General features: G+C 72.8%; 109 protein-coding genes and 1 pseudogene (1 of these 110 cut by a window edge). 67 read left to right on the top strand and 43 right to left on the bottom strand.

The features are described from left to right. The 8 genes from ACIRF8_RS20530 to ACIRF8_RS20495 all read left to right on the top strand — a co-directional run. On the top strand, positions 1-178 hold the end of the coding sequence (locus tag ACIRF8_RS20530; protein WP_404216803.1) for an AMP-binding protein. It extends 1,169 nt beyond the left edge of the window; the window shows 178 of its 1,347 coding nt (coding positions 1,170-1,347); its start codon lies off the left edge, out of view; it ends in the stop codon at positions 176-178. Continuing rightward, the gene (locus ACIRF8_RS20525) at positions 175-522 is read left to right on the top strand and encodes a phosphopantetheine-binding protein (protein WP_404216802.1); all 348 of its coding nucleotides are present in this window, start codon (positions 175-177) and stop codon (positions 520-522) included. The genes ACIRF8_RS20530 and ACIRF8_RS20525 overlap by 4 nt, the downstream gene beginning before the upstream one ends. A 17-nt stretch (positions 523-539) precedes the next feature. Continuing rightward, complete coding sequence (locus ACIRF8_RS20520; protein ID WP_404216801.1) at positions 540-1,256, top strand: 2OG-Fe(II) oxygenase; 717 nt, start codon at positions 540-542, stop codon at positions 1,254-1,256. 46 nt (positions 1,257-1,302) lie between these two features. Further along, complete coding sequence (locus ACIRF8_RS20515) at positions 1,303-2,082, top strand: aspartyl/asparaginyl beta-hydroxylase domain-containing protein (protein ID WP_404216800.1); 780 nt, start codon at positions 1,303-1,305, stop codon at positions 2,080-2,082. Positions 2,083-2,261: 179 nt separating this feature from the next. Beyond that, positions 2,262-2,681: an aspartate 1-decarboxylase gene (panD, locus tag ACIRF8_RS20510; RefSeq protein WP_404216799.1), complete on the top strand. Its 420-nt coding sequence runs from the start codon at positions 2,262-2,264 to the stop codon at positions 2,679-2,681. Positions 2,682-2,701: 20 nt separating this feature from the next. Then, positions 2,702-3,055 carry a GNAT family N-acetyltransferase gene (locus ACIRF8_RS20505; protein ID WP_404216798.1) on the top strand — a complete coding sequence of 118 codons (354 nt, stop codon included), beginning with the start codon at positions 2,702-2,704 and terminating at the stop codon, positions 3,053-3,055. A 39-nt stretch (positions 3,056-3,094) separates the two neighbouring features. Next, positions 3,095-3,742: an aspartate/glutamate racemase family protein gene (locus ACIRF8_RS20500; RefSeq protein WP_404216797.1), complete on the top strand. Its 648-nt coding sequence runs from the start codon at positions 3,095-3,097 to the stop codon at positions 3,740-3,742. Positions 3,743-3,797: 55 nt separating this feature from the next. Beyond that, complete coding sequence (locus ACIRF8_RS20495) at positions 3,798-4,241, top strand: nitroreductase family deazaflavin-dependent oxidoreductase (RefSeq protein WP_404216796.1); 444 nt, start codon at positions 3,798-3,800, stop codon at positions 4,239-4,241. A gap of 316 nt (positions 4,242-4,557) precedes the next feature. Here ACIRF8_RS20495 and gndA read toward each other — a convergent pair whose 3' ends face one another. Further along, positions 4,558-5,997, bottom strand: coding sequence for an NADP-dependent phosphogluconate dehydrogenase (gene gndA, locus ACIRF8_RS20490; protein WP_404216795.1), 1,440 nt, complete (start codon positions 5,995-5,997; stop codon positions 4,558-4,560). A gap of 123 nt (positions 5,998-6,120) precedes the next feature. On the opposite strand from gndA, the gene ACIRF8_RS20485 reads away from it, so the two are divergent. Further along, entirely contained in the window at positions 6,121-7,092 is a 972-nt protein-coding gene (locus tag ACIRF8_RS20485) for an acetylxylan esterase (RefSeq protein ID WP_404216794.1), read from the top strand. Positions 7,093-7,186: 94 nt separating this feature from the next. After that, positions 7,187-8,347, top strand: a complete 1,161-nt coding sequence (locus ACIRF8_RS20480) for a transglycosylase family protein (protein ID WP_404216793.1) — start codon at positions 7,187-7,189, stop codon at positions 8,345-8,347. On the opposite strand, the gene ACIRF8_RS20475 is transcribed toward ACIRF8_RS20480, so the two are convergent. Continuing rightward, complete coding sequence (locus ACIRF8_RS20475) at positions 8,337-9,338, bottom strand: DMT family transporter (protein ID WP_404216792.1); 1,002 nt, start codon at positions 9,336-9,338, stop codon at positions 8,337-8,339. The two genes, ACIRF8_RS20480 and ACIRF8_RS20475, sit on opposite strands and share 11 nt — an antisense overlap. A gap of 285 nt (positions 9,339-9,623) precedes the next feature. On the opposite strand from ACIRF8_RS20475, the gene glgA reads away from it, so the two are divergent. Next, a complete protein-coding gene (gene glgA / locus ACIRF8_RS20470; protein WP_404216958.1) occupies positions 9,624-10,781 on the top strand; it encodes a glycogen synthase in 1,158 nt (385 codons plus the stop codon). Positions 10,782-10,814: 33 nt separating this feature from the next. After that, positions 10,815-12,032 (top strand): glucose-1-phosphate adenylyltransferase, encoded by a 1,218-nt coding sequence (gene glgC, locus ACIRF8_RS20465; protein ID WP_404216791.1) that lies wholly within the window; start codon positions 10,815-10,817, stop codon positions 12,030-12,032. A gap of 9 nt (positions 12,033-12,041) precedes the next feature. Here glgC and ACIRF8_RS20460 read toward each other — a convergent pair whose 3' ends face one another. Then, on the bottom strand, positions 12,042-12,350 hold the full coding sequence (locus ACIRF8_RS20460; RefSeq protein ID WP_404216790.1) for a hypothetical protein: 309 nt from the start codon (positions 12,348-12,350) through the stop codon (positions 12,042-12,044). Between ACIRF8_RS20460 and ACIRF8_RS20455 the strand changes: the two genes are divergently transcribed. After that, the gene (locus ACIRF8_RS20455) at positions 12,349-12,912 is read left to right on the top strand and encodes an MFS transporter (protein ID WP_404216789.1); all 564 of its coding nucleotides are present in this window, start codon (positions 12,349-12,351) and stop codon (positions 12,910-12,912) included. The two genes, ACIRF8_RS20460 and ACIRF8_RS20455, sit on opposite strands and share 2 nt — an antisense overlap. 53 nt (positions 12,913-12,965) lie before the next feature. On the opposite strand, the gene ACIRF8_RS20450 is transcribed toward ACIRF8_RS20455, so the two are convergent. Next, the gene (locus ACIRF8_RS20450; protein WP_404216788.1) at positions 12,966-13,979 is read right to left on the bottom strand and encodes a LacI family DNA-binding transcriptional regulator; all 1,014 of its coding nucleotides are present in this window, start codon (positions 13,977-13,979) and stop codon (positions 12,966-12,968) included. Positions 13,980-14,173: 194 nt separating this feature from the next. Here ACIRF8_RS20450 and ACIRF8_RS20445 point away from each other — a divergent pair, with 194 nt between their 5' ends. From ACIRF8_RS20445 to ACIRF8_RS20430, 4 genes are all read left to right on the top strand, one after another. Next, positions 14,174-16,786, top strand: a complete 2,613-nt coding sequence (locus tag ACIRF8_RS20445; protein ID WP_404216787.1) for a PA14 domain-containing protein — start codon at positions 14,174-14,176, stop codon at positions 16,784-16,786. A 234-nt stretch (positions 16,787-17,020) separates the two neighbouring features. Continuing rightward, complete coding sequence (locus tag ACIRF8_RS20440; RefSeq protein WP_404216957.1) at positions 17,021-19,348, top strand: GH92 family glycosyl hydrolase; 2,328 nt, start codon at positions 17,021-17,023, stop codon at positions 19,346-19,348. 176 nt (positions 19,349-19,524) lie between these two features. Continuing rightward, on the top strand, positions 19,525-20,892 hold the full coding sequence (locus ACIRF8_RS20435) for a wax ester/triacylglycerol synthase family O-acyltransferase (protein ID WP_404216786.1): 1,368 nt from the start codon (positions 19,525-19,527) through the stop codon (positions 20,890-20,892). A 105-nt stretch (positions 20,893-20,997) separates the two neighbouring features. Then, positions 20,998-22,503 carry an SDR family NAD(P)-dependent oxidoreductase gene (locus ACIRF8_RS20430; RefSeq protein WP_404216785.1) on the top strand — a complete coding sequence of 502 codons (1,506 nt, stop codon included), beginning with the start codon at positions 20,998-21,000 and terminating at the stop codon, positions 22,501-22,503. Here ACIRF8_RS20430 and ACIRF8_RS20425 read toward each other — a convergent pair. Both ACIRF8_RS20425 and ACIRF8_RS20420 read right to left on the bottom strand, forming a co-directional pair. Beyond that, on the bottom strand, positions 22,482-23,315 hold the full coding sequence (locus ACIRF8_RS20425; RefSeq protein WP_404216784.1) for an SDR family oxidoreductase: 834 nt from the start codon (positions 23,313-23,315) through the stop codon (positions 22,482-22,484). The two genes, ACIRF8_RS20430 and ACIRF8_RS20425, sit on opposite strands and share 22 nt — an antisense overlap. A gap of 98 nt (positions 23,316-23,413) precedes the next feature. Next, positions 23,414-23,962 carry an HD domain-containing protein gene (locus ACIRF8_RS20420; protein WP_404216783.1) on the bottom strand — a complete coding sequence of 183 codons (549 nt, stop codon included), beginning with the start codon at positions 23,960-23,962 and terminating at the stop codon, positions 23,414-23,416. 270 nt (positions 23,963-24,232) lie between these two features. On the opposite strand from ACIRF8_RS20420, the gene ACIRF8_RS20415 reads away from it, so the two are divergent. The 6 genes from ACIRF8_RS20415 (at position 24,233) to ACIRF8_RS20390 (ending at position 29,814) form a co-directional block, all read left to right on the top strand. Next, positions 24,233-25,012 carry a DUF4142 domain-containing protein gene (locus tag ACIRF8_RS20415; protein ID WP_404216782.1) on the top strand — a complete coding sequence of 260 codons (780 nt, stop codon included), beginning with the start codon at positions 24,233-24,235 and terminating at the stop codon, positions 25,010-25,012. A 372-nt stretch (positions 25,013-25,384) separates the two neighbouring features. Then, positions 25,385-25,558: a hypothetical protein gene (locus ACIRF8_RS20410; protein ID WP_255978286.1), complete on the top strand. Its 174-nt coding sequence runs from the start codon at positions 25,385-25,387 to the stop codon at positions 25,556-25,558. Between the two features lie 257 nt (positions 25,559-25,815). Then, on the top strand, positions 25,816-27,171 hold the full coding sequence (locus tag ACIRF8_RS20405; protein ID WP_404216781.1) for an L-fuconate dehydratase: 1,356 nt from the start codon (positions 25,816-25,818) through the stop codon (positions 27,169-27,171). Continuing rightward, on the top strand, positions 27,168-27,941 hold the full coding sequence (locus tag ACIRF8_RS20400) for an SDR family NAD(P)-dependent oxidoreductase (RefSeq protein ID WP_404216780.1): 774 nt from the start codon (positions 27,168-27,170) through the stop codon (positions 27,939-27,941). Before ACIRF8_RS20405 ends, ACIRF8_RS20400 begins: the two co-directional genes overlap by 4 nt. 5 nt (positions 27,942-27,946) lie before the next feature. Next, positions 27,947-28,942: an aldo/keto reductase gene (locus ACIRF8_RS20395; protein ID WP_404216779.1), complete on the top strand. Its 996-nt coding sequence runs from the start codon at positions 27,947-27,949 to the stop codon at positions 28,940-28,942. Then, positions 28,939-29,814, top strand: a complete 876-nt coding sequence (locus tag ACIRF8_RS20390) for an amidohydrolase family protein (protein ID WP_404216778.1) — start codon at positions 28,939-28,941, stop codon at positions 29,812-29,814. Before ACIRF8_RS20395 ends, ACIRF8_RS20390 begins: the two co-directional genes overlap by 4 nt. Here ACIRF8_RS20390 and ACIRF8_RS20385 read toward each other — a convergent pair. Next, positions 29,775-31,181, bottom strand: coding sequence for a lipase maturation factor family protein (locus ACIRF8_RS20385; RefSeq protein WP_404216777.1), 1,407 nt, complete (start codon positions 31,179-31,181; stop codon positions 29,775-29,777). The genes ACIRF8_RS20390 and ACIRF8_RS20385 overlap by 40 nt on opposite strands. 103 nt (positions 31,182-31,284) lie before the next feature. Here ACIRF8_RS20385 and ACIRF8_RS20380 point away from each other — a divergent pair, with 103 nt between their 5' ends. Further along, complete coding sequence (locus ACIRF8_RS20380; protein WP_404216776.1) at positions 31,285-33,396, top strand: SpoIIE family protein phosphatase; 2,112 nt, start codon at positions 31,285-31,287, stop codon at positions 33,394-33,396. 1 nt (position 33,397) lies between these two features. On the opposite strand, the gene ACIRF8_RS20375 is transcribed toward ACIRF8_RS20380, so the two are convergent. Next, positions 33,398-33,610 carry a hypothetical protein gene (locus ACIRF8_RS20375; RefSeq protein ID WP_404216775.1) on the bottom strand — a complete coding sequence of 71 codons (213 nt, stop codon included), beginning with the start codon at positions 33,608-33,610 and terminating at the stop codon, positions 33,398-33,400. Positions 33,611-33,903: 293 nt separating this feature from the next. Here ACIRF8_RS20375 and ACIRF8_RS20370 point away from each other — a divergent pair, with 293 nt between their 5' ends. Next, positions 33,904-34,809: a DUF2382 domain-containing protein gene (locus ACIRF8_RS20370; protein ID WP_404216774.1), complete on the top strand. Its 906-nt coding sequence runs from the start codon at positions 33,904-33,906 to the stop codon at positions 34,807-34,809. Positions 34,810-34,915: 106 nt separating this feature from the next. After that, positions 34,916-35,779 (top strand): Fpg/Nei family DNA glycosylase, encoded by an 864-nt coding sequence (locus tag ACIRF8_RS20365; protein WP_404216773.1) that lies wholly within the window; start codon positions 34,916-34,918, stop codon positions 35,777-35,779. 11 nt (positions 35,780-35,790) lie between these two features. On the opposite strand, the gene ACIRF8_RS20360 is transcribed toward ACIRF8_RS20365, so the two are convergent. Beyond that, positions 35,791-36,450: a zf-HC2 domain-containing protein gene (locus tag ACIRF8_RS20360; RefSeq protein WP_404216772.1), complete on the bottom strand. Its 660-nt coding sequence runs from the start codon at positions 36,448-36,450 to the stop codon at positions 35,791-35,793. Positions 36,451-36,529: 79 nt separating this feature from the next. On the opposite strand from ACIRF8_RS20360, the gene ACIRF8_RS20355 reads away from it, so the two are divergent. From ACIRF8_RS20355 to ACIRF8_RS20340, 4 genes are all read left to right on the top strand, one after another. Then, complete coding sequence (locus tag ACIRF8_RS20355) at positions 36,530-37,279, top strand: LytR/AlgR family response regulator transcription factor (RefSeq protein ID WP_404216771.1); 750 nt, start codon at positions 36,530-36,532, stop codon at positions 37,277-37,279. Between the two features lie 109 nt (positions 37,280-37,388). Then, the gene (locus ACIRF8_RS20350) at positions 37,389-37,724 is read left to right on the top strand and encodes a hypothetical protein (RefSeq protein WP_404216956.1); all 336 of its coding nucleotides are present in this window, start codon (positions 37,389-37,391) and stop codon (positions 37,722-37,724) included. Then, positions 37,721-39,304, top strand: a complete 1,584-nt coding sequence (locus tag ACIRF8_RS20345; protein ID WP_404216770.1) for a cation acetate symporter — start codon at positions 37,721-37,723, stop codon at positions 39,302-39,304. The genes ACIRF8_RS20350 and ACIRF8_RS20345 overlap by 4 nt, the downstream gene beginning before the upstream one ends. Further along, positions 39,301-40,494, top strand: coding sequence for a sensor histidine kinase (locus ACIRF8_RS20340; protein ID WP_404216769.1), 1,194 nt, complete (start codon positions 39,301-39,303; stop codon positions 40,492-40,494). The genes ACIRF8_RS20345 and ACIRF8_RS20340 overlap by 4 nt, the downstream gene beginning before the upstream one ends. 23 nt (positions 40,495-40,517) lie before the next feature. Here ACIRF8_RS20340 and ACIRF8_RS20335 read toward each other — a convergent pair whose 3' ends face one another. Both ACIRF8_RS20335 and ACIRF8_RS20330 read right to left on the bottom strand, forming a co-directional pair. Continuing rightward, on the bottom strand, positions 40,518-41,048 hold the full coding sequence (locus ACIRF8_RS20335; protein WP_404216768.1) for a hypothetical protein: 531 nt from the start codon (positions 41,046-41,048) through the stop codon (positions 40,518-40,520). A 146-nt stretch (positions 41,049-41,194) separates the two neighbouring features. Further along, the gene (locus ACIRF8_RS20330; RefSeq protein ID WP_404216767.1) at positions 41,195-41,731 is read right to left on the bottom strand and encodes a sigma-70 family RNA polymerase sigma factor; all 537 of its coding nucleotides are present in this window, start codon (positions 41,729-41,731) and stop codon (positions 41,195-41,197) included. A gap of 247 nt (positions 41,732-41,978) precedes the next feature. On the opposite strand from ACIRF8_RS20330, the gene ACIRF8_RS20325 reads away from it, so the two are divergent. After that, positions 41,979-43,154 carry a CapA family protein gene (locus ACIRF8_RS20325; RefSeq protein WP_404216766.1) on the top strand — a complete coding sequence of 392 codons (1,176 nt, stop codon included), beginning with the start codon at positions 41,979-41,981 and terminating at the stop codon, positions 43,152-43,154. A gap of 10 nt (positions 43,155-43,164) precedes the next feature. On the opposite strand, the gene ACIRF8_RS20320 is transcribed toward ACIRF8_RS20325, so the two are convergent. Beyond that, positions 43,165-43,626, bottom strand: a complete 462-nt coding sequence (locus ACIRF8_RS20320; protein ID WP_404216765.1) for a universal stress protein — start codon at positions 43,624-43,626, stop codon at positions 43,165-43,167. Positions 43,627-43,964: 338 nt separating this feature from the next. Between ACIRF8_RS20320 and ACIRF8_RS20315 the strand changes: the two genes are divergently transcribed. Then, the gene (locus ACIRF8_RS20315; protein WP_404216764.1) at positions 43,965-44,252 is read left to right on the top strand and encodes a hypothetical protein; all 288 of its coding nucleotides are present in this window, start codon (positions 43,965-43,967) and stop codon (positions 44,250-44,252) included. A 32-nt stretch (positions 44,253-44,284) separates the two neighbouring features. On the opposite strand, the gene ACIRF8_RS20310 is transcribed toward ACIRF8_RS20315, so the two are convergent. The 3 genes from ACIRF8_RS20310 to ACIRF8_RS20300 form a co-directional block, all read right to left on the bottom strand. After that, on the bottom strand, positions 44,285-44,794 hold the full coding sequence (locus ACIRF8_RS20310) for a hypothetical protein (RefSeq protein WP_404216763.1): 510 nt from the start codon (positions 44,792-44,794) through the stop codon (positions 44,285-44,287). Positions 44,795-44,950: 156 nt separating this feature from the next. Beyond that, on the bottom strand, positions 44,951-45,712 hold the full coding sequence (locus tag ACIRF8_RS20305; RefSeq protein ID WP_404216762.1) for a hypothetical protein: 762 nt from the start codon (positions 45,710-45,712) through the stop codon (positions 44,951-44,953). A gap of 18 nt (positions 45,713-45,730) precedes the next feature. After that, the gene (locus tag ACIRF8_RS20300; RefSeq protein ID WP_404216761.1) at positions 45,731-46,300 is read right to left on the bottom strand and encodes a hypothetical protein; all 570 of its coding nucleotides are present in this window, start codon (positions 46,298-46,300) and stop codon (positions 45,731-45,733) included. Positions 46,301-46,526: 226 nt separating this feature from the next. Between ACIRF8_RS20300 and ACIRF8_RS20295 the strand changes: the two genes are divergently transcribed. The 3 genes from ACIRF8_RS20295 to ACIRF8_RS20285 all read left to right on the top strand — a co-directional run bounded on the left by ACIRF8_RS20295 (position 46,527) and on the right by ACIRF8_RS20285 (position 50,731). Continuing rightward, positions 46,527-47,474: an SCO0930 family lipoprotein gene (locus ACIRF8_RS20295; RefSeq protein WP_404216760.1), complete on the top strand. Its 948-nt coding sequence runs from the start codon at positions 46,527-46,529 to the stop codon at positions 47,472-47,474. 297 nt (positions 47,475-47,771) lie between these two features. Beyond that, positions 47,772-48,587: an SAM-dependent methyltransferase gene (locus tag ACIRF8_RS20290; protein WP_404216759.1), complete on the top strand. Its 816-nt coding sequence runs from the start codon at positions 47,772-47,774 to the stop codon at positions 48,585-48,587. After that, positions 48,584-50,731 (top strand): putative bifunctional diguanylate cyclase/phosphodiesterase, encoded by a 2,148-nt coding sequence (locus ACIRF8_RS20285; RefSeq protein ID WP_404216758.1) that lies wholly within the window; start codon positions 48,584-48,586, stop codon positions 50,729-50,731. Before ACIRF8_RS20290 ends, ACIRF8_RS20285 begins: the two co-directional genes overlap by 4 nt. A 140-nt stretch (positions 50,732-50,871) precedes the next feature. Here the strand turns inward: ACIRF8_RS20285 and ACIRF8_RS20280 are convergent, their stop codons facing one another. Beyond that, complete coding sequence (locus tag ACIRF8_RS20280) at positions 50,872-51,762, bottom strand: LysR family transcriptional regulator (protein ID WP_404216757.1); 891 nt, start codon at positions 51,760-51,762, stop codon at positions 50,872-50,874. Between the two features lie 133 nt (positions 51,763-51,895). Here ACIRF8_RS20280 and ACIRF8_RS20275 point away from each other — a divergent pair, with 133 nt between their 5' ends. The 4 genes from ACIRF8_RS20275 to ACIRF8_RS20260 all read left to right on the top strand — a co-directional run bounded on the left by ACIRF8_RS20275 (position 51,896) and on the right by ACIRF8_RS20260 (position 56,915). Further along, positions 51,896-52,567 (top strand): succinate dehydrogenase, encoded by a 672-nt coding sequence (locus tag ACIRF8_RS20275; protein ID WP_404216955.1) that lies wholly within the window; start codon positions 51,896-51,898, stop codon positions 52,565-52,567. 5 nt (positions 52,568-52,572) lie between these two features. Continuing rightward, positions 52,573-54,522, top strand: coding sequence for a fumarate reductase/succinate dehydrogenase flavoprotein subunit (locus ACIRF8_RS20270; protein WP_404216756.1), 1,950 nt, complete (start codon positions 52,573-52,575; stop codon positions 54,520-54,522). Continuing rightward, positions 54,519-55,271: a succinate dehydrogenase/fumarate reductase iron-sulfur subunit gene (locus ACIRF8_RS20265; protein WP_404216755.1), complete on the top strand. Its 753-nt coding sequence runs from the start codon at positions 54,519-54,521 to the stop codon at positions 55,269-55,271. The genes ACIRF8_RS20270 and ACIRF8_RS20265 overlap by 4 nt, the downstream gene beginning before the upstream one ends. Before the next feature lie 126 nt (positions 55,272-55,397). Continuing rightward, positions 55,398-56,915, top strand: a complete 1,518-nt coding sequence (locus ACIRF8_RS20260) for an acyl-CoA synthetase (RefSeq protein ID WP_404216754.1) — start codon at positions 55,398-55,400, stop codon at positions 56,913-56,915. On the opposite strand, the gene ACIRF8_RS20255 is transcribed toward ACIRF8_RS20260, so the two are convergent. Further along, entirely contained in the window at positions 56,892-59,252 is a 2,361-nt protein-coding gene (locus ACIRF8_RS20255; protein WP_404216753.1) for an ATP-binding cassette domain-containing protein, read from the bottom strand. The two genes, ACIRF8_RS20260 and ACIRF8_RS20255, sit on opposite strands and share 24 nt — an antisense overlap. Before the next feature lie 166 nt (positions 59,253-59,418). On the opposite strand from ACIRF8_RS20255, the gene ACIRF8_RS20250 reads away from it, so the two are divergent. Further along, complete coding sequence (locus ACIRF8_RS20250; RefSeq protein WP_404216752.1) at positions 59,419-60,648, top strand: acyl-CoA dehydrogenase family protein; 1,230 nt, start codon at positions 59,419-59,421, stop codon at positions 60,646-60,648. Here ACIRF8_RS20250 and ACIRF8_RS20245 read toward each other — a convergent pair. Next, on the bottom strand, positions 60,603-61,178 hold the full coding sequence (locus ACIRF8_RS20245; RefSeq protein WP_404216751.1) for a TetR/AcrR family transcriptional regulator: 576 nt from the start codon (positions 61,176-61,178) through the stop codon (positions 60,603-60,605). The two genes, ACIRF8_RS20250 and ACIRF8_RS20245, sit on opposite strands and share 46 nt — an antisense overlap. A 51-nt stretch (positions 61,179-61,229) precedes the next feature. Beyond that, a complete protein-coding gene (locus tag ACIRF8_RS20240) occupies positions 61,230-62,267 on the bottom strand; it encodes an LLM class flavin-dependent oxidoreductase (protein ID WP_404216750.1) in 1,038 nt (345 codons plus the stop codon). A 53-nt stretch (positions 62,268-62,320) separates the two neighbouring features. On the opposite strand from ACIRF8_RS20240, the gene ACIRF8_RS20235 reads away from it, so the two are divergent. Continuing rightward, positions 62,321-62,809, top strand: coding sequence for a haloacid dehalogenase-like hydrolase (locus ACIRF8_RS20235; RefSeq protein ID WP_404216749.1), 489 nt, complete (start codon positions 62,321-62,323; stop codon positions 62,807-62,809). A gap of 56 nt (positions 62,810-62,865) precedes the next feature. Here the strand turns inward: ACIRF8_RS20235 and ACIRF8_RS20230 are convergent, their stop codons facing one another. After that, the gene (locus tag ACIRF8_RS20230; RefSeq protein WP_404216748.1) at positions 62,866-63,081 is read right to left on the bottom strand and encodes a dodecin; all 216 of its coding nucleotides are present in this window, start codon (positions 63,079-63,081) and stop codon (positions 62,866-62,868) included. A gap of 330 nt (positions 63,082-63,411) precedes the next feature. On the opposite strand from ACIRF8_RS20230, the gene ACIRF8_RS20225 reads away from it, so the two are divergent. Next, entirely contained in the window at positions 63,412-64,572 is a 1,161-nt protein-coding gene (locus ACIRF8_RS20225) for an extracellular solute-binding protein (protein WP_404216954.1), read from the top strand. Positions 64,573-64,603: 31 nt separating this feature from the next. On the opposite strand, the gene egtD is transcribed toward ACIRF8_RS20225, so the two are convergent. The 5 genes from egtD to ACIRF8_RS20200 form a co-directional block, all read right to left on the bottom strand. Next, positions 64,604-65,572: an L-histidine N(alpha)-methyltransferase gene (gene egtD / locus ACIRF8_RS20220; RefSeq protein WP_404216747.1), complete on the bottom strand. Its 969-nt coding sequence runs from the start codon at positions 65,570-65,572 to the stop codon at positions 64,604-64,606. After that, the gene (gene egtC / locus ACIRF8_RS20215) at positions 65,569-66,342 is read right to left on the bottom strand and encodes an ergothioneine biosynthesis protein EgtC (protein WP_404216746.1); all 774 of its coding nucleotides are present in this window, start codon (positions 66,340-66,342) and stop codon (positions 65,569-65,571) included. The genes egtD and egtC overlap by 4 nt, the downstream gene beginning before the upstream one ends. Next, positions 66,342-67,691 carry an ergothioneine biosynthesis protein EgtB gene (egtB, locus tag ACIRF8_RS20210; RefSeq protein ID WP_404216745.1) on the bottom strand — a complete coding sequence of 450 codons (1,350 nt, stop codon included), beginning with the start codon at positions 67,689-67,691 and terminating at the stop codon, positions 66,342-66,344. The genes egtC and egtB overlap by 1 nt, the downstream gene beginning before the upstream one ends. Further along, positions 67,688-68,977, bottom strand: coding sequence for an ergothioneine biosynthesis glutamate--cysteine ligase EgtA (gene egtA / locus ACIRF8_RS20205; protein WP_404216744.1), 1,290 nt, complete (start codon positions 68,975-68,977; stop codon positions 67,688-67,690). Before egtA ends, egtB begins: the two co-directional genes overlap by 4 nt. A gap of 215 nt (positions 68,978-69,192) precedes the next feature. Next, positions 69,193-69,648 (bottom strand): type II toxin-antitoxin system PemK/MazF family toxin, encoded by a 456-nt coding sequence (locus tag ACIRF8_RS20200; RefSeq protein ID WP_404216743.1) that lies wholly within the window; start codon positions 69,646-69,648, stop codon positions 69,193-69,195. A 71-nt stretch (positions 69,649-69,719) separates the two neighbouring features. Between ACIRF8_RS20200 and ACIRF8_RS20195 the strand changes: the two genes are divergently transcribed. Both ACIRF8_RS20195 and ACIRF8_RS20190 read left to right on the top strand, forming a co-directional pair. Next, positions 69,720-70,760 (top strand): glycosyl hydrolase family 18 protein, encoded by a 1,041-nt coding sequence (locus ACIRF8_RS20195; RefSeq protein WP_404216742.1) that lies wholly within the window; start codon positions 69,720-69,722, stop codon positions 70,758-70,760. A 54-nt stretch (positions 70,761-70,814) separates the two neighbouring features. Continuing rightward, positions 70,815-71,885: a LacI family DNA-binding transcriptional regulator gene (locus ACIRF8_RS20190; protein WP_404216740.1), complete on the top strand. Its 1,071-nt coding sequence runs from the start codon at positions 70,815-70,817 to the stop codon at positions 71,883-71,885. A 79-nt stretch (positions 71,886-71,964) separates the two neighbouring features. Here ACIRF8_RS20190 and trxA read toward each other — a convergent pair whose 3' ends face one another. Continuing rightward, entirely contained in the window at positions 71,965-72,360 is a 396-nt protein-coding gene (gene trxA, locus ACIRF8_RS20185; RefSeq protein WP_404216738.1) for a thioredoxin, read from the bottom strand. Positions 72,361-72,503: 143 nt separating this feature from the next. On the opposite strand from trxA, the gene ACIRF8_RS20180 reads away from it, so the two are divergent. Beyond that, positions 72,504-73,928, top strand: a complete 1,425-nt coding sequence (locus ACIRF8_RS20180) for a dihydrolipoyl dehydrogenase family protein (protein WP_404216736.1) — start codon at positions 72,504-72,506, stop codon at positions 73,926-73,928. Positions 73,929-73,995: 67 nt separating this feature from the next. On the opposite strand, the gene ACIRF8_RS20175 is transcribed toward ACIRF8_RS20180, so the two are convergent. The 3 genes from ACIRF8_RS20175 to ACIRF8_RS20165 all read right to left on the bottom strand — a co-directional run bounded on the left by ACIRF8_RS20175 (position 73,996) and on the right by ACIRF8_RS20165 (position 76,351). Continuing rightward, on the bottom strand, positions 73,996-74,673 hold the full coding sequence (locus ACIRF8_RS20175) for an AIM24 family protein (RefSeq protein ID WP_404216734.1): 678 nt from the start codon (positions 74,671-74,673) through the stop codon (positions 73,996-73,998). Between the two features lie 59 nt (positions 74,674-74,732). Then, entirely contained in the window at positions 74,733-75,896 is a 1,164-nt protein-coding gene (locus ACIRF8_RS20170) for a methyltransferase (RefSeq protein ID WP_404216953.1), read from the bottom strand. Positions 75,897-76,060: 164 nt separating this feature from the next. Further along, positions 76,061-76,351, bottom strand: a complete 291-nt coding sequence (locus tag ACIRF8_RS20165) for a tetratricopeptide repeat protein (protein WP_404216952.1) — start codon at positions 76,349-76,351, stop codon at positions 76,061-76,063. 358 nt (positions 76,352-76,709) lie between these two features. Here ACIRF8_RS20165 and ACIRF8_RS20160 point away from each other — a divergent pair, with 358 nt between their 5' ends. From ACIRF8_RS20160 to ACIRF8_RS20150, 3 genes are read left to right on the top strand one after another with little or no spacing between them, the layout of a single operon-like run. Next, on the top strand, positions 76,710-79,904 hold the full coding sequence (locus ACIRF8_RS20160; protein ID WP_404216732.1) for an amidohydrolase family protein: 3,195 nt from the start codon (positions 76,710-76,712) through the stop codon (positions 79,902-79,904). Between the two features lie 48 nt (positions 79,905-79,952). Then, entirely contained in the window at positions 79,953-80,780 is an 828-nt protein-coding gene (locus ACIRF8_RS20155) for an N-formylglutamate amidohydrolase (RefSeq protein ID WP_404216730.1), read from the top strand. Continuing rightward, on the top strand, positions 80,773-81,312 hold the full coding sequence (locus tag ACIRF8_RS20150; protein WP_404216728.1) for a flavoprotein: 540 nt from the start codon (positions 80,773-80,775) through the stop codon (positions 81,310-81,312). Before ACIRF8_RS20155 ends, ACIRF8_RS20150 begins: the two co-directional genes overlap by 8 nt. Here the strand turns inward: ACIRF8_RS20150 and ACIRF8_RS20145 are convergent. From ACIRF8_RS20145 to ACIRF8_RS20135, 3 genes are all read right to left on the bottom strand, one after another. Beyond that, positions 81,293-82,456 carry an alpha-hydroxy-acid oxidizing protein gene (locus tag ACIRF8_RS20145; RefSeq protein ID WP_404216726.1) on the bottom strand — a complete coding sequence of 388 codons (1,164 nt, stop codon included), beginning with the start codon at positions 82,454-82,456 and terminating at the stop codon, positions 81,293-81,295. The two genes, ACIRF8_RS20150 and ACIRF8_RS20145, sit on opposite strands and share 20 nt — an antisense overlap. Positions 82,457-82,535: 79 nt before the next feature. Continuing rightward, positions 82,536-83,414 (bottom strand): alpha/beta hydrolase fold domain-containing protein, encoded by an 879-nt coding sequence (locus ACIRF8_RS20140; RefSeq protein ID WP_404216724.1) that lies wholly within the window; start codon positions 83,412-83,414, stop codon positions 82,536-82,538. After that, positions 83,411-83,968, bottom strand: coding sequence for a quercetin 2,3-dioxygenase (locus ACIRF8_RS20135; protein WP_404216722.1), 558 nt, complete (start codon positions 83,966-83,968; stop codon positions 83,411-83,413). The genes ACIRF8_RS20140 and ACIRF8_RS20135 overlap by 4 nt, the downstream gene beginning before the upstream one ends. A gap of 135 nt (positions 83,969-84,103) precedes the next feature. Here ACIRF8_RS20135 and ACIRF8_RS20130 point away from each other — a divergent pair, with 135 nt between their 5' ends. After that, positions 84,104-84,562, top strand: coding sequence for a MarR family winged helix-turn-helix transcriptional regulator (locus ACIRF8_RS20130; RefSeq protein ID WP_404216720.1), 459 nt, complete (start codon positions 84,104-84,106; stop codon positions 84,560-84,562). On the opposite strand, the gene ACIRF8_RS20125 is transcribed toward ACIRF8_RS20130, so the two are convergent. Beyond that, a complete protein-coding gene (locus ACIRF8_RS20125; RefSeq protein WP_404216718.1) occupies positions 84,540-85,847 on the bottom strand; it encodes a phytase in 1,308 nt (435 codons plus the stop codon). The two genes, ACIRF8_RS20130 and ACIRF8_RS20125, sit on opposite strands and share 23 nt — an antisense overlap. Positions 85,848-86,065: 218 nt before the next feature. On the opposite strand from ACIRF8_RS20125, the pseudogene ACIRF8_RS20120 reads away from it, so the two are divergent. Further along, positions 86,066-86,404, top strand: a pseudogene (locus tag ACIRF8_RS20120) (hypothetical protein); the annotation flags it as partial. 14 nt (positions 86,405-86,418) lie between these two features. Here ACIRF8_RS20120 and ACIRF8_RS20115 read toward each other — a convergent pair. Continuing rightward, on the bottom strand, positions 86,419-88,005 hold the full coding sequence (locus tag ACIRF8_RS20115; protein ID WP_404216716.1) for a DHA2 family efflux MFS transporter permease subunit: 1,587 nt from the start codon (positions 88,003-88,005) through the stop codon (positions 86,419-86,421). Positions 88,006-88,132: 127 nt separating this feature from the next. Further along, entirely contained in the window at positions 88,133-88,606 is a 474-nt protein-coding gene (locus ACIRF8_RS20110) for a MarR family winged helix-turn-helix transcriptional regulator (RefSeq protein WP_404216713.1), read from the bottom strand. Between the two features lie 325 nt (positions 88,607-88,931). On the opposite strand from ACIRF8_RS20110, the gene ACIRF8_RS20105 reads away from it, so the two are divergent. Next, positions 88,932-91,142 carry an MMPL family transporter gene (locus ACIRF8_RS20105; protein ID WP_404216711.1) on the top strand — a complete coding sequence of 737 codons (2,211 nt, stop codon included), beginning with the start codon at positions 88,932-88,934 and terminating at the stop codon, positions 91,140-91,142. Positions 91,143-91,249: 107 nt separating this feature from the next. Here the strand turns inward: ACIRF8_RS20105 and ACIRF8_RS20100 are convergent, their stop codons facing one another. Continuing rightward, positions 91,250-91,681, bottom strand: coding sequence for a helix-turn-helix transcriptional regulator (locus tag ACIRF8_RS20100; RefSeq protein ID WP_404216709.1), 432 nt, complete (start codon positions 91,679-91,681; stop codon positions 91,250-91,252). 88 nt (positions 91,682-91,769) lie between these two features. Between ACIRF8_RS20100 and ACIRF8_RS20095 the strand changes: the two genes are divergently transcribed. From ACIRF8_RS20095 to ACIRF8_RS20075, 5 genes are all read left to right on the top strand, one after another. Next, positions 91,770-92,126, top strand: coding sequence for a hypothetical protein (locus ACIRF8_RS20095; protein WP_404216707.1), 357 nt, complete (start codon positions 91,770-91,772; stop codon positions 92,124-92,126). A gap of 226 nt (positions 92,127-92,352) precedes the next feature. Further along, positions 92,353-92,757: a hypothetical protein gene (locus tag ACIRF8_RS20090; RefSeq protein WP_404216705.1), complete on the top strand. Its 405-nt coding sequence runs from the start codon at positions 92,353-92,355 to the stop codon at positions 92,755-92,757. Positions 92,758-93,061: 304 nt separating this feature from the next. Next, positions 93,062-93,580: a lytic polysaccharide monooxygenase auxiliary activity family 9 protein gene (locus tag ACIRF8_RS20085; RefSeq protein ID WP_404216703.1), complete on the top strand. Its 519-nt coding sequence runs from the start codon at positions 93,062-93,064 to the stop codon at positions 93,578-93,580. A gap of 132 nt (positions 93,581-93,712) precedes the next feature. Next, positions 93,713-94,438: a chitinase gene (locus ACIRF8_RS20080; RefSeq protein ID WP_404216701.1), complete on the top strand. Its 726-nt coding sequence runs from the start codon at positions 93,713-93,715 to the stop codon at positions 94,436-94,438. Positions 94,439-94,600: 162 nt separating this feature from the next. Next, positions 94,601-95,431, top strand: a complete 831-nt coding sequence (locus ACIRF8_RS20075; RefSeq protein WP_404216699.1) for a GNAT family N-acetyltransferase — start codon at positions 94,601-94,603, stop codon at positions 95,429-95,431. Between the two features lie 3 nt (positions 95,432-95,434). Here ACIRF8_RS20075 and ACIRF8_RS20070 read toward each other — a convergent pair whose 3' ends face one another. After that, complete coding sequence (locus ACIRF8_RS20070) at positions 95,435-96,319, bottom strand: helix-turn-helix transcriptional regulator (protein ID WP_404216697.1); 885 nt, start codon at positions 96,317-96,319, stop codon at positions 95,435-95,437. A gap of 147 nt (positions 96,320-96,466) precedes the next feature. Between ACIRF8_RS20070 and ACIRF8_RS20065 the strand changes: the two genes are divergently transcribed. The 3 genes from ACIRF8_RS20065 to ACIRF8_RS20055 all read left to right on the top strand — a co-directional run bounded on the left by ACIRF8_RS20065 (position 96,467) and on the right by ACIRF8_RS20055 (position 97,675). Then, positions 96,467-96,790: a carboxymuconolactone decarboxylase family protein gene (locus tag ACIRF8_RS20065; protein WP_404216695.1), complete on the top strand. Its 324-nt coding sequence runs from the start codon at positions 96,467-96,469 to the stop codon at positions 96,788-96,790. A gap of 31 nt (positions 96,791-96,821) precedes the next feature. Beyond that, entirely contained in the window at positions 96,822-97,235 is a 414-nt protein-coding gene (locus ACIRF8_RS20060) for a cupin domain-containing protein (RefSeq protein WP_404216693.1), read from the top strand. Positions 97,236-97,300: 65 nt separating this feature from the next. Then, the gene (locus tag ACIRF8_RS20055; protein WP_404216691.1) at positions 97,301-97,675 is read left to right on the top strand and encodes a VOC family protein; all 375 of its coding nucleotides are present in this window, start codon (positions 97,301-97,303) and stop codon (positions 97,673-97,675) included. A gap of 23 nt (positions 97,676-97,698) precedes the next feature. Here the strand turns inward: ACIRF8_RS20055 and ACIRF8_RS20050 are convergent, their stop codons facing one another. Continuing rightward, positions 97,699-98,043, bottom strand: a complete 345-nt coding sequence (locus ACIRF8_RS20050) for an ArsR family transcriptional regulator (RefSeq protein ID WP_404216689.1) — start codon at positions 98,041-98,043, stop codon at positions 97,699-97,701. Between the two features lie 130 nt (positions 98,044-98,173). Between ACIRF8_RS20050 and ACIRF8_RS20045 the strand changes: the two genes are divergently transcribed. Beyond that, positions 98,174-98,875 (top strand): ANTAR domain-containing protein, encoded by a 702-nt coding sequence (locus ACIRF8_RS20045; protein WP_404216687.1) that lies wholly within the window; start codon positions 98,174-98,176, stop codon positions 98,873-98,875. On the opposite strand, the gene ACIRF8_RS20040 is transcribed toward ACIRF8_RS20045, so the two are convergent. Next, positions 98,829-99,857 (bottom strand): aminoglycoside phosphotransferase family protein, encoded by a 1,029-nt coding sequence (locus ACIRF8_RS20040; protein WP_404216685.1) that lies wholly within the window; start codon positions 99,855-99,857, stop codon positions 98,829-98,831. The two genes, ACIRF8_RS20045 and ACIRF8_RS20040, sit on opposite strands and share 47 nt — an antisense overlap. A gap of 82 nt (positions 99,858-99,939) precedes the next feature. Here ACIRF8_RS20040 and ACIRF8_RS20035 point away from each other — a divergent pair, with 82 nt between their 5' ends. After that, positions 99,940-100,410 carry an MSMEG_6728 family protein gene (locus ACIRF8_RS20035; RefSeq protein WP_404216683.1) on the top strand — a complete coding sequence of 157 codons (471 nt, stop codon included), beginning with the start codon at positions 99,940-99,942 and terminating at the stop codon, positions 100,408-100,410. A gap of 88 nt (positions 100,411-100,498) precedes the next feature. Continuing rightward, positions 100,499-102,313, top strand: a complete 1,815-nt coding sequence (locus ACIRF8_RS20030; protein WP_404216681.1) for an ABC transporter ATP-binding protein — start codon at positions 100,499-100,501, stop codon at positions 102,311-102,313. Positions 102,314-102,334: 21 nt separating this feature from the next. Here the strand turns inward: ACIRF8_RS20030 and ACIRF8_RS20025 are convergent, their stop codons facing one another. The 3 genes from ACIRF8_RS20025 to ACIRF8_RS20015 all read right to left on the bottom strand — a co-directional run bounded on the left by ACIRF8_RS20025 (position 102,335) and on the right by ACIRF8_RS20015 (position 105,132). Then, positions 102,335-102,643, bottom strand: a complete 309-nt coding sequence (locus ACIRF8_RS20025; RefSeq protein ID WP_404216679.1) for a DUF5133 domain-containing protein — start codon at positions 102,641-102,643, stop codon at positions 102,335-102,337. A gap of 168 nt (positions 102,644-102,811) precedes the next feature. Then, complete coding sequence (locus tag ACIRF8_RS20020; protein ID WP_404216677.1) at positions 102,812-103,993, bottom strand: PP2C family protein-serine/threonine phosphatase; 1,182 nt, start codon at positions 103,991-103,993, stop codon at positions 102,812-102,814. A gap of 134 nt (positions 103,994-104,127) precedes the next feature. Further along, on the bottom strand, positions 104,128-105,132 hold the full coding sequence (locus tag ACIRF8_RS20015; protein WP_404216676.1) for a Ppx/GppA family phosphatase: 1,005 nt from the start codon (positions 105,130-105,132) through the stop codon (positions 104,128-104,130). Between the two features lie 194 nt (positions 105,133-105,326). Here ACIRF8_RS20015 and ACIRF8_RS20010 point away from each other — a divergent pair, with 194 nt between their 5' ends. The 3 genes from ACIRF8_RS20010 to ACIRF8_RS20000 all read left to right on the top strand — a co-directional run bounded on the left by ACIRF8_RS20010 (position 105,327) and on the right by ACIRF8_RS20000 (position 107,941). Continuing rightward, positions 105,327-106,208, top strand: coding sequence for an SDR family oxidoreductase (locus ACIRF8_RS20010; RefSeq protein ID WP_404216674.1), 882 nt, complete (start codon positions 105,327-105,329; stop codon positions 106,206-106,208). A 64-nt stretch (positions 106,209-106,272) separates the two neighbouring features. Continuing rightward, the gene (ligD, locus tag ACIRF8_RS20005; protein WP_404216672.1) at positions 106,273-107,184 is read left to right on the top strand and encodes a non-homologous end-joining DNA ligase; all 912 of its coding nucleotides are present in this window, start codon (positions 106,273-106,275) and stop codon (positions 107,182-107,184) included. Between the two features lie 10 nt (positions 107,185-107,194). Beyond that, on the top strand, positions 107,195-107,941 hold the full coding sequence (locus ACIRF8_RS20000; RefSeq protein ID WP_404216670.1) for an Asp/Glu racemase: 747 nt from the start codon (positions 107,195-107,197) through the stop codon (positions 107,939-107,941). Here ACIRF8_RS20000 and ACIRF8_RS19995 read toward each other — a convergent pair. Beyond that, a complete protein-coding gene (locus ACIRF8_RS19995) occupies positions 107,886-108,689 on the bottom strand; it encodes a VOC family protein (protein WP_404216668.1) in 804 nt (267 codons plus the stop codon). The genes ACIRF8_RS20000 and ACIRF8_RS19995 overlap by 56 nt on opposite strands. Before the next feature lie 335 nt (positions 108,690-109,024). Here ACIRF8_RS19995 and ACIRF8_RS19990 point away from each other — a divergent pair, with 335 nt between their 5' ends. Beyond that, positions 109,025-109,219, top strand: a complete 195-nt coding sequence (locus ACIRF8_RS19990; RefSeq protein WP_404216666.1) for a hypothetical protein — start codon at positions 109,025-109,027, stop codon at positions 109,217-109,219. Positions 109,220-109,422: 203 nt separating this feature from the next. Then, positions 109,423-109,749, top strand: coding sequence for a plasmid stabilization protein (locus tag ACIRF8_RS19985; RefSeq protein ID WP_404216664.1), 327 nt, complete (start codon positions 109,423-109,425; stop codon positions 109,747-109,749). The last annotated feature ends 158 nt before the right edge of the window (positions 109,750-109,907 follow it).

The raw sequence follows: 109,907 nt of genomic DNA, 5'->3' as shown, positions 1-109,907 counted from the left end.
GGTGGAGGGCGGTGCCCCGGCTGCGGATCTGACTGCCGCCCTGACTGCGGCCCTGGCGGGGGCCGAGGCCGAGGTGCCCGTGCCTCGCGTTCTCGTGTGCGAGCGGCTGCCGAGGACCACGGTGGGCAAGCCGGACCGGCAAGCGCTGATCGACTGGGTACGGAGGGTGGGCGTATGACGGACCTCGCACAGCCCGAGCGGCTCAAGGAGTGCGAACTGCTGGTGGCCGGGCTGGTCGTGCAGGCCATGTCCGAACGAGGGATAGAACCCCCGGCCGCACGGGACCTGGCACAGGACGCCGAGCTGCGGACGCGCGACCTCGCTCTGCTCGGTCTGAGTTCGCTCGACTGGATCGCTCTCGCGACCAGGCTGGAGGAGACGATCGAGGCGGAGCTCCCCGACGAGGTGCTGGTCACTCCCGAAAGCCGCTCCGTGGCGGGTTGGGGTGCCGCGGTCCTCGCCGTGCGCCTCACCGAGCTTCCGGGCGCAGGACCCGAACCGATGACTCCTCGGACCCAATGACCTCGGAGGTGGGGATCGTGCAGGAAACAGAGCAAGGGCGCCGCTACATCGTCGTCGATGACTTTCTGAGTCCGCAGGACTTCGCGGCGGCGCAGGACCTCATGACGAACACCGCGTTCACACTGCGGGAGAGCGTGATCTCCCCGGAGGACGGACCGGCCCACCGCTCCCGGGGCGCGCGCTTCAGGCACGACCTCGGTCTCCCCGACACCCCACGGCAGCCGGGGGTGTACGAAGAGCTGGCCCGTACCGTCCGCGCGTACGCGCACTTCTTCGGCGAGGCGGGCGCCGACTGGGACAGGATCTCGTTCGCCTTCTGGAAGTACCCGGCGGGCAGCCGGCTCGGCTGGCACAACGACGCCGGCCTGGGCAGGCAGGGCGAGTTCATTCTGTTCCTCCACGACAAGTGGCGACCGTCCTGGGGCGGCGAGCTGAAGCTGGTCGACGAGGACCCTCTGCCGGCGACCGAAGCCGAGAATGCCGAGAAGGATCTGGTCCTGCGCATGGAGGCACGGATCGCCCGCAGCCGGACCAGCCCGGTCGCGATCGTGCCGAGACCGAACCGGCTGGTCATGGTCAAGGCGGACACCGTGCACACCATCAGCCGCGTGGACCACACCGCGGGCGACGCGCTGCGCCGCACGCTCACCGGCTTCGTCGCCAAGAGCCCCGTACGCGCACGGACGCGGGAGAGCGCGCTGGAGAGCCTCAGCGCGCTGCTCACCGCCGACTGACCTGGACCACCCGCTGGACCGAGACCCCCGATGCCTGGAGGACGACATGCAACCGTGGCTTGCCGAAAGTCCGGCCTATCTGGAGCGATGGATCGATGAGCAGGGAGTGGACAGGGCCTCGCTCGAACGGGTGATCGGCGGACTGGAGATCGCCCTCCAGGGAGAGGTGAAGGAACACGTGAGCGGCGGGCAGGCGCCCAACCTCTTCGTACCCGGTCTCACAGAGAAGGCATGGTGGGACAACCAGGACTTCCCGTGGCTGGCGGGCGTGGAGACAGCCACGCCCGACATCAGGGCGGAGTTCGAGAGCCTGGGGGGCCTCACCGGGAAGAGAGTGGTCGCCAACCCGACCGAACTGGCCGACGAGGGCCGCTGGTCGGCGCACTACCTCTACTACTCCGCCAAGTCCTACCCGCGGAACCTCAGCGCCTGCCCCGCGACCGTACGGGCACTGCGGCCCGCCCCCGGGGCACTCGGCTGCGGCATGACGTACTTCTCCGTGCTGGACCCCGGCACCCACATCGCGGCGCACACCGGCTTCACCAACGCGCATCTTCGGTGCCACCTGGGCCTTGTCACTCCCGAGGGGGCGCGGATGCGGGTCGGTGACCGGACGAGGACGTGGGAACCCGGCAAGGCGTTCGTCTTCGACGACTCCTACGACCACGAGGTGTGGAACGACAGCGACCAGGGGCGTGCCGTCCTCCTGTTCGACATCTGGCACCCGGAACTGACGGAGATCGAGGTCAGAGCGATCTCCTACCTGATGGAGGTCTCGCGCAAGCTGATCTACCGGTCTTTCTGGACGAGGGAATTCGTCGCCTGATCCGGGCCACGCCCTGATCCGCCGTACCTGGATGGCGCAGAAACGCGCAGGCGGGAATCCTGAACACGGCAGCGCACAATTCTCCTGGAGGCCTTCGGGCCGACGGCATGCCGTTGTACAGTGACGAACGCCCTTGACCTGCACAAAGCAGGCAGGGAGCCGTCCTCAAGGAGTCCAAAGTGCTGCGTACTCTGTTCAAGTCCAAGATCCACCGCGCCACCGTCACCCAAGCCGACCTGCACTACGTCGGCTCCGTCACCATCGACGCGGATCTGCTCGACGCCGCCGATCTGCTGCCGGGCGAACTCGTGCACATCGTCGACATCGACAACGGTGCCCGCCTGGAGACCTACGTCATCGAGGGCGAGCGCGGCTCCGGTGTCATCGGGATCAACGGGGCGGCGGCCCACCTCGTGCACCCGGGCGACCTGGTCATCATCATCAGCTACGCCCAGGTCGACGACGCCGAGGCGCGCAGCCTGCGCCCCAGGGTCGTGCACGTGGACCGGGACAACCGGATCGTGGCGCTCGGCGCGGACCCCTCCGAGCCGGTGCCGGGCAGCGACACCGAGCGGAGCCCCCAGGCCGTCTCCGCCTGACCCCTTCCCAGGAGCGCCCCATGAGCGACATCGAGATCCACGACGACCGCGACCGGGGCCTCCTGGCGGCCCGCGAGGGCGGCGGCGACGGCGGGATCGTCGGCCGCATCCAGTACTTCGTCCTCGACGAGCCGCGCCCCGCCCTCGTCGCCGCCCACACGCTCGTGGAACCGGCGCACGAGGGCAAGGGCATCGCCGGGTCGCTCGCACGCGAGCTGTACGCCATGGCGGCCCGCGAGTCGGCCGCCGTCGCTCCGCTGTGCTCGTTCGTCGCCCACTGGGCCGAGCGCCACCCCGGCGAGGCCCCGCCCGCACCGCCGGAACTCCTCCGGGCCGCCCGGGAGGCCCTCGCCGCCGACCCCGGAAAGTGGTGACCACGCGCACGGCCCGGGACAGGCCCTAGGGTGCCAGGCATGATCCTCACGCTCCTGCACACCTCACCCGCGCACATACCGGTCTTCGACGCGCTGCGCGACGCCGGTCACCCCGGTCTCACGCTGCGCCACGTCGTACGCGAGGACCTGCTGGTGCGGGCGGGGGAGAGCGGCCCGGACTCCGTCGCCGAGGACGTGCGTACGCTCCTGGAGGCGGCGGAGCGGGGCGGCGCGGACGCCGTGCTGTGCACCTGTTCCAGCATCGGTGCCGTCGCCGAGGAGCTGGCGCCCGCGCTCGGCGTGCCGGTGCTGCGCGTGGACCGTCCGATGGCCGCTCGGGCCGTCGCCGCGGGCTCCAGGATCGTCGTCGTCGCCACAGTGCGGAGCACCTTCGCGCCGACCGCCGCCCTCGTCGCCGAGGAGGCCGCGCGGGCCGGGCGCGCCGTGGACGTACGCACCGTGTTCGTCGAGGGGGCCTGGGACCGTTTCCTCGCCGGTGACCGGGAGGGCTACCTCGGCCGGGTCGTGGCCGCCGTAGACGCCGTCACCGGCGCCGACGCGATCGTCCTCGCCCAGGCGTCCATGGCCGACGCCGCGGACCGCGCCCGCACCGCGCTCCCCGTGCTCTCCAGCCCGCGCCCCGGACTCGACGCCGCCGCCGCGTGCGCGACCGCCCAAAAGGCGTAGCTCAGGCAGAATTGGCGCGCGGCAGCAGTGCACGAACCGAGCGAGAGGAGCCGACATGACGGATCACGACAGCGAGGTCGTCATCAGCCCCACCGGATGGGTGGCGGACCAGGCGCGCGTCTACGAGGAGTCCGGCGGCACGAAGGGCACCACGCTCCAGGGCGCCCCGTGCCTGCTGCTCGACTACAGGGGCCGCAAGTCGGGGCAGTGGCGGCGCACCGTCCTGATCTACGGCAGGGACGGTGACGACTACCTGATCGTGGCCTCGTACGGCGGCGCCGACGAGCACCCGCTGTGGTACCTCAACCTCCGGGCCGACCCGGACGTGCGGCTGCGTGTGGGCACCGAGCGGTTCGCCGCGCGCGCCGAGACCCTGTCGGCGAAGGACAAGGCGCGGGTCTGGGACTCCCTGGTCGCGTTGTTCCCGCCCTACGCGGACTACCAGAAGAAGACGAGCCGGGACATCCCCGTGGTGCGTCTGACCCGCACGGACGGCTGACCCGGCGCCGCCGGACGCGTGAGTCCGGCGGGCGTGGGCAGGCGAGGCGGGAGACAGTGGACAGGACCTTCCCTCCGAACCCGTGGAGGCAGTGCGATGACCCAGCCGTTCCCCGATCCCGTCCCGCCGCGCCCCACCCCCGTCCCGGGCCCCGGGCCGGACGTCCCGGACCCGGCGCCGCTGCCGGACCCCTTCCCGACGCCTGACCCAGGGCCCGTGCCGCAGCCCCCGCCGGCCCCGGCACCGCCGGGACCGGGACCCGCGCCCGACCCGACGCCGCCGGAGCCCGAACCCTCACCCGTGTGAGGCGCCCCCCTTAGGCGTCGGTCTCCGAGCGGTCGCCGCCCCACAGCGTGTGGAACGAGCCCTCGCGGTCGGTCCTGCGGTACGTGTGCGCGCCGAAGAAGTCCCGCTGGCCCTGGGTGAGCGCGGCCGGCAGGCGCTCGGCGCGCAGCGCGTCGTAGTACGCGAGCGCGGCGGCGAAGCCGGGCGTCGGCACGCCCTGCGTGGTCGCGGCGACGAGGACGGCACGCCAGTCGTCCTGCGCCGCGGCGATCTCGTCGGCGAAGCTCTTGTCGGAGAGGAGCGAGACGAGGCCGGGCTCGGCCTCGTACGCCGCCGTGATCCGGTCCAGGAACGCGGCCCGGATGATGCAGCCGCCGCGCCAGATGCGGGCCACCGCGCCGAGGTCGATGTTCCAGTCGTACTCCTCGCTGCCCGCGGCGATCTCGTGGAAGCCCTGCGTGTAGGAGACGATCTTCGACGCGTACAGGGCCTGCTCGACCTTGTCGGCGAAGGCCGCGGCCTGCGACTCGTCCATCGGCTTCGCCGTCGGGCCCGCCAACTCCCTGGAGGCGGCCCGCAGGTCGGCGTGGCCCGACAGCGAGCGCGCGAACACCGCCTCCGCGATGCCGGAGACCGGGACGCCCAGGTCGAGCGCGATCTGCACCGTCCAGCGGCCGGTGCCCTTCTGCTCGGCCCGGTCCTGGACGACGTCCACGAACGGCTTCCCGGTGGCCTCGTCCACATGGGACAGGACCTCCGCCGTGATCTCGATGAGGTAGGAGTCGAGGCGGCCCGTGTTCCACGTGCGGAAGACGTCCGCGATCTCCGCGGGGGAGTACCCGGCGACGTCACGCAGCAACTGGTAGGCCTCGCCGATGAGTTGCATGTCGGCGTACTCGATGCCGTTGTGCACCATCTTCACGAAGTGGCCCGCGCCGTCGGGGCCGAGGTGCGTCACGCAGGGGGCGCCGTCCTTGGCCTTCGCGGAGATCTTCTCCAGCATCGGGCCGAGCGACGCGTACGACTCGACGCTGCCGCCCGGCATGATGCTCGGTCCGTGCAGCGCGCCTTCCTCGCCGCCGGAGACACCGGTGCCGACGAAGTGGATGCCCTGTTCGCGCAGCTCCTTCTCGCGGCGCCGGGTGTCGGCGAAGTGCGCGTTGCCGCCGTCCACGATCATGTCGCCGGGTTCGAGGAGCGGCGCGAACTCCTTGATCACCGCGTCCGTGGGCTCGCCCGCCTTCACCATGACGACGAGCCGTCGCGGTCGTTCGAGGGCGGCCACGAACTCCTCGGCGGTCTCGGCCGGGACGAAGATCCCTTCCTCGCCGAACTCCTCCACCAGTCGGTGTGTACGGGACGCCGTACGGTTGTGCAGGGCGACCGTGTATCCGTTCCGCGCGAAGTTGCGGGCGAGGTTGCGCCCCATGACAGCGAGCCCGGTGACACCGATCTGGGCCGTAGTGCTCATGCGTGTCGCTCCTGTATTGGGAAATTGAAGGTTTCTGTTCAGTTGGCGCGTGCGGGGCGTTAGCGTGGGCCCCGGTCCCCCCACGAATACTCGTACGAACTCTCTACGATGTTGGAGCCGCGCGTGCCTCATTTCGATCTGCCGCTCGACGAACTGCGCGCCTATAAGCCCGCGTTGACGGCCCTCGACGACTTCGACGCCTTCTGGGAGAAGACCCTGGCCGAGGCCAGGGAGCACGACCTCGACGCGCGTTTCGAGCCGGTCGACGTCCCGCTCACCGCAGTGGACGTCTTCGACGTTACGTACGCGGGCTTCGGCGGGCATCCCGTGAAGGGCTGGCTGATCCTTCCCGCGGGCACGACGGAGCCGATACCGGCCGTCGTCGAGTACATCGGTTACGGCGGCGGCCGGGGCCTGCCGCACACCCATCTGAGGTGGGCCGCGGCCGGGTTCGCGCACTTCGTGATGGACACCCGCGGCCAGGGCAGCGGCGGCAGTGTCGGGGACACCCCGGACCCGGTCGGCAGCGGACCCTCCGCCCCCGGTTTCATGACGCGCGGTGTACAGGACCCGCACGACTACTACTACCGGCGGGTGTACACGGACGGCGTGCGCGCCGTCGACGCCGCCCGCTCGCACCCGCTGATCGACGCCTCCCGCATCGCCGTGACCGGCGGCAGCCAGGGCGGCGGCATCACGATCGCCGTGGCCGGTCTCGTGCCGGACCTGCGGGCGGCGGCGGCCGACGTGCCGTTCCTGTGCCACTTCGGACGCGCGGCCACCCTCACGGAGCGTCACCCCTATCGGGAGATCGCCCTGTATCTGAAGGCACACATCGGGCAGGACGAGCGCGTGTTCCGTACGCTCTCGTACTTCGACGGCATGAACTTCGCCGCCCGCGCCACCGCGCCCGGCCTGTTCTCCGCGGCCCTGGAGGATCTGACCTGCCCGCCGTCGACGGTGTTCGCCGCGCACAACCACTGGGCGGGCGCCGAGCGCTCCATGGAGGTGTACGCCTTCAACGACCACGAGGGCGGCGGACCCTTCCAGCAGGCCGTCCAACTCCGCTGGATCCCCGGCCACTTGCGGGGCTGAAAGCAGCCACGGTGGCGCACGGCACCCTTGTCACCACTGCGGGGGAGCGGCTAATTTGCGGCTCCTTGCCTGACAGGTTTCCGAGGGGGTTTCCATGGCGTTACGCGGCCGGCACCGCCGGTACCAGCCGAGCCGGGTCAACCGGGCGTCGCTGACCGTGACCGTCGGCGGCGCCGGCATGGCGATCCCCCTCATCGGCGTGGGCCCGGCCCAGGCCGCGGACGTGCAGACCTGGAACAAGGTCGCGGCGTGCGAGTCGAGCGGCAACTGGAGCGTCAATACCGGAAACGGCTATTACGGCGGTCTCCAGTTCACCCGCTCCACCTGGGCCGCGTACGGCGGCACGGCCTACGCGCCGCGCGCCGACGCCGCCACCAAGGGCCAGCAGATCGCGGTCGCCGAGAAGGTCCTGAAGGGGCAGGGGCCCGGCGCCTGGCCGGTGTGCGCGCAGCGTGCGGGCCTCGCCCGCACGGCCGAGCGGCCCGCGCCCGCCCGCACGGTCAGCGACGTGAAACCCCAGAGCACCCCGCAGTCGGCCGCGGGCCGCGCCGAGATGTACACCGTGATCGGCGGCGACACGCTCTCCGGCATCGCGGACGCCCGCAAGGTGCCCGGTGGCTGGCAGCGGCTGTACTCGGCCAACCGCGAGGTCATCGGTGCCGACCCGGACCTGATCGTTCCGGGGCAGCGGCTCTCCCTGTCCGGAGCGTCCACGAAGACCGTCGAACCGCGGACGGCCCCGCCCCGCAAGACCAAGCCCCCGAAGGCACAGCCCTCCAAAGCACAGCCCCCGAAGGCGCACCCGAAGAAGGCCGAGCCCAAGAAGGCGGAGACTGCCGGGGCCGCCTCGCGCGGCGCCGTCGCCCCCGTCGACGCCGCCCTCGGCACCCCGTACCACGCGGCCGGTTCCTCCTGGTCGAAGGGCTATCACACGGGTGTCGACTTCGCCGTGCCCACCGGCACCTCCGTCCGGTCGGTCGCGGCGGGACAGGTCGTCTCGGCCGGCTGGGGCGGCGCGTACGGCTACCAAGTGGTGATCCGCCACGCCGACGGCCGCTACAGCCAGTACGGGCACCTGTCCGCGCTGTCCGTCAAGAGCGGCCAGCGCGTGGTGGAGGGCCAGCGCATCGCCCGCTCGGGGTCCACCGGCAACAGCACGGGCCCGCATCTGCACTTCGAGGTGCGGACGGGGCCCGGCTTCGGCAGCGACATCGACCCGCTCGCGTATCTGCGGGCCCACGGCGTCAGGATCTGACGTTCCGGGACGCGCCCGGCCTGCCGCAGTACGGCCTCGGCCGGTGCGGCAGGGCGTCGAGCCCGGCCGGGCTGTCCGGCACGGTCGGACTGTCCGACAGGCCCGGCTCCCGTGCGTCCGCCGGTCCGGCCGGTGTGCGCTGGGTGACCATCCGGGGGGTGCGGTCCCGGCCGATGCGCTCGGTCGTCAGCAGGATCAGGCCGCCCGCGGCGACCACACCGCAGCCCAGCGCCAGGACCGTACCGATGGTGCCGTACCGGAACGTCTCGCCGAACAGGGTGATGCCGACGGCCGCCGCCGTCACCGGGTTCACCACGGTCGCGGTGGCCAGCGGCGCGGCCAGGCCCGCGCCCTGATAGGACGCCTGGGAGAGCAGCATGCCCGCGGCGGCCAGGCCCGCGATCGCCAGGAGGGTGCCGAGCTGCTCCAGGGGCTGCCCCGACCAGTCGACCGCCACCGACTTCGTGAACACCGACGCCATGCCGAAGGCGCTGCCCGCCGCGACCGCGAGCAGCACCGCGCGCACGACGGGGTGCCGGTGCGCGGCCCGCGCCGACATCATCAGGACCAGGACGCCGCCGGCCGTGATCACGCCGACCAGCAGGCGCTCGGCCCCGTCCAGCGAGTCCTCGGAGGGCGAGCCGGTCAGCGCCAGCAGACCGGCGAGACCGACCGTCGCCATGATCGCCCCGCGCCAGGCGGTGGAACCGGCTCGGCGACCCACGAACAGGGCCGCCATCGGCAGCGCCAGCACGATCGTCAGGGCGCCCAGCGGCTGCACCAGGCTCAGCGGACCGTACGCGAGGGCGACGACGTGCAGCAGCGCGCCCAGACCGTTCAGACACCCGGCGCCCCACCAGGCGGGCCTGCGCAGCGGCGCGTACGCCGAGCCGGGCGAGGTCTGGGCCACCCGCTCCTGGACGATCGCGCCGCCCGCGTAGGCGACCGCCGAGACCAGCGAGAGCACCACGGACCACGCCAGGGCACTCATCTGGCGCCTCCTGCCGTGCGACGCGGCGTGCGGTCGGTTTCCATACCTCCACGATCTCTCGCGCGGGCCTTTCTGTCGTCCGACCTGAGCAGGCATTGGGTCCTACTACCGATGGAGTACGCCGCCTCCTGAGTCATCCCCAGGGCGAATGCCCGCGGGGCGGAGGATGCCTCCCGGCGTCGGCACTCTTCCGCCCGGGGCGTCCATGGGTGACCATGAGACACGGAGCGAGCACGACCGACCTGGGCGAGTGGGGACGAGCGAAAACGGGGGCCGCGCGTGCGTGTGGGACTGCTCAGCAGGGAGTACCCGCCGGACGTCTACGGCGGCGCCGGAGTCCATGTCGAGTTCCTGGCGCGGGAGTTGCGCCCGCTCGTCGACCTCGATGTCCACACCTGGGGCGAGGGCGCGGCCGACGGGGTGCGCCGCCACCGTGCCTGGCCTGCCCTCGACGGGGCCAACGAGGCGCTGCGCACCCTCTCCGTGGACCTGTCCATGGCCGCCGCGCTCGAAGGCCGCGAGCTCGTCCACTCCCACACCTGGTACACCGCCCTCGCGGGCCACCTGGCCGCCCTGCACCTCGGCATACCGCACGTGATGACCGCCCACTCCCTGGAGCCGCTGCGCCCCTGGAAGGCCGAGCAGCTCGGCGGCGGCTACGCGCTGTCGGCCTGGGCGGAACGCACCGCGATCGAGGCGGCCGACGGCGTCATCGCGGTGTCGCGCGCGATGCGCGACGACATCCTCGCCTGCTACCCGGCCCTGGAACCCAAGCGCGTCCGCGTCGTGCACAACGGCATCGACGTGTCGGTGTACCACGCCGACCCGGGCACGGACGTGCTGCGCCGCTTCGGCATCGACCCGAAGCGCCCGTACGTCATCTTCGTCGGCCGCATCACGCGCCAGAAGGGCGTGCCCCATCTGCTGCGCGCGGCACGGGAGTTCGCGCCGGGAGTACAACTGGTGCTCTGTGCGGGAGCGCCGGACACCCCGGAGATCGGACGGGAGTTCCGCGAGCTGGTCGAGGAGTTGCGCACGCTCCGCGAGGGCGTGTGCTGGATCCCGTCCATGCTGCCGCGCGAGGAGGTCGTCCAACTCCTCACGCACGCCGCCGTGTTCGTGTGCCCGTCCGTGTACGAACCGCTCGGCATCGTCAACCTGGAGGCGATGGCCTGCGCCACAGCCGTCGTCGCCTCCCGGGTGGGCGGTATCCCCGAGGTGGTCGCGGACGGGGAGAACGGACTGCTCGTCCCCTACGCGCAGGAGGACCCCACCGCGTTCGAGGCGGGCCTCGCACGCGCCGTGAACGAGGTGGTCGGCGACCTAGGGGCGGCGCGCCGCATGGGGGAGGCCGGCCGGGAGCGGGCGGTGGCGGAGTTCGGCTGGGCCGCGGTGGCCCGGCGCACGGTCCAGGTGTACGGGGAGATCCTCGACGGCGCCTAGGGCGCCGGGAGACGAAGGGGACGGGTGGCGGGCATGGGTGGTGGGCCTTCGGTGCTCGGGATCGTACTGGCGGGAGGAGAGGGGAAGCGGCTGATGCCGCTGACGGCGGACCGGGCGAAGCCCGCGGTGACCTTCGGCGGCACGTACCGGCTGGTCGACTTCGTCCTGTCGAACCTGGTGAACGGCGACGTCCTGCGGATCTGCGTGCTCACGCAGTACAAGTCGCACTCGCTGGACCGGCACGTCACCACGACGTGGCGGATGTCGAGCCTGCTCGGCAACTACGTCACGCCCGTCCCGGCCCAGCAGCGCCTCGGCCCCCGCTGGTACTCGGGCAGCGCCGACGCCATCCTCCAGTCCCTGAACCTCGTCCATGACGAACAGCCGGACTTCATCGCGGTGTTCGGCGCCGACCACGTGTACCGGATGGACCCGCGGCAGATGCTCACGCAGCACATCGAGTCCGGCGCGGGCGTCACCGTCGCGGGCATCCGGGTGCCGCGGGCGCAGGCCCCGTCCTTCGGCATCATCACCCCGGCCCGGGACAGCACCCGCGTCGAGGCGTTCCTGGAGAAGCCGAAGGACCCGCCGCCGCTGCCCGGCACCGCGAACGAGGTGTTCGCCTCGATGGGCAACTACCTGTTCACCACGAAGACCCTCGTCGACGCGTTGCAGCAGGACGCGGAGGACGGGGACTCGGCGCACGACATGGGCGGATCGATTCTGCCGCTGCTCACCGAGCGCGGGGTCGCCCAGGTCTACGACTTCGACGAGAACCGGGTGCCGGGTGAGACCGACCGGGACCACGGCTACTGGCGCGACGTGGGCACCCTCGACTCGTACTACGAGGCCCACATGGACATCGTCTCGGACGAGCCGTCGTTCAACCTGGACAACCGGCGCTGGCCCATCTACACGCACTCGGGCCAGTTGCCGCCCGCGAAGTTCTGCGCGGCCGGCATCGCGAGCGAGTCGATCGTCGGTCCGGGCTGTGTGATCCGCGGCCAGGTCACCGGTTCCGTCCTGTCGCCGGGTGTGACGGTCGCCGACGGCGCGGTCGTCCAGAACTCGGTCCTGCACGACAATGTGCGGATCGGCAGGGGAGCGGTGGTGCGCGGCGCCGTCCTCGACAAGAACGTGGAGGTCCCGGCCGGGGCGACGATCGGCGTCAACCCGCAGCGGGACGCGGAGCTCTACACGGTGTCGAAGGGTGGCGTGATAGCCCTGGGCAAGGGCCAGGCGGTGCACTGACGGGGTCGGTCACACCGGGTCCGGGGCCGGTGGCTCGCCCTCGAAGCCGTTGGCCCAGTAGCGCCCGCGCAGGGACAGGTCGAGCAGCATCCTCGTGGCCTCCTCCGGTTCCATCGGGCGCGGATCCGTCTCCAACCACCAGTGCAGCACGGCGAGTTGTTCGCCGACCCAGGCGCGGGCCAGCACGTCGACGCTGATCCGGGGCGTGACGTTCTCGTGGGCGGCCCGCGCCCGGAACACCCCCGCCGCCGCCTCCGTCTGCGCCGCCGTGAACTGGCGCAGCGCGCGGCCGTCGCAGACCGTCGCCGTCAGCTTCATGGCCGCCTCACCGGGGGACGAGGGGTACGGGTTCGGCCTCGCCGCCTGGCAGATCAGCCTCTACGGGGTCCTCCCGAACATCACGGCGTTCGCCGGGTCCGCGCTCTGCGCCCCGCTCGCCACCCGCATCGGCTACCGGCGCCTGCTCCTGCTGGCGTTCGCGCTGCTCACGGGCGGCTACCTGGGGCTGATCGTCCTGCACGCGGGGCTCGTGCCGTTCGCGCTCGCCAACGCCCTGGTCGGTGTCGGCTGCGGGCTCGCGCTCGGCGGACTGCCCACCGTGATCGTGGAGGCCAGCCCGGCCGACCGCACGGCGAGCGCCACCGCCGTCTACAACAACTTCAAGACGCTCGGCGGCAGCGTCGGCGGCGCCGCCTTCGCCGTCGCCCTCGGCACCCTGGTCATCGGCTCCACGGACACCCCGACCCTGTCGGCGTACCTGACGATCTGGGCCGGTGGCGGACTGGCCTGCGCACTCGCGGTCGGACTCCAACTGCTCGCGCGCGGGCCGGTCATGAGCCGCACAGCGATGCCCCGGACGGGGGAGTCACTACATCGTTGAAAGGAGGCGGTCAGGGCTGCGCGCGCGGTGCGACCGCGGCGCGGAGAGGGACCTCAGCGGCGGCCCAGCGTGCTCTCCCGCTCGATCAGCCGGTAGGCGGCGGTCAGTTCGCGCCCCGGGTGCTCCTCGGGGCGTTCGAGCCGGCGCAGCAGCGACTCCACCGCGAGCCGGGCGATGGCCTGCTTGTCCGGCGAGATCGTGGTCAGCGTGACCGCCCCGAACCGGCCCTCCGCGACGTCGTCGAAACCGACCACCGCCACGTCCCACGGAACCCGCAGGCCCCGCTCGTGCAGCACCCGCATGGCACCGATCGCGACCAGGTCGTTGTACGCGAACACGGCGTCGGGACGCATCCCCGAGTCCAGCATCCGCGCCATCGCCTCGGCCCCGTCGCCCCGGTCCCAGCCACCCGTCGGCCCCACCAGCGCGTCGGGCGCGGGCAGCCCCGCCTCGGCCAACTGCGCACGCCAGCCCGCCAGACGCAGGTGCGCGGGCCGATTGGCCGCGTCGGTGCGCTCACCCAGGTACGCGATCCGGGTGCGGCCACGGCCGATCAGATGGCGCACGGCGGTGCGGGCGGCGGCGACGTTGTCGATGGCGATATGGTCGTAGGGCAGGTCGTACTCGCGCTCGCCGAGCAGCACCAGCGGCACATCGTCGTCCCGGCCGCGCAGATCCTCCGCCTCCAGCTCCAGCGGGCTCAGGATCAGCCCGTCGATCACCCGGGCCCGGAACCCCTGACTGACCAGGATCTCCTGCTCCCGCTCGCCCCGGGTGTGGTCGAGCAGCACCGTGACGTCGTGCTCCGCGGCGGCGTCGATCACCGCGCCCGCGAGCTCCGCGAAGTACGGGTTGCCCAGCTCCGGGACGGCGAGCGCGATGATTCCCGTACGCCCTTTGCGCAGGTGGCGGGCGGTCAGGTTGGGGCGGTAGCCGAGCTCGTCGATGGCGAGCTGGACGCGGGCGCGCATCGCGGGGGTGACGTGCCGGTAGTCGTTGACGACGTTCGAGACGGTCTTGATCGAGACGCCCGCGCGCTCCGCGACATCCTTGAGGCTCACTCGCACGCGCTCTCCCTCGGCTCGTCGCACCCGCGTCACGGGTGCGGCCGTCGTGCCCCTGGACAGCGCGCCGGATCGCGTGCTGTCATGCCAACTGCCGTTCCTTCCATCGTTGTACAGACGAGTTGTACCGACTCGAGCGGCGAGCCGCCACCCTTCCTCGACGTGTTCCACCGGACGCGTCCAGCACTGGAGGATCCGTGCGCACCAGAACTCTCAGACGACATGGCCGCCATCTGGCCCCGCTGCTCACGGCGGCACTCGGTCTCACCGCACTCACCGTGGCGCCCGGTGCCACGGCCGCGGACGAGCCGGTCGTGCCCCATGGGCTCAAGGGCGAGTACTACACCCAGTCCGCCCCGGGCGCCTTCGACTTCGACGAGTTGAAGGCCACCGGCTTCGACCCCCGGCTCGACTTCGCCAGCCTGGAGTCCAGGCTCCAGTCCGCGACGGGCCGTAACGACGACGTGAACGTCCGCTGGACCGGGAAACTGGTGCCGGAGAAGACCGGCATGACAACGTTTTCCCTCACCGGTGACAACGGCTTCCGCCTCTGGGTCGGCGGCGAGCTGGTGATCGACCACTGGGTGGACGACTGGGACAAGGAACAGACGTCCGAGGCCGTGCGGTTGACCGCGGGAGAGGCGGTCGACATCAAGGTCGAGTACTTCGAGCACTACGGCGGGTCCAATCTGCACTTGCGCTGGACCGAGCCGGGCGAGCAGAAGGAGGCGATCCCCTCCTCCGCGTTCCGCATCCCCGACGACTGGGCGTACGACGGCGCGATCGGGACCACCGTCCTCGGCGACGGCCGGACCCTCAAACTCGACTTCGCGCAGAAGCTCTCCGCCGTGCCGGGTGAGGTCGACGACCACCTCACGGCGGTGATCGGCGGCGCCAAGTGGCCGCTGGAGGGCGTCGAACCCGACCCCGAGGACCCGCGCGCCCTGCTCGTGGGTCTGAGCGAGCCCGTCGTCGGGAACAAGGACGGCGACGCGCCCGGCCTCGCCGACGTGACCTACGACGGCAAGGGCGGCCTGGCCGGCAGCGACGGAAAGGCCGTCGGCACCTTCTGGTCCAGCGGCCCGAACCACTCCACGTACCGGTTGAGCACCGCCTGGGGCGACGACGTCACCCCGGAGAACGCTCATCGCGAGTACCCGCGGCCCCAGCTCACCCGCTCGAACTGGCAGAACCTGAACGGGAGTTGGGAGTTCGCCGCCGCCGAGGACGGCGACCCGGTGCCGACCGGCAGGAAACTCGGCGAGAAGATCCTCGTCCCCTACCCGGTCGAGTCCCAGCTCTCCGGGATCGAGCGGCACGAGGACCGCATGTGGTACCGCCGCACCTTCACGGTCCCCACGAACTGGAAGGTCGGCAAGGGACAGCGCCTCCGCCTCAACTTCGGCGCCGTCGACTGGAAGTCCGAGGTCTACGTCAACGGCACGAAGGTCGCGGACCACAAGGGCGGCTACGACAAGTTCAGCGCCGACATCACCGACGCGCTGAAGCCGGGACGCACCCAGGAGCTGATCGTCGGCGTCTACGACCCGACCGACGCCGCGAACGGCGAGAACCCGCCGCTGGGCAAGCAGCGCCTGGATCCCAGCGGCATCTGGTACACGCCGTCGTCGGGCATCTGGCAGACGGTGTGGATGGAGCCCGTCGCCAAGGACAGCGTCACCGACCTGAAGCTGACGCCCGACGTCAAGAACGGCACCGTGGCCGTCGAGACCACGGGTGTGAGGGCCGGCCTCCCGGTCACGGCCACGGCCTACGCGGGCAAGCGCAAGGCCGGCACCGTCACCGGTGTCTCCGGCGAGCCGCTCACCCTCAAGGTGGACAAGCCGCACCTGTGGACCCCCGACGACCCGTTCCTGTACGACCTCAGGGTGAGCGTCGGCGAGGACCGCGTCGGCAGCTACTTCGGGATGCGCTCCATCGCCGTCGAGCAGGTGAACGGCACACCGCGCACCGTCCTCAACGGCAGGCCCACCTTCATGATGGCCACGCTCGACCAGGGTTTCTGGCCGGACGGCCTGCACACCGCGCCGAGCGACGAAGCGCTCGCGTACGACCTGAAGATGCACAAGCAGATGGGCTTCAACTCCGTCCGCAAGCACATCAAGGTCGAGCCCGACCGCTGGTTCTACTGGGCCGACAAGCTCGGCCTGCTCGTCTGGCAGGACATGCCCGCCATGACGGCCGGGGTGAACCCGTCGACCGCCGCCCGCGCCGAGTTCGAGCGCGAGATGAAGATCATGATCGACCAGCACCGCAACCACCCGTCGGTCATCATGTGGGTCACCCTCAACGAGGGCTGGGGCCAGTACGACGAGGCGCGCCTCGCCGACCAGGCCAAGTCCTGGGACCCGACCCGCCTCGTCAACGCGATGTCCGGCATCAACCTGGGCCGGGACGGCGGCACCGGCGACATCCTCGACGAACACGGCTACCCGAGCCCGGCGCTGCCCCCGAACCCCGACGGCAGGCGCGCCCTGGTCGCGGGCGAGTACGGCGGCCTCGGCCTCGCCGTGCCGGGCCACGCCTGGTCGGTCCAGCAGTCCTACGTCGACGTGGACCCGGCGACGTACACGGACGACTACCTCACCAAGCTGGACGAGGTGCACAAGCTGGCCTGCAAGGGCGGCAACGGGGCCGTGTACACGCAGATATCCGATGTGGAGGGCGAGCTCAACGGCCTCCTCACCTACGACCGCCGGGTCGTCAAGCCGGACGTGAAGCGCGTGCACGACGCACAGCGGGCGCTGATCGAGGACGCCTCCCAGGCGACGGTGCGCAACTGCGCCTGATCCGTGACTGACCCCGGGGCGGGCCCGGCACCGGGCCCGCCCCTTTCTCCACCGCCAGGACCCCGTGGGAGCCGGCAGCCGTGACATGACGCGGCGCCCGGCACCTTGACGGGCCACCGGGACGCACGAAGAATGAGCGCGCTCCCTGACAACGTTGTCGAAAGGCGCACGATGACAAGGCGTACGAGACGTACGACGAGAAGGCCGACGGTGGGCGGCCGTACCCGCCGGGCGATGGGCGGGCTCGCGGTCGCCGTCCTGCTCGGCACGGGGCTCGGCGCGCCGGCGGCGCAGGCCGCGGCCCCCGACACCGGCCGACTGACCGACCTGGTCAACCCGTTCATCGGCACCGAGAACGAGGGCAACACCTATCCCGGCGCCGCCGTCCCGTTCGGCATGGTGCAGTTCTCGCCGGACACCGGGCACAACACCGGCTACGACTACTCCGAGAACCACATCCGCGGCTTCTCCACGGTCCACATCTCCGGCGTCGGCTGCGGCCTCGGCGGTGACCTGCCGGTGCTGCCGACCACCGGTGACGTCACCAGCACCGACAACGCGGCCTACGCGGCCGAGTTCAGCCATGACGACGAGACGGCCTCGCCCGGCTACTACAGGGTCGGTCTCAAGACCGGCATCGACGCCGAGCTGAGCGCCACGAAGCGCACCGGCGTCCAGCGCTACACCTTCCCGGCCACCGACAAGGCCAACGTCCTGATCAACGCGGGCCAGTCGCTGCACAAGACGCTGCACACCGAGGTCGAGATCCTCGACAACCGCACCGTGCGCACCGCCATCACCGGCAGCGGCTTCTGCCAGGACACCAAGGCGTACACGCTCAACACGGTCACCAGATTCGACCGGCCCTTCACCGCCTCCGGGACCTGGAAGGGCGACAAGGTCACCGCCGGCGCGAAGGCCTCGGCCGCGGACGCGGAGCGCAACGGCGCCTACGTCCGGTTCGACACGACCAAGGACCGCACCGTCGAGGCGACGACCGCGATCTCCTACGTCGACGCCAAGGGCGCCGACCTCAACCTCCGCGCGGAGGGCGGCCGTTCCTTCGACAAGGTGCGCCGCGCCGCGACCGCCGCCTGGGAGGACCGGCTCGACGACGTACGCGCCCAGGGCGGCAGCCCGACCCTGCGCCGCACCTTCTACTCCTCGCTCTACCGCTCGTTCCTCGCGCCGAACATCGGCAGCGACGTCGACGGGCGCTACACGGGCTGGGACCAGAAGACCCACCGCGCCGCCGCCGACGGGGGATTCACGTACTACCAGAACTGGTCGCTGTGGGACACCTACCGCACCCAGGCACAGCTCCTGTCGCTGCTCGCGCCGCACGAGTCCCGTGACATGGCGCTGTCGGTCATCCAGATCGACAAGGACAGCGGCTGGCTGCCCAAGTGGGGCTACGGCACGGTCGAGACCAACATCATGACCGGTGACCCGGTCACCCCGTTCCTCACCAACGCCTACCAGCAGGGGCTGTTGAAGGGGACCGGCGAGGCCGAGGACGCGTACCGCGCGCTGAAGAAGAACGCCGACGGGGTGCCGCCGGCCGACTCCGCGCCGGTGGGCCGCGAGGCCAACAAGGAGTACCTGGCCGACGGGTTCGCGCCGTACATCAAGGACCGGGCGCATGTGAAGCCCGGCGACTCCGACTACGACCACGGGGCCTCGGCCACGCTGGAGTACGCCCTGTCGGACGCCATGCTCGGCCAGATGGCCAGGGACCTCGGCCACGAGGCCGACGCGAAGCGGTACACCGAGCGGGCGCAGAACTACCGGAAGATCTTCGACGCCTCGACCGGATTCTTCCGGGCGCGTGACGCCTCCGGCGCCTTCACCGGCCCGGCCGACCCCGCGCGGAGCGAGGGCTTCCACGAGGGCACGTCCTGGCAGTACCAGTGGCTCGTGCCGCAGGACCTGCCCGGCATGGTCTCGCTGATCGGCGGCACGGACGCGGCGAACGAGCGCCTCGACTCCTTCTTCGCCTACGACCAGCTCGTCGCGGACCCGGCGCGCACCGCCCGCGAGGTGTGGGTCAACGGGCCGTACGACTACTACAACGCCGATAAGTACAACCCGCAGAACGAGCCCGACCTGATCGCGCCGTACACGTACCTGTCCACCGGGCAGCCGTGGAAGACCACCGACGTGGTGCACGCCGCGCTGACCCTGTTCACCGACGCCCCGACCGGCATGACCGGCAATGACGACCTGGGCACCATGTCCGCCTGGAACGTCCTGTCGTCCATCGGTGTCTTCCCGGTGCAGCCCGGCACCGACACCTGGGGCCTGTCGACGCCCGTCTTCGAGCGGGTCGACCTCACCCTCGACCGCCGGTACTACCCGCGGGGGAAGCTGACCGTGCGGGCGCCGGGCACGTCCGACTCCGACCGGTACATCCAGTCGGCCCGCGCGGACGGTGCCGCGTACGGGAAGACGTATCTGACGACCGAGGATCTGCGCGGACTGCGCGACCTGTCCTTCACGGTGGGCGGCACGCCCTCGCGGTGGGGGACCGGGGCCGACGCGGCGCCGCCCGCGCTGAAGTGACGTACTGAACACGCCACCTGCGTCACATGAGACCCGCCTCTCCCGGAGAGGCGGGTCTTAACCAGTTGTTAACTGTGCGTGCGTAGATCGTACTTGACCGTAATCGACCGCGAGGGATTGACTGTGGCTTTCCCCGACCGCACCGTCTCCCCCCGTCGTCGACGCGAGAGCACTCCATGACCTCCAAGAGCTCGGACCTGCTCGCACCACTCGACCTTGCCTTCTGGAACATCGAGACACCCGAGCACCCCATGCACCTGGGGGCGTTGGGCGTCTTCCAGGCCGATGGGCCCGGCGCCGCCCAGCACGCCCACGAGCTGCTCGCGACCCGCGCCGCCGGGGTGCCGGGCCTGCGCATGCGGATAGCCGGGGTGCTCGTCCCCGTCGGCGGCGCCGCCCGGACGCCCGCCACCGGATTCGACCCGCTCGACCACGTGCGCCTCGCCGCGCCCGCCGAGGACTTCCACGCCGCCGCGGGCGCGCTCATGGAACGGCCGCTCGACCGGACGCGCCCTCCATGGGAGGCACACGTCCTGCCCTCGGCGGACGGCGCGTCGTTCGCCGTGCTGTTCAAGTTCCACCACGCCCTCGCCGACGGACTGCGCGCGCTGACCCTGGCCGCCGCCGTCATGGACCCCGTCGACCTGCCGGCCGCGCGAGCCCCCGGGGACCGGCCGGCCGCGCCCCGCGGCCTGCGCCTGCCCTTCCCCGGACTGCGGGAGATCACCCTCGGCGACCTCGACCCGCGGCGCTACCCCGACCACGTCCGCGCCCTGGTGGGCGGCGCGACCCAGGCCGTCGCCATCGGCGCCTCCGTGGCCCGCGCCACCTGGGGCGTGCGCACCTCGCCCGCGCTGACCTCCCGGCCCACCGGCGAACGCCGCACCGCGGGAGTCGTCCTCGACCTCGACGACGTGCACCGCATCCGCAAAACCGTGGGCGGCACCGTCAACGACGTACTCATCGCGATCGTCGCCGGGGCCGTGCGGCGCTGGCTCGACGAGCGCGGCGACGGCAGCGAGGGCGTCGAACCACGCGCCCTCGTCCCCGTCTCGCGGCGCCGCCCCCGCACCGCCCACCCGCAGGGCAACCGGCTCTCCGGCTACCTCGTGCGGCTGCCCGTCACCGAGGCCGACCCCGTGGAGCGGCTGCGCGCCGTCCGGGCCGCCATGGACCGGCGCAAGGACCACGGCCCCAGCCGCGGCGCGGGCGCCGTCGCACTCCTCGCCGACCACGTACCGGCGCTCGGGCACCGGCTCGGCGGCCCCCTCGTCGGTCAGAACGCGCGCCTCCTCTTCGATCTCCTGGTCACCAGCGTGCCGCTGCCCAGCCTCGGCCTGCGGCTCGGCGGCTGCCCGCTCACCGCCATCTTCCCGCTGGCCCCGCTCGCCCAGGGGCAGTCGCTCGCCGTGGCCGTCTCCACCTACCGGGGCCGCGTCCACTACGGTCTCGTCGCCGACGCCGCGGCCGTCCCCGATCTCGCCGTGCTGGCCCGCGCGGTCACCGACGAGCTGGCCGCGCTGACCGCCGCCTGCGCCCCATGATCACGACGAGTTTGGAGACTGGGCCCGCCGCTCCGTAAAATTCCGGTTTCGAAAGCTCGCGCGGATCGCGCGCGACGCGGCGGACCCTCAGGAACGGCAGCGGCGATGACGGTGACAGACGACAACCAGGCCCCGGGGGCGCCGGACTCCTCCGGGGCGCTCCACGGACCTGGCATCGACCCCGAGCGGCTCGCCGTCTGCCTCAGCGTGCTCGACGAGCTCGACCAGCTCGACGTGGACCACCCCGACGCGATCACGGTCCGGCGCGCCACCGCCGGCATCTACCGGACCGTGAAGCAGCGCCGCCGCCAGGAGCGCCGCGCCGCCAAGACCGCCCACGACAAGGCCGTCACCGAGTCGACGGCGACGGGCTCCGCGCAGCGCATCGACGACGAGACCGAGGGCCTGCTGCCCCAGTCGCGCACCGAGGAGGGCACCTTCGCGGGGATACTCCAGCGCCCGCGCTCCTGCTACACCTGCAAGGCGCGCTATGTCGAGGTCGACTACTTCTACCACCAGCTCTGTCCCGACTGCGCCCGCCTGAACCGCGCCAAGCGCGACGCCCGCGCCGACCTCACCGGCAAGCGCGCCCTGCTGACCGGTGGCCGCGCCAAGATCGGCATGTACATCGCGCTGCGGCTCCTGCGTGACGGTGCCCACACGACCGTCACGACGCGCTTCCCCAAGGACGCCATCCGCCGCTTCAAGGCGATGGAGGACTCCGCGGAGTGGCTGCACCGCCTGGAGGTCGTCGGCATCGACCTGCGCGACCCCGCCCAGGCCGTCGCGCTCGCCGAGCAGGTCTCCGCGCAGGGACCGCTCGACATCCTCATCAACAACGCGACGCAGACCGTGCGCCGGCTGCCCTCCGCCTACGCCGCCCTCGTCGACGGCGAGAGCGCGCCGCTGCCCGCCGGTGAACTGCCCGCCCACTCCGTCATCGGCGCCTTCAACTCCGGCGCGGTCGACGGCATCGCCGCGCTGCCCGTCGGCACCAGCGGCCTCGACGCGCAGAAGGTCGCCGACCTCGCGCTCGTCGCGGGCAACGCCAGCGTCGCCCGGCACCTGGACGGCACCGCCATCGACGCGGGCGGCCTCGTCCCCGACGTCGTCGACACCAACACCTGGGTGCAGACCATCGAGCAGATCTCCCCGGTGGAGCTCCTCGAAACCCAGCTCTGCAACTACACGGCGCCGTTCATCCTGATCAGCGCCCTGCGCCCGGCCATGGCCGACGCCGCGAAGAAGGCGTCCAGCGGCCGTTCCTACGTCGTCAACGTCTCGGCGATGGAAGGCGTCTTCGGTCGCGGCTACAAGGGCGCGGGCCACCCGAACACCAACGCAGCCAAGGCCGCGATGAACATGGTGACGCGCACCAGCGCCCAGGAGATGTTCCAGTCCGACGGCATCCTCATGACCTCGGTCGACACCGGCTGGATCACCGACGAGCGCCCGCACTACGACAAGCTGCGCCTCGCCGAGGAGGGCTTCCACGCCCCCCTCGACCTGATCGACGGCGCGGCCCGCGTCTACGACCCGGTCGTCCGCGGCGAGGCGGGCGAGGACGTGTACGGGGTCTTCCTCAAGGACTACGAACCCGGCAAGTGGTGACGCGACCGCTGATGGGCGGCGCCCGGGTCGCCGGTGGGTGAGGCGGCCCGCACCCGCGTGCCGCCGTCCACCAGCAGGTCGGCCCCGGTGATCCAGGACGCCTCGTCCGACACCAGCCAGCGCACGGCCCGCGCGATGTCGTCCGGCTCGCCGATGCGGCCGGTGGGCAGCCCCGCCGCCACGCTCTCCTCCGCCCCCTCCCAGACGAACCGGGCCATCTCGGTGCGGACCAGACCGGGGGAGACCGAGTTGACCCGCACCGACGGGCCCAGCTCGCCCGCCAGTTGAGCCGTCAGATGCAGCAGCGCCGCCTTGCTCGTGCCGTACGCCCCCACGTGCGGGCCGACATGGGACGCGCCCTCGGTGCAGACGTTGACGACGGCCCCGCCGTGCTCGCCCATCCAGGCCCGCCAGGCGCACTGCACCAGACGCAGCGGTGCCTCGACGTTGACCGTGAACGCCGTGCGCCAGGCGTCCGGGTCGGCGTCCATGAGCGGGCCGTACGGCTGGTTCGTCGCCGCGTTGTTGACGACGACGTCGATCCGGCCGTACGCGGTCATGGTCCGCTCCGTGACCTCCCACAGATGCGCCGGGTCCGCGACCGAGCCCACCACGCCCACCGCGTCGGCGCCCTGCGCGCGCAGCGCCGCGACCGTCTCGCGCACACCGTCCGGATCCCGCGCGGTCACGCACAACGCGGCCCCGGCGCGGGCCAGTTCCCCGGCGACCGCCCGGCCGATGCCGCGCGTGGCACCGGTCACCACGGCCGCCCTGCCGTCGAGGGCGCGGGGTGCGGCGGGGCGCGTAGTCATGCGCGTACGGTCTCACGGCGGGCCGGGGCGTGACGATGCGGCGCACGTGAGCTGTTCGTGCGCGGTCGGTGCCCACGCCGTGCGGGCGCGGGGCGCGATCAGCGGCTGGGCGCGGCGGTGCGGCGGCTGCCCGCCGCCACCAGTTCCAGCACGGGGCGCCAGTCCTCCATGACCCCGGCGTCCAGACCTGCGGCCTTGCCCGCGTCGGCCGCCTGGCGCAGCGCCACCGCGTCCTCGGCCAGCGGATCGGCCTCGAACGCGGCGATCTCCCGCGGCGTCATCGACTCGCCCCGCGCCGACCGGGCCCGGTCCGGCCCGACCGCGGTGAGGTAGCGCTCGGCCGGTACATGCAGGCGTACGAGGCGTGCCACCCGCTCCCCGAGCAGGCCGCGCACCGCGTCCGCGGCCCGGTCCGCGTGCCCGGCGTCGTCCTCCGGGCACAGGAAGCGCCCCAGATCGTGCACGAGCCCCGCGACCTGCAACTCCTTGTCGCTGGGACGGCCGCGCCGCAGCAGCGCCGCGGTCTGGAGCGCGTGCTCGTGCGGATCGACCGGGTTCCCGCCGCGGGCGGGGGTGCCCCGAGTGTCCCGGCAGGCGTGCAGCGCTGCCATCAGCTCCTCGACGGTGCGCAGCTCGACACGTTCCATGCCTGTGCCCATGGTCCCCTCCCGAAGCTTCCGCGCTGCCTGTCCGGTCCGTCCAGAAGGACAGCATGGCCACGGGACCGGCAGCCGACCGGCCGGGCAACGGCACGTTAACGCTCACCGCCCCGGCCCCGGCCCGGCGCCTACGCACCGTGACGGAGCAGAGCGAACCCGGCGAGGAGCTGAACACCGCCGCCGCCCCACCCGTATCTTCCCGTACCACCAAGTAGCCCGCCGCCTGGGCGGGTCGACGTCGGTCACCGGGAGGACTGCTTGCGTCGCGTCAACGGCACCACCCTCATCCTCGCCGCCCTGGTCGCCACCCTCGGTGCCCTGGCCTTCCCGATCTGGTCGTACGCCGACCGCTCGGGGACCGGACAGGCCGATCTGGAGGCGAGCACCGTCGCCACCCAGTGGGGACCGCTGTCGGCGACGGACCGGGACTTCCTCGTCAAGGTGCGGCTCGCCGGGCTCTGGGAGATACCGGCGGGCCAGCAGGCCATGGAGCGCGCCCCGACGCAGGCGATCAGGGACGCGGGGGACCACCTCGTGGTCGGCCACACCGATCTCGACCAGCGGGTGCGCTCGGTGGCCGCGCGGCTGGGGGTGGAACTTCCCAACCAGCCGTCCGCGCTCCAGCAGGGCTGGTTGAAGGAGATGTCGGCGGCGAGCGGCAAGGAGTACGAGCGCAAGTTCGCCAATCTTCTGCGCAACGCGCACGGCAAGGTGTTCGCGCTCGTCGCCCAGGTCCGGCACACCACCCGCAACTCCCTGGTGCGGGAGCTGGCCACCGACGCCAACCAGACGGTGCTCGACCACATCACCATGCTGGAGAACACCGGTGACGTGGACTTCGACGGCATCGCGAACGAGGCGGCGGGCACCGCGACCGCCAGCCCCTCGGGCCCGCCCCCGCCGGACGGCCACGCTCCGCCGGCCCCCACCCCCGCCCTGCCCACGGGATCACCGGACGCCACGTCGCGCCCCTCCGCACAGCCCACCGACGAGCCGGGCCGCGGCATCGACACGGCCCGTCCCGCACCGACCTGGTGAGGAGGTCGGACGGGGTCTTGGCCCACCTGACGCGGATGCACCGCCGGTCCGGAAAACCGTTCGCGCCCGCCGGGCCGCCGTGGCTGAATGAACACCCGGCGACCCGCACGGGAAGACCGGGTTTCAGCCCCATCGAGCGGACCCTCGCTCATTTGGTTACTCTGTAGCCGGACGGTTACCGCACGTGGGTCCCACCCGTACCCATGGAACCGTCCGGGGAGAGGCCGGTCACCACGGCCGATCCCACCAGCGACACCGGCGCCACCGCGCCCGAACTGGCCCTCTACTCAAGCCCGATCGGGCGTCCGGTGCCCCGCGCGACGCTGGGCCGGTCACGCCGGAGCGGGTTACCCGACACACAAGGAGTGCGCGGTGACACCAGAGAAGACGAATCGCGAACAACGCCCCAAGGAACGTACGGAGCGGGCCGGCCGCCGGCCCGAGAAGCTCGGCAGCCTCGATGTCTGGGCCCGGTCGGCCCCCATCCGTCTCGCCGGCTACGAGGACGATCTCGCCGAACCGCACATCCTGCCCAGCGTCGACTGAGCCCGCGGCCCCGTCCCGACGGCCGTTCGCCCGTATCCCCGGAGGCCCGGGGGTGCGGGCACACGTATGTCCGGGCCCGGGGCCCCGGCGGTTTCATCGGATTGGTTCGCCCAATCCCCCTCCTCGCAGGGCCCATTGACGGCTCTGGCGTATGCCAGCATCATCAGACATCCGATGAATGCGCGCCGGGCGGCCTCAGGGGGGGCGGGCACGAGCGCACCCCCGTACCGCCGCGGCCCCTGCCCGAAAGGCGTCCCGTGCCCGCAACCACCCCGCGCGTCACCACGGTCGACACCTACGACATCCGGTTCCCGACCTCACGGGACCTGGACGGCTCCGACGCCATGAACCCCGACCCCGACTACTCGGCTGCGTACGTCGTCCTGCGCACCGACGCCGCCGACGGACACGAGGGGCACGGCTTCACGTTCACCATCGGCCGCGGCAACGACGTACAGGTCGCCGCGATCAGGTCGCTGCGCCACCATGTCGTCGGCCGGTCCCTCGACGCCCTCTGCGCCGACCCGGGCACCCTCCACCGCGACCTCGTCGGCGACAGCCAACTCCGCTGGCTCGGGCCCGAGAAGGGCGTGATGCACATGGCGATCGGCGCCGTCGTCAACGCGGCGTGGGACCTCACCGCCAAACGGGCCGGCAAGCCGCTGTGGCAGTTGCTCGCCGAAGCCGAACCCGAGTGGCTGGTACGGCAGATCGACTTCCGGTACATCGCGGACGCCCTCACTCCCGAGAAGGCGCTGCGCCTCCTGAGGTCGGGCCGCGAGGGCGCCGCCGAGCGCACCGCCCGCCTCAAGGAGCGCGGCTACCCGGCCTACACCACCTCGCCCGGCTGGCTCGGCCACTGCGACGAGAAGCTCACCCGTCTCGCCCGGCAGGCCGTGGCCGACGGCTTCCCCCAGATCAAACTGAAGGTCGGCGCGGACCTCGCCGACGACATCCGCCGCTGCCGCACCGCCCGCGAGGCCATCGGACCCGGCATCCGCATGGCCGTCGACGCCAACCAGCGCTGGGGCATCGACGAGGCGATCCGGTGGACCCGCGCCCTCGCCGCGTTCGACCCGTACTGGATCGAGGAGCCCACCAGCCCCGACGACATCCTCGGCCACGCCGCGATCCGCGAGGCGGTCGCACCCGTCAAGGTCGCCACCGGCGAACACGTCCAGAACCGCGTCGTCTTCAAGCAGCTCCTCCAGGCCGGCGCCCTCGACATCCTCCAGATCGACGCCGCCCGCGTCGGCGGCGTCAACGAGAACCTGGCGATCCTGCTGCTCGCCGCCGAGTTCGGCGTCCCCGTCTGCCCCCACGCGGGCGGTGTCGGCCTGTGCGAACTCGTCCAGCACCTGTCGATGTTCGACTACGTCGCCGTGACCGGCACCACCGACGACCGTGTCATCGAATACGTCGACCATCTGCACGACCACTTCCTCGACCCCGTCGTCATCCGCGAGGGTCACTACACGGCCCCCGCCGCACCGGGCTTCTCCGCGACCATGCGGCCGCAGTCCATCGCCGCGTTCACCTACCCGGACGGGGAGTTCTGGGTCGAGGACCGGGCCGGACACGAACCGCCCCACACGAACGGAGCCACAGCATGACCGACAGCGCCGGCCGCCACGATCTCGCCGGTCTCAAGGCCCTCGTCACCGGCGGCGCCTCCGGGATCGGGCGCGCCACCGCCGATCTGCTCACCGCGCGCGGCGCCGACGTCGCCGTCCTCGACCGTGACATCACCGCCGTGGACAAGCCCCTGCGCGGCTACGCCGCCGACGTCACCGACGACGAGACCGTACGCGCCGCCGTGGCCACCGCCGTCGCCGACCTGGGCGGACTCGACATCCTGGTCAACAACGCGGGCATCGGCGCCCAGGGCACCGTCGCCGACAACGACGACGCCGCCTGGCACCGCGTCCTCGACGTCAACGTCGTCGGCATGGTCCGCACCACCCGCGCCGCGCTGCCCGCCCTGCGCCGGTCGCGGCACGCGGCGATCGTCAACACCTGCTCCGTCGCGGCCACCGCCGGGCTGCCGCAGCGCGCCCTGTACTCCGCGTCCAAGGGCGCCGTGTACTCCCTCACCCTCGCCATGGCCGCCGACCACGTCCGCGAGGGCATCCGCGTCAACTGCGTCAACCCGGGCACCGTCGACACCCCCTGGGTCGGCCGGCTCCTCGACAAGGCCGACGACCCGGCCACCGAACGGGCCGCCCTCGAAGCCCGCCAGCCCACGGGCCGACTCGTCCGCGCCGACGAGGTGGCGGGCGCCATCGCCTACTTGGCGAGCCCGCTGTCCGGCGCGACCACCGGCACCTCCCTCGCCGTCGACGGCGGTATGCAGGGCCTGCGCCTGCGGCCCGCGGGACAGTGACAGCGATGCGCACCCACGCCCTGGGGCGCGGCGGCGTCCCCGTCACCGCGCTCGGCCTCGGCACCGCGGCCCTCGGCAACCTGTACACGCCGGTCCGTGACGACGAGGCCTACGACGCCGTCGACGCCGCCTGGGACGCCGGGATCCGGTACTTCGACACCGCCCCGCACTACGGCCTCGGCCTCGCCGAGCGGCGCCTGGGCGAGTACCTGCGCGGCCGGCCCACCACCTCGTACACCCTCTCGACGAAGGTCGGCCGGCTCCTGGAGCCCCACGACGGCCGGGGGGACGACCGCAAGAACGGTTTCGCGGTGCCCGCCTCCCACCGCCGCGTCTGGGACTTCGGCGCGGCCGGGGTGCGCCGCTCCATCGAGGACAGCCTCGGCCGGCTCGGCCTCGACCGGATCGACGTGGTGTACCTGCACGACCCCGACGACCACGCGGAACAAGCCTTCCGCGAGGCGTACCCGGAGCTGGAGCGGCTGCGCGGCGAAGGGCTCGTCGACGCCATCGGCGCGGGCATGAACCAGGCGAGGATGCTGACCCGGTTCGTCCGCGACACCGATGTCGACGTGGTCCTGTGCGCGGGCCGCTACAGCCTGCTCGACCAGCGGGCCCTGCCCGACCTCCTGCCGGAGGCAGCCGCGCACGGCGTCCCCGTCGTCATCGGTGGCGTCTACAACTCCGGTCTCCTCGCCGACCCGAGGCAGGGCGCCACCTTCGACTACGCCCTCGCCGCACCCTCGGTCGTGGAGCGCGCGCTGAAGTTCCGGAAACTGGCCGAGCGTCACGGCATCAGCCTGCGCGCCGCCGCGCTTGCCTTCCCCTTCGGGCACCCGGCCGTCACCGGCGTCCTCGTCGGCCCCCGGTCCGTGGCCGAGGTCCTCGACGCCGCCGAGCAGTTCGCGACCCCGGTGCCCCCGGAGTTCTGGGCCGAGGCGCGCGCCCGGAACCTGCTCGCCGCCGACGTCCCCACCCCCGAACCGGAGGAGAGCGCGTGAGCGGTGGCCCCCGCCCGGGGATCATCGACGCCCACCACCACGTCTGGGAGCTGTCCGCCCGCGACCAGGACTGGATCACGGGACCCGCACTGGCGCCCCTGCGCCGGGACTTCACCCTGGACGACCTCACCCCGCGGGCGCGGGCCGCGGGCGTCGCGGCCACCGTCGTCGTGCAGACCGTCACCGTCGCCGAGGAGACCCCCGAACTCCTCGCCCTCGCCGGACGCGGCGACCTCGTCGCGGCCGTCGTCGGCTGGACCGACCTGACCCGCCCCGACGTGGCCGACACCCTCGCCGCGCTCCGCGAACTCCCGGGCGGACAGCACCTCGTGGGCATCCGGCACCAGGTGCAGGCGGAGCCGGACCCCGGGTGGCTGCTCCGCCCCGACGTGAGCCGCGGCCTGACCGCGCTCGCCGACGCGGGGCTCGTGTACGACCTCGTCGTGCTCCCGCACCAGTTGCCCGCCTGCGTGCGAGCCGCCGCCGGCCACCCCGAGCTGACCTTCGTCCTCGACCACGCGGGAAAGCCGCCGATCGCGTCCGGCGCGACAGAGCCCTGGCGTACCCACCTGCGGGCGCTCGCCGAGCTGCCCCACACGGTGTGCAAACTGTCCGGCCTGGTCACCGAGGCGGACCGGGCGGCCCGGACCGTCGAGGCGCTGCGGCCCTACGCGGACCCGGTCCTGGACGCGTTCGGGCCCTCCCGCGTGCTGTTCGGCTCGGACTGGCCGGTGTGCACGCTCGCGGCGACGTACGGCGAAGTGGTCGACCTTGCGGGGCAGTTGGTGGGCGGAATGGACGAGGACGTGTTCGCCGGGACGGCCCGGCGCGTCTATCTCAGCCGGGTCGGTGCCAGCAGTTCCCGCACATAGGTCCGCTCCCACCACGCCCCGGTCGCCCGCAGCTCGCGCCACGTCGTGTACCGGTAGCGGTAGACACGGGCCCGGACGTGGGCGGGCGGCGCGTCGGGGAAGGGGCAGTGCCGCAGCAGGCGCAGCGTGTCCCGGTCGCCTTCGAGCAGCCGCTCGACGAGCCCGTCGAACCAGGGACGGGCGTACGCGGGCGACAGCGCGGCGAACCACATCATCCAGTCGAGCCGCAGATGGTACGGCGCGAACGGGCGCGGCAGCCGGCGCGGATCGCCCGGCTTGCCCTTGAACTCGTAGGCCAGCCACTCGGAGTCGGGCCGGGGCGCCCGGTCCGCCGTGCCCTCGAGCACGATTTCCTGGCGGACCCGGCCGACCGTGCCGAACGCCCCGTACGTGTTGACGAGGTGCAGCGGGTCGTACGACCGGTTCATGGACTGGCGCCGGGAGAGCAGGTTGCGCACCGGCCGCACGCTGAGCCCCGCCACCAGCACGGTCAGGGCGAGAACGACGCTCTCGTACCAGAGCGGTGCTCCGGGCAGCTCGCGCGGCGGGTGCGGCGGGGTCAGGTCGAGGGCGGACGCGGCCAGCACGACGGTGAGCCAGTTCAGCCAGGCGAAGTTGCCCGACAGGATCAGCCAGAGCTGGGTGACGATCATCAGCCCCGCCGCCACCGTGGCGACCGGCTGCGGGGCGAACAGGAGGAAGGGCACGACGAGCTGCGTCACATGGTTGGCCGCCGCCTCCACCCGGTGCACGGGCCGGGGCAGGTGGTGGAAGAACCAGCTCAGCGGGCCGGGCATCGGCTGGGTCTCGTGGTGGAAGTACAGACACGTCAGCTTCCGCCAGCACGCGTCGCCGCGCAGCTTGATCAGCCCCGCGCCGAACTCCAGGCGGCACAGCACCCACCGCAGCAGGAACAGGACGAGGACCGGCGGCGCGACCTCGTCGTTGCCGAGGAACACCGCGAGGAACCCCACCTCCAACAGCAGCGACTCCCAGCCGAAGCCGTACCAGAGCTGGCCGACGTTGACGATCGACAGGTACAGCGCCCACGGCGCCAGCCACAGCAGCATCGCGCCCCACAGCGGCAGCAGCCCGTCCGCGCCCGCGAGCAGCGCCGCCGACAGGGCGGCCCCGGACCAGGCGCACCCCGCGAAGAACCGGTCGGAGTAGTGCAGCCGGAACAGCGTCGGCGCCCGCCGCCACGGCACCCGCGCCAGGAACCGCGGCACCGGCAGCATCCCGCGCTCACCGATCAGCGCCCGGAACTGGAGGGCGGCCCCGGCGAACGCGACGAGGTACAGCGCCGCGAGACCGCGCTGGAACACCAGGCGGCTCAGCCAGTAGTCCTGCGCGCCGAACCAGTGCACGTTCCCAGTGTGGGGCAGCGCGCCCGCCGAGGTCGTGCGGGGACCCGCGCGCCCGGGCCCGCCCCGCATGCGGCCCTCCGGGGGTGCGCCTAGCGTGGGCCCCATGGACGCGGGTCACGGGGGCGCCGAGGAGCCCGGCGATCCCCCGGGTGGGGAGAGCCCGGAGGACTCCCCGCGCGGATTTCTGGAGGCGTACGGGCGCGGCCTGCGCATGGGCGGCTTCGAATGGGACCTCGAATCCGGCCTGATGCACATGGACGCCACCGCCCACGAGGTGTTCGACATCCTGCCCGAGGAGTACGACGGCCGCCCCGAGACCCTCGCCGTGCGCGTCCCGCCCGGCGAGGGCAGCCGCCTCGACGCCCTCGTCTCCCAGGCGCTCAAGGGCGGCGAGGAGAACTACGGCGCGTACTTCCGCGTCCGCACCCGCGACGGCGACCTGCGCTGGACCCACACCCGCGGCTACATCCGCCGCGACGAGACCGGCCGCCCGCGCCGCATCGTCGGCATCGTGCGCGACGCCACCGACGAACTCAACGACGCCACCGTGCAGCACGAGCGCGCCGCCCGCGAGGCCCTCAGGCGCCGCGAGACCAGCGTCGTGCAGAACACCACCGCCGCCCTGGCCCACGCCCGCACCGTCGCCGAGGTCATCGACGTACTGCGCGAGACGCACGGCGTGGAGCACCTGGGCGCGACCAGCTTCGTCATGGGGCTCGTCCGCGCCGGCCGGATCCACCTGGTCGCCGAGGGCCCCTCCGGCAGTTTCGTGCCGGGCACCCACATCACCCGGGTCGACGACCCGTACCCGATGGGCGAGGTGGTGATGACCCTCGCACCCCGCTTCATCGAGTCGCCCGAGGACTTCGCCGCGTCCTACCCGCTCCTGTGGCCGCACATCACCCACCTCGGCATCCGCTCGGCCGCCTACCTCCCGCTGATCGCGCAGGCCAGACCGATCGGCGCCGTCGGCCTGCTCTACCACGACCGCAAGGGCTTCACCCAGTCCGAGCGCAACGTGCTCGTGGCCCTCGGCAGCAGCATCGCGCAGAGCCTGCAACGCGCCATGTTCTACGAGCAGGAGAAGGACCTCGCCCAGAGCCTGCAACAGGCGATGCTGCCGCGCACCATCCCGACCGTGCCGGGCGCCGACATCGCCGTGCGCTACCGCGCCGCCTCCAACCAGTCCCTCGGCCGCGACATCGGCGGCGACTGGTACGACGTCATCCCGCTGCCCGGCGGCCGGGTCGGCGCCGTCATCGGCGACGTCCAGGGGCACGACACGCACGCCGCCGCCGTCATGGGCCAACTGCGGATCGTGCTGCGCGCCTACGCCGCCGAGGGCCACACCCCCGCGACCGTCATGGCCCGCGCCTCCGTCTTCCTCGACGAACTCGACACCGAGCGGTTCGCGACCTGCCTGTACGCGGAGGCCGACCTGTCGACCGGCGTCATGCAGATCGTCCGCGCGGGACACCTCGACCCGATGCTGCGCCTGACCGACGGCACCTGCCGCAGACTGCCCGTCGAGGGAGGGCTGCCGCTCGGCCTCTCCGCCGAATTCGGGCAGCTCGAATACCCGGTGACCACCGCCGAGCTCGACCCTGGGCAGACCCTGCTGCTCTGCACGGACGGCCTCGTCGAGCAGCCCGGCGCCGACCTCGACGACGGCCTGGACGCCCTGGCCGCGCTGATCGGCGAGGGCCCCGCCGACGTGGCCCGGCTCGCCGACCGGCTGTGCGAGTCCGTCGGCGAGCGCGACGGCGAGGACGACGTGGCGCTGCTGCTCCTGCGCCGCCGGGGCGCGGGCACCCCACCGGGCGGCGGCCGGCTCACCGAGCACGTACCGCCCGGCGACCCGGACTCGCTCCGCGCGGCCCGGCACATGATCCGTACCGCCGTCCGTGCCTGGGGCGCGGGCGAGAGCGCCGACGAGATCGAACTCGTCGCCGACGAACTCATCACCAACGCGCTGATGCACACCGAGGGCCCCGCCGTCGTCACCGTGCGGGTGCTGACCGGGCCCGTCCGCAGGCTCCGGGTCGACGTGGAGGACACCTCCAGCGCCCTGCCGCGCCGCCGCGACGCCGGTGAGGCGGGTGTCTCGGGGCGGGGCCTGTTCCTGGTCGACCGGCTCGCCGACGTGTGGGGCGTGGAGGCGCGCGGCGGCGGCAAGTGCGTGTGGTGCGAGTTCGTCGTGCCCGCGCCCCGGTGACTCACAGGGCGCGGGCGGGCCATGCGCGGAGCGGCCATTCCCGGCCGTCGTCCCACTCGGTGAGGAGCAGGCGCGCACGGTCGTCCGCCTCGTGCTCCTTGCGCATCCCGTCGAACTTCCGGTCGGCGGTGTCCGCGTCGTCCCACCATCCGTCCAGGACGCGGGCGCCGTCGATGGTGAGGCTGAGGTGGTATCTGCCGGGCTGGTCGCTCACGTCCACCAGGATCGCGCGGCACCCGCTGCCGCGCGGCACCGGGGGTCCACGGGGGAACCGACGAGTGGTACACGGCAACCATTCACCCGTACGGCCCATCTCGCGAGGACAGCGCGGGAAGGGCCCACACCGGCTCTGCCGCACCATGAGCGACGGTTCGGCCCCGCCTTTCGACTACACGCAGTGAAGCTCCTTGTTGCACGGATCGCGGCCAGGACGCGCCATGGGTACGAGGCACATGGTCGAAGCGGCGACCTCCGTTCGCCCCCATGTTCCGGAGGGAGTGATCACGCATGACGCAGGGCGAAACCTTCAACACACCCGATGCCCTCGTGGGACTCACGGCGTACGACCGCACGGGAGAGAAGATCGGCAGCGTTGAGCGGGTCTATCTCGACGACGCGACGGGCCGCGCCGACTGGGTGACGGTGAAGACGGGCCTCTTCGGCATGAAGGAGAGCTTCGTGCCCCTGGCCGGCGCCAGCCGCGGCGGCGACGACACGCTGAAGGTGGCGTACACCAAGGAGGCGGTCAAGGACGCGCCCCGCGTCGATGCCGACCAGCACCTGGACCAGGACGAGAAGCAGGAGCTCTACCGCCACTACGGCCTCTCCGGGCCGTCGGCGGCCCCCACCGGGGACACCGGACGCACGGGCACGCGCGGCACCGCCGCGGCGGGCACGGCGGCCGGGGCCGGCGCGGGCACGGGCCTGGGCGGCGAGACCACGCACGGCCGGCACGCCGCCGGGGCGCGTGAGCCCGCCATGCGCTCCGGGGCCGGAACCGGCAAGGACGAGATGATCCGCTCCGAGGAGCGCCTGCGCGTCGGCACCGAGGAGCAGGAGGTCGGCCGCGCCCATCTGCGCAAGGTGGTGGAGACCGAGAACGTCACCACCTCCGTCCCCGTCTCCCACGAGGAGGTGCGCGTCGTCCGGGAGCCGATCCGCGAGGGCGACGCCAGGAGCGCGACCATCGGCGAGGCGGAGACCGAGGTGACGCTGCACGCGGAGCGGGCGGTCGTCAGCAAGGAGACCGTCCCGGTGGAGCGCGTGCGCCTGGAGACCGAGAAGGTCACCGAGACCGACGAGGTCTCGGGCACGGTACGCAAGGAGAAGATCGAGTACGACACCCCCGAGACCGACCGCAAGGGCATGCCCCGCGACGGCAAGTCCGGCCCGGGCCACGGGCCGCGTCACTGACCCCCTCCGGTGAATCGGCGGGCCCGGCTGCGAAGCCGGGCCCGCCGCCCTGTGCGGCGGAGCAACCGGAGCGGCCCCGCGCACGCTTCGATGGCACCCTGGACGTATGCCGGAACTGCCCGAGGTCGAAGCGCTGAAGGACTTCCTCACCGAGCACCTGGTGGGGCAGGGCGTCACGCGCGTCCTGCCGGTCGCCATCAGCGTCCTGAAGACGTACGACCCACCGCTCACCGCCCTGGAAGGCCGCGCCGTGACCTCCGTGGACCGGCACGGCAAGTTCCTCGACCTCGCCACCGACGGCGGCCCGCACCTCGTCACCCACCTGGCGCGCGCGGGCTGGCTGCACTGGAAGGACACCCTCCCCGACGCCCCGCCCAAACCGGGCAAGGGGCCCCTCGCGCTGCGCGTCGCCCTGGAGAGCGGCGCGGGCTTCGACCTCACCGAGGCCGGCACGAAGAAGAAGCTGGCCGTGTACGTCGTCCGGGACCCCGGCGACGTACCGGGCGTCGCCCGCCTCGGCCCCGACCCCCTCGCCGACGACTTCGACGAGGTGAGGTTCGCCGAGCTGCTCGACGGCGAGCGGCGCCAGATCAAGGGCGCGCTGCGCGACCAGTCGCTGATCGCGGGCGTCGGCAACGCCTACAGCGACGAGATCCTGCACGCCGCCCGCATGTCCCCCTTCAAACTGACGGGCTCCCTCACCCCCGACGACGTCCACACGCTCTACGAGTCGCTGCGCTCCACGCTCACCGACGCCGTGGAGCGCTCGCGCGGCGTCGCCGCCGGCCGGTTGAAGGCCGAGAAGAAGAGCGGCCTGCGGGTGCACGGGCGGACGGGGGAGCCCTGCCCGGTGTGCGGCGACACCGTGCGCGAGGTCAGTTTCAGCGACAGCTCGTTGCAGTACTGCCCCACGTGCCAGACGGGCGGCAAGCCGCTCGCGGACCGGCGGATGTCCCGGCTCCTGAAATAGGCGCGGCGCCCTCATCCGGGAACCGGCAGGGACAGCAGCCGTTCCCCACCCACCGCCCGGACCTCGAACCGCAGGATGCGCCCGGGCCGGTCCGCGGCCCCGCCCCGCACCTCCACCCGGCCGCCCCGCACCGCCCAGCTCGCCACCGTCTGCTCACCGCCGCCGCGGCCCACCGCGACCAGCTCGCACACCCGCGGCCCGCCGGGGTCACGGACGTCCAGGCCCACCTGGGTGCCCCAGTCCCGCCCGGCCGCGGAGAGCGTCGCGCTCACCCCGGTCGCCGGGTCACGGCCGCGCAGCGTCAGCTCCGCGCCGCGCGCGCCGTCGCCCCGGGAGAGCAGCGCGGCCATGGGCACGGCCGCACCGAGCAGCAGTAGCCCGGCGGCGACCGCGCCCCAGAGACGGTGCCGCGCCGTGCGGCGATGCAGCCCCGCGAGCCGGTCGACGGCCCGCTCCACCAGCGTCGGCACGGGCCGCGCGAACACCTCGACGCACGGCGGCGTCACGCGCGCGTACACGCCCAAGGCACCGGCCGCGGCGCCGAGTTCACGCAGCCGCGCCGCGCAGGGCGCACACTGCGGAAGATGGTCCTCGAAGCGGTCGCGTTCCGCCGCGTCCAGGACCCCCAGCGCGTAGGCGCCGGCGTCACGATGCCGTTCCAGGGACCTCATGCGTTCCTCCCGCTCTCGCCCACCGGTACGCACCCGGCGCCCGATCCACTCAAGCGACCACCCGATTACACTCCGCCGCATGCTGCGCGTACTGGCCGTCGACGACGAGGAACCCGCCCTCGCCGAACTCCTCTACCTCCTGCGCGCGGACCCGCGCGTCCGCGACGCCGAGGGCGCCACCGACGCCAACGAGGCCCTGCGCCGCATCGGCCGCGCCCTGACGGAAGGGCCGGGTGGCGACGACGCGATCGACGTGCTCTTCCTCGACGTGCGGATGGCGGGCCTGACCGGACTCGACGTGGCGCGGCTGCTCGCCGGGTTCGCCCGTCCGCCCCTGATCGTCTTCGTCACCGCCCACGAGGACTTCGCCGTACAGGCCTTCGACCTGAAGGCCGTCGACTACCTGCTCAAACCGGTCCGCCGCGAACGGCTCGCCGAAGCCGTCCGCCGCGTCGCCGAGCGCATGGCAAGCGCCCCGCCCCCGGCCACCGTCGCCGACCGCATCCCCGTCGAACTCGGCGGCGTCACCCGCCTCGTGGCCGTCTCCGACATCATCCACGCCGAGGCGCAGGGCGACTACGCGCGGCTGCACACGGCGGACGGCGCCAGCCATCTCGTCCGTATCCCGCTGACCACCCTGGAGGAGCGCTGGCAGCCGCTCGGCTTCGTCCGCGTCCACCGCAGCCACCTCGTCTCCCTGCACCGCATCGACGAACTGCGCCTGGACGGCGCCGGCATGACCGTCCGCGTCGGCCCCGCCGAGATAGCGGTCAGCCGCCGGCACGCCAGCCGCGTACGGGAGCTGCTGATGCGCCGGGCCACCGGCTGACCGGCCCCCCTTCCTTCGGCCGCCCACGCCTGCCTACACTCCGCCCGTGCCCGAACACTTCCCCGGTTACCGAACGCGCCCGAACAGGGGAGAGCCCCGGCGCGAGGTCGTGACCGGCGAGCCGCGCACCGTGCACGGCACACCCGGCCCGCGCACCCTGGGCGAGATCGACGAGCAGACGACACTCGGCGCCGCCTACGTCCGCTCCCTCATGCGCAGCCAACTGCGGGCCGCCTCAGCCGCGTTCGCGGTCCTCGCCCTGCCCGTCGCCGGGCTCCCACTCTTCTTCGGGGCCCTGCGCAACACGGCCGTCGAATGGCTCGTCCTCGGCTTCGGCTGCTACCCCTTCCTCACCCTCATCGCCTGGTGGTACGTACGGCGCGCCGAGCGCAACGAACGCGACTTCGCCGACCTGGTCCGAGGCCGCGACAGCGGAGCGCCGTGAACGAGGCGTACGCGGTCCCCGCGGTCTCCGTCGTCGTCCTCGCCACCGTCCTCATCGGCGGCTTCGGACTGCGCATCTCCCGCACGACCTCCGACTTCTACGTCGCCTCACGCACGGTAGGACCCCGCCTCAACGCCGCGGCGATCAGCGGCGAGTACCTCTCGGCCGCCTCCTTCCTCGGCATCGCGGGACTGCTCCTCGTCCACGGCCCCGACATGCTCTGGTACCCCGTCGGCTACACGGCGGGCTACCTCGTCCTGCTGGTCTTCGTCGCGGCCCCGCTGCGCCGCTCGGGCGCCTACACCCTGCCCGACTTCGCCGAGGGCCGCCTGGAGTCCCGCCGGGTCCGCCGCGTGGTCGGCATGTTCGTCGTCGGCGCGGGCTGGCTGTATCTCGTGCCCCAACTCCAGGGCGCGGGGCTGACGTTGCAGATCCTGACCGGGGCGCCGCGCTGGTTCGGCGGCGCGCTGGTCGCCGCGGTGGTCGTGCTCGCGGTCGCGGCGGGCGGCATGCGCTCGATCACGTTCGTCCAGGCGTTCCAGTACTGGCTGAAACTGACCGCGCTCCTGGTCCCCGCGTTCTTCCTGCTGCTGGCCTGGCGCGGCGGCGGACCGCCGGGCCACGTGCTGCCCGCCGACCTGCCCTCGGCGGGCGTCGGCGCGGGCCGGCCACTTGCCACCAGCCGCGCCGACCACCCGCTCTACGCCACGTACGGGCTGATCGTCGCGACGTTCCTCGGCACGATGGGCCTGCCGCACGTCGTCGTCCGCTTCTACACCAGCCCGAACGGCCGCGCGGCCCGCCGCACGACGGTGGTGGTCCTGGCCCTGATCGGCGCCTTCTACCTGCTGCCGCCGCTCTACGGCTGGCTGGGCCGCCTGTACGCCCCCGGGCTCACCGCCACCCACGACGCCGACGCCACGGTCCTGCTGCTGCCCGGTCTCGTCGTGGACGGCGTGGCGGGCGATCTGCTCGGCGCGCTGGTGGCGGGCGGCGCGTTCGCGGCGTTCCTCTCGACGGCCTCCGGACTCACGATGGCGGTGGCCGGGGTGGTGAGCCAGGACGTCCTTCCGGCGCGCGGCGTCCGCCACTTCCGGCTGGCCGTCGCCCTTTCCATGGCGGTGCCGCTGGCCGGGGCCCTCCTGGTGGCCGGTGTCCCGGTGGCGGACGCGGTCGGCATGGCCTTCGCCGTCTCGGCGTCCTCGTTCTGCCCCCTGCTCGTCCTCGGCATCTGGTGGCGCCGCCTCACCCCGCCCGGCGCCCTCGCGGGCCTCTTCCTCGGCGGCGGCTCGGCCCTGGTCGCGGTGACGTCGACGGTGGCCGGGCCGGCCACCGACGGCTGGCTCCACACGCTGCTCGCCTGGCCGGCGGTCTGGTCGGTCCCGGTCGGCTTCCTGGCCATGATCCTGGTCTCCCTGGCGACACCGGACGCGATACCCCCGCACACGACGGCGACGATGACCAGGCTCCATCTCCCGGAGGCGCTGTGGTCGCACGCCCCGGGAGGCCGCGAGCACCCAACCGCGCCCCGCACCCGCCCCCGGCCGACCCGGCCCACGACGACGGGCGGCCACGAGTGAGCGGCACCGTCACGGCGGCCCTCCTCGCCCTTGGCCCCGTCCTCCTCGCGGCCGGGTTCCTCGTCGGCAGACGCACCGCCCACCCCGCAGGACGCAGCGACGTCGGCACCCCGGTGGAGCGCGCCACCTTCGAGACCCTGCACACCGCCTCGCTGGCCGCCCCGGCGCTCCGCGCGGGCCTCACCGAGGACACGGCCCGCAAGTCCGCCCGCCGCCTGCGCACACTGCTCGGCACGGACGCGCTGGCCGTGACCAACCGCTCGACCCTCCTCGCCTGGGACGGCGCCGCCGAGCAGCAGCACGCCGCACACGTCATCGGGCAGGTCGTCCCCGTCCTGGCCGGGGGCCGCTCCGCCGCGTTCGACTGCGGCTGCGCCGACGTCGACTGCCCGCTGCGCTGGGCGGTGGCGGCCCCCGTGGTCGCCGACGGGCGCGTCCTCGGCTCGGTCGTCGCCTACGCGCCCAGGGAGTCCGCCGTCCTCGCGCGCGCCACGGACGAGGTGGCCCGCTGGGTCTCGGTCCAGCTCGAACTCGCCGAACTCGACCGCTCCCGCACCCGCCTCATCGAGGCCGAGATCAAGGCGCTGCGGGCCCAGATCTCGCCCCACTTCATCTTCAACTCGCTCGCGGCGATCGCCTCGTTCGTCCGGACCGACCCCGAGCGGGCCCGCGAACTCCTCCTGGAGTTCGCCGACTTCACCCGCTACTCGTTCCGCCGCCACGGCGACTTCACCACGCTCGCCGACGAGCTCCACTCCATCGACCAGTACCTGGCCCTGGTCCGCGCCCGCTTCGGCGACCGCCTCTCCGTCACCCTGCGGATCGCCCCGGAGGTCCTGCCGGTCACGCTCCCGTTCCTGTGCCTCCAGCCGCTCGTGGAGAACGCCGTCAAGCACGGCCTGGAGGGCGCGGTGACCCGCAGCCGCATCACCATCGGGGCGAGCGACGCGGGCGCCGAGGCCGAGGTCGTCATCGAGGACGACGGCGTGGGCATGGACCCCGCGGAGCTGCGGGCCGTCCTGCGCGGCGAGGGCGGCCCCTCGCACGGCATCGGCCTGTCGAACGTCGACGAACGCCTGCGGCAGGTCTTCGGCGACGCGTACGGACTGGTCATCGAGACGGGGATCGGCGCCGGCACGAAAATCACCATCCGGATCCCGAAGTACCGGGCCGGCGTGTACGCGCCCTGACCGTCGCCGCCCCCGGAACCGCGTCAGAACAGATGGATGGCCAAGTGGCCGAGCGGCAGACCCAGTTGCCATGCCGGGGTCCACACCTGCGGCCCGTCCTCCTCGTCCGGCACGGGCACGGCGTCGAGGTCAGGCGCGAGCAGCTCGGTCTCCTCCAGCCAGCGCCACGCGGCGGCGGCCAGCTCCAGGTCGGGCGAGCGGGACGCGGCGACGCGCGCCGGCGCCTCGCGTTCCCGCCGCACCTGCCGCTCCTGTCTCTCCATGAAGCGGGCCCGCACCCACGCCTGCCACGGCTGGTCGTAGGCCGTCAGCGACGACCACGTGTCCAACTGCGAGACGACCCGGATCCCGGACAGTTCCTCCTCGGAGTCGGACAGGAAGATCGTGAGGGCGAGCGCGTCGCGCCCGGCCCGGAACTCGAACGACGTGGGGGGCATCAGATCCCCGGTACGCAGCAGCTCGTCCGCGATGTACTCGGCGTACAGCCACGCCATGGGCACGACGAGTTCACCGCCGTCGGCACCCGGGGCGCCGCCCTGGCTCTCGTGGAACATCCTTTCCTGCCTTCCTCCGGTCCGTGCGCTTCGCCGGCCCCCGGACCCCACCCGTCCAACTCGCCGGGGAGGACAGCGGATTACTCAACCGAGGAAACCCCGCACTGAGCAAGGCGCTTTACCGATGCTTGACCTGGCCCACGGTTTCAGCGCAGGTCAGGCGCATAGCCCGGAAGTACGCTCCGCAACGCCCGCAACGCGTAGTACGCGCGGGACTTCACCGTACCCGTGGGGATGCCGAGCGCTCCCGCGGCCTCCGCCACACTGGCGCCCCTGAAGTAGACCTCCAGCAGAACCGCACGGTGCTCCGGGCTGAGCGTAGCCACCGCCTCCCGCACGTCGAGCGCGGCGGTCGAGCGCTCGGCGTGGTCCCCGCAGACCCGCACACTCTCCAGGGCCGCGTCGCCCACCTCGGCGGGCCGCGCCAGGCGGGCCCGGCGCGCGTCGATCGCGAGGCGCCGCCCGACCGTGAAGAGCCAGGGCCGCACCGACTCGTACCGGGGGTCCAGCGCCTCCGGATGCTGCCAGGCCCGTACGTACGTCTCCTGGACCAGATCCTCCGCCCGCTGCCGGTCCCCGTCGCACAGCCGCAGCAGGAACGAGAACAGCGGCCCGCCGTGCTCCCGCTGGACCTGGGCGAGGTCCTCCTCCGGAGTCGTGGATGTCGTGAGCGCCGTCGTCATGCGCGTATGGCAACGCAGGGCCGCCACGTCCGCCCAGAGGCCGTGCGCGGGTCTGCGGCGGACGGTCGATGCGCTCGGCGAGCGGTGCGGCGAACGGGCCGAGTGGCGCAACGACGTGACGGCCGATCAGGGGCGTGTCCGACATGGCTGCTTGACCCTGATCAACAACTGTATGGGGATGCGTGAGACGACATTCACCCCCAAACGCCCCCTTGTCCGGGTGCGCTCTGTCCAGGGAGCCTGGTCGATGACACGCAGCACGCGCAGTACACGCAGGACGGTACGGGTCCTCGTGGCGGCCCTGGTCGGTCTCGGCGCGGGCTGCGCCACCCCCGCCGACACGCCGCCGCCGTCGTCGGCGGGGGTGACCGGCCGCCCGGTCCCGGCGGCACCCCGCGGCTTCACGCTCGTCGCCTCCGGTGACGTGCTGCCGCACACCTCGATCATCGCCAGGGCCCGCGCGGACGCGGGCGGCGACGGCTACGACTTCCGCCCCATGCTGGCCGGTGCCCGGTCGGTCGTCGCCCCGGCGGACCTGGCGCTCTGCCACATGGAGACGGTCTACGGAGCGCACGGCGACTACAGCGGCTACCCGGCGTTCAAGTCCCCGCCCCAGGTCGCCGCGGGCCTGCGCGCCACCGGTTACGACTCCTGCTCCACGGCCTCGAACCACACCCTGGACGACGGCGCGGCGGGCATCGACCGCACCCTGGCCGCCCTCGACAGGGCCGGGGTGGAGCACGCGGGCTCGGGCCGCACGGCCGCCGAGGGGCGCGGCCCGGCCTGGCTGCGGGCGGGCGGCGCCAAGGTCGCCCACCTCGCCTACACCTACGACACCAACGGCTACCCGCTGCCCCAAGGACGCCCCTGGGCCGTCAACCTGATCGACCGTCAGCGCATCGTCGGCGACGCCCGCGCGGCACGGAAGGCGGGCGCGGACGTGGTCGTCGTCTCGCTGCACTGGGGCACCGAGTGGCAGGACGAGCCCGACGCCCAGCAGCTCGGCCTCGGCCGACAGCTCACCGCCTCCCGCACACGGGGCCGCCCCGACATCGACCTGATCCTCGGCACCCACGCGCACATCCCGCAGGCGTACGAGAAGGTCAACGGCACCTGGGTCGTCTACGGCATGGGCGACCAGATCGCCGGGGAGATGGTCAACCACGAAGGCGTCCGGGACGCCCGCGGCAACATGGGCACCATCGGCCGCTTCACCTTCACCCGGCCCGACCGGCCGGGCGAGCGCTGGCCGGTGACGAGGGCCGAGTTCGTCCCCGAGTGGTTCGACGTCGGCGCGGACCGCCTCGTGAACCTCGACCGCGCCGCCGGGCACCGCACCGGTCTCACCGGCATCCGCGACCGGATCCGCCGGGTCGTCCTGAGCCGGGGCGCCGCCGGGGACGGCCTCGTCATGGGGAGGTGAACACCGGCGGTCACGGCACGACGGTGACCGGCCAGCGCCCCGCCTTCACCAGCCGGACGGCGACCGAGCCGACGATGCGGTGCCCGGCCTGCTCGGAGGCGCCGACCACGACGGCGTCGGCCTTGAGCTCGTCGGCGGCCGTGACCAGCCCGTTGAACGGGTCGCCGCGGAACGTGTGGAACTCCCAGCGCACGTCGTATATGTCCTTCACCCGCTCCGTCGCCCGCCGGATCTCCGTGATGAGGCTCTCGGCGATCTCGTCGGTCGTCTCCGCGACGGGCACCCCGAGCGCCGCCCCGGCCGCCATCACGGGCTGCACGTAGACGACGGCGAGCAGCGCCCGTTGGCGCCGGGCGAGGCCTCCGGCGTACGCCGCGGCGCGGAAGGAGGAGTCGGAGCCGTCGACCCCGACGACGATCACCTTCGGTCCGTCCGTGCCGCGCTCGAACTGGTGTGGCTGCTGATCGGTCACGCGCCGAGGTTAGCCGAGACCCCGAGGGGGGCGGGGCGAGGGGCGGGGCGGAGCGGATTCCCCGGCTCCGGACAGCCCTGCCCGGTGGCGAACGGGTGGTGGCGCACAGGGCCGTCCAGGGGACCGGCTCTGAGCTGATCCGTTCTCCGTGAGCCTTTTCGGTCGCCTGTGACCTGCGGCGATATCGAATTGCACGAAATTCGCCCGACGGCTGGTCCGCCGACAGGAGCATTTTCCGAAATGCGGCTCCGCGCGCGACATCTGAGGGTTCGTCTGGGAAGTGTTCACGCCGACATTCCCGGGGCCGTTCCCCGGGACGCTTTCCGCGGAGGAATGTCATGCGTACCCCCCGTGCCCTTGCGGTGTCCGCCGTCGTGGTCGCGGCTCTCGGAGCGGCCGGCCCCGCCGCGTCCGCGTGGCCGGAAACGTCCGCCGTGACGGCCGCGCCGGGCGCCCTCCCGCACGACGAGGAGCGCCCCGCCCCGCAGAAGGGGGCCGAGGTGGGCGGCGTGCGCGGGACCGGGGCCACCCCCGCCGACATGGCGATCGGCGGAGTGCTCGTCGCCTCCTCGCTCGTCGGCGGCGGCGTGTTCTGGATGCGCCGCCGCGCCGAGGGCAGGGCGTAGGGGACGGGGAGGCGCAGGCGCGGCGCCGACCGTCAGGCGTCGCCGTGTCCGGAGCGGCGCCGGGCGAAGTAGTACGCGGCGCCGAGCGCGCCCGTGATCAGGGCCGCGCCGAGACCGATCTCCCGCAGGTCGAGGCCGCCCGAGCTGCCACCGACACCGGCCTCGACGCCGTGCTCGACGGGCGGGGAGCTCTGGTCGTCGGGCCTGCCGCCCGCGATCGTCAGTTCGACGGTCCGGCTCGGCCCGCCGGAGCAGGAGAACGTCACGGTGTACACGGCACCCTGCTTGGCGTCCTCGTCGACGGTGACGGACTCCGAGCTCTTCTCGCCGCCGAGCGGGACGGTGTCGAAGATCCCGGCGGTCACCGTGGTCCTGCCGGTGCAGCCGCGTTGGGACAGCGTCACCTGCCCGCCCGCCGCGATCGTGGTGGGCGAGGCGCTGACCTGGAAAGATTCGGCGTCCCCCGCCGCGGCGGACGGCACGGTGAGGGCGAGCGCGGTGCAGGAGAGCGCGGCGGCGGAAGCGGCGCGTATCGCGTGCATGAGGGTTCCTCCGGGTCCACGAGGAGCAGCCGCGGACCGTTTCCGCTCGCTGGGGACAGACCCCTCGATGCCAGAAACGCTAGGGAATGACCCGTATGGGCGCGATTCCTGTCGGGCGAACGGGGCACGCGCCCGCCCGACAGGACACCGGTCCCGTCAGGTGGCTCCCGGGAACAGCATCAGGAACGGCTCGGCCGTCGCCGCGACGCCGCGGCTGTAGGGGGCGTCGAAGTCCCAGATCAGGAAGAGCAGGAAGGCGATCAGGGACGAGAAGAGGCCCGCCAGGATCAGCTCGCGCGGCGTGCGCCGGATCTGTAGCGCGAAGATCATGCCGATGGTCACCAGGGCGCCCACGATCAGGCCGAACCAGACGACGCCCGGCATGGTGGCGCCGGTCGAGTCGGCGCGGGCGTTGCGGGCGTCGTCGGCCGCCGTGATCTGGTCGAGGAGCGGCTGGTAGGCCTGGGCCTGGAAGTCGTTCTTCGGCTCGAAGTCCGTGACGTCGTGGCGGACCGTGTCGAGCAGGCGCGTGCCCTTGTCCGTCAGCTCGCCCTTGGACCGCATCGCGTGCCACTCCGTGGTGACGACATGGCTGACATAGCGGTCGACGTCCGACCGGATCCTGTCCCTGACGTCGGCGGGATAGACGCGGACGCGCTCGTGGACCTCGTGCAGCGCCTGCGCCTCGTTGCGTACGTGGTCCTGGGCCGCGCTGCGCGCCTCCCAGGAGCCCGCGATGGCCAGGCCGAGGACGATCGCGTAGACCACGCCGATCATCATCGTCATGTACTCGATGACGTCGGGGGTCTCGGAGGGGTCGTCGTCCTCACTGATCCTGCGTTGTTGCAGGACCAGGACGATGAGCACGACCGCGCAGACGGCGACCATCGCGAGGGCGAGAACAAGCCATTCCGACATCGGAACCTCCACACGGGTTCAGCGGGGGCGCAGTGCGGCGACCGCGAGCACCGCGGGCGCGGTGATGAGCAGGGTGAGTGTGACCAGGGACGGTCCGCCGCGCGGTGGCGCGTTGTGCGGCGCGGGGCGGTGGACGGGGTAGTGCACCGGTTCGGGCGTGGGGCTGGGCTTCGGCTCGGGTTTCGGTTTCGGCGGCGGGGCGTGCGTCGGAGCCGGTGCGTGGTGGGCGGGCGGAGGCGGCGGTGGAGGCGGTGGAGGTGGAGGCGGTGGGGGAGGAGGCGGTGGCGGGGGCGGTGGCGCCGGAGGGGGCGGTGGGGGAGGCGGCGGCGCGGGCTTCGGCGGGGGCGGCTTGGGCGTCGGCTTCTTCGGCGGCGGTGTGCGCGGCCCCGCGGTGCAGCTCACCCCGGATCCGGAGACCGCGACGGCGCCACCGGTCGCGCCCCCGTCGACCGAGGCGTACGCGCAGTTGTCGGCCGGGGCGAGGGACGCCGTCGCGGCGGCGGCGGGCGCGGCGCACAGCCAGGCGGCGGCCACCGCCGCGAGGACTCGGGTGACCAGGGCGGACCTGGCCCGCTTGGTTCGGAGCACGACGGAGAGCATGAGCGGCGCCACGCCGCGGCACGCCGTTCCCGACCCGGGTTGCCCCGAAGGTGGGGAGTGGGAGCACTCGGGGTTTGAGCCCGGTCGTGTCCCTCGTCCGAGTCAATAAATGTCGGCCCGCATTGAACGCACCCACGGTCCCCACCCGTACCTAGAGCCATGTGCGGGCCCGACCGGGTTCTCACAACACCCAAGCACTATGCGGGAGTTGACGATGAAGACCTCCTGGCGGAGCGCCTCGCTCGTAGCGACAGCTGCGGCCCTTCTCGCGCTGACGACGGCGTGCGGTCAGGAAAAGGGCGACACGTCCGCGAACGGCCAGAACGTGGGCAACGCCGCCCCTGCCCAGGGCGGTTACGGATCCGACGGGTACGGCTCGTCCGGACAGGACGAGGCGGGGGCCGCCCCCAAGGCCAAGGCCGCCGGCAAGCTGGCCGTGTGGGACAGCAAGAAGCTCGGCAAGGTCCTCACGGACAGCGCCGGGTTCACGCTCTACCGCTTCGACAAGGACACGGCGCAGCCGCCCAGGTCGAACTGCGACGCGGCCTGCCGCAAGGCGTGGCCGCCCGTCCCGGCGGGCGGCGCCACCGCCGCGCCCGGTGTCGACCCGTCCCTGATCGGCGAGGTGACCGCGGCCGACGGCACCGGGCAACTGACCGTCGACGGCTGGCCGATGTACCGCTATGCCATGGACACCGCCCCCGGTGAGGCCAAGGGGCAGGGCGTGGGCGGCACCTGGTACGCGTCCGCGCCCGACGGCAAGAAGGCGAGCCCGGCGGCGGCCGAAAAACCCGCTGACCTCGCGGGACTCTCCACGCGGAAAGATCCGGAACTCGGCGAGATCGTCGTCGACAAGAACGGTATGACCGTCTATCGCTTCCTGAAGGATTCGGCCTGGCCCATCAAGTCCAACTGCGTCGGCGCGTGCGCGCAGAAGTGGCCCGCGGTCGCACCGGTCGCCAAGAACGACACCGCGAACATTCCGCTGAAGGGATACATGACCTTCGACCGGCCCGACGGCACCGAGCAGCAGACGTTGAACTGCTGGCCGGTCTACACGTTCTCCGGGGACAAGGCGCCCGGCGACACCAACGGGCAAGGTGTGGGCGGTACTTGGTACGCGGCGGCGCCGGACGGAAAGCCGGTCCGCGCCGCCAAGTGACCACGCGGTGACACACGGACGTCCCCAGGCGCGGCGCACGCCGGAGCCACCGGGCGACCGGGTGAATGACCGGTCCGTTTCCTGTATGGCCGAGTAGTGGCCATACGCCGGGAACGGGCCGGTTCTTTTCGGCTGGGAAAGAGACGGTTTCGGGCTGGTTCCGGATCTCCGCCAAATGGCACGTGCCGCAGGCAGTGACCGAGAACGGATGGTCAATTTCCGTTTTGGCTCGCTCCTTTGGCGGCTGATCAGTAGCCTCTGCTCGAACACCGGCTCGCCTACGCCATGGAGAGATTGATGGAGCGTCCCGCCTGGGCTCCCCTGGGCATCGATATCTCGGTGCCCAGTGTGTCCCGGATCTACGACTACTACCTGGGCGGTTCGCACAACTTCGAGGTCGACCGGGACGCCGCCCGCAAGGCCATGGAGTTCATGCCGGGGCTGCCCAAGATCATGCAGGCGAACCGGGCGTTCATGCGGCGGGCCGTGCGCCACGCCGTCGACGAGGGCGTGACCCAGTTCCTCGACATCGGCTCGGGCATCCCGACGTTCGGCAACGTCCACGAGGTGGCGCAGCAGGCGAGCCCCGGCGCCCGCGTGGTCTACGTCGACCACGACCCGGTCGCCGTCGCGCACAGCCGGGCCGTCCTCGACGGGAACCCGGACGCCGCGATCGTCTCGGCCGACCTGCGCAAACCCCAGGAGATCCTGCGCAGCCCCGAGGTCGGTGCACTCCTCGACCTGCGACGGCCGGTGGCGCTGCTCCTCGTCGCCGTCCTGCACTTCATCGAGGACGCCGACGACCCCTACGGCGCGGTGGCCGAGCTGAGCGAGGCGCTCGCGCCCGGCAGCATGCTGATCGTCACGCACGCCACCTACGAGGGCATGCCGATACCGACCGAACAGGCCGGCGCCGCCGTCGACGTCTACCGCGACGATGTCCGCAATCCGCTGATCATGCGGGACCGCGAGCAGATCGGCCGGTTCTTCGAGGGGTACGAGGTTCTCGAGCCGGGCATCGTGCCCATGCCGGTGTGGCGGCCGCAGACCGCGCCCGAGGACGAGGACCCGTTCACCTTCGCGGGCTATGTGGGAGTGGGGCGCAAGCCGTGACCGAAGAACCGGGCGGACCGGAGGACAGACTGCGCAGGTTCGCCACCATCTGGAGCCGGGCGATCTTCCCGGTGACGGCGACGTCCCTGACGCGGCCCGAGTTCGAGGCGGAACTCGTGCCGCTCGCCCGCCGGCTGCGCGACGCGCTGGCCGCGCGGACCCTGGACCCCGCGCAGGGACGGGCCGTCGGGGCCGCCCTGGTCGAGGTCCACTGCACCGACCCGGAGGCACTCAGCCGCACCCTCGCCGTCGTCGACGCCTACCTCGTCCTGTACTGCGGGGAGGAGGCACAGACCCCGGAGCGCGAGGATGATCTGCGGGCCCGCTGCGCCCGCGTCCAGCACACCGTCGCCGCCGGTTTCGCGGCCGCGCTGCGCGAACGCACCCTCGCCGAGCAGGAGGCCATCTCACGGGCCGCGCTCAACGCCCGCAGCGCCGTCGCCGAGGCGCTGCACGCGAGCGAGGCCCGGTTCCGCGCCGTGTTCCACGGTGCCGCCATCGGCATCAGCATCGCCTCCCTGGACGGCACGGTCCTGGAGGTCAACGACGCCCTGGTCCGGATGTTCGGCGGCGCCGAGGGAATGCTGCGCGGGCGTAACGTCGCGGAGTGGACCCACCCCGACGACGCCCCGCAGGTGTGGCACCTCTACCAGGAGCTGGTGCGCGGCGAACGCGAGCACTACCGGGTGGAGAAGGCGTTCCACCGGCCCGACGGCACCGCGCTGTGGACCAACCTGACGGTGTCGCTGCTGCGGGACGCCGACGGGGCGCCGCAGTACCAGCTCGCGCTGATGGAGGACACGACCGAGCGCCGTCTGCTCAACCTCCGGCTCCGGTACGAGGCCACCCACGACGCGCTCACCGGCCTGCCCAACCGGACCCTGTTCTTCGAGCGCCTGGAGAAGGTGCTCGGCGCGGGCGACAGCACGCGCTTCGGCCTCTGCTACCTCGACCTCGACGGTTTCAAGACCATCAACGACAGCCTCGGCCACGCGGTCGGCGACCGGCTCCTGGTCGAGGTCGCCGACCGGCTCCAGGCCTGCGCGACCGCGCCCGGCGAGATGGTCGCCCGCCTCGGCGGCGACGAGTTCGTGGCGCTGACCACCGGCGAGGACACCGCGGTCGAGGTGGACGAGCTCGCGGGCCGCATCATGCACGCGCTGGCCACCCCCATCCGGATCGACGGGCGCGAACTCGCCGTGCGCGGCTCCATCGGCATCGTCGAGGGCCCGGTCGGCGACCGCAGCCCCGCGGAGGTGCTGCGCAGCGCCGACATCACCATGTACCGGGCCAAGTCGGCGGGCGGCAACCGCTACGAGCTGGCCGACCCCGAGGCCGACGCCCGCGCCATCACCCGGCACGGGCTGACGACGGCGCTGCCCGCCGCCCTGGACCGGGGTGAGTTCTTCATCGAGTACCAGCCGCTCGTCCACCTCGGTGACGGCAGCGTGCGCGGTGCCGAGGCGCTGGTGCGCTGGCGCCATCCGCAGCACGGCGTCCTCGGGCCCGACCGGTTCATCCCGCTCGCCGAGCACACGGGCCTCATCGTGCCGCTCGGCCGCTGGGTCCTGGAGGAGTCGGTGCGCCAGGCCCGCGTCTGGCAGGACCGCCACGAGCAGGCGGGCCCGCTGCGCATCAACGTGAACCTGTCGCCGATGCAGCTCAACCACCCGGGCCTCGTCTCCGACACGGTCGACATCCTGGAGCGCTCCGGGCTCGCTCCCGGCTCGCTGTGCCTGGAGGTGACGGAGTCCGCGCTGATCGGCGCGGACGACGATCTGCTGAAACCGCTCAGGCGCCTCTCGGAGATGGGCGTCGACATAGCGCTGGACGACTTCGGCACCGGTTACTCGAACCTCGCGAACCTGCGGCGCCTGCCGGTGAACGTACTGAAACTGGACCGTTCCTTCACGCAGGGCATGCAGCAGTTCCCGGCCGACCCGGTCGACCTGAAGATCGTCGAGGGCATCGTGGCGCTGGCCCACAGCCTGGACCTGGCCGTCACGGTCGAGGGCGTGGAGACGGGGGCGCAGGCCGAGCAGTTGCGGGAGCTGGGCTGCGACACGGCGCAAGGCTGGTACTACGCCCGCCCCGGCCCGCCGGACCGGCTGCACGAGCTGGCATTGGCCGACGCGACCGGCTGACCACCGCGCCTTCCCAGGAAGGCGCGTGGAACGCGCCCTCCTGGGGCCGCGGCGAAGCCGCATGCCTCAGGGGCGCGGGGAACTGCGCGACCAGCCACATCGAGACGCGCACCCGGCGACGGACCGAGGACCCCGAGCCCTCACCCGTCCCGCTCCACGAGCATCCGCTGCAACTCCCGCGCGGCCCGCGGCGGAGCCACATCGCTGCGGTGGGCCAGCGCGATGGTCCGGTGCAGCCCGGGCCGCGCCAGCGGCGTGACATGCAGACCGAGCCCGGCCCGCAGCGCGACCATGCGCGGCACCACCGCCACCCCGAGCCCCGCCCGGACGAAACCGAGGACCGCGTCCATCTCCCCGCCCTCCACCGCGAAGTCCGGTTCGAATCCCTCCGCCCGGCACGCCGCGACGGTCAGCTCCCGCAGGTCGTAGCCGTGCCGGAACATGACGAGGCGCTCGCCCTCCAGGTCGGCGATGCGCACCGAGCGGCGCCCGCGGCCCGGCCGGGGCGCGGACGGTGAGGAGACCACCACCAGCTCCTCGCGCAGCAGCTCCCGCGTCGTGAGGGCGGGCGCCGGCGTCGGCAGGGGCAGCACGACGAGCGCGAGGTCGAGCGCGCCGCGCGCCAGTTCGCGTACGAGATCGTGCGAGCCGCCCTCCTCGATGAGGAGCTGGATGCCGGGGTAGCGGTCGTGGAAGGCGCGCAGCACGTCCGGCAGCAGGCCCGTGCAGAGCGAGGGCGTCGCCCCGAGCCGCACCCGCCCGCGCTTGAGCTGCGCCAGCTCCTGCACCTCGTGCCGCGCCGTGTCCGCGTCGGCGAGGATCCTTCGGGCCAGTGGCAGGAGCGCCTCGCCCGCGTCGGTCAGCGTGATGTTCCCGCGGGCCCGCTGGAAGAGGTCGACCCCGAGCTCCCGCTCCAGCGCCCGGATCTGCTGGGACAGCGACGGCTGGGCGACATGCACCTGTTCGGCGGCGCGCGTGAAGTGCCGGGTCTCGGCGACCGCGACGAAGTACTGGAGCTGCTGGAACTGCATAAACGCCAGAATAGTTCCCAGCATAGGCAATGCCTATGGAAATGAGCTGTTTCATGTCTTGGACCGATCGGGTCCTCGGGCCCTACCGTCTCGTGACATGGCACTGGCAACGCGGGCGGACCGACGACCGTCCATGACGCGCACGATCTGGGACAGCTCCCTCGGCAAGAAGACCGTGATGGCTGTCAGCGGCCTCGTGATGCTGCTCTACCTGGTCGCGCACATGATCGGGAACCTCAAGGTCTTCTTCGGTCCCGCGGAGATGAACCACTACGCCCACTGGCTGCGCACGATGGGCGAGCCGGTCCTCCACCACGAGTGGGCCCTGTGGCTCGTGCGCATCGTGCTCGTCGTCGCCGTCGTGGCCCACGCGACCTCCGCGTACCAGCTCAGCCGCCGCGATCTCAAGGCGCGCCCCAGCAAGTACGTGCACAAGAAGCCCGGCGCGAGCTACGCCACCCGCACCATGCGCTGGGGCGGGATCATCCTCGCCCTGTTCATCGTCTGGCACATCCTCGACCTGACGACGGGCACCGTGCACCCGGGCGGCTACGAGCACCTGCACCCGTACCAGAACGTCATCGACACGTTCTCGACCTGGTACGGCAATGTCGTCTACATCGTCGCGATGCTCGCCCTCGGCCTCCATATCCAGCACGGGTTCTGGAGCGCCGCGCAGACCCTCGGCGTCGGCAGCCGGACCCGGGACCGCGTCCTGAAGACCGCCGGCAACGTCCTCGCCGTACTGCTCACGCTCGGCTTCATCGCCGTGCCCGTGGGCGTGATGACCGGATTGGTGAGCTGATCAGCATGACCACGTACGCGCAGTACACGACCGGGGAGCCGGTCGTCGACACCAAGGCACCGGCCGGGCCCGTCCACGAGCGCTGGGATACGCGCCGCTTCGAGGCGAAGCTGGTCAACCCCGCCAACCGCCGCAAGCACACCGTCATCGTCGTCGGCACCGGCCTCGCCGGCGGCAGCGCCGGGGCCACCCTCGCCGAACAGGGCTACCACGTCGTCCAGTTCTGCTACCAGGACTCGCCGCGCCGCGCCCACTCGATCGCCGCGCAGGGCGGCATCAACGCGGCGAAGAACTACCGCAACGACGGCGACTCGGTGCATCGCCTCTTCTACGACACCGTCAAGGGCGGCGACTTCCGCGCCCGCGAGTCGAACGTGCACCGGCTCGCGCAGATCTCGGTGGAGATCATCGACCAGTGCGTCGCCCAGGGCGTGCCCTTCGCCCGCGAGTACGGCGGCCTCCTCGACACCCGCTCCTTCGGCGGCGTCCAGGTCTCGCGCACCTTCTACGCCCGCGGCCAGACGGGACAGCAACTGCTGCTCGGCGCCTACCAGGCCCTCAGCCGCCAGGTCGCCGCCGGGAACATCGAGCTGCATCCGCGTACCGAGATGCTGGACCTGGTCGTCGTCGACGGCAAGGCGCGCGGCATCGTCGCCCGGGATCTGATCACCGGAAAGATCGACACCTACTTCGCGGACGCCGTCGTCCTCGCCTCCGGCGGCTACGGCAACGTCTTCTATCTGTCGACGAACGCCATGAACTCCAACGCGACCGCCATCTGGCGGGCGCACCGGCGCGGCGCCTGGTTCGCCAACCCCTGCTTCACGCAGATCCACCCCACCTGCATCCCGCGCACCGGCGACCACCAGTCGAAGCTGACGCTGATGAGCGAGTCGCTGCGCAACGACGGGCGGATCTGGGTGCCGAAGGCCAAGGGCGACACCCGTCCGGCCAACGAGATCCCCGAGGACGAGCGCGACTACTACCTGGAGCGCATCTACCCCTCCTTCGGCAACCTCGTGCCCCGCGACATCGCCTCCCGCGCCGCGAAGAACGTGTGCGACGAGGGCAGGGGAGTGGGCCCCGGCGGCCAGGGCGTCTACCTGGACTTCGCGGACGCCATCCGGCGCATGGGACGCAAGGCGGTCGAGGCCAAGTACGGCAACCTCTTCGACATGTACCAGCGGATCACCGACGAGGATCCGTACAAGGTGCCCATGCGCATCTATCCCGCCGTGCACTACACGATGGGCGGTCTGTGGGTCGACTACGACCTCCAGACCACCGTCCCCGGACTCTTCGCGATCGGCGAGGCCAACTTCTCCGACCACGGCGCCAACCGGCTCGGCGCCTCCGCCCTCATGCAGGGCCTCGCGGACGGCTACTTCGTCCTCCCCGCCACCATCAACGACTACCTGGCGAAGAATCCGCACACCGAGCACGTGGACGCCGAGCACCCCGCGACCATCGCGGTCGTGCGTGAGACCGAGGAGCGGCTCGCCAAGCTGCTCGCCGTCGACGGGGACCGCACCCCGGACTCCTTCCACCGTGAACTCGGCGAGCTGATGTGGGAGTTCTGCGGCATGGCGCGCACCGAGACCGGTCTGCGCAAGGCGCTTGAGCGGATCCCGCAGATCCGCGAGGAGTTCTGGCGCCGCATCAAGGTGCCGGGCACCGGCGAGGAGTTCAACCAGTCCCTGGAGAAGGCGAACCGCATCGTCGACTACATCGAACTCGCCGAGCTGATGTGCCTCGACGCACTGCACCGCGCCGAGTCCTGCGGCGGCCACTTCCGCGAGGAGTCGCAGACCCCGGACGGCGAGGCCGAACGCCGCGACGAGGAGTTCTCCTACGCCGCCGCCTGGGAGTTCACCGGCACCGGTACGGCCCCCACCCTGCACAAGGAAGACCTCGTCTTCGAGTACGTCCACCCCACTCAGCGGAGCTACGCATGAAGCTCACCCTGCGCGTCTGGCGCCAGAAGAACGCCGACGCCGAAGGCGCCATGTCCACGTACGAGGTGGACGGGATCTCCCAGGACATGTCGTTCCTGGAGATGCTCGACACCCTCAACGAGGAACTCATCGTCAAGGGCGAGGACCCCGTCGCCTTCGACCACGACTGCCGCGAGGGCATCTGCGGCGCGTGCTCGCTCGTCATCAACGGCGACGCCCACGGTCCCGAGCGCACCACCACCTGCCAGCTCCACATGCGGTCCTTCCGGGACGGCGACACGATCGACATCGAGCCGTGGCGCGCCTCCGCCTTCCCCGTCGTCAAGGACCTGGTCGTCGACCGCTCGGCCTTCGACCGGATCATCCAGTCCGGCGGCTACATCACCGCTCCGACCGGCGCGGCCCCGGAGGCGCACTCCACCCCCGTCCCCAAACCGGACGCGGACTTCGCCTTTGAGCACGCCGAGTGCATCGGCTGCGGCGCCTGCGTGGCCGCCTGCCCCAACGGCGCGGCCATGCTGTTCACCTCCGCCAAGATCAACCACCTCAACGTGCTGCCCCAGGGCGCGCCCGAGCGCGAGACCCGCGTCCTGGACATGGTCGCGCAGATGGACGAGGAGGGCTTCGGTGGCTGCACGCTCACCGGCGAGTGCGCGACGGCCTGCCCCAAGGGCATCCCGCTGTTCTCCATCACCAGCATGAACAAGGAGTGGCTGCGCGCGAACCGCAAGGTCAGCCGGCACGCGTAGGCACAAGGACGTCCCGCGGACAGCGCGGGGTGGGCGGGGCCGGGAGTGGTGCTCATCCCCGGCCCCGTCATCGTGCCCGCCGCACGCCACTGACGCTGTGTCATACCGCGGCGTTACCGTCGCCCCATGTACCCGGGAGCGTACGACCCCGCCAGGCCGGCCGTCGTCACAGCCGACGGCACCACCACTCTCACGTACGGGCAGTTGGAGGAGGACTCGCTGCGGCTCGCCGATCATCTGCGGACGGCGGGGCTGCGCGCGGGAGACCACCTCGCGCTGCTGTCCGGGAACGAGCCGCGCGTCATGGAGGTCTACTGGGCCGCCATGCGCTCCGGTCTCTACCTCACCGCCGTCAACCACCATCTGACCGCGGAGGAAGCCGCGTACATCGTCCGTGACTGCGGGGCGCGGGCCCTGATCGTCTCGGGCGACCTGAGCGAACTCGGCCGCCGGGTGGCCGAGTTCGCGCCCGGGGTGACCCATCGGCTCGGCTTCGACGACGGTACGTACGACCGAGCGCTGCGGGCCGCGTCGGCCGAGCCGCCCGACGTGCAGCCGCGCGGCGCCGACATGCTCTACTCTTCCGGGACCACCGGGCGCCCCAAGGGCGTCCGGTCGGAGCTGCCCGGCGGTGACATCCGCACGGACCCCTCCCTTCTCCACCTGCTCTTCCAGCCCATGTACGGGTTCGACGAGGAGACCGTGTACCTGTGCCCGGCCCCGCTGTACCACGCGGCGCCGCTGCGCTTCTGCGGCACGGTCACGGGGACGGGCGGAACGGTCGTCCTGATGCGTTCCTTCGACGCCGAGGAGGCGCTGGCGGCGATCGAACGCCACCGGGTGACGCACAGCCAGTGGGTGCCGACGATGTTCGTGCGCATGCTGAAGCTTACGGACGCGGTCCGCGCACGCCACGACACGTCGTCGATGAAGGTCGCCGTGCACGCCGCCGCGCCGTGCCCCGTCGAGGTGAAGCGGCGCATGATGCGGTGGTGGGGGCCCGTCCTGTACGAGTACTACGCGGCGACCGAGGGCAACGGGATCACCTTCATCGGGCCCGACGAGTGGCTGCGCAAGCCCGGGTCCGTGGGCCGCGCCGGGCTCCTCGGTGAGCTGCGGATCTGCGACGAGGAGGGCAAGGTGCTGCCGCCGGGGGAGACGGGCACCGTCTACTTCGAGCGGGACGAGCTGCCCTTCCGCTACCACCGGGACGAGGACCGTACCCGCGAGGCGCAGCATCCCGACCATCCCCACTGGACCACCACCGGCGACATCGGCCACGTCGACGAGGACGGCTACCTCTTCCTCACCGACCGCAAGGCCTTCATGATCATTTCCGGGGGTGTCAACATCTACCCGCAGGAGATCGAGGACTGCCTGGTGCTGCACCCCGCCGTCGCCGACGTCGCGGTCGTCGGGGTGCCGGACGAGGAGATGGGGGAGTCCGTCCGCGCGCTGGTGCAACCCGCCGAAGGAAGCCTTCCGACACCGGACCTGGGGCGTGAACTGATCGCGTACGTACGGGCGAGGATGGCCCGTCACAAGGTGCCGCGCGAGGTCGAGTTCGTGACCGCGCTGCCCCGGACGCCGACCGGCAAGCTGGCGAAGGGAAAGCTCCGGTCACAGGCCGAGCGCCCGCGCTAGGTAGGGGCCCGTGCGGCTGTCGGGGGCGGTCGCGACGTCCTGCGGCGGGCCCGCGGCGACGACGCGCCCGCCCTCGTCGCCGCCGCCGGGGCCCATGTCGAGGACCCAGTCGGCGCCCGCGACCACCGCCATGTCGTGCTCGACCACGACCACCGAGTGGCCCGCGTCCACGAGGCCGTGCAGTTGCCGCAGCAGTACCTCCACGTCCGCCGGGTGCAGCCCGGTGGTCGGCTCGTCGAGGAGGTAGAGGGTGTGGCCCCGGCGCGTCCGCTGCAACTCGGTCGCCAGTTTGATGCGCTGGGCCTCGCCGCCGGACAGCTCGGTGGCCGGCTGGCCGAGGCGGAGATAGCCGAGCCCCACGTCGAGAAGGCTGCGGTGGACGGCCTGGGCCGCGGCGTCGTCGGCGAAGAACCCGGCCGCGGACTCCACGGTCAGATCGAGCACCTCGGCGATGTTCCGCCCCCGGTAGGTCACGTCGAGCGTCTCCGGGTTGTACCGGGCGCCCCCGCAGTCCGGGCACGGCGCGTACGTGCTCGGCAGGAAGAGGAGTTCGACGCTGACGAAACCCTCGCCCTGGCAGGTCTCGCAGCGCCCTCCCGCGACGTTGAAGGAGAAGCGGCCGACGCCGTAACCGCGTGCCCGCGCCTCTGGCGTGCCCGCGAAGACCTTCCGCACGACGTCGAACAGGCCCGTGTAGGTGGCCAGGTTGGAGCGCGGCGTGCGCCCGATCGGCTTCTGGTCGACGACCACGAGCCGCCCGACGCCCTCCAGGTCCTCGGTGATCTCACCGATCAGCGTCGACTTGCCGGACCCGGAGACCCCGGTGACGGCGCTGAACACGCCCAGCGGCAGCTCCGCCGTCACGTCCCGCAGGTTGTGCCGGCTCACCGGGCCCACCTTCAGCCAGCCCTTGGGCGCGCGGACCCGGCGCCGCACGGGCGGCGCGTCGGCGAACAGGAAGCGCGCCGTCGCCGAGTCCGCCACCTCGCGCAGCCCCTCCACGGAACCGCTGTGCAGCACACGGCCGCCGTGCTCCCCGGCCAGCGGGCCGACGTCGACCAGCCAGTCCGCGCGGCGCACCACATCGAGCTGGTGCTCGACCACGAACACCGAGTTGCCCGCCGCCCTGAGCCGGTCGAGGACGGTCAGGAGCGATGCGGTGTCGGCCGGATGCAGTCCCGCCGACGGCTCGTCGAGCACGTACACGACGCCGAAGAGACCGGACCGCAACTGCGTGGCGAGCCGCAGGCGTTGGAGCTCGCCCGAGGAGAGCGTCGGCGTCCCGCGGTCGGGGCTCAGGTAGCCGAGGCCCAGCTCGGTGATGGTCGCGATGCGGGCCCGCAGGTCGTCGGTGAGGACGCGGGCCGTCCCCGAGGTGTCCTCCTGGGCCGCGAGCAGCTCGGCCAGCTCGGTCAGCGGGAGCCGTGCCAGCTCGGCGACGGTCCGTCCCGCGAACGTCACGGCCAGCGCCTCCGCCCGCAGCCGGGCGCCCCCGCAGGTGGGGCACGCCTCGCTGCGCAAAAACTTCTCCGCCTTGGCGCGCAGGGTCTGGCTCTTGGAGTCGGCGAACGTCTTCAGCACATACCGGTTCGCGCTCATGTACGTGCCCTGGTAGGGGCGTTGGATACGGCCCGCGTCCCGCACGGGGTGCACCGTGACCACCGGCTGCTCGTCCGTGAACAGGATCCACTCGCGGTCCGCCGACGCCAGCTCCCGCCAGGGGCGATCCACGTCGTAGCCGAGCGTGTCGAGGACGTCCCGCAGGTTCTTGCCCTGCCAGGCGCCCGGCCACGCGGCGATCGCGCCCTCGCGGATCGAGAGCGACGGATCGGGGACGAGCAGGTCCTCCGTGGTGCGGTGCACCCGGCCCAGGCCGTGGCAGGCGGGGCACGCCCCGGCCGCGGTGTTCGGCGAGAAGGCGTCGGAGTCGAGCCGCGGCGCCCCCGGCGGATAGCTGCCGGCCCGGGAGAACAGCATCCGCAGCGAGTTCGACAGCGTGGTGACCGTGCCGACCGAGGAGCGCGACGTCGGCGCCGAGCGGCTCTGCTGCAGCGACACCGCCGGCGGCAGCCCGCTGATCGCGCCGACCCTGGGCGCGCCGACCTGGTGGATGAGGCGCCGCGCGTACGGCGCGACCGACTCGAAGTAGCGGCGCTGCGCCTCGGCGTAGATCGTGCCGAACGCGAGGGAGGACTTGCCCGACCCGGAGACCCCGGTGAAGACCACGAGGGCGTCGCGCGGCACGTCCACGTCGACCCCCTTCAGGTTGTGCTCACGTGCGCCGCGCACCCGTACGAAGCCGTCGTGACGGGGGTCGGGCGAGGTCGAGTGGGACATGGCTGCGGCTCCAGGTGATACGGCTGTCGCGGTCCGCCCCCCGCCGGTCCAGGGGGCAAATCACACGATTCTAGGCCGCTGCGCACGGTCCCGCCCCGGCCCGCCACCAGTACCGCTATCGATACTGCGGTGCTATTCTCCGTATCATCGAGATGAGGGAGGGGCCATGCCCGCTGATCGTGTACTGCCCGGTCCCGACGCCGTCGAGCTGATCGGCCGTGTCCGGGGACTGGCCGAGGACGTGCTCCTGCCGCGCGCCGCAGAGGCGGAGGCCGCCGGCGCCTTCCCCCGCGACACCTTCCACGCCCTGGGCCGCGCCGGTCTGCTGGGGCTGCCGTACGGGCGGGAGTACGGGGGCGGCGGCCAGAGCTACGAGGTGTACCTCCAGGCCCTCGAGGAGCTGGCGGCGGTCTGGGCGACCGTCGGCGTCGGCGTCTCGGTGCACGCCATGTCCTGCTTCCCGCTCGCCGTCTTCGGCACGGAGCGCCAGCGGCGCCGGTGGCTGCCCGGCATGCTCGGCGGTCGACTCCTCGGCGCCTACTGCCTGTCGGAGCCCGAGGCCGGTTCCGATCCGGCCGGCATGCGCACCCGGGCCGTCCTGGACGGCGACCACTACGTGCTCGACGGCGTGAAGGCGTGGACGACGCACGGCGGCCACGCCGACTTCTACACGGTGATGGCCCGCACCTCCGACCACCGCACGCGCGGCATCTCCTGCTTCCTCGTCCCCGGCGACACCCCCGGCCTGATCGCCGATCCGCCCGAGCGCAAGATGGGCCTCACCGGCTCCGCCACCGCCACCATGCGCTTCGAGGGCGTACGCGTCCCCGCCGAGCGGCGCGTCGGCGGCGAGGGGCAGGGCCTGCCGATCGCGCTCGCCGCCCTCGACTGCGGCCGCATGGGCATCGCCGCGGTGGCCACCGGACTGGCCCAGGCGGCCCTGGACGAGGCGGTCCGCCACGCCCGCGACCACACGGTCGACGGTGCGCCCCTCATCGCCCAGCAGGGACCGGCCTTCGCACTCGCCGACATGGCCGCTTCGGTCGCCGCGGCCCGGGCCACCACGCTCGCCGCCGCCCGCCGCAAGGACCTGGGGCTGCCCTTCGGCCAGGAGGCGTCCATCGCCAAGATGGTCGCCACCGACCACGCCATGAAGGTCACCGGCGACGCGGTGGACCTCCTGGGCGACGAGGGCTACTCGGGCGACCGTCCCGTGGAGCGCTACCTGCGCGAGGCGAAGGTCATGCAGATCTTCGAGGGCACCAACCAGATCCAGCGCCTGGTCATCAGCCGCGCGCTCGGCAAGGCGGGCCCGGGCGCGCTGACGGCCCCGGCCGTGCGGGCGCCGGGTCAGGAGGCCACGGCGTGCACGATGAGCGAGGCGAGTTCCGCGTAGGCCTCCGAGTCGCTCATCCCGGTGCGCGTGGCGACCTCGCCCCGCTGGATCGCCTGCATGGTGGCGGCGGCGACCTCACCCACGAAGGCCGCGTGCACCTCGCGGAAGGCACCCGCGGCGACCCCCTCGGTGATCAACTGCCGGATGCGGTCGGCCGCGTGCCGGGTGTTGGCCTCGTAGACCTCGCGGGTGGCGTCGAAGTCGGCCATGTCGTCGAGGAACCGCCGTGACAGCGGCCGCAGTTGGTCCGCGACGGCCGTGAGGTAGACGACCACCCGCTCCGCCGGGGCGGAGGTGTCGGCGACCTGCTTCTCGACCGCGGCCGTCGCGTTCTTGAAGTAGTGCTTCACCGCCTCGCGCACCAGGCCCTGCTTGCTCCGGGCCAGTTGGTACAGCGTCGTCTTCGAGCAGCGCAGCCGCTCCGCCAGGTCGTCGAGGGTGAAGGAGGCGAAACCCTCCGCGACGAGGAGCGCCACCAGCCGCTCCAGAAGGTCGGTCTGGCGGGCTGTGCGTCGGGTGGCGGGCGGCATGACCACAGGGTATCCGTCCGTCCGGCGCCCGCGATCAGGTGTCCGCGGCCGTCAGCCGTCCGCCTTGTTCTGGCGCGGACTCAGGCGCGCGACCCGGGCCAGCCGCCGGTAGGACTCCAGCAGGTCCTCACGGTCGTACGTACTCGTCGTGATCAGCACTTCCCGCGCGCCGCTCTCCTTGATGACGTTCTCCAGCTCGTCCGCGACCTGCTGTTCGGTGCCCGCGATGTGGCCGCGGAGCCCGGACTCGTACAGCTCGCGTTCCTTCGCGGTCATCTCCAGGCCAGTGATCCGCTCGGCGGGCGGCAGCGGCGGGAAGGTGCCGTGGGTGCGCGAGTACGCCATCGACCAGGCCTCCGGCACGAGCAGCCGACGGGCCTCCGGCTCACTGCCGGCCACGGCGACCGTCCCGGAGACGACGACGTAGGGCTCCTCGGCCCAGGGCGACGGGCGGAACTCGGCGCGGTAGCGGTCGATGCCGCGCAGCATCCGCTCCCGGCTCCGGAAGTCGCCGATCACCATGGGCAGGCCCGCGCGGGCGGCGATCGAGGCGCCCTCGCCCATCGCGAGCACGAACGGCGGCACGGTCAGCCCCTCGCTCGGGCGGGCGTGGGCGTGGCTCGGCGACGTGCCGGTGAAGAATGCGAGCAGTTCGTCCAGTTGCTCGGCGAAGTCGGCCGCCTCCGCGGCGTCCTTGTCGCGGCCGAGTGCCTTGCGCACCCCGTCCGTGAACCCGACGGAACGACCGATGCCCATGTCGATCCGCCCCGGGAACAGGGACTCCAGGACCCCGAACTGCTCGGCCACCACGAGCGGCCGGTGGTTGGGCAGCATGACGCCGCCGGTGCCGACGCGGATGGTCCGGGTCGCCGCAGCGACGGCCGCCGCGAGGACGGTCGGGGCGGAACCCGCCACCCCCGGCACGCCATGGTGCTCGGAGACCCAGAACCGGTGGTAGCCGAGTCGTTCCAGGTCCTGGGCGAGCGTCACGGTGTCGCGCAGCGCCTCGGGGCCCGTACCGCCCTCCCGGGTACGGGAGCGGTCCAGGACGGAGAATCGGGTCTCTTCGATCACGGTGGTCACGTTCATCTCAACACGGTGGCCTCGCCGGGATTCCCGGACACGGCTCCTAAGCTGCCGTCATGACCCGGGACGCACGGCCGCTGGCCGTCTTCGATCTGGACGGAACGCTCGCCGACACCGCCCACCGGCAGCGGTTCCTCGAACGCCGGCCGCGGGACTGGGACGCCTTCTTCGCGGCGGCGCCCCACGATCCGCCGCTGGCCGAGGGGGTGGCGCTGGCCCGGCGCAGCGCGCGCGAGTGCGAGGTGGTGTACCTGACCGGGCGGCCCGAGCGCTGCCGCGCCGACACCGAGGCGTGGCTCGCGGCGCAGGAGCTGCCCGCCGGGGCGCTGAGCATGCGGCGCGACGACGACCGCAGGCCCGCCCGGCGCACCAAACTGGAGGCGCTGCGCCGGCTGGCCCGGGGCCGCACCGTTCGCATGCTCGTCGACGACGACGAGCTGGTGTGCGACGAGGCGGAGCGCGCCGGGTTCACCGTCGTACGGGCCCGCTGGGCGAGCACGTCCGCGGCGCTCAAGGACGCCCAGGAACGCGAAGGACGTACCTGAGACGGGCGCCTGCCGAAGGTGTCGTGGGAGACACGGCGCGGGGTGCAGGGCGGCGCTCAGTCGTCGGCGTCCAGGCGGAAGCCCACCTTGAGGCCCACCTGGTAGTGCTCGACGTCCCCGTCGACGATCTGGCCGCGGACCTGCGTGACCTCGAACCAGTCGAGGTGGCGCAGGGTCTGCGAGGCACGCGCGATCCCGTTGCGGATTGCCTGGTCGACGCCTTCGTGGGAGGTGCCGACGATCTCGGTCACTCGGTACGTGTGATTCGACATGGTTCCACCGTGCCCCACGGGGGCGCCGACCGCGAGGGGGCGGGCGCCCGCATCCGCGCGCCGCGTCGACGCGTCTCCCGATTACTCCCAGGTAACTCTTGACCCCTCGATTGGTACATACCAAAATCCAGCCCCATACCCGTACGAGCCGCGCGCTCACCCCCACGTCGGGCCCTCCTCCCTGTCCGCAGGCAGAAAGAGACCCCCGTGAGATCCCGCCGTGCCGTCCTGTCCCTCGGTTCCCTCCTCGCCGCGACCGGCACGCTCGTCAGCGCGTGCGGAGCCCTGCCGGGCGGTGAACCGGAGCGCCGCACGGTCACCGTGTGGCTGATGCGCAACAGCGCGTCGGACGCGTTCGTCGAGCGCTTCACCAGGGAGTTCGAGGCACAACACACCGACGTGCGCCTGGACGTGCGCGTCCAGGAGTGGACCGGCATCGGCGCGAAGGTCACCGCCGCCCTGAAGCGCCGCCACGGCGGGGACGGCGCCCCCGACGTGATCGAGGTGGGCAACACCCAGGTCCCGCAGTACGTCGACGAGGGCGGGCTGCTCGACCTGTCCCTGGAATCCGCGCGCGACCTCGGCATGACGGACTGGCTGCCCGGACTCGCCGAGCCGGGCGTCGACAAGTCCCGGCAGTACGGCATCCCCTGGTACGCCGCCAACCGCGTCGTCATCTACAACAAGGACCTCTTCGCCCGGGCCGGCATCGACGAACCGCCGAGGACGCGCGACGAATGGCTCGACATGACGCGCCGCCTCGACACCGGCGGCACCCAGGGCATCTACCTCGCGGGACAGGACTGGTACACGCTGTCCGGGTTCGTCTGGGACGAGGGCGGCGAACTCGCCCACGCCTCCGCGGGCACCTGGACCGGCGCCCTCCACACGCCCGCCGCGCTGCGCGCCATGGACTTCTACCAGCAGCTCCAGGCGCTCGGCGACGGCCCGAAGAACGCCGACGAGGAACACCCCTCCCAGGCCGGGCGGTTCGCGAAGGGCGACATCGCGCAGATCATCTCGGTGCCCGGCGCGGCCCAGCAGATCATCGGGGAGAACCCGGCCCTGAAGGGGAAGCTCGGCTACTTCCCGATCCCCGGCAGGACGGCCGCACGCCCGGGCGCCGTGTTCACCGGCGGCTCCGACCTCGTCGTCCCGGCCAACACCGACGACCGGCCCGGCGCGGTCGCCGTGGTGAAGGCCCTGGCGGGCGAGAAGTGGAACACCGACCTGGCCAGGACCATGGACTACGTCCCCAACAAGACGACCCTGGCCGACGCCGTGGCCGGTGAACCGGGCGTCGCCGCGATGGCCGTCGGCGCCGCCCACGGCAAGGCGACCCCCGCATCGCCCCTCTGGGCGAAGGTGGAGGCCGCCGACAACCCCATCAAGTCCTACATGTCCCGGGTCCTGTCCGGCGCGGACCCGGCCACCGAGGCGAAGAAGGCGTCCCGCGAGATCACCCGCCGCCTGGACGACAGCGGCGAGTGACCCCCGGCGGGCAGGAGCGCCGCCGGGCGCGTCAAGGGGTGGGCACGGAACTCGACGACAACGCGAACCGCCCCGCCGCGTCCGCCCACCACCCCGTCAACTCAAGTCCCGAAGCCGCGAGTTCCGCCTGTACGCCCTCCCGGCGGAACTTGGCCGACACCTCCGTGCGCAGCTCCTCGCCCGCCGCGAACGTCACGGCCAGGTCCAGCGCCGGGATCTTCACGGTCTGCGCCACGGTGGAGCGCAGCCGCATCTCGATCCACTCCCGCCCGGCGTTCCAGACCGCCACGTGCTCGAACGCCCCGAGGTCGAAGTCGGCGCCGAGCTCCCGGTTCACCACGGCCAGGACGTTCTTGTCGAACGCCGCGGTGACGCCCGCCGCGTCGTCGTACGCGGCCACCAGCGTCGCCTCGTCCTTGACCAGGTCGGTGCCGAGCAGGAAGGAGTCACCGGGCGACAGCAGCCCCCGCACCGCCGTCAGGAACGCGGCACGCTCCTCGGGCAGCAGGTTGCCGATCGTGCCGCCGAGGAACGCGACCAGCCGCGGGCCCGGCGTCGGGGGCAGCTCCAGCGCCCGGGTGAAGTCGGCGACCAGGGCGTGAACGGCGAGCGCGGGATGCTCGGCGAGCAACGTCCGGGCCGCGCCCCGCAGCGCGCTCTCGCTCACGTCCACGGGGACGTAGTGCGTCAACTCGGGGAACTCCGCGAGCAGATGACGGGTCTTGTCCGACGAGCCCGAACCCAGCTCGATCAGGGTCCTCGCCCCCGTCGCCGCCGCGATCTCCGCAGCCCGCGCCACCAGGATCTCCCGCTCGGCGCGGGTCGGGTAGTACTCGGGCAGGGTGGTGATCTCGTCGAACAGCTCGCTGCCGCGCGCGTCGTAGAACCACTTCGGCGGCAGCGTCTTGGGGGAGCCGGTCAGTCCGGCCAGGACGTCGGACCGCAGCGCGGCCCCGGTGGCGTCCTCGGGAAGGGTGCGGGTCAGTGCGTACGGGCTCACGCGGACGGCTCCTTGAGCGGGGTCAGCAGGACATCGGTGCGGCTCGCCGCGAGCAGGGTGCGGTCGGGCACCTCGATCCAGTGCGGATCGTCGTCGTACGGCTCGGAGGCGACGACGGTGCGGCGCCCGGGCTCGGTCAGATACCAGAGGGTGTCGCCCCAGGCGGTCGCGGCGATCGACTCGCCGTTGCCGAGGAGGAAGTTGAGGCGGGCGCCGGGCGCGGCCTCGGCGACCTCCAGGACGGTGTCGGCCAGCGCCTGCGCCTCGGCGTCCTCTGCGCCCTCGGCGAGAGCCGCGCGCAGCCGGCGCAGCACCAAAGCCCACAGGAACGCCGAGTCGCAGCGGGCCTCCAGGGACAGCAGGTCGGCCGCGGGCAGCGTGGACACCAGCGGCGCCGACGAGTGCGGCCAGCCGGGCACCGCGCCGTTGTGGCTGAACAGCCAGCGGCCGGAGGCGTACGGCGCGGCGGCGGCCTCGCCGTCGGCCCCGGCGAGGGTGGCGTCCCGGACGGCCGCGAGCACCGCTCCCGAGCGGACCACCCGGGACAGGTCGGTGTAGGACAGGTCGCCCCAGATCGGCCCCGTGCGCCGGTAGCGGGCCGGGGCCGGGTCGCCCTCCGCGTACCATCCCACCCCGAAACCGTCCGCGTTGACCGTGCCGTGCCGTTGTCTGCGCGGCGCCCACGACTGGCGGAACAGGCTGTGCGGCGGGGCGTCGAGGACCTCGCCGAGCGGCACCGGCGGGCCCAGGTAGGCCAGGTGACGGCACATCAGACGGCCTCCTGCGGCTGGGCGTCGCGAGCCGTGCGGAAACCCGAGAAGATCTGACGGCGGACCGGGTAGTCCCAGTTGCGGAACGTGCCGCGGCACGCCACCGCGTCCACCGCGAACGAGCCGCCGCGCAGCACCTTGTGGTCGGGGCCGAAGAACACCTCCGAGTACTCGCGGTACGGGTAGGCGACGAAGCCGGGGTAGGGCAGGAAGTCGCTCGCCGTCCACTCCCACACGTCGCCGATCAACTGCCGTACGCCCAGCGGCGACACGCCGAGCGGGTAGCTGCCGACGGGGGCCGGGCGCAGATGGCGCTGGCCCAGGTTCGCGTGCTCGGGGGTGGGGTCGGCGTCGCCCCACGGATAGCGCGTCGAGCGCCCCGACACCGGGTCGAAGCGGGCGGCCTTCTCCCACTCCGCCTCGGTCGGCAGGCGGCGCCCGGCCCAGCGCGCGTAGGCGTCGGCCTCGTACCAGCTCACATGGAGCACCGGCTCGTCGGGCGGGACGGCCTCCGTGACGCCGAAGCGCCGGCGCAGCCACTGACCGGCCTCCCGCCGCCAGAACAGCGGCGCCTCGATGCCGTGGTCGCGGACCATGGCCCAGCCCTCCGGCGCCCACCAACGGGGCTGCCGGTAACCGCCGTCGGCGATGAACTCCAGGTACGCGGCGTTGGTCACGGGCGTCGTGTCGATGTGGAAGGCCGGCACGAACCGGGCGTGCGCGGGACGCTCGTTGTCCAGCGCCCACGGCTCCGCCGTCGTGCCCATCGTGAACGGCCCGCCCGGGACCAGCACTTCGGCCGGTCCGGTGAAGGGCGCGCCGGGCCGCTCGGGGTCGGGCGCCGTGAGCGCCGTCGCCCCTGTCCTGAGCTGATGCGTGATCAGCATCGTCTCGTCATGCTGCTGCTCGTGCTGGGCGACCATGCCGAAGGCGAACCCCGAACGCGTCAGGCGCGTCGTGGAGTCCGCCTCGAAGGACGCCTTGTCCAGGATGTCGAGCGCCCTGCCGCGCACGTCGGCCGCGTATCCCCGGGCCTCGTGCGGCGCGAGCAGCGGCAGCCGGGGACGCTCGGCCCGCGGGTGCTCGAACGCGTCGTACAGCGGGTCGATCTCCGGCCGCATCGCCTCGCGGCCCCCCACCGCCCGCACCAGCCACTGCTCCTCCTGGTTGCCGATGTGCGCCAGATCCCACACCAGCGGCGACATCAACGGCGAGTGCTGCGCGGTCAGTTCGGGCTCCTCCACACAACTGGTCAGCAGCGTGGTGCGGCGCCGCGCCGCGAGGAGGGCGTCCGCCGCGCGACGGCGCAGCGCCTCCGGATCGGTGCTGACGTTCTCCTCGGTGGTCATGAGCGGACGGTCCTCCCCTGGGCGGATTCGGCGAGCGAGTCGAGCACGTCGTCGGCGGGACACCGGCCGCGCACGACATGGCGGTGCGTGAAGTCCGCGACCGCCCGCCGCACGTCCCGGTCCGCGCCGATCCTGTCCAGCGCGTCCAGAGCCGTCGTGAAGCAGGCCGTCGCCGCCTCGCGCAGCTCGGGATCGGCGAGCCCGAGCCGGGCGGCGTCCCGCCACAGCGCGTTGTGCGGCGCGGGCCGCGGACCGGCGCGCTCCGCGAGGGGCTTCACGGCCCGGTACGCGGTCTCGGCGGCCTGCGGATCGTCGAACAGGGCGGTCGTCACGGCGAGCGGAACCATCCACCCGTCGTCGCCCGGCTGGGCGTCGATCATGCGCAGTTCGAGGTGGCCGCGCGGCCGTACCGGCGGGAACAACGTGGTCAGGTGGTAGTCGAGGTCGGAGCGGGTCGGGGGACGCGGTGCGCCGCCGCCGCGGGTCCACTCCCGGAACGAAAGACCCTCGGGGACGTGCCAGGGGCCGCTGTCCGAGCGGACGCACATCACGGGCGCGTCCAGGACGTGCCGCGCCCACGCGGAACGCGGATCACCGTCGAGCGGCGGCGCGCCCGAACGGCCCACGTCGATGCTCTCCCACAACCATTGCCGCGTGGAGCGCCACCCGGTCGAACGGCCGGACAGCATCGGCGAGTTGGCGAACGCGGCGACCAGGACGGGCCCGAGCAGATGGGCGAGGCGCCAGCGCCGCCCGTGGCCCAGCGGACCCGGCTCCTCGTGCCCGGCGTCCAGACACACCTGCACGGACGCGGAGGAGCACATCATGGACCGCCCGGCGGGGCCGGCACGGTCGAGGGACGCCTCCAGGGCGTCGTAGCGGGGTTGCCGCAACACGCGGCGCGGGGGCCGCCACGGGTCGGTGCCATGGCCGGCGAGGACGAGCCCGTGGCCGCGGAGTGCGGTGCGGACGGCGGTCAGATCGGCCCGCATGGCCGAGACACAGTCCATCAGCGTGGCGGCGGGGAACGAGCTCAGCTCCACCTGTCCGCCGGGTTCCACGGTGAGCGCCGAGCCCAGGGGCAGGGCGCGCAGTGCGACATAGGCCGCGTCGAGTCGTTCGGCTGGTACCGGGTCCTGCGGGCGGTCCGGTTCGTGGACGATCCACTCCAGCTCCACGCCCACCGTGCGGGGCGGGCCGGTCTTGAAGCAGATGCCCCGTACCAGGGCCTCCACCTCCGCCTCGGTGACCAGGTCACCGGAGGCCGTACAGTCTCCCTCGCTCATGCCGGGATCCTCCTGAGTCTCGTGCATCCATGGTCCCCGGTGGGGACCGTGTCGTCGATCCGGCCCGGTGCGGACCGTTTCGGGCAACGCTCGTCCCACCCAAGACGCTCACCGCGCTTCGCACAAGAGTGCCCCTGGACTTCCGGTCCCACGCCGACGACCAGCGGGTGCACACCCGGCGCACGCGGCGCACGGAGCGGGCGCATCCCCAGGACTCACTCCCAGCCGTAGCGCTCCCGCAGACGCAGCACCACCAGGTCGAACCGGCCCCGGTCCAGAGCACAGGCCTCACGGCGCATCCCGCGCTCGTGCACCCGCAGCACCCGGTCCACCCCCACCCACGACGCCCGGCCGCCGCTGTCCCACGGCCCCGAACCGATCGGCACCCACTCCCGGTCACGGTCGTGCCGCTTGCTCGACAACTGCACGGCGAGCAGCGTTCCCGCGGTCTCCCGCGCGACGACGAGCACCGGCCGGTCCTTGCCGCGCCCGTCGTTCTCCTCGTAGGGCACCCACGTCCACACGATCTCGCCCGGGTCCGGATCGCCGTCGTGCGCGGGCGCGTACTCGGTGCGCACCCGACCCACCCGGCGCGGGTCGGCCTCCACGGTGGCCGTCGCGCCGTCGCGGCCGGGATGGTCGTACGCCTGATCGTCCGTGAATGCGGTCACGCGGGTCACGTTAAGGCCTGGACGGCCCACTCCGCGCGGCGGGGGCGCCGGGCGCCCCACAGGCTCGCCCCATGGCACGCCGCATCCACCGAAGCGCCCTGTCCGTCCTCGCCGTGCTGCTCACCCTGAGCGCCGCGGCACCCGTCCGCTCCGCACCGCCGCCCCCGCGCACGGTCTCGGCCTGGCTGCCCCACTGGAACCAGGAGGCCGCCTACCGCGACGCCCTCGCACACGCCGAGCAGCTACGGACCGTCAGCCCCTTCTGGTACGAGACGAAGTCCGCGACCCGCATCGACGGCCACCCCGGAGCCGGTGACCGAGGCGTCGTCGACGGCCTGCACGACCACGGCATCCAGGTCGTGCCCACCGTCATGGAACAACTGAGGCCGGGCGCCCTCGCCGACGTCCTCACCAGCCCCGCCCGGCGCGCCGAGCACGTCGACGCCCTGCTGGCCGTCGCCCGCAGCCGCGCCTACGACGGCCTCGACCTCGACTACGAGTCCATCGCGCCGACCCCCCAGTCCACCTACCCGGCCGTGCGCGACGGCTACGCCACCTTCGTCACCGACCTCTGCGCCCGCCTGCACGCCCTGCGCAAACAGTGCTTCGTCACCGTCACCCCCAAGACCCGCACCACCGGCCGCGTCTGGGACTACGGGAAACTGGGCGCCGCCGCCGACCGGATCCGTGTCATGGCCTACAACCTGCACTGGGCCGAAGGAGCGCCGGGACCCCTGTCGACACCCCAGTGGTACGAGGAGATCCTGACCCACGCGACCGCCGAGATCCCGCGCGCCAAGCTGGAGATGGGCCTGCCCGCGTACGGCTGGGACTGGACCGTCGGCAGCAAGGCCAGGGCCGCACACCTGACGTCGGCGGAGGCCGAGGCACTGCGCCGCAAGGTCAAGGCGCCCTACACGCTCGACCCGGACTCCCGCACCCCGCACTTCACGTACAAGGCGGGCAGGACCCGGCACACCGTCTGGTACCAGGACGCCCGCGGCACCGCCGCCCACCTGCCCACCCTGCGAAAGTTCGACGTGCCCCACACCGTGCTGTGGGCCCTCGGCTTCGAACAGCCCGACCTGTGGCGCACGCTCGCCGCCGGATGACACCCCCACCCGGCGCACGGCCCGGAGCCCGCCCGCCGGGGCCCGTCTGGAAAGATGCCGGGGGTCATGGTGCAGATACCGAAGCAGCAGCCCGCCCAGCCGCCCGGAACCTCCGGGGCCGCACGCCCCGAGGCCGCCGGAGTCGCCCGGGGCGCCGTGCCGACGAGCGCGGACGTCGCACGCCTCGCCGGGGTCTCACGGGCCACGGTCAGCTACGTCCTGAACAACACCAGCGCCGTCCGGATCAGCGAACCCACCCGGCGCCGCGTCCACGAGGCGGCGAAGGAACTCGGCTACGTCCCGCACGCCGCCGCCCGCAGCCTGCGCGCCGGACACACCCGCATCGTCCTCATGCCGACCCCCGAGGTACCCGTCGGCCCGCTCTACAGCGCCTTCCTCAACGAGCTGCAATGGGCGCTGAGCCGCCTGGACTACACCGTCGTGCAGTACGGCAGCGTCGGCCTCGGCGGCGAGCAGGCGGCCCGCGCCTGGGCCGAACTGCGCCCCGTCGCCGTCCTCGCCCCCGTCGGCATGGGCCCCGACGGCATCGGCATCCTGCGACGCTCGGGCGCCAAGGCCGTCATCACCCTCGGCCCCGACCCCGTCGCGGGCGCACACGCCCTGATCATGGACCACCGCGAGGTCGGCCGCGCCGCGGGCGACCACCTCATCGCCCGCGGACACCGCAGGATCGGCGTGGTCATGCCCCGCGAGGAAGGCCTCGGCACCTTCGCGCTGCCCCGGCTCGCGGGCGTCGAGGACACCGGCGCCGAGGTCGTACGCCTGCCCCTCGCCTACGAGGAGGAGGACGCGGCCCGCGCCGCCGGACACCTGCGGGAACGGGGCCTCGGCGCCGTCTTCGCCTACAACGACGAATACGCCATGCTCCTGATGCGCGCCCTCCAGGACACGGGCGCCGCCATCCCCGACGACGTCGCCGTCATCGGCGCCGACGACCTCATGCTGGGCCGTCTGCTGCGCCCCCGCCTCAGCACCGTCCGCATCGACCTGCCCTCGGGCGAGGAACTCGCCGGCCTCGTCGACCGACTGGTGCGCGACCCCGCCGCCGAACCCGAGGTGCGCAACGTCCTCGGCGCGAGCGCCGTCCCCCGCGCGTCGACGTAGAACCGGCCCGACACCACGCGAAGAGGCGGCCACCGAACCGGTGACCGCCTCTACGCGTCTCCTGCGCGACCGTCGCGCCTCAGCCCTCCTCGGACTGCTGCGCGGCCTGCGCCTGCTGCTCGGCGACCGACTTGCGGACCTCGTCCATGTCGAGCTTGCGGGCCTGGCCGATCACGTCGTCCAGAGCCTCCTGCGGCAGCGCGCCCGGCTGCGCGAACACGGCCACCTGGTCACGGACGATCATCAGCGTCGGGATCGACTGGATGCCGAACGCGGCGGCCAGCTCCGGCTGCGCCTCCGTGTCGACCTTGCCGAAGACCAGGTCCGGGTTGGCCTCGGCGGACTTCTCGTAGACGGGGGCGAACTGCTTGCAGGGGCCGCACCAGGACGCCCAGAAGTCGATCAGCACGAATTCGTTCTCCGTGACCATCTGATCGAAGTTCTCCTTGGTCAGCTCCACAGTGGTGCTGCTCATGGTGATTTCCCTCTTCCTGCTTCCTGGACGACGGGCGAAGCCGTAAGGGGCAAAGCCGCTGGGCACAACGGTCCGCACGGCGGACGTATTCCGCGCACGTACCCATGTGGCTCACCGGCACACCTACGACCACACTGGGGCGTATGACGGAACCTCTTGAGTACGACGTTGTAGTGGTGGGAGCGGGACCGGTCGGCGAGAACGTCGCGGACCGCGCACGGGCCGGCGGGCTGAGCGCCGCGGTCGTGGAGAGCGAACTCGTCGGCGGCGAGTGCTCGTACTGGGCGTGCATGCCCAGCAAGGCGCTGCTGCGGCCGGTGATCGCCCGCGCCGACGCCCGCCGCGTGCCCGGCCTGCGCCAGGCCGTGCAGGGCCCGCTCGACACCGCCGCCGTACTCGCCCACCGGGACGACTACACCTCTCACTGGAAGGACGACGGCCAGGTCGGCTGGATCGAGTCCATCGGAGCCGACCTCCACCGCGGCCACGGCCGCCTCGACGGACCGCGCCGCGTCACGGTCACCGCCGACGACGGCACGGTCACCACCCTCACCGCCCGGCACGCCGTGGCCGTCTGCACCGGCACCCGCGCCGCCCTGCCCGACCTGCCGGGCCTCGCCGACGCCAAGCCCTGGACCAGCCGCGAGGCCACCAGCGCCGACCACGCGCCCGGCCGCCTCGTCGTGGTCGGCGGGGGAGTCGTCGCCACCGAGATGGCCACGGCCTGGCAGGCACTCGGCTCCCGGGTGACCCTGCTCGTACGCGGCGACGCCCTGCTGAACCGGATGGAACCGTTCGCCGGGGAACTGGTCGCGGACGCCCTCCGCGAGGCGGGCGCGGACGTCCGCACGGGCGTCTCGGTGACGGCCGTGCACCGAAAGGGCTCCACGGTCACCGTCACCCTCGACGACGGCTCGACCCTGGAGGCCGACGAGATCCTCTTCGCGACCGGCCGCGCCCCGCGCACCGACGACATCGGCCTGGAGACGGTGGGCCTGAAGCCCGGCTCCTGGCTGACCGTCGACGACACCCTGCGCGTCGAGGGCAGCGACTGGCTCTACGCCGTCGGGGACGCCAACCACCGCGCCCTCCTCACCCATCAGGGCAAGTACCAGGCCCGCATCGCGGGCGACGTGATCGCCGCGCGGGCCGCCGGTGTCCCGCTCCTGGAGACCGACCGCTGGGGCGCCCACGCGGCCACCGCCGACACCGCCGCCGTCCCCCAGGTCGTCTTCACCGACCCGGAGGCGGCGAGCGCGGGCCTGACCCTGGCCGAGGCCGAGCAGGCGGGCCACCGGGTACGCGCCGTCGACTACGACATGGCCGACGTGGCCGGGGCGGGCCTCTACGCCGACGGCTACACCGGCCGCGCCCGCATGATCGTCGACCTGGACCGCGAGATCCTTCTCGGCGTCACGTTCGTCGGCCCCGGCGTCGGCGAACTCATCCACTCGGCGACCATCGCGATCGCCGCCGAGGTCCCCATCGACCGCCTCTGGCACGCGGTGCCGTCGTATCCGACGGTGAGTGAGGTGTGGCTGCGGTTGCTGGAGACGTACCGGGGCTGAGGCCCGACGGGCGCGGGAGGGCCGGGGGCACCGCCCCCGGCCCTCCCGCGTTCCCCCGGGGGCTCGTCTAGTGCTGCTGCGGCTTCTGCGGTGTCGCCTCGCTCGGGCGGACCACCACGAAGCCCTCGCCCTCCAGCATCAACTGCACCGCCTCGCCGGAGCCGCCACGGATCATCGAGCCGATGGACTGCGAACGGTGCAGCGACGTGCGGAGGTTGGCGCTCCAGCCGACCACCGCGTCCGTGTCCACGTACACCGGCTGCTGCGGGGAGACCGGCAGGACGAGCGGGTTGCCCTCGCAGACCAGGCCCAGCTTGCCGTGGCCGCTGAAGACGCTGTTGAACAGGCCGCCGCCCGAGATACCGGCCCCCTTCACCGTCTTGATCTCGTAGGAGAGCGTGGCGTCGAAGCACAGCACGTTGCGGCCGTTGACCGTGAACAGGTCGCCGGGCTCGATGTCGACCACGAAGACGTTCTGCGCCTCCTGCGCGAACCAGGCCTCGCCCTGACCGTGCACCTTCATGAGGGCCAGGCCCTCACCGGTGACGGCCCGCTTCAGCATGCCGCCGACGCCCTGGCCCTTCCGTTCGAACTGGAGGTTCCCCCGGTAGGCGATCATCGCCCCCTGCCGCGCCAGCATCTCGCCGTTGACGACATACCGGATCGACTTGGCGTTCTGGACGGTCATGCCCGGCGCGACGGCGGGCTGCACCATGTACTCGCTTGCGAAAAGATCACCCTTCATGAGGGCATCGTCACCCGGACGAATCCGTTCCGACAAGCACGGGGAGGCGTCGATGGCACCTATCCCCGCCGGACCGCCTTCAGCACCACGAACTTCGGGTTGCCCGCGATCAGTTCGCTGCGGCCGAAGAGGCGGCGCAGCTTGAGGTGATGGCCGAGGTGGCGGTTGCCGACGACCCACAGTTCGCCGCCGGGCCGCAGCGCCGCGTGGGCCTGCGCGAACATCCGCCACGCCGTCGCGTCGGAGGTCGCCTGGTGCGTGTGGAAGGGCGGATTGTTCAGGACCAGGTCGACACTGCCGTCGGGCACGCCCGCCAGACCGTCGCCGACCCGGAAGACCGCCTTGCCCGGCCGGTCCCCGCAGTTCTCCGCGTACGTCGCCGCGGCGGACGCCACCGCCTGGTGCGACTCGTCGGTGAACAGGATCTCCGCGTCCGGGTCGGTCAGCGCGGCGCTCGTGCCCACGACGCCGTTGCCGCAGCCCAGGTCCACGATCCGGGCGGCCCCGGTGGCCCGCGGCAGGTGCTGGAGGAAGAACCGGGTGCCGATGTCCAGGCGTTCGGCACAGAACACACCGGCGTGGTTGACGACCGCCCGTCCCGCCACCACACCGACGTCGTCGGGGAGTCGGTAGCGCAGCGGCCACGGATCGCGGCCGGGGGACAACGACAGGTCCGGGGTGCTGAAGATGAGCCGCGCCTTCTTCTCGGCGAGCGAGGTGCGGGTCGGGCCGACGATCCGCTCGAACAGGTTCAGCGTCGAGGTGTGGATCTCCTTGACCATGCCGGTGCCGACGACCACGGTGCCCTCGTGCAGGGCGGGCCGCAGCCGGTGCAACTGGTCCTCCAGCAGAGCGAGACTCTTCGGCACCCGCACGAGCAGCACGTCGACGCGGTCCGGCGGGGTGTCCTGGGTGGTGAGCAGTTCGGCCCTGGTCCCGTGGCCCGTCCCGGCGGGGCTCTTGCGCGCGAGGTTCTCCTCCGTCGCGCGCTGCCCCAGGTACGAGTCCGAGATCAGTGTGGGCGAGCAGCCGTCGGCCCCCGTCAGCGCCGTGCCGAGGGCGCCCCAGCGGTCACCCACCACCACGACGGCCCCGGACAGATCGGTGCCGCTCTCGGCGAGGTGCTTCAGCAGGTACGTGTCGGCCGCGTCCCAGGCGCGCAGCGGATCGCGGGGGTCCGCCGGGAAACGGGTGAGGTCGACATCTCCCCAGGGGGTGGTCATGCGGTGGGCCGGGGCGGGCTGCTGCTCGGTGCGGTTCATCGTGTGCCAGGCTAACCGAGCCCCGGACCGGGGCGGTGGGGGGGGGGGGGGGGGGGGGGGCCCGCCCCCCCCCGCCCCCACCCCCCGGCCCGAGCGCAAGGACAGGCTCTCGCAAGGACAGGCGCTCAGTCCTGCGGGAACTCCCCGGCGAGCGCCGCCGCCATCCGCAGGTGCGGCGCCGCCTCGGCGTCCCGGCCCTGGCGCTCCAGCGTCCGCCCGAGCATCAGCCGGGCGTAGTGCTCGACCGGGTCGCGCTCCAGGACGATGCGCAACTGGTCCTCGGCGCGCCGCAGTTGGGCCGAGTGGTAGTAGGAGCGGGCGAGCAGCAGACGCGGGCCGACCTGCTCCGGGACCTCCTCGACGAGACCGTCCAGGATCCCGGCGGCGGTCGTGAACTCCTTCGCGTCGAAGAACATCCGCGCCCGCTCCCAGCGCTCCGCGGCCGTCCCGTGCGTGTAGTACTTCTGCTCCACGGTTGCCTCCTTCGGGGCCGTCAACCGAGGGGGCGTACGGCATATTCCCGGGGCCCTTCGCCGCAGGTCGTCGCGGGGGAGCCGGGGTGGCCCGGGCGTCGCGGGCGCCCGCGGTCCTGACAAGGATCCGGCCGTCCTGGCGCGCTCCGGTGACTTTCCGTGGCGCTGCCCCGTATGTTGCTGCGGGTCTCCGGCCCGACTCGCGCGATCGCCGGTCCCGTCCCCGGCCCGCGCATACGAGGCCCCGTCCCCGACCCGCGCGCCCTCCGGTTCCGCACACCCCTCGTGCCCTGGGAGTCCCATGGACACCACCCGTCCTTCCGGTCCCGCCTTCTCCCGCCGACACTTCCTCCGGACCACGACGGTCACGGCCGGTGCGGTCGCCACGGGTGCCGCGCTCGACCTGGGCGCCGCCGCGGCCGGCGCCGAACCCGCCACGCTGTCGTTCACCGCGGCCACAGGCGGCGCCGCCACCCTCGCCCCGTCCGGTGACCGCCTCGTCGCCGAGATCCAGAACGTCCTGTGGTCGATCCCGCGCGCGGGCGGGGCCGCGACCGCGCTCACCACCCCCGAACTCGAACCCACCAGACCGCAGTTCAGCCCCGACGGCGGCAGCGTCGTCGTCAGCGCCTACCAGGGCGGCGGCTTCCACCTGTGGCTCCTGGACGCCGACGGGGGTGCGCCGCGGCGGCTGACGGACGGCCCGTGGGACGACCGCGGCCCCGCCTGGTCCCCGGACGGCACCCGCGTCGCGTTCGCCTCCGAGCGCGGCGGCGACCCGGTCACCGGCAGCCCCTACCGCATCTGGGTCGTCGACGTGCGCGACGGCGGACTTCGCCGGCTGACCGGCGTCCCCGGCCAGTCCGGGCCCGGGCAGGGCGGCGCCTGGGAGGACTTCGACCCGACCTGGTCGCCGGACGGGACCCGCGTGCTGTTCGTCCGCGGCGTCGTCACGGCGGCCGGAACCCTGCGCGCCGCGACGATCGCCTCGGTCGCCGCCGACGGCCCCGGCCCCGTCACCACCGAGCGGAGCGACGACTCCGGTGCCCAGATCATGACCCCGGCCGTGTCGCCGCGTGGCCGCCTCGCCCATCTGCGGACCACCCCGGCGCCCGCCGCGAGCTGCACGCTCGTCGTCGACGGCGAGCCCGTCGCGGTGCCCGGCGACCTCGCGCCCGTGCCGCCGCGCTGGACCGGCGACGACACGCTGCTCCTCACCGTCGACGGCACCTTCCGCCTCGTCCGCCCGGACGCGCCCGCGGACGCCGAACACATCCCCTTCACCGCCCGGCACACGGTGGACCGGCCCCGGTACCGGGTCAAGCGGTACGACGTCGACGCCGGGGGAGTGCACCCGGTGCGCGCCCCGCACCTGCCCGCCCTCTCGCCCGACGGCCGTTCGGTCGCCTTCGCCGCCCTCAACTCCCTCTGGGTGGGCGCCACTTCGGGCGGTCGCGCGCCTCGCCGTGTCGTCCGCGCCCCGGCGACGCGTTACGTGCTCGCCCCGGCCTGGACCCCGGACGGCAAGGGGCTCGTCCTCGCCGACGACCGCACGGGACTGCTCTGCGTGTACCGCCACGACCTCGCCACCGGCAAGGAGACCGTCCTCGCCGAGGGCGGCCGGGTCTTCCCCGCCCTCTCACCCGACGGCACCCGTCTCGCGTGCCTGGACATGTCAGGCAACCTCGTGGTCCGCGACCTCGCCGCCCGGACGGAGCGGGTCCTCGCGAAGCCGCTGGGCGGCGGCGGTCTGCCCGGCAGGCCCTGCTGGTCACCCGACGGCCGCTACGTCGCCCTGTGCGGCCGGGGCCGCCTCAACCAGCGCTTCCGCGAGGGCTACAACCTGATCCGCGTCGTCGACACCGCCACCGGCGAGGCCGCGCTGCACGCCGTCGCCCCGCACGTCTCGCTGGCCGACCGGTACGACTCGGGGCCCGTCTGGTCCCCCGACGGCCGCACCATGGCCGTCGTGGTCGAGTCCGCGCTGTGGCTGCTGCCGGTCCGCCCCGACGGAACCCCCGACGGGCCGCCCCGCCGGATCACCGAGGAGGCGGCGGACCACCCGAGCTGGGCCGCCGACAGCCGCCACCTCCTCTACCTCGGCGCGGGACGGACCGGCGGCAGGCTCCGCCTCCTGGACGTCACCCGCGGCACCGTCCGCACGGTCCGGATCCCGCTCGACCGGCGCCGCCCGCGCCCCGCCGACACCGTGGTGCACGCCGGCCGCCTCTGGGACGGCACCGGCGCCCAGGTCCGCGACGACGTCGACATCACCGTCGAAGGTGGCCGCGTCACCGCCGTCGCGCCGCACCGCGCGGGGCACCGACCCGCCGCCCGCCGCATCGACGCCTCCGACCGTACGGTCCTGCCGGGCCTGTGGGACGCCCACACCCACCCCTGGCAGTCCACCTACGGGGGCCGCCAGACCGCGCTGCAACTCGCGTACGGCATCACCACCGCCGTCTCCCTCGGCGGGTTCGCCTACGAGCAGGCCCGCGTCCGGGAGGCGGTCGACGCCGGGGCGCTCGCCGGACCCCGTCTGCTGACCACCGGCGAACTCCTGGACGGTGCCCGCGTCGCGTACAGCATGGGCCGCGCCCACCGCACCCGCGCGGGGCTGCGCCGCTCCCTGGACCGGGCGGCGGCGCTGGACTGGGACTTCGTGAAGACCTACGTGCGGGCGCCGGGCTGGGTCATGAAGGAGGCGGCCCGCTTCGCCCACGAACGGCTCGGCGTGCGCAGCGGCAGCCACCTGTGCACGCCCGGCGTCCAGGCCGGACAGGACCTGACGACCCATCTCCAGGCTACGCAGCGACTGGAGTTCGGGCACGCCACGTCCGCGACCGGACGCTCGGCACAGGACGTCACGGAGATCTACACGCGCGCCGGGTTCCACCTCATCGCGACGCCCTTCACCGCGGCGCCCCTGCTCGGCGCGGATCCCTCGCTCGCGGACGACCCGCGCGTCACCGTGCTGATGCCGCCCTGGGACACCGCCGTCGTAAACCAACTGGCCGCCGCACCGCCCACCGGCGCCCAGCTCGCCACCCTGACCCGGGAGACCGACACCTACCGGCGCTTCCTCGCCGAGGGCGGCCTGGTCGCCCTCGGCACCGACCAGCCGCTGGTCCCGGTCGGCCTGCATCTCCACCTCGCCCTGCGCGCGCTGCACCGCGGCGGGCTCACCCCGGCGCAGGCCCTGCGCACCGCGACGGTGCTGCCCGCGCGGGTCTTCGGCGCGGACCCGGACCTCGGCACCGTGGAGGAGGGCAAGCTCGCCGACCTCACCTTCGTCGACGGCGACCCGTTCACCGACTTCGACGACCTGGTGCGTACGACCTCCGTACTGCGGGGCGGCATCGCCTACGAACAGGCCGATCTCGTCGGCGCGTTCGAGCCCGTGACCACCACGGCCCGCACCGCCGGGGCCCAGGACGACTGGCTGGAGGTCGGCCGCCTCATGCGCCGGGACGGCTGCTGCGACCCCGGCCTCTAGGATGCGAACCCCGGGCGCGGGCCCCGTCGTGCGAGGCAGAGTAGGGGCATGCACACCACGGTCACCCCTGAACCCCCGGGCGACGACGGGCCCGCGTACCGTCTCGTGCCCGGCGACCCGGCCTCGCCGGTCGTCCTGCATGTCCCGCACGGCTCCCGCACCGTGCCCGCGAGCGTCCGTGCCGGGCTCCTGCTCGACGCCGCCGCCCTGGAGCGCGAGCTGGACCTCATCACCGACGCCAGGACCCAGGACATCGCCGAACTGGCCGCGAACGCCGCGGCCGTGACCCCGTGGCGCTTCGTCAACGAGCGCTCCCGCCTCGTCGTGGACCCCGAGCGGTTCCCCGACGAGCGGGAGGAGATGCGCGCGGTCGGCATGGGCGCCGTCTACACCCGCACCACGCACCGCACGCCGCTGCGCCCCGAGCCGCCCGCCGACGAGGCCGCCCTCCTCACCACGTACTTCCACCCGTACGCGGAGGCGATGACCCGGGCCGTCGACGACCGCCTCGCGGCGACGGGCCGCGCCGTGATCATCGACGTCCACTCCTACCCGAGCCGCGCCCTGCCCTACGAGCTGCACGGCACGGACCCCCGCCCGGCCGTCTGCCTCGGCACCGACCCCTTCCACACCCCCGACCCGCTGCTCGAACAGGCCCGCGAGGCCTTCGCGCCGCTCGGGGAGTGCCGTACAAACACGCCCTTCGCCGGTACGTACGTGCCCCTGCGCCACTACGGCGGGGACGCCCGGGTCAGCGCCCTCATGCTGGAGCTGCGCCGCGACGTCTACCTGGACGAACCCGTCACCCCGCACGCGGGCCTGGAGAAGGCCGCGGCGTGCCTCGCCGAACTGATCGAGGCGGTGGGGCGTGACTGAGCCCGTCTCCGCTCCCTTCCTCTACGTCGTCGTGTGCGCGGCCGGGATCGCCGACGGCGTCGGCACGTTGCTCGACGGCGCACGGGCCGCGGGCTGGGACGTCGGGGTGATCGCGACGCCCACCGCCCTCGGCGGCTTCTTCGACGTGGCGGCCGTCGAGGAGCGGACGGGCCGCCCGGTGCGCTCCGCGTGGCGCACGCCCGCGACGCCCCGCCCGTTCCCGCCGCCGGACGCGATCGTCGTCGCGCCCGCCACGTTCAACACGGTCAACAAGTGGGCGGCCGGGATCGCCGACACGCTCGCCGTGGCCACGCTCTGCGAGGCGTACGGGGCGGGCGTGCCCGTCGTCGCCGTGCCCTGCGTGAACGAGCAGCTCGCGCTGCATCCCGCCTACCAGGACAGCGTGCGGCGGCTGCGGGGGATGGGGGTGCGGTTCGCCGAGGGCGGCTTCCGGTGGGAGGCCGCGACGGAACTGCTCGCGCAGGTCGGCGCGGACGCCCGCGGGGAGCCGGTCAGGGGCACGGGACGGTGACGAGCGCCTCGGGGGTCAGGTCCGCGAGCGTCGGATAGCCGTCCACCGCCATGATCAGATCGGTCTCGGCGAGCAGCGCGCGGAGCACGTGCACGAGACCGTCCTCACCGCCGACCGCGAGCCCGTACGCGTACGGTCGCCCGACGCCCACCGCCGTCGCGCCCAGGGCCAGCGCCTTGACGATGTCGGCGCCCGAGCGGATGCCGGAGTCGAAGAGGACCGGCATGCCGTCCGCGGCCTCGACGACTCCGGGCAGCGCGTCGAGCGCGGGCAGCCCCCCGTTGGCCTGCCGCCCGCCGTGGTTGGAGCAGTAGACGCCGTCCACGCCGCCGTCGCGGGCCCGGCGCACGTCCTCCGGGTGGCAGATGCCCTTGAGGATCAGCGGCAGGTCGGTGAGCGAGCGCAGCCAGGGCAGGTCGTCCCAGGTGAGCGGGTTGCCGAAGAGAGCGGCCCAGGTGGAGACGCTGGCCGTCGGGTCCTCGTCCGGCACCAGGGTCCGAAAGCGCGGGTCGGAGGTGTAATTGGCCAGGCAGTGCCCGCGGAGCTGCGGGAAGTTGGAGGTGGACAGGTCGCGCGGGCGCCAGCCCGTGACCCAGGTGTCGAGGGTGACGACTATGCCCCGGTAGCCCGCGGCCTCGGCCCGCTTGACGAGGCTCTCGGCGAGCGCCCGGTCGGTCGGCGTGTAGAGCTGGAAGAAGCCCGGGGTGGACCCGAACGCGGCGGCCACGTCCTCCATCGGGTCCACCGACAGGGTCGACGCCACCATCGGCACGCCGGTGCGGGCCGCCGCCCGGGCGGTCGCGAGGTCCCCGTGCCCGTCCTGCGCGCACAGCCCGATCACGCCGACCGGCGCCATGAACAGCGGGGAGGGCAGCCGGATCCCGAACAGGTCGACGGACAGGTCCCGTCGGGCCGCGCCGACCATCATGCGGGGCATCAGCCCATAGCGCTCGAAGGCCCGCACATTGGCGCGCTGGGTGTGCTCGTCGCCCGCGCCGCCCGCGACGTACGACCACACGGACGCGGGCAGCGCCGCCCGCGCCCGCTCCTGGAGGGTGTCGAACTCCATCGGGAGGGTGGGCACGACACCGCGCAGTCCGTCGAGGTAGATCTCGTACTGGTAGTCGCCGAACTGCGGGCTCATCGCACACCTCGTCATCGAAGTCCTGGGAGTGGCGCCGGGACCGGGGGCGGGTCCGGCGCGGCCCAATCTGCCAGCACTTCTACGTCCGGGAAAGAGCGAACTCCAGGGAGGCGCTGAAGATCCCCTCCACCTCGTCGTCGGCGAGGCCGACCCAGCCGTGCTGGGCGCCGGGCACCGTCCGCGACTCGGCCGGCGCACCGGCCGCCCGCAGCGCCGCCGCCAGAGCCTCGCCGTGGCCGCACGGCACCATGGTGTCGTCCTCGCCGTGCACGATCAGGAAGGGCGGCGCGTCCGCGTGCGCCTGGTGGACCGGGCTCGCGGCGGCGGCGGGCCCGGGGACGGTGGCGGGCGCCGCACCGAGCAGCAGCGCCTCCATGGTGGCCGGATCGGCGGGATCGAACGGCGCTCGCGCGGTCGTGAGATCGGCGGGGCCGTACCAGACGACGGCCCCGGCGAGCCGTGGCGCGGTGTGCGTGAGCGCGAGCAGCGAGGCGAGGTGGCCGCCCGCCGACTCGCCCCACACCACGGTGCGTCCGGGGTCGATGCCGAGTTCGTCCGCGCGGACGCCGAGCCAGCGCAGCGCGGCGCGCAGGTCCTCCAGCGGCGCCGGGAAGGTGGCTTCGGCGCTGAGCCGGTAGTCGACGCAGGCGACGGCGAGTCCGGCCGCGGCGATCCGCTCGAACGGCCCGGGCCGCCAGGCCCTGGTGCGGACGCCCATGTCGTCCCTGCGCCCGCGCCGCCAGGCCCCGCCGTGCACGAACAGGACGAGCGGCGCGGGGCGCCGGCGGTCGGCGCCGGGCAGCCACAGGTCGAGTTCGAGCGGCCGGCCGCCCTCGACGACGCCGTAGGGCACACCCCGCAGCTCGCGGACGCCGGCGGCGCGTTCGTCGGCCGGTGGCAGCGGCGCGACGTCCGGGTGCGGGGCGGCGATGAGCCCCCGCAGCTCGTCCGGCGTCACGAGGTCCGCCACTGCTGGTCGGGCAGGAAGCGGACGTCGTACTTCTGCGGCACGGTGCCGAACTTGTGCGGTTCGGGGACGAACGGCCGGTGCGGCAGGCCGTGCTCCTCGGCCGGGGTGCCCAGGTTCTCGAAGAACCGCTCGAAGGTGCCGCCGGGCCCGGCCGCGACGCCGACGACCTGCGTGTGGTGGCGCTCCATGCGGTAGGCGTGCGGGCAGTTCTTCGGCACGAACCCGAAGTCGCCCGGCGTCAGCAGGCGTTCGGTCTGCTCGCCCTCGGTGTCCTCGACGAACAGGCGGACCGCGCCCTGCGTCACGTAGAAGACCTCGTGGGTGTCGGCGTGCATGTGGGCCGGGATGATGTCGCCCTTGGGGCCCTCGACGGTGAAGAAGTTGAAGGTGTTCTCGGTCTGCTCGCCGCCCGCGTAGACGGTGATGAGGTCGCCGAACAGGTGGGCGCGGTCGCCCTCGCCCTTCTCGATGAAGTACGGCTTGCCCGGCTCGGGCGGGATACGGGAGGCGCTTCGGTAGCGTGTCGCGAATTCGATGGTCATGGCGTACTCACCCTCACTCGTGCCGGACACCCTAATGTCAGGCTGCCTGACGATTGACGTCAGGTAGCCTGACATGTGAGGTGGGCGGTGGGCAAGTGTCCTGACCGAGACCGTGGGCGAGAGCACGAGGAAGCGATGACCGGGACCCGACGTGATCTGCCGCAACTCCTGGGCGAGGCCAGACGCTGGTTCGAGGAGGGCCTGCTGGCCGCGCTGGAGAGCGAAGGCGTGGCGCCGGTGACGCCGCCGCAGATGCAGCTCTTCGCCGCGCTCGACGAGGACGGCACGCCCGTGGCGGAGCTCGCCCGGCGGATGGGGGTGGCCCGGCAGACCGTGCACCAGGCCGCGCACTCCCTGGTCGCCGCGGGGCTCCTCGAACAGGTGCCGGACCCCGCGTCGGCGCGACAGCGGCTGATCCGCCGCACCGCCGAGGGGCGGCGCGCCCACGAACGGGCCTCCCGCGCCCTCGACCGGCTGGAGGAGCGGCTCGCCGAACGCATCGGCGCGAGCGCCCTCGCCGCACTGCGCTCGGCACTGGAGGCACCCTGGGGCGAGCCGCCTGAGGCGCGGGTCAGTCGTCGACCGCGTCCGTGACCTCGCCCAGGTCCACGAACTTGAAGTTGGTGGAGGCGCGCTCGGGGTCGCCGGGCGCGTCGTGCCCGTCCTGCACCACCAGGAGGCCGTGCGGGTAGCGGCGGCCGAGCGGCGCGTCCAGCGCGGCGGCGCCGTCGCACTCCTCGGAGCCGTCGAGCGTCGCCGAGGCCGGGGTGATCCGGAAGCCGCCCTCGTACTCGTTGTCGTCGGAGACCTCGCGGTCGTACGCCGCGAAGGTGTTGTCGCCCTGGCTGGAGGCGAGCAGCAGCCCGTCGCCGTCCTCCTGCGCGACGAGGGTCAGGCCCTCCACGTCCGCGGTGAGGTGCTTGCCGCCGAAGCCGGGGTCGGCGCCCGCGACGCACTCCTCGGTCGCCTCGTCGTAGGTGCCGGGGACCCCGTACTCGCGCACCTTGTCGACCAGCTTCGGCGTGCCCGTGAGGTCGGCGCGCAGCCGCCAGATGCCGACGTCCTCCTGGCCCGCGTACAGCGTGCCGTCGGCCGGGTCCACCACCATGCCCTCGACCTGGGGGAGTTCGCCGGGCTCGTTGCACGGCGACCATGACGTGCCGTTCGGCAGGCGGAAGGCGGCGGGCAGGTCGAGGGTGCGCACGGGGCGGTAGCCGACGGTGCCGCCCTGCTGGGCGGTCAGCTCCAGGAGGGCGAGGCGGGTGCGCTCCCGCTGGCTGACGAGCGCGTAGGAGCGGCCCGTCGTCCGGTCGGTCCAGGTGGCCAGGCCGTAGGCGGTGCGCTGGTCGTTGATCTCCGCCTGGGAGGAGGAGAAGACCGCGGGCGCCTTCGGGTCCGTGACGTCCTTCAGGGGGCCGCCGACACGGTCGCGGTCGATGCGGTAGACGCGCAGCCGGTCGCTGCCGCGGTCCGTGGTGACGGCGAGGTCCGACAGGCGCGCGCTGTGTACCAGGTCGACGTTGTTGAAGCGTCCGGGCGCGTCGTCCAGGCCGGGCGCGGCGGGCGCCGGTACCGACTGGACCTCGCGCGCGTCCAGGTCGTAGACGCGCAGGCCGCCCTGTTTGGCGGTGGCGATGACGAGGCTGCGGTCCGGGTCGGCGCTGTCGCGCCAGATCGCCGGGTCGTCCGCGTCGGCGTCGCCGCCCGCCGCGTCGTCGTGCAGGGCGGGCGTCTCGGCGCGCGGCGGCACGGCGGGCAGCGAGGAGGCGGCGCCCGCCGGGGCGGTGGCGGTCACGGCGAGCGCGGCGACGGCGGTGGCGAGGACGGCCAGGGGCGTCCGGGTGATGACCACGAGAGGGCTCCTTCGTGTCGGGAACATGACGGCAGCATCCTGTGATCTTGGTGTGAGGCGTAAGGGTGCGGTACGTGAACCGCACCCGGACATGGCGTGAACACGCCGTACCGCACGGGCGAGGGGCAGGCAGCTCCTTCTTCGCCCGATCGGCCTCTTCTCGATGGTCCTCATCGGTACCGCGTCCCCGCGCAGGACGCGGCGGACCATCCCACCCGCGCGGCCCGGTCCTTCGAAAAGACCCCGGACCGGCCGTGGCGTACGCGCTGCTGTTCCTCGTCCTCGCGGGGGCGAGCTCCCCGCTGGACTCCCCCCGGTCCGTCGGTGCGGCCGAGGCGCGCCGACGCAGCGCCGCCGACGGACGGCCCGTCGTCCACCTGCGCCCCGGGTGCGCCTACTGGCTGCGCCTTCGCCCGCGACTGGGCCGCCGGGCCGGGCGGACGCACTGGGTGAACATGTGGCGCGACCCGGCCGGAGTCGCGGCGGTGCGGGCGGTCGACGACGGTGACGAGACGGTCCCGACCGTCCTTGTCGCGGACCGCCCGCACACCAACCCCGACCCCCGCCGGGTGCGGGAACGGCTTCGCCGGCCCACGGCTCAGTGGCGCGGCGCCGACCGCCCCCGCAGCACCGCCGCGGAGACGACCGCGCCGAGTGCGCACAGCACGCCCATCACGAGGACCGCCAGGTGCACACCGCTCATGAACGCGGCGTGGCTGCCCTCGGTCACCGCCGCCCGGAGCTGGGCGGGCATCGACCCGGAGACCGGCGCCGCGCCCATCGCCACCGCGTCCTTCGCCTCGGCGAGCCGGGAGACGGCCTCGCCGGGAACACCGGCCGAGGTGAGTTCGGAGCTGAGATCCGAACCGACCCGGCTGCTGATCAGCGACACCAGGACGGACGTGCCGAGCGCGCCGCCGACCTGGAGCGCGGTGGCCTGGAGCCCGCCGGCCACCCCCGCGTCCTCCACCGGCGCGTTGCCCACGATCGCGGCGGACGACGCGGACATCACCATGCCGACGCCCAGACCGAGCGCGACGAAGGGCGGCCACAGCGCCGCGTACCCGGAATCCGCGGACCAGCCGAGCATCAGGAACGACGCGACGCCCTGGAGCACCATGCCGAGCGGCATCGTCAGACGTGGCCCGAACCGGTCGGTGAGCGCCGCGCCCAGCGGTGACGCCACGACCGACGCGAGGCTCAACGGCAGCGTGCGGACACCGGCCTCGACGGGCGAGAACCCGCGCACGTTCTGGAGGTACAGCATCACGAAGAAGATGCCGCCGAGCAGGACGAAGAAGTTCAGCGCGGTGACGGCGGTGCCGACGGTCACCGCCGGACTGCGGAACAGCCGCATCGGCAGCAGCGGATGAGCGGCCCGCGACTCGTACCGGCAGAACACGACGAGCAGCACCACACCCGCGGCGATCGCGCCCAGCGTGCCCGCCGAACTCCAGCCCCACGTCTCGCCCTTGACCACGCCGAACACCACGACCAGCATGCCGAGCGCGAGCAGCACCACACCGGGGACGTCGAACTTCTCGCCCGCCGCCGCCGCGTTCCTGCTCTGCGGCAGCACCAGCGCGCTGATGACGAGGGCGAGGATGCCGACGGGCGCGTTGATGTAGAAGACGGACTCCCAGTTGACGTGCTCGACGAGCAGCCCGCCCACGATCGGGCCGAGCGCGGTGGAGACCGAGGACACCATGGCCCAGATGCCCACCGCCATGCCGAACTTCCGCGGCGGGAAGACCGCGCGCAGCAGGCCGAGCGTGTTCGGCATCAGCAACGCCCCGAACAAGCCCTGCGCGGCGCGGAAGACGATGACGAGCTCGATGGAGCCCGACAGGCCGATGGCCACGGAGGCCACGGTGAAACCGGCGACACCGACGAGGTAGACGGTGCGCCGCCCGAACCGGTCCCCGAGCTTGCCGCCCAGGATCAGCGCGGCGGCGAGCGCCAGCAGATAGGAGTTGGTGACCCACTGGAGACCCGCGGTGGAGGCGTTCAGGTCGCGGCCGATCGCCGGGTTGGCGATGGAGACGACCGAGCCGTCGAGCCCGACCATGAACAGGCCGAAGGCGACGGCGATCAGCGTCAGCCAGGGATTGGCGCGCCGCCCCGAGGGCGCGTCCGGCGGAGCGGCCACCGGGGCAGGGGAGGGGGCAACGGAGGAGGAGGGCATACGACTGCCTTGTCTTGTCTCGGTACGAAGGTGTGGCGTGCCGCCGGAGGGCGAGGAGCACGCGAGAGCCCTGCCCCCGACGCGTGGGCGCGGGGCAGGGCGGAGCGTGCGGCGGACCGGCCGGGCGTCAGCCCGCGGTCGGCCGCAGCAGGGTGTCGAGCGCGTTCAGCGCGCCCACGGCGGAGCCGAGCGCGCTCAGCTCACCACCGGTCAGATGCCGCAGCGCCGCGGCGAGATGCCGCCGGGCGATCCCCTCGACCTCGGCGATGCGCTCCCGTGCCAGGGCGGTGGTGTGCAGATGGGCCACCCGCCGGTCGGCGGCGTCGCAGCGCCGTTCGAGCAGACCGGAGCGGGTGAGGTGGGAGACGAGCGCACTGACGTTGTTCGGCTGCATCAGCAGCTCGTGCGCCGCCTCGCGCACGGTGATGCCGTCCCGGTCCGCCACCAGGCGGAGCAGGGCGATCTGCGCGTCGGGCAGCCGGTCGTGCGGGAAGTCCTCGAGGATCCGGCGGTCGAGGGTCCTGTGCAGCGTCGGCAGGGACGCCGCGAGCGCGGAGGCGACGCGGTCGATGTCCTTGCGGGCGGCACGGGAGGCGGGCATGAACCCAAGGTAGGTATGGAGACATAGGTATGTCAAAGCAGCCATCTCCGCGGACACGCCCAGGACCTGCGACTACGGTGGCCGACCCGGAGCCGCCACTCCGCCGAGGGGCCTACACGTATCGAACACAGCTCCTCCCCGGGGATGACACGCGCCGCCCGCGCCTACAGCGAACGTGGGTCCGTAGTCCGGCTCAGAGGCTTAGCCGTGGGCCGCTGGGAGCGGAGACGATGGAATCCGATCCTGCCGACCGGCCTGACGTGCGACGACGCACCGTCGGGCGGTCGACTCCTGCCCCACGACCCCGACGGGAGCCTCTTTCGCCGTGGCTACGTTCCTGTACAAACTCGGACGGCTGTCCTTCCGGCGCCGCCGCTATGTGGCCCTGTTGTGGGTGCTGTTGCTCGGCGGGATCGGCTTCGCGTCGTCGGCCGCGCCGGCCCCGCCCGCCGACTCGTTCTCGATGCCGGGCACCGAGTCGCAGAAGGCCTTCGACCTCCTTGAGGAGAAGTTCCCCTCGGCCGGTGCCGAGGGAGCGACCGCCCGCGTCGTCATCCGCGCCCCGCAGGGCGAGAAGCTGACCGACCCCGCGCCCAAGGCCGACGTCCGCAAGCTGGTGACCGCGCTCGGCGACGGCCCGCAGGTCTCCTCCGTCGCCGACCCCTACAAGGCCGACGCCGTCAGCAAGGACGGCACGACCGCCTACGCCTCCGTCTCCTACAAGGTGGCCTCGACCGAACTGACCGACGAGGCCCGCGACGCGCTCACCAAGGCCACCGACGACGCCCGCGCCGAGGGCTTCACCGTCGAGGCGGGCGGCGACGCCGTCCAGGCCGAGCAGGAGATGGGCGGCAGCGCCGAACTCATCGGCATCGCGATCTCCGCGGTCGTCCTGCTCATCACCTTCGGCTCCCTGGTCGCCGCGGGCATGCCGCTGCTCACCGCGATCATCGGCGTCGGCATCGGCGTCTCCGGCATCGCGGCGCTCGGCAGCGTCCTCAACCTCTCCAGTACCACCTCCACGCTGGCCATGATGATCGGCCTCGCGGTCGGCATCGACTACGCCCTGTTCATCGTGAGCCGCTACCGCGCCGAGATAGCCGAGGGCCGCGAACGGGAGGAGGCGGCGGGCCGCGCGGTCGGCACGGCGGGCTCCGCGGTCGTCTTCGCCGGGCTCACAGTGATCGTGGCCCTCGCGGGCCTGTCCGTCGTGAACATCCCGATCCTGACGAAGATGGGCCTGGCCGCGGCGGCGACCGTCGCCATCGCCGTCGTCATCGCCCTCACCATGATCCCGGCCCTGCTCGGCTTCGCGGGCAAGAAGGTGCTGCGCCGCAAGGACCGCAAGGCCGCCGTCCCCGCACAGGGCGCCGGCGTGGGCAGGCCGAACCTGGGCACCCGCTGGTCCCGCTTCGTGATGCGCCGCCCGCTGACCGTCCTGCTGGTCGCCGTCCTCGGTCTCGGCGCCATCGCCGTCCCGGCCACCAGCCTCGAACTCGGCCTGCCCGACGAGGGCACGTCGGCGCCCGACAGCACGCAGCGCAAGGCGTACGACCTGCTGTCCGAGTCGTTCGGCGCCGGCTTCAACGGGCCCCTGATGGTGACGGTCGACGGCAAGGGCGCGAAGGCCGCCGCCGCGTCGGTGGGCGCCTCGCTCAAGAAGGTCGACGGCGTCGCCGCGGTCGCCCCGGCCCAGGTCAACGAGGCGGGCGACACCGCCATCATGACGGTCGTCCCGAGCACGGGCCCCAGCGACCACAAGACCGAGGAGCTGGTCAGGGCGATCCGCTCCGAGGCCGGGGCGTGGGAGGCCGACACCGGCGCGGACGTCCTCGTCACCGGCCAGACGGCCATGACCATCGACTTCTCGCAGACCCTGAACGACGCGCTCGTGCCGTACCTCCTGCTCGTCGTCGGCCTGGCCTTCCTGCTCCTGATGCTGGTGTTCCGCTCGATCCTGGTCCCGCTCAAGGCGGCGCTCGGCTTCCTCCTGTCGGTGGCGGCGGCGCTCGGCGCCGTGGTCGCGGTCTTCCAGTGGGGCTGGCTCGCGGACGTCGTCGGCGTCGACCAGCCCGGCCCGATCATGTCGATGATGCCGATCTTCATGATCGGCGTGGTCTTCGGACTCGCCATGGACTACGAGGTCTTCCTCGTGACCCGTATGCGCGAGGCCTACGTCCACGGGGCACGCCCCGGCGAGGCGATCGTGACCGGGTTCCGGCACGGCGGCCGGGTCGTCGGCGCCGCCGCGATCATCATGATGAGCGTCTTCTCCGGCTTCATCATGGAGAACGACGACATGATCAAGATGATGGGCTTCGGTCTCGCCGTCGCCGTCCTGTTCGACGCGTTCGTGGTCCGCATGGCGATCGTGCCCGCGGTCATGGCGCTGCTCGGCACGTCGGCCTGGTGGCTGCCGCGCTGGCTCGACAGGCTGCTCCCCAACGTCGACGTCGAGGGGGAGAAGCTGCGCGAGAACCTGGTCGCGGCCCCGCCCACCGAGGACGACCGGGAGCTGGAGCCCCTGCGCGGCTGACCCCGCCGCGCCGACGCGCGAGGGTTCGCTCCGGTGACGTACCGGAGCGGGCCCTCGCGCGTCGGTCCGTGCAGACCTCGGCCCGGTCCACGCCGATGTGTGCCGCCCTAGGACCGCGGATCCGGCCCCGACGTCTCCTTGCCGCGGACCGGCCGCGTGTGGATCTTCGCGACGCAGGCCGGGACGGCGACCTCGCCCTCGTGCCGACGGGCCCGGTACGCGCTCGGGGTCTCCCCGACCAGCTCCGTGAAGCGCGAGCTGAACGAGCCCAGCGACGTACAGCCCACGGCGAAGCAGACCTCGGTCACCGACAGATCGCCGCGGCGCAGCAGCGCCTTGGCCCGCTCGATGCGCCGGGTCATGAGATAGCTGTACGGCGTCTCCCCGTACGCGGCGCGGAAGCTGCGCGAGAAGTGCCCCGGGGACATGAGCGCCGTCCGGGCCAGCTCCGTCACGTCCAGCGGCTCGGCGTAGTCGCGGTCGATCCGGTCCCGGGCCCGCCGCAGCCGGACGAGGTCGTCGAGCTCCTGCCGTTTCACCCCCCGATAGTGGCACAGGGCGCCCGGCGGCCGGGCCCTCGGCCGCCGTGTGGCAGAGTGCGGCGGACGACCGATCCATGGGGGAGAAGTGACGGACGATTCGACCAGAGCGACCTGGGGTCTGATGCTCGCGTGCCTGGGCGGTGGGCTCGGCGGGGTGCGGATGGTGACCAGGCCCGTCGGGCACGTGACCGGGACGCGCCGGGAGGCGCGCGAGGCACTCCACCGACACGTGCTCACCTTCGAGCCGAGGCACCCGGCCAACCTGCTGCGCCGCACGGTCTACGAGCACGGCGACGGGTACCTCGTGCTCGCCGAGGGGGTCACCCAGACGTACGAGTACGAGTTCCGGCTGGCCCGGGTCGTCCACGACACCCGGCCCGACGTGCCCGTGGTGCCGCCCCAGCCGCTCGCGCCGCCGCCCCCCACCGCGCCGCCGCGCTGACCGGCCGGCCCGACGCGCCCCGTCGGCACGGGGCGGTGCCCGGGGCGCCGACGGGGAACCACCGAACGGCCGTGTGCGCCGCCCCGTGCCTCAACCGCCGTCCCAGCGCCCCGTGCCCTCTCTCTGCGCGTGCTGTGCGCCCCCGTACGGAGGTTCGCCCCGGGCGGGCCCTGGTGATAACGCTGGAGAAGCAGGGTCGGCGGACGGGGTGATGAAAGGAATCGGCATGGCACCTCAGGCAGTGCTGGAGGCGGGGCGGCTGTCCGCCATAGCGAAGATTCTCGACCGGGCGGGCGGTCATCTCAGCGCCGCGGTCCACGACGACGCGGAGGCCTCCGGGATCACGTCGCTGCTCGCGTTCTCGCGGAGCGCGTCGTACGACGTGACGTGTGCGGTACGGCACGCGGTCACCGGTGAGATCGGCCTGGCGCAGGCGCACCTGGAGGCGGCCAGGACCGCCCCCGACCAGCACGCGGTGGTGGCGGCGGGGATGCCGAAACCATTGCCCACCGGGGTGCGCACCGCGCTGCAACTCCTGCGCGGCATCACGGGGTTCTTCAGCGCGGAGACCGAGGACGCCATCGTGCGCGCGCTGAGCATCGACGCCGGTGGGGGCCGGGCCATGGGCTGATCGGGCGCGGCCGGGCTCGGCCGGGTGAACAGGAAGACCTCCGTGTGGTGCGGTCGGGGGGGCCGCATCGCACGGAGGTCTTCGTCGTGTCCGGCTTCCCCGCACGCGTCTTGACAGGGGCACGACCGCTTGTATGGTCTAGTCCAAGCAGTAACGGCCGTTCCGCTTACGGGAGTTCGCCCTGTTCCAGGGCGGCATTCCCCTGTCCCTTCGCGCCTCTTGGCCCCACCCACGAGAGGCCGACCCGCTCTGCGCGCCCCCACGTATCGCGCCCCGCGGGAAGACCGTGAGTGAAGGAGTACGCATGCACGCCAGAAGGAAGACGGCTGCCCTCATCGGCGCCGCACTGGCCCCCGTCGTCGCCGTCAGCCTGCCCGCGGGACCGGCCGCCGCGCACGGCTACATCTCCACCCCGCCCAGCCGCCAGGCCCAGTGCGCGGCGGGCGCCGTGTCCTGCGGTGACATCACCTACGAACCGCAGAGCGTCGAGGGCCCCAAGGGGCTCACCAGTTGCAGTGGCGGCAACAGCCGGTTCGCCGAACTCGACGACGACTCCAAGGGCTGGATCGCCACGCCGGTCCAGCGCAGCACCGGTTTCCAGTGGAAGCTGACGGCTCAGCACGCCACCAGTACCTGGCAGTACTTCGTGGGCGGTCAGAAGATCGCCGAGTTCGACGACCACGGCGCGAAGCCCGGGGCCACGGTCACCCACCAGGTCGACTTCGGCTCGCTGACTGGCCGTCAGAAGGTGCTGGCCGTCTGGAACGTGGCGGACACCACGAACGCGTTCTACGCCTGCATCGACGTGAACGTCGGCGGCTGACACACGAAGCCGGGGGTCCGAGGGCCCCCGACCGGCGGCGCCGCGAGTCTTCCCCACGGCGCGCATGCGCGCATGCGCGGCACGGCTCGCGGCGCCGTACCCCCCACCTCCACACCCGATGGGAGCGCCTTCATGCGCCGTCGCATCCTCGCCCTGCTGACCGCCACCGCGTCAGCCGCCACCCTCGGCCTGCTCACCCTGGCCCCGCCCGCCTCCGCCGAGAAGGCCGACGCCCGGGCGGACTTCGTCGTCAGCCGGGCCCAGTTCGACCAGATGTTCCCGAGCCGGAACGCCTTCTACACGTACGACGGTCTGAACGCCGCCCTCGGCGCCTACCCGGAGTTCACCGGCACGGGCAGCGACACCGTCCGTAAGCAGGAGGCCGCCGCCTTCCTCGCCAACGTGAGCCACGAAACCGGCGGCCTCGTCCATGTCGTCGAGCAGAACACCGCCAACTACCCGCACTACTGCGACAGTTCACAGCCCTACGGCTGCCCCGCGGGCACCGACAAGTACTACGGGCGCGGGCCCATCCAGCTCAGTTGGAACTTCAATTACAAGGCCGCGGGCGACTCCCTCGGCATCGACCTCCTGCACCACCCCGACCTCGTGCAGAACGACGCGGCCGTCGCCTGGAAGACCGGCCTGTGGTACTGGAACACCCAGACCGGCCCCGGCACCATGACCCCGCACCGCGCGATGGTCGACGGCGCGGGCTTCGGCCAGACCATCCGCAGCATCAACGGCAGCCTGGAATGCGACGGCGGCAACCCGGCCCAGGTCCAGAGCCGTATCGACAACTACACGAAGTTCTCGCAGATCCTCGGTGTCGACCCGGGAACCGGCCTGAGCTGCTGACGCCCCTGCCCGCAAGCGGCGGCTCGGTACCCGCGGTTCCGAGTTCCCCTGTGGCGACGCCCGGTCGGCTGCGCCGCAGGGGGACGCGGAGGCGCCCGTCGCGCACCCGCCGCGCAATCCGGACACGGGGCGATTCCTCCGGGTGTGATGTGATCGAGCACTATGAGCGCGCAGCGGGGCCCCCATGACACGACCGACCTGGCGGCCCGGGCGGAGCGGAACCTCGCCGAGCACGCCGCCCATCTGCACCGCGGCCTCGACGGCGCGTCGGTCACCACCACCGACGACCTGCTGATCGCCGACAGCGGGCTCGACGACGACACCTTCAACATCGTCGCCGCCGCCCGCCTCACCCCCGACACCGCCGCGACCCGCATCGCCGAGACGCGCACGGCCCTGGCCGCCACCGGCCGCCCCTTCTCCTGGTGGGTGGGCCCGGCCTCGACACCGTCCGACCTGTGTGCCCGCCTCACGGACGCCGGCCTGCCCGCGACCGCGACCGAGACCGCCATGTGGGCCGGGCTGACCGACACCCTGCCCCAGCCCTACGTCGACGGCCTGGACGTCCACCCGGTGACCACGCCCGGACGGCTGGCCGACTACGCCGCCCTCCTCGCCGCGACCTGGGAACCGCCGTCCGCGACCGTCCGCCGCTTCCACGAACGCTCCGCGTCCCGGGCCCTGACCGCGGGCTGCCCGGCCCGCTACCTGGTCGGATACGCCGCGGGCCGCCCGGTCTGCACGGCCGAGGTCTTCCTGCACGCGGACGTCGCCGGGATCTACAACATCAGTACCCTGGCCGCCGACCGCCGCCGCGGCTACGGCGGCGCCATCACCCTCGCCGCCCTGCACACGGCCCGCCGCAACGGCCACCCCCTCGCCGTCCTCCAGGCATCGGCCGAGGGCGAACCCGTCTACCGCCGCCTCGGGTTCCGCCCCTTCGGCCGCTTCACCGAACACGCGATCGGCAAGGAGGCGGTGCGGCGCGGCTGACCCCTATGGAGCGGACCGACCGGCCGGGGCGGAGGCCGAGTCCCAGGGGGCCGACCAGGCGGCGAGGAGCTGGAGCTTGTCGTGGTCCGCGGTGTGCGGCGCGGCGCTGTAGGCGGTCAGGGTCAGACCGGGCTGGGCGGGCAGCTCCATCGCGTCGAAGTCGAGGAGGAGCTCGCCCACGACGGGATGCCGGAAGGCCTTGCGGCCGGTGTGGTGCAGACGCACGTCGTGCTTGGCCCACGCGGTGCGGAACGTGTCGCTGCGGGTGACGAGCTCCCCGATCAGCCCGGTCAGCTCGCTGTCGCCCGGCGCCCGCCCCGCCTCGGTGCGCAGCAGGGACACGGTGGTGTTCACGGACTCCTCCCAGTCGGGGAAGAAGTCACGACCGGCGGGGTCGAGGAACTGGAAGCGGGCGATGTTGACCGGGCGCCGCCCCTCGTCGTCGTGGAGCGGGCTGTACAGGGCGCGGCCGAGCCGGTTGGTGGCCAGGATGTCGAGGCGGCCGTTGCGGATGAAGGCAGGGGAGTCGGTCATGGAGCGCAGCACGCGCAGGACGCTCTCCGGCAGCGGGCCGCGCGGGCGCCTGCCGCGCCGGGCAGGTCGCTTGGCGGCGGCGCGGGCCAGGTCGTAGAGGTGGGCGCGCTCGGCGTCGTCGAGCTGGAGGGCGTTCGCGACGGCGTCGAGGACTTCCTCCGATGCCCCCGCGAGGTGACCGCGCTCCAGCCGGACGTAGTAGTCGATGCTGACACCGGCGAGCAGGGCGACCTCCTCACGGCGCAGACCCGGCACGCGCCGGTTTCCGCCGTAGGCGGGCAGCCCGGCCTGCCGGGGGGTGATCCTGGCGCGTCGGGAGGACAGGAACGCGCGGATGTCGCTCTCGGTGCTCACGCCTTCCAGGCTAGATCGGCAGCCGGACGGACGGCGTACCCGTGAGGGGTCCTGTCAATACCTGTAACAAGAGGCCCTTCTCGACGACGCTGACCCGCGTTTCCCTCGAAGGGTCCGACGATTCCCCGAGACCGGAGGAGAACCCCCGTGCCTGAACAGTCCGCACCGCGGGAGCTGGCCGAGATCGCGCCGAAGCTCGTCGACCTCACCGACGACGTCCTCTTCGGTGACGTGTGGGAGCGGCCCGGGCTCCGCCCGCGCGACCGCAGCCTGGTCACGGTCAGCGTGCTCGCCGCCCTCTACCGCACCGAGCAGCTCGACCACCACCTCGGCGTGGCCCTGGACAACGGGCTGAGCGTCGAGGAGCTGTCCGAAGCCATCACGCACCTCGCCTTCTACGCGGGCTGGCCCAACGCCATGACCGCGATCACCCGGCTCAAGAAGATCGCCGACGGGCGCGCCGCCGCCTGACCATCACCAGGAAGAGAGACAGGAAGCGCACATGAAGCACACCACTGCGACCCCCACGGTCAGGACCCCGGCCGACCGCTTCACCGGCGACGTCTACCTGAACCTGCTGGAAGCCCCCGCCGAACCGGCCCGCCTGGCCGTCGGCCTGGTCCGGTTCACGCCCGGCGCCCGGACCAACTGGCACTCCCACGCCAACGGCCAGACCCTCCACATCACCGACGGCGTCGGCCTCGTGGGCACCCGCGACGGCCACGTCGTCCGGGTCGCCGCCGGTGAGACCGTGAGCTGCCCGCCCGGCGAGGAGCACTGGCACGGCGCCACCGACACCACCTTCATGGCGCACCTCGCCATCGTCGTGGGCGACGGCGCCGGGGACGGCACCACCTGGCTCGAACCCCTCACCGACGAGCAGTACGCCGCCGCCCTCTCCGCCGCGACGGGCTGACCCGTCCGGGGGCCGGGGCCGATGGTGCGCGCGTAAGCGGGAGGGACAGGGGAAACCGTAGGGACATGACAGCAACGCTCGGTGGTTTTGTCCTCGGTACCCCCGACCCGCCCGCCCTGGCCGACTTCTACCGGGCCCTGCTGGGCTGGGAGGAGGTCGTACGCGCCCCGGAGTGGGTCCGGCTGCGCGCCCCCGAACAGGAGCGGCCCAGCCTGAGCTTCCAGCTCGAGACCGACCACACGCCCCCGGTGTGGCCGCAGGCGCCCGGCACCCAGCAGATGCAGGCGCACCTGGACCTCCAGGTGGAGGATCTGGACGCGGAGGTCGAGCGGGCCCGTGCCCTGGGCGCCACGCTGGAGGAGCATCAGCCGCAGCAGGACGTACGCATCCTGCGCGACCCGCACGGGCACCCGTTCTGCCTCTTCCTTCCCGGCGCCTGAGGGCCGCCCGCCCGGAGGTCCGCTCAGCCGTGCTCGGCGCCCTGGCGCTCGTCGGCGCGGTAGGCCTCGTCCTGCGCCAGCAGGGCCAGCAGGGAGGCGACGGTCAGCCCGGCCTCGGCCTCGGCGGGATGGCGCAGGGTCTTTCCCGGAGCGATCCGGTAGGTGTTGCCGCGCCCCTCACGCCTGTGCGAGAGGAAGCCGCTCCCCTCCAGATCCGAGATGATCTTCTGCACGGCTCGTTCCGTCAATCTGCAATGTGCGGCGATGTCACGGATACGTGCGTTCTGGTCGTCGGCGATGGCGGCCAGTACCCGCGCGTGATTGGTGATGAACGTCCATCCGACATGCGATTCCGGCACTCCACCCATGCCCGCAGAGTAGGCCCACCGATTCGTGCATCGAAACCCCTGAAACTCATTTCAGGTATCTCTTGACGTACGTCGCCGCGGAGCGGGAATCTGAGGCGGGACCCGCGAGGCTGCACCGAGGGAGACGGCCATGGCAGAGTCTGCACAGTCCGGGACCGGGCCGTCGACCACCGCCTGTGCCGAACCGGCCGTCGGCGACCGGCGACCGGGGCTGACGCTCTTTCACCACTGGGACGGCGAACGCCTGGTCATCAGCGTGCGCGGCGACCTCGACCTGCGCGAGGACCAGCGGCTCGACAGCGCCCTGCGCCCGCTCCTGCTCGCCTCGGACGGAAGCGTCGACCTGCGTCTGCACGACGTCGACCACTGCGACTGCTCCGCCGTCAACCTCCTGCTGGACGTCGACCCCGCGGCCACCAGCCCGCCCGCCGACCCCCCGGAAGGGGCGGAGACGGAGCTGAGCCGTGAGGTCGTCCAACTGCGCCGGGCGATGCGAAGCCGCGGCACCATCGACATGGCCCGGGGCATCCTGGTGGCGGCCTTCGGCCTCAGCCCGCAGGACGCCTGGTCGGCGCTGGTGGACGTCTCCCAGCGCACCAACATCAAGCTGCACCTCGTGGCGCGGCACCTGATCGACTCGACCACCGGCACGACCCCGCTGCCGCGGTCCGTGCAGAACCAGCTCTCCGCCGTGATCGCCCGGCGCGGCGACGGCGCCGACCCGGACCCGGCGCCGACGGCCGCCCCCGTCGAACCGGCCGAGGCGGACGGCCGGCCCGACCTCGCTACGGGCGCAGGGCCGGGACCGGCGCGAGCGTCGGCCAGCGGTTGAGCATGCGGTGGCGCAGTTCCGTACTGAGCCTGCCGAGAGCGCTCAGCGACGGGTGGCCGTCGGTCATCCGTCCGACGACACCGAGCCGGTGGACGAGACGTTGCCGGGCGGTCACCGTGCCCCACGTCCAGTCCTCGTCCGGGATCCGCGCCAGATGGTCGACGGTGCCGCGGTGGGCCCGCTCGACCAGCGCGTCCCCCCGGAGCAGCCAGCCCGCACAGGCGTCGGCGAGGTCACCGTGGAGTGCGGCGCCGGTCGCGGCGCGCCACGCCGCGCGGTACGCGCTCTCCGCCCGGTCCAGCAGCGGTGCGGGTGCCGACGTGACACACCAGCAGGTCGGGAAGCCGATGCGCAGATAGGCCAGTTCCATCAGGCCGCTGCCCAGTGAGGCCCCTTCGAAGTCGATGAACCTGACCCCGTCCGGGGTGTGCAGATCATTGCCGGGACACGGGTCCCCGTGCAGCAGGGCATGGCCCGCCGCCCGTCCGAGCCGGTCGACGAGGTCGTCGAGCTCCCCGCGGACGCCGGGCGGGGCCGCCACCCCGAGGACTCCGGCCAGCCCGAGGAAGGACGCGACGTCCGCCTCGTCAGGGCCCGACCAGCGCGGGAGCGCGCCGGCGTCCTCAGGGCGGGCGGCGGCATGCAGCCGGGCCAGCGCCGCCGCGTACCCGACGATCCAGTCCGCGGGCGGCGACCCCTCGTCCAGGTCCTCCAGGACCAGCACCCGGTTCCCCGGATCGGTGGCGAGCAGCGCGGGCACCACGGGCGCGTCGGACCGGGCGGCCAGCCGCAGTGCGGTCACTTCGCGGAGGTAGCGCTCCTCCGCGCCCGGGCTGTCGACGACGTGCTTCACCACCACCCGCCTCCCCGGCAGCTCGACGCGCCAGACGTGGGAGCGCGGGCTGCTGCTCAGCCGTCGGGAGCGCCCGGGGGAGCCGAACCGTGCACGCAGATCATCACCGAACGGCAGTCGCGGAGGCATGCGCTCATTCTCGCAGCCGCCCGCTCGGCCGACTGCCGTACGCGGTCGTATGGGGAGAGCCCCGCCGCGGTAGGCATCGGGTGTGCAGACCTTTCTCCCGTACCCCGACTTCCTCCGCACCGCCGCGGTCCTGGACCGCTCACGCCTGGGCAAGCAGCGGGTCGAGGCCCTCCAGGTGCTGCGCGGTCTGACCGTGCCCGGCTACGGCTGGCGGAACCACCCCGCGGTCCGCATGTGGATCGGCTACGAGGAGGCCCTGGTCCGTTACGGCCTCGACGTGTGCGCGACCTGGGTCGCCGAGGGGCGCGCCGACACCTGCGCGGCCACGCTCGTCACCGACTTCGCCCGGCACCGCCCAGGGGCCCCCGTACGCACCCAGGACCAGCTCGCCGACGACGGCGAACTGCCGCCCTGGCTGGGCGACCCCGCCTTCCACCTCAGCCACCGGTCGGCCCTGCTGCGCAAGGCACCGGAGATCTACGCGCCGCTCTTCCCCGACGAGCCCGACGACCTGCCCTACGTGTGGCCGGCCTCCGACCGGACCGCTGCCTGAGGCGCGGGAGCGAGGGCGCCGGAGCTGAATTTCGCCGAGCTTCGGGAAAGCGCTTTCCCGCACGGTTCCGATGCGGTGGGATCGGTGCATGCACCAACCGGCTATCGATCATCTGGACCACCGCTATCGCGGTGAGCATCCGATCCGCACCCTCGGCCACCTCTTCCGCCCCGACCGCCGCCGGCTCCTGCTGGCCGCGCTCCTCTTCGTCGTCAAGCACAGCCCGATCTGGCTGCTGCCGGTCATCACCGCCACCGTCCTCGACGTGGTCGTCCAGCACGGGGACCAGGCCGACCTGTGGCAAGCCACGGGCCTCCTCCTGTTCATCCTCGTGATCAACTACCCGCTGCACCAGTGGTACGTACGGCTGCTCGGCGGCAGCATCCGCCGGATGGGCACCACCCTGCGCTCGGCGCTCTGCCGCCGCATGCAGCAACTCTCCATCGGCTACCACGCCCGGGTCAGTTCCAGCGTCCTCCAGGCCAAGGTCGTACGGGACGTGGAGGCGGTGGAACAGATGGTGCAGCAGAGCTCCGACATGGGCCTGGGCGCCGTCACCACCCTCGTCGGCGGGCTCGTCATGATCGGCGTCCGTACGCCCGAGTTCCTGCCGGTGTTCCTCGTCGTCGTCCCCGCGGCCGGGTTCCTGGTGATGCGGCTGCGCGGGCGTCTGCGCAGCCACAACGAGGAGTTCCGCCGCGAGGTCGAACACCTCTCCTCACGCGTGGGCGAGATGACCACCCTCATCCCCATCACCCGCGCCCACGGCCTGGAACGCACCGCGCTCGGCCGCGTCGACGGTTCCCTGCGCCAGGTCTTCGCGGCCGGGCTGCGCCTCGACACCATGAACGGCCGCTTCAACTCGGCGGCCTGGGTCCTGCTCAACATCCTCGGCGTCTGCTGCCTGACCGGCTCGGCCCTGGTCGCCTACCACGGCTGGCTGGGCGTGTCGGCGGGCGACGTGGTCATGCTCAGCGCGTTCTTCACCGTGCTGACCGGCTCGGTGACGACGCTGCTCGGCCTCGCCCCGGTCATCAGCAAGGGGCTCGAGTCGGTGCGCTCGGCGGGCGAGGTGCTCCAGGCGCCGGACCTGGAGAGCAACGCGGGCAAGACCGTGCTGGAGCGGGTGACGGGCCGGATCGACTTCGAGGACGTCGGCTTCTCGTACGCCGGAGACGCCGGCACTCCGCAAGAGGCTCCGGGAAAGACCGCTGAGGACGCGGGAGGGCCCGCCGTCGCCGGGTTCACGCTCTCCGCGCGGCCGGGTGAGACCGTCGCCCTGGTCGGCGCGTCCGGTGCGGGCAAGTCGACGGTGCTGAATCTGCTCATCGGGTTCATCCGGCCGACGGCGGGGCGGATCCTCCTCGACGGCGTCGACATGGCCACGCTCGACCTGCGCAGCTACCGGCGGTTCCTGTCGGTGGTGCCGCAGGAGTCGATCCTCTTCGAGGGCAGCATCCGCGACAACGTCACGTACGGGCTCGGCGACACCGACGAGGAGACGCTGCTGCGGGCGCTGGGCGACGCCAACGCCCTGGAGTTCGTACGGCGGCTGCCGGACGGTCTGGACACGGTGGTCGGTGAGCGCGGCGCCCGGCTCTCCGGCGGGCAGAAGCAGCGCCTCGCCATCGCCCGCGCCCTGATCCGCGACCCCCGCGTCCTGGTCCTCGACGAGGCCACGTCGGCCCTCGACAACCACTCCGAGGCCCTCGTCAAGGAGGCCCTGGCCCGGCTCGTGCACGGCCGGACGGTCTTCGTGGTCGCGCACCGGCTCTCCACGATCCAGGGCGCCGACCGCATCGTGGTCATGGCCGACGGGCGGATCGCGGAGACCGGTACGCACGCCGAGCTCCTGGCCCGCGGCGGTGTCTACGCCGGGCTGCAGCCCGCCGCGACGGGCTGAGACGACCGGGGTTCTCCCGCGCTACGCGGCGGCCGGAAGGGCGACACGGTCCGCCTCGGCCGCCGCGTCCGACGCGGGCACCGGTAGGGACCTGACGGCGGCCGGGCGCGCCCGCGTGAGCGGCGCGGTCTCCCGGTCCAGGAGGAGGTCCGCCACCCGCAGCGCGTCCCCGACGCCGGTCGTGCCGGTCAGCACGCACAGCGTGTAGGCACTGTCCTCGCGAGCGCGGATCGTCTCGGGCGTCGAGCGGCTCTCGTCCCGGCCGACGGCCTCAAGGTGACGCGTCATCGCCCGACGCAGGTCGGAAGCCGTGGGAAGCAGCACGGTCATGTTCTTTGTTCTCCTTCGCCGATCCGTCCGGCCCCTGCGGTCGCGGAGCCTTCCTGACTACGGTCTGCCCTCTCCACGCCGCGTGTACCAGGACTTTGGTCCCGTTTTGCATATGCCGGACAACTAGCTGGATGTCCGCTACGGGCAGGGCCGGGGCGGGGACCGGGATCAGCGGGTCGTGGGGCGCCACTCGAACATGACGATCGTCGCGTCGTCGCGCAGCCGGTTGTCCTGCGCGTCGACGATGGAGTGGATGAGGCGGCGCAGCGTCTCCGGCGCCAGTTCGCCCGCGGCGGTGGCGCGGATGACGTAGTCGGCGAACCGGTCCAGGCCCAGCTCGTCGCCGTGCGGCGTCCGCGCCTCGGTGACCCCGTCCGTGTACATCAGGACCCGGTCCCCGGGCTCCAGATCCATCTCGTGCACGCGGCGCGCGGTGGGCGCGAGGGAGGCGGGCAGCCCCAGGGGCGGGTCGGCCTCGCGTGCCATCGCGTCGCGCATCAGGCGTTCGTCGCGGATGAGCAGCGGCGCGGGGTGACCGCAGTTGACCCAGCGCAGCCCGCCGGTGGCCAGGTCGAGCTGGCAGAGGATCGCGGTGCAGAACTGGTCGGGCAGCCACCGGGTCAGGGCCGTGTCGACGGACTCCACCAGTTCGGGCAGGTCGGCGCCGGTGCGCCGGGCGTTGCGGCAGGCGGCCAGGGACACCACCGTGGTCAGTCCTGAGGCCAGGTCGTGCCCCATGGCGTCCATGATCCCGGCGTGCAGCGTCGTCTCGGTCAGGGCGTGGTCGAAGGCGTCGCCGCCGACTTCGTAGGCCGGTTCCATGACGGCGGTCGAGACGGCGTGGGTCGTGCCGATGGTGCGGGGCGGCAGGTAGGCGCGCAGCATCTCCGCGGGCAGTTCCATGGGCCTCGTGCGGGCCCGGCGGACGTAGGTGTCCTTGTACGACCGTTTGGAGGTGATCATCATGGCGCACAGGTGGGCGAGTGTCCTGCCGCGCCGTAAGGAGACCGGGTCGAGGGAGGGGGAGTGCACGGCGAGCACGCCGATCCGTTCGGCCCCGTCCACCATCGGCAGCCACGCCGTCATGCCGCCCAGTTGCGACTCCTCCACGCGCAGGGACTCCGTGCGGTAGGTCCAGCCGGCCAGGGAGTCGTCGATGGGCAGGGTCGGCGTCACCTCGTTCAGCGGGGCGAGCTGGCGCTGCTGGAGATCGGCGAGGTAGACCACGGCGTTCTGGAGCCCCAGCGCCTTGGCGCACCTCTCCACCGCGGTGGGCAGGTCCAGCGGCGCGTTGTGGGGGTCGGCCAGGAACTCGCACAGGACACTGTCCGCGCTCTCGGGTGCCGCCACTTCATCACTCCTTGTCGGGCCGCACGGACGGCTGTCCGGGCAGTCTCGCACCGCGCCACGCGGCCCGCCTGCGCGGTCCTGCCGAACGGGTGGGGCTGGCCGGACCCTTGGTGCTCGCGTCCGGGGGTCGGCTCTCAGAGCGTCGGTGTCGCGATCCTCAGCGGCGCGCGGGCCGCCGCCGACCGCTCGCTCCGCCCGACGATCTCCGACCACCAGTCGGCGCCGTCCTCGATGTAGCGCAGGAGGACCCCTTCCCGCAGGGCCCACGGGCAGATCGTCACCGTCCTGACGCCGGTCAGCTTCATGACCGTGTGGCCCACGACGGCGCCGGCCAGGCTCTGTTCGGCCCGTGGTGGCGAGATCCCCGGGAGCCTGGCGCGTTCGGCGGCGGGCAGCGTCGCGAGCAGGTCGACGCAGTCGCGCAGATCGCGACGGGCCAGACGGCGGGCGACGAAGGGGCCCTCGCGTCCGTCGGCGGCACCGCCCAGGCGCGCCAGTTGCTGGAAGGTGCGGGAGGTCGCGGCGGATGTGCGCGGGTTCTCCCAGCGGATCCGGGCGGCGACGTCCCGCACCTGGTGGCGGACCTTGCGGCGCAGCGCCTGCACGCTCCGCGGCCCGGGCGGGTCCTGGCCGTCGGCGAACTCCCGGGTCAGCCGAGCGGCGCCGAGCGGCAGCGACGCCACGTAGTCGGGCAGGCGGCCCCGGCCGAAGGCCACTTCGAGGGAGCCGCCGCCGATGTCGAAGACGGCGAGCGACCCCGCCCGCCAGCCCATCCAGCGGCGCGCGCTGAGAAAGGTCAGTTCGGCCTCCAACTCGCCCGGCAGCAAGCACAGTTGGAGGCCGCAACGGGTGCGGACGGCTCGCAGCACCTCCGGCCGGTTGGGCGCGTGGCGGACCGTCGCCGTGGCGATGGCCAGTGGGTCGGCGGCCCCCCACCGCCGGGCCGTGACGACCGCCGCGGCGAGCGCCGCCGTCAGCCGCCCCACGGTCTCCTCCGCGATACGTCCCTCGGCGTCGACCCGTTCGGCCAGGCGCAGCCCCCACTTGGCGGTGTGCACGGGCAGCGGCACGCCCTCCTCGGCGTCGGCGATCACCAGCCGGACCGTGTTCGAGCCCACGTCCACCACGCTCAGTCGCATGCGGTGCGGGTACCCGCGAAACGCCCGCCGATCCGGTTCCACAGGTGTGGAGGCGCCGTCCACGGGACACCCGGTGCGTCGAGGATTTGCGTTCGCGCAGCCCGGTGGCGGCGAGCAGAGTGGGCCGTACCGGCTCCGGGAGCGCGGAGCACGCCGAAGCACATCGAACCGTGGAAAGGAAAGGAACAGCGACGATGGGTGGCACCCCGCAGGACCCCACGACGAAGCACCCCCAGCCGGAGTTCGACCAGCAGGACCAGCGGCACCCCGGCTGGAGCGGCCCGATGGACCCGCCGCCGGACCACGGCGAGGAGTCCTACCGGGGCAACGGACTGCTGCGCGACCGGGCGGCGCTCATCACCGGCGGCGACTCCGGTATCGGCCGCGCCGTCGCCCTGGCCTACGCCCGCGAGGGCGCGGACGTCCTCTTCGCCCACCTGCCCGAGGAGGCGGAGGACGCCCGGGAGACGGTCCGCCTCGTCGAGGAAGCGGGCCGCCGCGCGGTGGCCGTCCCGTGCGACATCCGCGAGGAGGAGCAGTGCCGGCGGCTCGTGGAGCGGGCCGTGACGGAGTTCGGCCGCATCGACGTGCTGGTCAACAACGCGGCGTACCAGATGTCCCAGCCGAAGGGCATCGAGGACATCTCCACCGAGCAGTTCGACCGCGTCGTCCGCACGAACCTGTACGGCATGTTCTGGCTGTGCAAGATGGCCGTACCGCACATCCCGTCCGGCGGCTCCATCATCAACACCACCTCGGTGCAGGCCTTCAAGCCCAGCCCCCACCTGCTGGACTACGCCACGACCAAGGGCGCCATCGTCACCTTCACGCAGGGCCTCGCCCAGATGCTGGTCGACAAGGGCATCCGGGTCAACGCCGTCGCCCCGGGGCCGGTGTGGACCCCGCTGATCCCGGCGACGCTCCCGGACACCAAGGAGTTCGGCAAGCAGGCCCCGATGGGCCGGCCGGCCCAGCCCGCCGAGATGGCGCCCGCGTACGTCTTCCTGGCGTCGGAGCACGCGAGCTTCATCACCGCGGAGATCATGAACGCCACCGGCGGCACACCGCTGCCGTAGCGGGCGGGGGGAACGAGGAGAGGCGAAGGCGAGGCGGAGGCATCGGCGGAAAGGAGGCGGTGACGTGAGCCATGACGTCGAACTGCGGATCGGGCGGCGCACGATCCCGGTGAAGCGGCCCGACAAGGAACTGTTCCCGCAGGACGGCCTCACCAAGGCCGACCTGGTCGAGCACTACCGGCGGGTCGCGCCCCGCATGCTGCCCGAGCTGCGCGGCAGGCCCCTGATGCTGGAGCGGATGCCGGACGGCATCGACAAGCAGCGCTTCTACCAGAAGGAGGTCTCGGACTACTTCCCCGACTGGGTCCATCGCGCGACGGTGGCCAAGGAGGGCGGCGAGGTGACGCACGTGGTCTGCGACGACGCCGCGACCCTGGCCTATCTGGCGGGGCAGGCGTGCATCACGCCGCACCGCTGGCTCAGCCGTGCGGACCGGCCGCGCCACCCCGACCGCCTGGTCTTCGACCTCGACCCGCCCGCCGACGACTTCGAGCCGGTCCGCGGTGCGGCACACCACCTGCGCGAACTGCTCGACGAACTGGACCTCGCCTCGGGCCTGATGACGACCGGCTCCCGCGGCCTGCACGTCGTCGTCCCGCTGAACCGGCGCGACGACGCCGACGACGTCCTCGCGTTCGCCCGCGCCGCGGCGGACACGCTGGCCGCGCGGTACCCGCGGGAGCTGACGACCGAGCCGCGCAAGGACGCCCGCAAGGGGCGGCTGTACCTGGACGTCGCGCGCAACGGCTACGCGCAGACCGTGGTCGCCCCCTTCGCCGTGCGGTCCAGGGCCGGCGCGCCCGTGGCCGTGCCGCTGGACTGGGACGAACTCGACACGCCGGGGCTGAGCGCCCGCCGCTGGACGGTCACCGACCTCGGCGACCGCCTGGAGAAGGACCCCTGGGAAGGGCTCGCGCGCCGGGGCAGGAGCCTGAGCGCGGCGAGCAGACGCCTGCGGGACCTGGATCCGGACTGAGGCCCGCCACATGGGTCCCGCTCGACACGTCGCCGTGGTCGCCTCGTACGACTTCACCCGCCGGGAGGAACTGGCCCGCTGGTTCCCACCGCACGTGCGCTGGACGATGGCGTACACCGACGAGGTCACGTACCGCGACAATCTGGAGCTCGTCTCCCGGCTCGGCCGGGCGGGTCTGCTGGCGGAGCCGGTCCGCGAACTCGTCGCGGGCGGCGCGGAAACCGTGGCCTACCTCTGCACGGCGTGCAGCTTCGTCGACGGCGTGGCGGGCGAGCGGGCGCTGCGGGCGGCGATGCGGACGTACGGCGCGCGGCGGGCGCTGACGACGAGTGGCGCGATCACCGACGCGCTCCGTGCCGTGGGCGCCCGCCGCGTCGCCGTCGTCCACCCGTACCAGGAGCCGGTGGACCACCTGTTGGCCGCCTACCTCACGGACCGCGGCTTCGACGTGGTGGCGCTCACCTCGCTGGGCCTGGACACCGTCGAGGACGTGTACGCGATCACGGACGAGCGGGTGGTGGACGCGGTGACGAGGGGGGACGATCCCCGGGCGGACGCCGTGCTCGTCAGTTGCACCGCGCTGCCCACCTACGACGCTCTGCCGCGCCTGGAACAACGCCTCGGCAAGCCCGTGATCGGTGCGAACCAGGCCACTGCCTGGGCACTGCTGGGCGCGGTCGGCGAACAAGGCTCGCCGTCCCTCACCTGGCCGTCCCGTCGGAGTTCACGGCGAAGCGCGCCCCGTCGGGATCGCTGAGGAACGCCTCCGTCGAGCCGTTGCCGCCCGGCAGGACCGCGCCGCCGTGGGCGACCGCGGCCTCGGCGCACGCCGCCACGTCGGCCACCGAGAAGTGGACCTGCCAGCGCGGCCGGATCGCGGGGTCGGGCGCGGCCTCCACCGCCCCCGAATGGATACGGGCCACGACCTCGCCCCGGCTGCGCAGCACGACCTCCTCGTCCTCGTACCGGACGTCACAGGCCCCGGGGGCGCCGGACGCCCAGCCGAGGACCTCCGCGTAGAAGATGGCCGCGTCGAACGCGTTCCGCGTGTGGAGCGCCACGAAGGCCGGTGCCGCGCGCCGCCATGCCTCCCAGTCGGCCACCAGCGCACCCTCCCAGATCCCGAAGACGGCCCCGTCCCGGTCCGCGAGCAGGGCCGCCCGGCCGGGCGGGAAGGAGAGGGGCCCCACGGCGGTCGTGCCGCCGCGCTCGTGGCTGCGCGCGACGGTCTCGTCGGCGCTGGACGCGGCGAAGAACGGCGTCCAGGCGACCGCCGTCTGCCCGATGCTCTTCGCCTCGGACACCCCCGCCACCGGCACCCCGTTCACACTCGCGAATCGGTACTGGTCGCCCATCGAGCCGGTGTGCCATTCCCACCCCAGTACGGCGTGGTAAAACCTCTCGGCAGTCCGTAGATCGAACGTGGACAGGCTCACCCAGCAGGGCGCGCCCAACACCGACCTGCTGGCGCGCTCCTCACTTGCGGGTGCTTCGTAGCTGCTCATTTGCGTACCGTTCTGAGGTCGATGGAGGCCCCCGCCCGTTCGGGGCTACCGGCGCCCGGCCCGAGACCGGAAGGCGACCGGCGGTCCGCGATCCGGGAAAGAGCGCGTGACCTCCAACGAACGACCGGCCCCCTGGGTACGTCGCCTTCACTCTCGTGGCTGCTCGAACCACGTCCATTAGACCCGGCCACTTCCCCTCCCGCCTCCTCACCGCGGCCCGGGGGAGCAGCGGGCCCCGCTCGACAGGACCACGGGTCCGCCCCGTGCCAGCATGGAAGGCGCAACCGTGCCCGGTCCGCGGACGGAGCACCGCACGACGCGAGGGAGCGATGGCCATGTCGAACCCGCAACAGCCCGAACAGCGGCGCAGTGACCAGGGCGGCGCGACGCCCCAGGACAGCGCCGAACTCAAGGCCCGACAGCCGGGGACGCCCGAGGGCGGGACCCGTGCCCACGGGACGGACAAGGGCGGCAAGGGCGGCGGCCGCGGCGGCGGGACCCCGCCCGAACAGCGCCCCGACCACCCGTAGCGCACGCCTCTCCCCGGATCACCACCGGGCGGCCCGGTGGTGGCCGCTCATCCGTTCGGTCGCCGCCTGCTCGCACACCGCGCGCCATCCGCGTCAGATGGGAACGCTCCCGGCCGGGTCGAAACCCCGCCGGAGGGTACGCGGAAGGTGATCGCTCAGCAGGCGCGGCCGAGCCGGCCGCCCCGGTCCGGAAGGAGAACGGCATGCCCCAGGGTTCCAACGCGAAGCGCGAGCGCCAGTACGAGCACATCAAGGAGGGCGCGGAGAAGCGCGGCACCTCCGAGGGCCGTGCGAAGGAGATCGCGGCGCGCACCGTGAACAAGGAGCGGGCCCGCTCCGGCGAGTCCAAGACGGCGAGCAAGACCTCCACACGCGACAAGAAGTCCGCTCCGCAGCGCGGTGGCGAGCGGTCCCACAGCGGTTCCCAGGGACCGACCAGGGACCAGCTCTACGCGGAGGCCAAGAAGCGCAACATCGAGGGCCGCTCGTCGATGAACAAGCAGGAGCTGGCCAAGGCCGTCGGCCGCTGACGAAGCGGCTCACGCGCACACACGACGAACCGGGCCCGGGCGGGGGGGGGGGGGCCCCCCCCGCCCGGCCCCCGGCGGGGGGGCGCCCCCCCCCCCGGGGGGGGGCCCCCGCCCCCCCCCCGGGGCCGGCCCGCCGCGCACCCCAACGGGGGCGGCCC

The sequence above is a fragment of the Streptomyces sp. NPDC102406 genome (genome assembly GCF_044765725.1).
In the GTDB taxonomy this organism is placed as follows: Bacteria; Actinomycetota; Actinomycetes; order Streptomycetales; family Streptomycetaceae; genus Streptomyces.
Note: the sequence above shows the minus strand (reverse complement) of the source record. Positions and strands in the feature narration are given on the sequence as shown.

What these genes read in the sequence shown, in the direction of transcription:
- ACIRF8_RS20525 (WP_404216802.1), top strand. Translation starts at nt 175, where the DNA reads ATGACGGACCTCGCACAGCCCGAGCGGCTCAAGGAGTGCGAACTGCTG.
- ACIRF8_RS20515 (WP_404216800.1), top strand. Translation starts at nt 1,303, where the DNA reads ATGCAACCGTGGCTTGCCGAAAGTCCGGCCTATCTGGAGCGATGGATC.
- ACIRF8_RS20505 (WP_404216798.1), top strand. Translation starts at nt 2,702, where the DNA reads ATGAGCGACATCGAGATCCACGACGACCGCGACCGGGGCCTCCTGGCG.
- ACIRF8_RS20500 (WP_404216797.1), top strand. Translation starts at nt 3,095, where the DNA reads ATGATCCTCACGCTCCTGCACACCTCACCCGCGCACATACCGGTCTTC.
- ACIRF8_RS20495 (WP_404216796.1), top strand. Translation starts at nt 3,798, where the DNA reads ATGACGGATCACGACAGCGAGGTCGTCATCAGCCCCACCGGATGGGTG.
- gndA (WP_404216795.1), bottom strand. Translation starts at nt 5,997, where the DNA reads ATGAGCACTACGGCCCAGATCGGTGTCACCGGGCTCGCTGTCATGGGG.
- ACIRF8_RS20480 (WP_404216793.1), top strand. Translation starts at nt 7,187, where the DNA reads ATGGCGTTACGCGGCCGGCACCGCCGGTACCAGCCGAGCCGGGTCAAC.
- ACIRF8_RS20475 (WP_404216792.1), bottom strand. Translation starts at nt 9,338, where the DNA reads ATGAGTGCCCTGGCGTGGTCCGTGGTGCTCTCGCTGGTCTCGGCGGTC.
- glgC (WP_404216791.1), top strand. Translation starts at nt 10,815, where the DNA reads ATGGGTGGTGGGCCTTCGGTGCTCGGGATCGTACTGGCGGGAGGAGAG.
- ACIRF8_RS20455 (WP_404216789.1), top strand. Translation starts at nt 12,349, where the DNA reads ATGGCCGCCTCACCGGGGGACGAGGGGTACGGGTTCGGCCTCGCCGCC.
- ACIRF8_RS20460 (WP_404216790.1), bottom strand. Translation starts at nt 12,350, where the DNA reads ATGAAGCTGACGGCGACGGTCTGCGACGGCCGCGCGCTGCGCCAGTTC.
- ACIRF8_RS20440 (WP_404216957.1), top strand. Translation starts at nt 17,021, where the DNA reads ATGGGCGGGCTCGCGGTCGCCGTCCTGCTCGGCACGGGGCTCGGCGCG.
- ACIRF8_RS20435 (WP_404216786.1), top strand. Translation starts at nt 19,525, where the DNA reads ATGACCTCCAAGAGCTCGGACCTGCTCGCACCACTCGACCTTGCCTTC.
- ACIRF8_RS20430 (WP_404216785.1), top strand. Translation starts at nt 20,998, where the DNA reads ATGACGGTGACAGACGACAACCAGGCCCCGGGGGCGCCGGACTCCTCC.
- ACIRF8_RS20425 (WP_404216784.1), bottom strand. Translation starts at nt 23,315, where the DNA reads ATGACTACGCGCCCCGCCGCACCCCGCGCCCTCGACGGCAGGGCGGCC.
- ACIRF8_RS20420 (WP_404216783.1), bottom strand. Translation starts at nt 23,962, where the DNA reads ATGGAACGTGTCGAGCTGCGCACCGTCGAGGAGCTGATGGCAGCGCTG.
- ACIRF8_RS20400 (WP_404216780.1), top strand. Translation starts at nt 27,168, where the DNA reads ATGACCGACAGCGCCGGCCGCCACGATCTCGCCGGTCTCAAGGCCCTC.
- ACIRF8_RS20395 (WP_404216779.1), top strand. Translation starts at nt 27,947, where the DNA reads ATGCGCACCCACGCCCTGGGGCGCGGCGGCGTCCCCGTCACCGCGCTC.
- ACIRF8_RS20380 (WP_404216776.1), top strand. Translation starts at nt 31,285, where the DNA reads ATGGACGCGGGTCACGGGGGCGCCGAGGAGCCCGGCGATCCCCCGGGT.
- ACIRF8_RS20370 (WP_404216774.1), top strand. Translation starts at nt 33,904, where the DNA reads ATGACGCAGGGCGAAACCTTCAACACACCCGATGCCCTCGTGGGACTC.
- ACIRF8_RS20365 (WP_404216773.1), top strand. Translation starts at nt 34,916, where the DNA reads ATGCCGGAACTGCCCGAGGTCGAAGCGCTGAAGGACTTCCTCACCGAG.
- ACIRF8_RS20360 (WP_404216772.1), bottom strand. Translation starts at nt 36,450, where the DNA reads ATGAGGTCCCTGGAACGGCATCGTGACGCCGGCGCCTACGCGCTGGGG.
- ACIRF8_RS20355 (WP_404216771.1), top strand. Translation starts at nt 36,530, where the DNA reads ATGCTGCGCGTACTGGCCGTCGACGACGAGGAACCCGCCCTCGCCGAA.
- ACIRF8_RS20335 (WP_404216768.1), bottom strand. Translation starts at nt 41,048, where the DNA reads ATGTTCCACGAGAGCCAGGGCGGCGCCCCGGGTGCCGACGGCGGTGAA.
- ACIRF8_RS20330 (WP_404216767.1), bottom strand. Translation starts at nt 41,731, where the DNA reads ATGACGACGGCGCTCACGACATCCACGACTCCGGAGGAGGACCTCGCC.
- ACIRF8_RS20325 (WP_404216766.1), top strand. Translation starts at nt 41,979, where the DNA reads ATGACACGCAGCACGCGCAGTACACGCAGGACGGTACGGGTCCTCGTG.
- ACIRF8_RS20315 (WP_404216764.1), top strand. Translation starts at nt 43,965, where the DNA reads ATGCGTACCCCCCGTGCCCTTGCGGTGTCCGCCGTCGTGGTCGCGGCT.
- ACIRF8_RS20310 (WP_404216763.1), bottom strand. Translation starts at nt 44,794, where the DNA reads ATGCACGCGATACGCGCCGCTTCCGCCGCCGCGCTCTCCTGCACCGCG.
- ACIRF8_RS20305 (WP_404216762.1), bottom strand. Translation starts at nt 45,712, where the DNA reads ATGTCGGAATGGCTTGTTCTCGCCCTCGCGATGGTCGCCGTCTGCGCG.
- ACIRF8_RS20295 (WP_404216760.1), top strand. Translation starts at nt 46,527, where the DNA reads ATGAAGACCTCCTGGCGGAGCGCCTCGCTCGTAGCGACAGCTGCGGCC.
- ACIRF8_RS20290 (WP_404216759.1), top strand. Translation starts at nt 47,772, where the DNA reads ATGGAGCGTCCCGCCTGGGCTCCCCTGGGCATCGATATCTCGGTGCCC.
- ACIRF8_RS20280 (WP_404216757.1), bottom strand. Translation starts at nt 51,762, where the DNA reads ATGCAGTTCCAGCAGCTCCAGTACTTCGTCGCGGTCGCCGAGACCCGG.
- ACIRF8_RS20275 (WP_404216955.1), top strand. Translation starts at nt 51,896, where the DNA reads ATGACGCGCACGATCTGGGACAGCTCCCTCGGCAAGAAGACCGTGATG.
- ACIRF8_RS20270 (WP_404216756.1), top strand. Translation starts at nt 52,573, where the DNA reads ATGACCACGTACGCGCAGTACACGACCGGGGAGCCGGTCGTCGACACC.
- ACIRF8_RS20265 (WP_404216755.1), top strand. Translation starts at nt 54,519, where the DNA reads ATGAAGCTCACCCTGCGCGTCTGGCGCCAGAAGAACGCCGACGCCGAA.
- ACIRF8_RS20260 (WP_404216754.1), top strand. Translation starts at nt 55,398, where the DNA reads ATGTACCCGGGAGCGTACGACCCCGCCAGGCCGGCCGTCGTCACAGCC.
- ACIRF8_RS20255 (WP_404216753.1), bottom strand. Translation starts at nt 59,252, where the DNA reads ATGTCCCACTCGACCTCGCCCGACCCCCGTCACGACGGCTTCGTACGG.
- ACIRF8_RS20250 (WP_404216752.1), top strand. Translation starts at nt 59,419, where the DNA reads ATGCCCGCTGATCGTGTACTGCCCGGTCCCGACGCCGTCGAGCTGATC.
- ACIRF8_RS20245 (WP_404216751.1), bottom strand. Translation starts at nt 61,178, where the DNA reads ATGCCGCCCGCCACCCGACGCACAGCCCGCCAGACCGACCTTCTGGAG.
- ACIRF8_RS20240 (WP_404216750.1), bottom strand. Translation starts at nt 62,267, where the DNA reads ATGAACGTGACCACCGTGATCGAAGAGACCCGATTCTCCGTCCTGGAC.
- ACIRF8_RS20235 (WP_404216749.1), top strand. Translation starts at nt 62,321, where the DNA reads ATGACCCGGGACGCACGGCCGCTGGCCGTCTTCGATCTGGACGGAACG.
- ACIRF8_RS20230 (WP_404216748.1), bottom strand. Translation starts at nt 63,081, where the DNA reads ATGTCGAATCACACGTACCGAGTGACCGAGATCGTCGGCACCTCCCAC.
- ACIRF8_RS20225 (WP_404216954.1), top strand. Translation starts at nt 63,412, where the DNA reads ATGCGCAACAGCGCGTCGGACGCGTTCGTCGAGCGCTTCACCAGGGAG.
- egtC (WP_404216746.1), bottom strand. Translation starts at nt 66,342, where the DNA reads ATGTGCCGTCACCTGGCCTACCTGGGCCCGCCGGTGCCGCTCGGCGAG.
- egtB (WP_404216745.1), bottom strand. Translation starts at nt 67,691, where the DNA reads ATGACCACCGAGGAGAACGTCAGCACCGATCCGGAGGCGCTGCGCCGT.
- egtA (WP_404216744.1), bottom strand. Translation starts at nt 68,977, where the DNA reads ATGAGCGAGGGAGACTGTACGGCCTCCGGTGACCTGGTCACCGAGGCG.
- ACIRF8_RS20195 (WP_404216742.1), top strand. Translation starts at nt 69,720, where the DNA reads ATGGCACGCCGCATCCACCGAAGCGCCCTGTCCGTCCTCGCCGTGCTG.
- ACIRF8_RS20190 (WP_404216740.1), top strand. Translation starts at nt 70,815, where the DNA reads ATGCCGGGGGTCATGGTGCAGATACCGAAGCAGCAGCCCGCCCAGCCG.
- trxA (WP_404216738.1), bottom strand. Translation starts at nt 72,360, where the DNA reads ATGAGCAGCACCACTGTGGAGCTGACCAAGGAGAACTTCGATCAGATG.
- ACIRF8_RS20180 (WP_404216736.1), top strand. Translation starts at nt 72,504, where the DNA reads ATGACGGAACCTCTTGAGTACGACGTTGTAGTGGTGGGAGCGGGACCG.
- ACIRF8_RS20175 (WP_404216734.1), bottom strand. Translation starts at nt 74,673, where the DNA reads ATGAAGGGTGATCTTTTCGCAAGCGAGTACATGGTGCAGCCCGCCGTC.
- ACIRF8_RS20170 (WP_404216953.1), bottom strand. Translation starts at nt 75,896, where the DNA reads ATGACCACCCCCTGGGGAGATGTCGACCTCACCCGTTTCCCGGCGGAC.
- ACIRF8_RS20165 (WP_404216952.1), bottom strand. Translation starts at nt 76,351, where the DNA reads ATGTTCTTCGACGCGAAGGAGTTCACGACCGCCGCCGGGATCCTGGAC.
- ACIRF8_RS20160 (WP_404216732.1), top strand. Translation starts at nt 76,710, where the DNA reads ATGGACACCACCCGTCCTTCCGGTCCCGCCTTCTCCCGCCGACACTTC.
- ACIRF8_RS20155 (WP_404216730.1), top strand. Translation starts at nt 79,953, where the DNA reads ATGCACACCACGGTCACCCCTGAACCCCCGGGCGACGACGGGCCCGCG.
- ACIRF8_RS20145 (WP_404216726.1), bottom strand. Translation starts at nt 82,456, where the DNA reads ATGAGCCCGCAGTTCGGCGACTACCAGTACGAGATCTACCTCGACGGA.
- ACIRF8_RS20135 (WP_404216722.1), bottom strand. Translation starts at nt 83,968, where the DNA reads ATGACCATCGAATTCGCGACACGCTACCGAAGCGCCTCCCGTATCCCG.
- ACIRF8_RS20130 (WP_404216720.1), top strand. Translation starts at nt 84,104, where the DNA reads ATGACCGGGACCCGACGTGATCTGCCGCAACTCCTGGGCGAGGCCAGA.
- ACIRF8_RS20125 (WP_404216718.1), bottom strand. Translation starts at nt 85,847, where the DNA reads ATGTTCCCGACACGAAGGAGCCCTCTCGTGGTCATCACCCGGACGCCC.
- ACIRF8_RS20115 (WP_404216716.1), bottom strand. Translation starts at nt 88,005, where the DNA reads ATGCCCTCCTCCTCCGTTGCCCCCTCCCCTGCCCCGGTGGCCGCTCCG.
- ACIRF8_RS20110 (WP_404216713.1), bottom strand. Translation starts at nt 88,606, where the DNA reads ATGCCCGCCTCCCGTGCCGCCCGCAAGGACATCGACCGCGTCGCCTCC.
- ACIRF8_RS20090 (WP_404216705.1), top strand. Translation starts at nt 92,353, where the DNA reads ATGGCACCTCAGGCAGTGCTGGAGGCGGGGCGGCTGTCCGCCATAGCG.
- ACIRF8_RS20085 (WP_404216703.1), top strand. Translation starts at nt 93,062, where the DNA reads ATGCACGCCAGAAGGAAGACGGCTGCCCTCATCGGCGCCGCACTGGCC.
- ACIRF8_RS20080 (WP_404216701.1), top strand. Translation starts at nt 93,713, where the DNA reads ATGCGCCGTCGCATCCTCGCCCTGCTGACCGCCACCGCGTCAGCCGCC.
- ACIRF8_RS20075 (WP_404216699.1), top strand. Translation starts at nt 94,601, where the DNA reads ATGAGCGCGCAGCGGGGCCCCCATGACACGACCGACCTGGCGGCCCGG.
- ACIRF8_RS20060 (WP_404216693.1), top strand. Translation starts at nt 96,822, where the DNA reads ATGAAGCACACCACTGCGACCCCCACGGTCAGGACCCCGGCCGACCGC.
- ACIRF8_RS20055 (WP_404216691.1), top strand. Translation starts at nt 97,301, where the DNA reads ATGACAGCAACGCTCGGTGGTTTTGTCCTCGGTACCCCCGACCCGCCC.
- ACIRF8_RS20050 (WP_404216689.1), bottom strand. Translation starts at nt 98,043, where the DNA reads ATGGGTGGAGTGCCGGAATCGCATGTCGGATGGACGTTCATCACCAAT.
- ACIRF8_RS20045 (WP_404216687.1), top strand. Translation starts at nt 98,174, where the DNA reads ATGGCAGAGTCTGCACAGTCCGGGACCGGGCCGTCGACCACCGCCTGT.
- ACIRF8_RS20040 (WP_404216685.1), bottom strand. Translation starts at nt 99,857, where the DNA reads ATGCCTCCGCGACTGCCGTTCGGTGATGATCTGCGTGCACGGTTCGGC.
- ACIRF8_RS20030 (WP_404216681.1), top strand. Translation starts at nt 100,499, where the DNA reads ATGCACCAACCGGCTATCGATCATCTGGACCACCGCTATCGCGGTGAG.
- ACIRF8_RS20025 (WP_404216679.1), bottom strand. Translation starts at nt 102,643, where the DNA reads ATGACCGTGCTGCTTCCCACGGCTTCCGACCTGCGTCGGGCGATGACG.
- ACIRF8_RS20015 (WP_404216676.1), bottom strand. Translation starts at nt 105,132, where the DNA reads ATGCGACTGAGCGTGGTGGACGTGGGCTCGAACACGGTCCGGCTGGTG.
- ACIRF8_RS20010 (WP_404216674.1), top strand. Translation starts at nt 105,327, where the DNA reads ATGGGTGGCACCCCGCAGGACCCCACGACGAAGCACCCCCAGCCGGAG.
- ACIRF8_RS20000 (WP_404216670.1), top strand. Translation starts at nt 107,195, where the DNA reads ATGGGTCCCGCTCGACACGTCGCCGTGGTCGCCTCGTACGACTTCACC.
- ACIRF8_RS19995 (WP_404216668.1), bottom strand. Translation starts at nt 108,689, where the DNA reads ATGAGCAGCTACGAAGCACCCGCAAGTGAGGAGCGCGCCAGCAGGTCG.
- ACIRF8_RS19990 (WP_404216666.1), top strand. Translation starts at nt 109,025, where the DNA reads ATGTCGAACCCGCAACAGCCCGAACAGCGGCGCAGTGACCAGGGCGGC.
- ACIRF8_RS19985 (WP_404216664.1), top strand. Translation starts at nt 109,423, where the DNA reads ATGCCCCAGGGTTCCAACGCGAAGCGCGAGCGCCAGTACGAGCACATC.